The 113035-nt window shown below is 67.6% G+C and carries 103 protein-coding genes; 49 read left to right on the forward strand and 54 right to left on the reverse strand.

The genetic code is table 11. The features are described from left to right. Positions 1-2 precede the first annotated feature (2 nt). Positions 3-1058, reverse strand: coding sequence for a glutamate--cysteine ligase (locus tag AB0F51_RS34985; RefSeq protein ID WP_360287162.1), 1056 nt, complete (start codon positions 1056-1058; stop codon positions 3-5). Positions 1059-1142: 84 nt separating this feature from the next. Here AB0F51_RS34985 and AB0F51_RS34990 point away from each other — a divergent pair, with 84 nt between their 5' ends. Next, a complete protein-coding gene (locus AB0F51_RS34990) occupies positions 1143-1880 on the forward strand; it encodes a HipA family kinase (RefSeq protein ID WP_360287165.1) in 738 nt (245 codons plus the stop codon). Further along, a complete protein-coding gene (locus AB0F51_RS34995) occupies positions 1877-2257 on the forward strand; it encodes a DUF3037 domain-containing protein (RefSeq protein WP_360287168.1) in 381 nt (126 codons plus the stop codon). Before AB0F51_RS34990 ends, AB0F51_RS34995 begins: the two co-directional genes overlap by 4 nt. Here AB0F51_RS34995 and pgm read toward each other — a convergent pair. Further along, positions 2254-3879 carry a phosphoglucomutase (alpha-D-glucose-1,6-bisphosphate-dependent) gene (pgm, locus tag AB0F51_RS35000; RefSeq protein WP_360287170.1) on the reverse strand — a complete coding sequence of 542 codons (1626 nt, stop codon included), beginning with the start codon at positions 3877-3879 and terminating at the stop codon, positions 2254-2256. The genes AB0F51_RS34995 and pgm overlap by 4 nt on opposite strands. A 157-nt stretch (positions 3880-4036) precedes the next feature. Here pgm and AB0F51_RS35005 point away from each other — a divergent pair, with 157 nt between their 5' ends. Next, positions 4037-4978 carry a hypothetical protein gene (locus AB0F51_RS35005; protein ID WP_360287173.1) on the forward strand — a complete coding sequence of 314 codons (942 nt, stop codon included), beginning with the start codon at positions 4037-4039 and terminating at the stop codon, positions 4976-4978. Here AB0F51_RS35005 and AB0F51_RS35010 read toward each other — a convergent pair. Genes AB0F51_RS35010 through AB0F51_RS35030 form a run of 5 tightly spaced genes read right to left on the reverse strand, consistent with a single transcriptional unit; the run spans position 4919 to position 8508 of the window. After that, positions 4919-5308 (reverse strand): MmcQ/YjbR family DNA-binding protein, encoded by a 390-nt coding sequence (locus AB0F51_RS35010; RefSeq protein ID WP_360287176.1) that lies wholly within the window; start codon positions 5306-5308, stop codon positions 4919-4921. The two genes, AB0F51_RS35005 and AB0F51_RS35010, sit on opposite strands and share 60 nt — an antisense overlap. A 14-nt stretch (positions 5309-5322) precedes the next feature. Continuing rightward, positions 5323-5565 (reverse strand): hypothetical protein, encoded by a 243-nt coding sequence (locus tag AB0F51_RS35015; protein ID WP_360287179.1) that lies wholly within the window; start codon positions 5563-5565, stop codon positions 5323-5325. A gap of 24 nt (positions 5566-5589) precedes the next feature. Further along, a complete protein-coding gene (locus tag AB0F51_RS35020; RefSeq protein WP_360287182.1) occupies positions 5590-6255 on the reverse strand; it encodes a response regulator transcription factor in 666 nt (221 codons plus the stop codon). Continuing rightward, entirely contained in the window at positions 6252-7973 is a 1722-nt protein-coding gene (locus AB0F51_RS35025) for a histidine kinase (protein WP_360287185.1), read from the reverse strand. Before AB0F51_RS35025 ends, AB0F51_RS35020 begins: the two co-directional genes overlap by 4 nt. A gap of 52 nt (positions 7974-8025) precedes the next feature. Beyond that, positions 8026-8508: a hypothetical protein gene (locus AB0F51_RS35030; RefSeq protein WP_360287188.1), complete on the reverse strand. Its 483-nt coding sequence runs from the start codon at positions 8506-8508 to the stop codon at positions 8026-8028. 326 nt (positions 8509-8834) lie between these two features. On the opposite strand from AB0F51_RS35030, the gene AB0F51_RS35035 reads away from it, so the two are divergent. After that, the gene (locus AB0F51_RS35035) at positions 8835-9404 is read left to right on the forward strand and encodes a hypothetical protein (protein ID WP_360287191.1); all 570 of its coding nucleotides are present in this window, start codon (positions 8835-8837) and stop codon (positions 9402-9404) included. Positions 9405-9811: 407 nt separating this feature from the next. Here AB0F51_RS35035 and AB0F51_RS35040 read toward each other — a convergent pair whose 3' ends face one another. Further along, positions 9812-10315, reverse strand: coding sequence for a hypothetical protein (locus AB0F51_RS35040; protein ID WP_360287193.1), 504 nt, complete (start codon positions 10313-10315; stop codon positions 9812-9814). Positions 10316-10544: 229 nt separating this feature from the next. Here AB0F51_RS35040 and AB0F51_RS35045 point away from each other — a divergent pair, with 229 nt between their 5' ends. The 3 genes from AB0F51_RS35045 (at position 10545) to AB0F51_RS35055 (ending at position 11867) form a co-directional block, all read left to right on the forward strand. Beyond that, entirely contained in the window at positions 10545-10946 is a 402-nt protein-coding gene (locus AB0F51_RS35045; RefSeq protein ID WP_360287195.1) for a hypothetical protein, read from the forward strand. A gap of 52 nt (positions 10947-10998) precedes the next feature. Continuing rightward, positions 10999-11517: an FBP domain-containing protein gene (locus tag AB0F51_RS35050; protein ID WP_360287197.1), complete on the forward strand. Its 519-nt coding sequence runs from the start codon at positions 10999-11001 to the stop codon at positions 11515-11517. A gap of 83 nt (positions 11518-11600) precedes the next feature. Next, entirely contained in the window at positions 11601-11867 is a 267-nt protein-coding gene (locus AB0F51_RS35055; protein ID WP_360287199.1) for a hypothetical protein, read from the forward strand. 524 nt (positions 11868-12391) lie between these two features. Here the strand turns inward: AB0F51_RS35055 and pyrE are convergent. Both pyrE and AB0F51_RS35065 read right to left on the reverse strand, forming a co-directional pair. Beyond that, positions 12392-12910: an orotate phosphoribosyltransferase gene (gene pyrE / locus AB0F51_RS35060; RefSeq protein ID WP_360287202.1), complete on the reverse strand. Its 519-nt coding sequence runs from the start codon at positions 12908-12910 to the stop codon at positions 12392-12394. Positions 12911-13095: 185 nt separating this feature from the next. Continuing rightward, entirely contained in the window at positions 13096-14328 is a 1233-nt protein-coding gene (locus AB0F51_RS35065; protein ID WP_360287205.1) for an exonuclease domain-containing protein, read from the reverse strand. A gap of 193 nt (positions 14329-14521) precedes the next feature. Between AB0F51_RS35065 and AB0F51_RS35070 the strand changes: the two genes are divergently transcribed. Further along, the gene (locus AB0F51_RS35070; RefSeq protein WP_360287207.1) at positions 14522-15190 is read left to right on the forward strand and encodes a DUF6308 family protein; all 669 of its coding nucleotides are present in this window, start codon (positions 14522-14524) and stop codon (positions 15188-15190) included. An 18-nt stretch (positions 15191-15208) separates the two neighbouring features. On the opposite strand, the gene AB0F51_RS35075 is transcribed toward AB0F51_RS35070, so the two are convergent. Continuing rightward, positions 15209-15844 (reverse strand): hypothetical protein, encoded by a 636-nt coding sequence (locus tag AB0F51_RS35075; protein ID WP_360287208.1) that lies wholly within the window; start codon positions 15842-15844, stop codon positions 15209-15211. Positions 15845-15861: 17 nt separating this feature from the next. On the opposite strand from AB0F51_RS35075, the gene AB0F51_RS35080 reads away from it, so the two are divergent. After that, positions 15862-16017, forward strand: a complete 156-nt coding sequence (locus AB0F51_RS35080) for a hypothetical protein (RefSeq protein ID WP_360287210.1) — start codon at positions 15862-15864, stop codon at positions 16015-16017. On the opposite strand, the gene AB0F51_RS35085 is transcribed toward AB0F51_RS35080, so the two are convergent. Then, positions 16014-16505 (reverse strand): metallophosphoesterase, encoded by a 492-nt coding sequence (locus AB0F51_RS35085; protein WP_360287212.1) that lies wholly within the window; start codon positions 16503-16505, stop codon positions 16014-16016. The two genes, AB0F51_RS35080 and AB0F51_RS35085, sit on opposite strands and share 4 nt — an antisense overlap. 36 nt (positions 16506-16541) lie before the next feature. Beyond that, positions 16542-17531, reverse strand: a complete 990-nt coding sequence (locus AB0F51_RS35090) for an NAD-dependent epimerase/dehydratase family protein (protein WP_360287214.1) — start codon at positions 17529-17531, stop codon at positions 16542-16544. A gap of 172 nt (positions 17532-17703) precedes the next feature. Between AB0F51_RS35090 and AB0F51_RS35095 the strand changes: the two genes are divergently transcribed. Next, entirely contained in the window at positions 17704-18012 is a 309-nt protein-coding gene (locus tag AB0F51_RS35095) for a hypothetical protein (protein WP_360287217.1), read from the forward strand. A gap of 52 nt (positions 18013-18064) precedes the next feature. On the opposite strand, the gene AB0F51_RS35100 is transcribed toward AB0F51_RS35095, so the two are convergent. Together AB0F51_RS35100 and AB0F51_RS35105 are read right to left on the reverse strand one after the other, a co-directional pair. After that, positions 18065-18427, reverse strand: a complete 363-nt coding sequence (locus tag AB0F51_RS35100; RefSeq protein ID WP_360287219.1) for a hypothetical protein — start codon at positions 18425-18427, stop codon at positions 18065-18067. Beyond that, positions 18424-18648 carry a hypothetical protein gene (locus AB0F51_RS35105; protein ID WP_360287221.1) on the reverse strand — a complete coding sequence of 75 codons (225 nt, stop codon included), beginning with the start codon at positions 18646-18648 and terminating at the stop codon, positions 18424-18426. The genes AB0F51_RS35100 and AB0F51_RS35105 overlap by 4 nt, the downstream gene beginning before the upstream one ends. 187 nt (positions 18649-18835) lie before the next feature. Here AB0F51_RS35105 and AB0F51_RS35110 point away from each other — a divergent pair, with 187 nt between their 5' ends. After that, complete coding sequence (locus AB0F51_RS35110) at positions 18836-19594, forward strand: RNA polymerase sigma factor (RefSeq protein WP_360287223.1); 759 nt, start codon at positions 18836-18838, stop codon at positions 19592-19594. Beyond that, positions 19591-20673 (forward strand): CU044_5270 family protein, encoded by a 1083-nt coding sequence (locus AB0F51_RS35115; protein WP_360287225.1) that lies wholly within the window; start codon positions 19591-19593, stop codon positions 20671-20673. Before AB0F51_RS35110 ends, AB0F51_RS35115 begins: the two co-directional genes overlap by 4 nt. A gap of 115 nt (positions 20674-20788) precedes the next feature. On the opposite strand, the gene AB0F51_RS35120 is transcribed toward AB0F51_RS35115, so the two are convergent. The 7 genes from AB0F51_RS35120 to AB0F51_RS35150 form a co-directional block, all read right to left on the reverse strand. After that, entirely contained in the window at positions 20789-21262 is a 474-nt protein-coding gene (locus AB0F51_RS35120; RefSeq protein ID WP_360287228.1) for a hypothetical protein, read from the reverse strand. Further along, a complete protein-coding gene (locus tag AB0F51_RS35125) occupies positions 21262-22569 on the reverse strand; it encodes a hypothetical protein (RefSeq protein WP_360287230.1) in 1308 nt (435 codons plus the stop codon). Before AB0F51_RS35125 ends, AB0F51_RS35120 begins: the two co-directional genes overlap by 1 nt. Before the next feature lie 5 nt (positions 22570-22574). Continuing rightward, positions 22575-22835, reverse strand: a complete 261-nt coding sequence (locus tag AB0F51_RS35130) for a hypothetical protein (RefSeq protein ID WP_012922179.1) — start codon at positions 22833-22835, stop codon at positions 22575-22577. Positions 22836-22851: 16 nt separating this feature from the next. Beyond that, the gene (locus AB0F51_RS35135) at positions 22852-23532 is read right to left on the reverse strand and encodes a hypothetical protein (RefSeq protein WP_360287233.1); all 681 of its coding nucleotides are present in this window, start codon (positions 23530-23532) and stop codon (positions 22852-22854) included. After that, a complete protein-coding gene (locus AB0F51_RS35140) occupies positions 23529-26291 on the reverse strand; it encodes an FtsK/SpoIIIE domain-containing protein (protein ID WP_360287235.1) in 2763 nt (920 codons plus the stop codon). The genes AB0F51_RS35135 and AB0F51_RS35140 overlap by 4 nt, the downstream gene beginning before the upstream one ends. A gap of 116 nt (positions 26292-26407) precedes the next feature. Beyond that, positions 26408-26806: a VOC family protein gene (locus AB0F51_RS35145; RefSeq protein ID WP_360287238.1), complete on the reverse strand. Its 399-nt coding sequence runs from the start codon at positions 26804-26806 to the stop codon at positions 26408-26410. A 7-nt stretch (positions 26807-26813) separates the two neighbouring features. Beyond that, positions 26814-27068 carry a hypothetical protein gene (locus AB0F51_RS35150; protein WP_360287241.1) on the reverse strand — a complete coding sequence of 85 codons (255 nt, stop codon included), beginning with the start codon at positions 27066-27068 and terminating at the stop codon, positions 26814-26816. A gap of 215 nt (positions 27069-27283) precedes the next feature. On the opposite strand from AB0F51_RS35150, the gene AB0F51_RS35155 reads away from it, so the two are divergent. From AB0F51_RS35155 to AB0F51_RS35175, 5 genes are all read left to right on the forward strand, one after another. Then, complete coding sequence (locus tag AB0F51_RS35155) at positions 27284-30370, forward strand: PD-(D/E)XK nuclease family protein (protein ID WP_360287244.1); 3087 nt, start codon at positions 27284-27286, stop codon at positions 30368-30370. Further along, entirely contained in the window at positions 30363-34121 is a 3759-nt protein-coding gene (locus AB0F51_RS35160; RefSeq protein ID WP_360287246.1) for a UvrD-helicase domain-containing protein, read from the forward strand. The genes AB0F51_RS35155 and AB0F51_RS35160 overlap by 8 nt, the downstream gene beginning before the upstream one ends. A 144-nt stretch (positions 34122-34265) precedes the next feature. After that, on the forward strand, positions 34266-34898 hold the full coding sequence (locus AB0F51_RS35165) for a LysE family transporter (RefSeq protein ID WP_360287249.1): 633 nt from the start codon (positions 34266-34268) through the stop codon (positions 34896-34898). 15 nt (positions 34899-34913) lie between these two features. Further along, a complete protein-coding gene (locus tag AB0F51_RS35170; RefSeq protein WP_360287251.1) occupies positions 34914-35525 on the forward strand; it encodes a DUF4291 domain-containing protein in 612 nt (203 codons plus the stop codon). Between the two features lie 351 nt (positions 35526-35876). After that, the gene (locus tag AB0F51_RS35175) at positions 35877-36503 is read left to right on the forward strand and encodes a DUF6308 family protein (protein ID WP_360287254.1); all 627 of its coding nucleotides are present in this window, start codon (positions 35877-35879) and stop codon (positions 36501-36503) included. Between the two features lie 4 nt (positions 36504-36507). On the opposite strand, the gene AB0F51_RS35180 is transcribed toward AB0F51_RS35175, so the two are convergent. Continuing rightward, positions 36508-38280 (reverse strand): LLM class flavin-dependent oxidoreductase, encoded by a 1773-nt coding sequence (locus AB0F51_RS35180; protein ID WP_360287256.1) that lies wholly within the window; start codon positions 38278-38280, stop codon positions 36508-36510. 115 nt (positions 38281-38395) lie between these two features. Between AB0F51_RS35180 and AB0F51_RS35185 the strand changes: the two genes are divergently transcribed. After that, complete coding sequence (locus AB0F51_RS35185) at positions 38396-38836, forward strand: MarR family transcriptional regulator (protein ID WP_360287258.1); 441 nt, start codon at positions 38396-38398, stop codon at positions 38834-38836. A gap of 3 nt (positions 38837-38839) precedes the next feature. Here the strand turns inward: AB0F51_RS35185 and AB0F51_RS35190 are convergent, their stop codons facing one another. Next, the gene (locus tag AB0F51_RS35190; protein ID WP_360287260.1) at positions 38840-41914 is read right to left on the reverse strand and encodes a BTAD domain-containing putative transcriptional regulator; all 3075 of its coding nucleotides are present in this window, start codon (positions 41912-41914) and stop codon (positions 38840-38842) included. 106 nt (positions 41915-42020) lie between these two features. Between AB0F51_RS35190 and AB0F51_RS35195 the strand changes: the two genes are divergently transcribed. The 5 genes from AB0F51_RS35195 (at position 42021) to AB0F51_RS35215 (ending at position 45308) form a co-directional block, all read left to right on the forward strand. Beyond that, the gene (locus AB0F51_RS35195; protein ID WP_360287263.1) at positions 42021-42596 is read left to right on the forward strand and encodes an NAD(P)H-dependent oxidoreductase; all 576 of its coding nucleotides are present in this window, start codon (positions 42021-42023) and stop codon (positions 42594-42596) included. Positions 42597-42621: 25 nt separating this feature from the next. Further along, on the forward strand, positions 42622-43158 hold the full coding sequence (locus tag AB0F51_RS35200; protein WP_360287266.1) for a dihydrofolate reductase family protein: 537 nt from the start codon (positions 42622-42624) through the stop codon (positions 43156-43158). Positions 43159-43270: 112 nt separating this feature from the next. After that, entirely contained in the window at positions 43271-43840 is a 570-nt protein-coding gene (locus AB0F51_RS35205; protein ID WP_360287269.1) for a hypothetical protein, read from the forward strand. After that, positions 43837-44559, forward strand: a complete 723-nt coding sequence (locus tag AB0F51_RS35210) for a hypothetical protein (protein ID WP_360287272.1) — start codon at positions 43837-43839, stop codon at positions 44557-44559. Before AB0F51_RS35205 ends, AB0F51_RS35210 begins: the two co-directional genes overlap by 4 nt. Before the next feature lie 35 nt (positions 44560-44594). Continuing rightward, positions 44595-45308 carry a methyltransferase domain-containing protein gene (locus AB0F51_RS35215; protein ID WP_360287274.1) on the forward strand — a complete coding sequence of 238 codons (714 nt, stop codon included), beginning with the start codon at positions 44595-44597 and terminating at the stop codon, positions 45306-45308. Here the strand turns inward: AB0F51_RS35215 and AB0F51_RS35220 are convergent. Beyond that, positions 45286-46656 (reverse strand): FAD-binding oxidoreductase, encoded by a 1371-nt coding sequence (locus AB0F51_RS35220; RefSeq protein ID WP_360287276.1) that lies wholly within the window; start codon positions 46654-46656, stop codon positions 45286-45288. The two genes, AB0F51_RS35215 and AB0F51_RS35220, sit on opposite strands and share 23 nt — an antisense overlap. A gap of 234 nt (positions 46657-46890) precedes the next feature. Between AB0F51_RS35220 and AB0F51_RS35225 the strand changes: the two genes are divergently transcribed. Both AB0F51_RS35225 and AB0F51_RS35230 read left to right on the forward strand, forming a co-directional pair. Further along, positions 46891-47955, forward strand: a complete 1065-nt coding sequence (locus AB0F51_RS35225) for an alpha/beta fold hydrolase (protein ID WP_360287279.1) — start codon at positions 46891-46893, stop codon at positions 47953-47955. A 2-nt stretch (positions 47956-47957) separates the two neighbouring features. Continuing rightward, the gene (locus AB0F51_RS35230; RefSeq protein WP_360287283.1) at positions 47958-48644 is read left to right on the forward strand and encodes a DUF429 domain-containing protein; all 687 of its coding nucleotides are present in this window, start codon (positions 47958-47960) and stop codon (positions 48642-48644) included. A 72-nt stretch (positions 48645-48716) separates the two neighbouring features. Here the strand turns inward: AB0F51_RS35230 and AB0F51_RS35235 are convergent, their stop codons facing one another. Both AB0F51_RS35235 and AB0F51_RS35240 read right to left on the reverse strand, forming a co-directional pair. Beyond that, a complete protein-coding gene (locus tag AB0F51_RS35235) occupies positions 48717-49412 on the reverse strand; it encodes a DUF4386 family protein (protein ID WP_360287286.1) in 696 nt (231 codons plus the stop codon). Continuing rightward, positions 49409-49762, reverse strand: coding sequence for a hypothetical protein (locus AB0F51_RS35240; protein WP_360287289.1), 354 nt, complete (start codon positions 49760-49762; stop codon positions 49409-49411). Before AB0F51_RS35240 ends, AB0F51_RS35235 begins: the two co-directional genes overlap by 4 nt. Positions 49763-49930: 168 nt before the next feature. Between AB0F51_RS35240 and AB0F51_RS35245 the strand changes: the two genes are divergently transcribed. Then, entirely contained in the window at positions 49931-51934 is a 2004-nt protein-coding gene (locus tag AB0F51_RS35245; RefSeq protein WP_360287292.1) for a histidine kinase, read from the forward strand. Beyond that, positions 51931-52593: a response regulator transcription factor gene (locus AB0F51_RS35250; RefSeq protein WP_360287295.1), complete on the forward strand. Its 663-nt coding sequence runs from the start codon at positions 51931-51933 to the stop codon at positions 52591-52593. Before AB0F51_RS35245 ends, AB0F51_RS35250 begins: the two co-directional genes overlap by 4 nt. Positions 52594-52595: 2 nt before the next feature. Here the strand turns inward: AB0F51_RS35250 and AB0F51_RS35255 are convergent, their stop codons facing one another. Beyond that, on the reverse strand, positions 52596-53573 hold the full coding sequence (locus tag AB0F51_RS35255) for a WYL domain-containing protein (RefSeq protein WP_360287298.1): 978 nt from the start codon (positions 53571-53573) through the stop codon (positions 52596-52598). Between the two features lie 60 nt (positions 53574-53633). Here AB0F51_RS35255 and AB0F51_RS35260 point away from each other — a divergent pair, with 60 nt between their 5' ends. The 3 genes from AB0F51_RS35260 to AB0F51_RS35270 all read left to right on the forward strand — a co-directional run bounded on the left by AB0F51_RS35260 (position 53634) and on the right by AB0F51_RS35270 (position 56465). Continuing rightward, positions 53634-54770: an epoxide hydrolase family protein gene (locus tag AB0F51_RS35260; protein WP_360287301.1), complete on the forward strand. Its 1137-nt coding sequence runs from the start codon at positions 53634-53636 to the stop codon at positions 54768-54770. 228 nt (positions 54771-54998) lie between these two features. Then, positions 54999-55991, forward strand: a complete 993-nt coding sequence (locus AB0F51_RS35265; protein WP_360287304.1) for an SDR family oxidoreductase — start codon at positions 54999-55001, stop codon at positions 55989-55991. Positions 55992-56099: 108 nt separating this feature from the next. Beyond that, positions 56100-56465, forward strand: a complete 366-nt coding sequence (locus tag AB0F51_RS35270) for a hypothetical protein (RefSeq protein ID WP_360287306.1) — start codon at positions 56100-56102, stop codon at positions 56463-56465. A 20-nt stretch (positions 56466-56485) separates the two neighbouring features. Here AB0F51_RS35270 and AB0F51_RS35275 read toward each other — a convergent pair whose 3' ends face one another. The 8 genes from AB0F51_RS35275 to AB0F51_RS35310 all read right to left on the reverse strand — a co-directional run bounded on the left by AB0F51_RS35275 (position 56486) and on the right by AB0F51_RS35310 (position 67058). Then, a complete protein-coding gene (locus tag AB0F51_RS35275) occupies positions 56486-56740 on the reverse strand; it encodes a hypothetical protein (RefSeq protein WP_360287309.1) in 255 nt (84 codons plus the stop codon). A gap of 757 nt (positions 56741-57497) precedes the next feature. After that, entirely contained in the window at positions 57498-59150 is a 1653-nt protein-coding gene (locus AB0F51_RS35280) for a TIGR02391 family protein (protein WP_360287312.1), read from the reverse strand. 114 nt (positions 59151-59264) lie between these two features. Then, positions 59265-60029, reverse strand: coding sequence for a DUF6339 family protein (locus AB0F51_RS35285; RefSeq protein ID WP_360287315.1), 765 nt, complete (start codon positions 60027-60029; stop codon positions 59265-59267). Further along, positions 60029-60925, reverse strand: a complete 897-nt coding sequence (locus AB0F51_RS35290) for a hypothetical protein (RefSeq protein WP_360287318.1) — start codon at positions 60923-60925, stop codon at positions 60029-60031. The genes AB0F51_RS35285 and AB0F51_RS35290 overlap by 1 nt, the downstream gene beginning before the upstream one ends. Then, complete coding sequence (locus tag AB0F51_RS35295; RefSeq protein WP_360287321.1) at positions 60922-62604, reverse strand: hypothetical protein; 1683 nt, start codon at positions 62602-62604, stop codon at positions 60922-60924. Before AB0F51_RS35295 ends, AB0F51_RS35290 begins: the two co-directional genes overlap by 4 nt. Before the next feature lie 188 nt (positions 62605-62792). Then, a complete protein-coding gene (locus AB0F51_RS35300; RefSeq protein WP_360287324.1) occupies positions 62793-63803 on the reverse strand; it encodes a PD-(D/E)XK motif protein in 1011 nt (336 codons plus the stop codon). 5 nt (positions 63804-63808) lie between these two features. Further along, positions 63809-66382, reverse strand: coding sequence for a Z1 domain-containing protein (locus tag AB0F51_RS35305; protein ID WP_360287419.1), 2574 nt, complete (start codon positions 66380-66382; stop codon positions 63809-63811). A 94-nt stretch (positions 66383-66476) separates the two neighbouring features. Then, positions 66477-67058 carry a very short patch repair endonuclease gene (locus AB0F51_RS35310; protein ID WP_360287327.1) on the reverse strand — a complete coding sequence of 194 codons (582 nt, stop codon included), beginning with the start codon at positions 67056-67058 and terminating at the stop codon, positions 66477-66479. A gap of 26 nt (positions 67059-67084) precedes the next feature. Between AB0F51_RS35310 and AB0F51_RS35315 the strand changes: the two genes are divergently transcribed. Both AB0F51_RS35315 and AB0F51_RS35320 read left to right on the forward strand, forming a co-directional pair. Then, the gene (locus tag AB0F51_RS35315; RefSeq protein WP_360287330.1) at positions 67085-68200 is read left to right on the forward strand and encodes a DNA cytosine methyltransferase; all 1116 of its coding nucleotides are present in this window, start codon (positions 67085-67087) and stop codon (positions 68198-68200) included. A gap of 103 nt (positions 68201-68303) precedes the next feature. Beyond that, positions 68304-69278, forward strand: coding sequence for an aldo/keto reductase (locus AB0F51_RS35320; protein ID WP_360287333.1), 975 nt, complete (start codon positions 68304-68306; stop codon positions 69276-69278). A 91-nt stretch (positions 69279-69369) separates the two neighbouring features. Here the strand turns inward: AB0F51_RS35320 and AB0F51_RS35325 are convergent, their stop codons facing one another. Further along, positions 69370-70251, reverse strand: a complete 882-nt coding sequence (locus tag AB0F51_RS35325) for a LysR family transcriptional regulator (protein WP_360287335.1) — start codon at positions 70249-70251, stop codon at positions 69370-69372. Positions 70252-70450: 199 nt separating this feature from the next. Between AB0F51_RS35325 and AB0F51_RS35330 the strand changes: the two genes are divergently transcribed. Continuing rightward, positions 70451-71290, forward strand: coding sequence for an SEC-C metal-binding domain-containing protein (locus AB0F51_RS35330; protein WP_360287338.1), 840 nt, complete (start codon positions 70451-70453; stop codon positions 71288-71290). Positions 71291-71306: 16 nt separating this feature from the next. Beyond that, positions 71307-71714, forward strand: coding sequence for a hypothetical protein (locus tag AB0F51_RS35335; protein ID WP_360287340.1), 408 nt, complete (start codon positions 71307-71309; stop codon positions 71712-71714). Between the two features lie 176 nt (positions 71715-71890). On the opposite strand, the gene AB0F51_RS35340 is transcribed toward AB0F51_RS35335, so the two are convergent. Next, entirely contained in the window at positions 71891-73678 is a 1788-nt protein-coding gene (locus tag AB0F51_RS35340) for a plasmid pRiA4b ORF-3 family protein (protein WP_360287343.1), read from the reverse strand. Positions 73679-74122: 444 nt separating this feature from the next. Between AB0F51_RS35340 and AB0F51_RS35345 the strand changes: the two genes are divergently transcribed. The 3 genes from AB0F51_RS35345 (at position 74123) to AB0F51_RS35355 (ending at position 76949) form a co-directional block, all read left to right on the forward strand. Then, positions 74123-75058 (forward strand): L,D-transpeptidase, encoded by a 936-nt coding sequence (locus AB0F51_RS35345; protein ID WP_360287345.1) that lies wholly within the window; start codon positions 74123-74125, stop codon positions 75056-75058. 90 nt (positions 75059-75148) lie between these two features. Beyond that, the gene (locus AB0F51_RS35350) at positions 75149-75847 is read left to right on the forward strand and encodes a hypothetical protein (RefSeq protein ID WP_360287347.1); all 699 of its coding nucleotides are present in this window, start codon (positions 75149-75151) and stop codon (positions 75845-75847) included. Next, positions 75837-76949 (forward strand): XRE family transcriptional regulator, encoded by a 1113-nt coding sequence (locus tag AB0F51_RS35355; RefSeq protein WP_360287350.1) that lies wholly within the window; start codon positions 75837-75839, stop codon positions 76947-76949. The genes AB0F51_RS35350 and AB0F51_RS35355 overlap by 11 nt, the downstream gene beginning before the upstream one ends. Here the strand turns inward: AB0F51_RS35355 and AB0F51_RS35360 are convergent. Genes AB0F51_RS35360 through AB0F51_RS35395 form a run of 8 tightly spaced genes read right to left on the reverse strand, consistent with a single transcriptional unit; the run spans position 76946 to position 85832 of the window. Beyond that, entirely contained in the window at positions 76946-78340 is a 1395-nt protein-coding gene (locus AB0F51_RS35360; RefSeq protein WP_360287352.1) for an amidase, read from the reverse strand. The two genes, AB0F51_RS35355 and AB0F51_RS35360, sit on opposite strands and share 4 nt — an antisense overlap. A 52-nt stretch (positions 78341-78392) precedes the next feature. Continuing rightward, a complete protein-coding gene (locus AB0F51_RS35365) occupies positions 78393-79205 on the reverse strand; it encodes an SDR family NAD(P)-dependent oxidoreductase (RefSeq protein ID WP_360287355.1) in 813 nt (270 codons plus the stop codon). A gap of 40 nt (positions 79206-79245) precedes the next feature. Then, positions 79246-80754: an aldehyde dehydrogenase family protein gene (locus tag AB0F51_RS35370; protein WP_360287358.1), complete on the reverse strand. Its 1509-nt coding sequence runs from the start codon at positions 80752-80754 to the stop codon at positions 79246-79248. After that, positions 80751-81584 carry an ATP-binding cassette domain-containing protein gene (locus tag AB0F51_RS35375; protein ID WP_360287360.1) on the reverse strand — a complete coding sequence of 278 codons (834 nt, stop codon included), beginning with the start codon at positions 81582-81584 and terminating at the stop codon, positions 80751-80753. Before AB0F51_RS35375 ends, AB0F51_RS35370 begins: the two co-directional genes overlap by 4 nt. Next, positions 81577-82554 carry an ABC transporter ATP-binding protein gene (locus AB0F51_RS35380; RefSeq protein ID WP_360287363.1) on the reverse strand — a complete coding sequence of 326 codons (978 nt, stop codon included), beginning with the start codon at positions 82552-82554 and terminating at the stop codon, positions 81577-81579. Before AB0F51_RS35380 ends, AB0F51_RS35375 begins: the two co-directional genes overlap by 8 nt. After that, positions 82551-83369, reverse strand: coding sequence for an ABC transporter permease (locus AB0F51_RS35385; protein ID WP_360287365.1), 819 nt, complete (start codon positions 83367-83369; stop codon positions 82551-82553). The genes AB0F51_RS35380 and AB0F51_RS35385 overlap by 4 nt, the downstream gene beginning before the upstream one ends. After that, positions 83366-84313, reverse strand: coding sequence for an ABC transporter permease (locus AB0F51_RS35390; protein ID WP_360287368.1), 948 nt, complete (start codon positions 84311-84313; stop codon positions 83366-83368). Before AB0F51_RS35390 ends, AB0F51_RS35385 begins: the two co-directional genes overlap by 4 nt. A gap of 4 nt (positions 84314-84317) precedes the next feature. Then, a complete protein-coding gene (locus tag AB0F51_RS35395) occupies positions 84318-85832 on the reverse strand; it encodes an ABC transporter substrate-binding protein (protein WP_360287370.1) in 1515 nt (504 codons plus the stop codon). Positions 85833-86029: 197 nt separating this feature from the next. On the opposite strand from AB0F51_RS35395, the gene AB0F51_RS35400 reads away from it, so the two are divergent. Then, positions 86030-86797, forward strand: coding sequence for a FadR/GntR family transcriptional regulator (locus AB0F51_RS35400; RefSeq protein WP_360287371.1), 768 nt, complete (start codon positions 86030-86032; stop codon positions 86795-86797). A gap of 18 nt (positions 86798-86815) precedes the next feature. Here AB0F51_RS35400 and AB0F51_RS35405 read toward each other — a convergent pair whose 3' ends face one another. Both AB0F51_RS35405 and AB0F51_RS35410 read right to left on the reverse strand, forming a co-directional pair. Continuing rightward, the gene (locus AB0F51_RS35405) at positions 86816-87316 is read right to left on the reverse strand and encodes a hypothetical protein (protein WP_360287374.1); all 501 of its coding nucleotides are present in this window, start codon (positions 87314-87316) and stop codon (positions 86816-86818) included. 112 nt (positions 87317-87428) lie between these two features. Then, complete coding sequence (locus tag AB0F51_RS35410) at positions 87429-90173, reverse strand: MXAN_6230/SCO0854 family RING domain-containing protein (protein WP_360287376.1); 2745 nt, start codon at positions 90171-90173, stop codon at positions 87429-87431. Between the two features lie 471 nt (positions 90174-90644). On the opposite strand from AB0F51_RS35410, the gene AB0F51_RS35415 reads away from it, so the two are divergent. Continuing rightward, positions 90645-91886, forward strand: a complete 1242-nt coding sequence (locus AB0F51_RS35415; protein ID WP_360287378.1) for an MFS transporter — start codon at positions 90645-90647, stop codon at positions 91884-91886. A 70-nt stretch (positions 91887-91956) separates the two neighbouring features. Here the strand turns inward: AB0F51_RS35415 and AB0F51_RS35420 are convergent, their stop codons facing one another. After that, entirely contained in the window at positions 91957-92142 is a 186-nt protein-coding gene (locus AB0F51_RS35420) for a DEAD/DEAH box helicase (protein ID WP_360287380.1), read from the reverse strand. 117 nt (positions 92143-92259) lie between these two features. Here AB0F51_RS35420 and AB0F51_RS35425 point away from each other — a divergent pair, with 117 nt between their 5' ends. Next, positions 92260-93597 (forward strand): GGDEF domain-containing protein, encoded by a 1338-nt coding sequence (locus tag AB0F51_RS35425; protein WP_360287382.1) that lies wholly within the window; start codon positions 92260-92262, stop codon positions 93595-93597. Positions 93598-93706: 109 nt separating this feature from the next. On the opposite strand, the gene AB0F51_RS35430 is transcribed toward AB0F51_RS35425, so the two are convergent. After that, complete coding sequence (locus tag AB0F51_RS35430) at positions 93707-94681, reverse strand: zinc-binding dehydrogenase (RefSeq protein WP_360287384.1); 975 nt, start codon at positions 94679-94681, stop codon at positions 93707-93709. Between the two features lie 107 nt (positions 94682-94788). On the opposite strand from AB0F51_RS35430, the gene AB0F51_RS35435 reads away from it, so the two are divergent. Together AB0F51_RS35435 and AB0F51_RS35440 are read left to right on the forward strand one after the other, a co-directional pair. After that, on the forward strand, positions 94789-97617 hold the full coding sequence (locus AB0F51_RS35435) for a DEAD/DEAH box helicase (protein WP_360287387.1): 2829 nt from the start codon (positions 94789-94791) through the stop codon (positions 97615-97617). Next, on the forward strand, positions 97610-98839 hold the full coding sequence (locus AB0F51_RS35440) for an SWIM zinc finger family protein (RefSeq protein WP_360287390.1): 1230 nt from the start codon (positions 97610-97612) through the stop codon (positions 98837-98839). The genes AB0F51_RS35435 and AB0F51_RS35440 overlap by 8 nt, the downstream gene beginning before the upstream one ends. Here the strand turns inward: AB0F51_RS35440 and AB0F51_RS35445 are convergent. From AB0F51_RS35445 to AB0F51_RS35455, 3 genes are read right to left on the reverse strand one after another with little or no spacing between them, the layout of a single operon-like run. Next, positions 98822-99181: a DUF1801 domain-containing protein gene (locus tag AB0F51_RS35445; RefSeq protein WP_360287393.1), complete on the reverse strand. Its 360-nt coding sequence runs from the start codon at positions 99179-99181 to the stop codon at positions 98822-98824. The two genes, AB0F51_RS35440 and AB0F51_RS35445, sit on opposite strands and share 18 nt — an antisense overlap. A 36-nt stretch (positions 99182-99217) precedes the next feature. Next, on the reverse strand, positions 99218-100189 hold the full coding sequence (locus AB0F51_RS35450) for an SGNH/GDSL hydrolase family protein (protein WP_360287395.1): 972 nt from the start codon (positions 100187-100189) through the stop codon (positions 99218-99220). Positions 100190-100248: 59 nt separating this feature from the next. Then, a complete protein-coding gene (locus AB0F51_RS35455) occupies positions 100249-101055 on the reverse strand; it encodes a TrmH family RNA methyltransferase (protein ID WP_360287398.1) in 807 nt (268 codons plus the stop codon). Positions 101056-101276: 221 nt separating this feature from the next. On the opposite strand from AB0F51_RS35455, the gene AB0F51_RS35460 reads away from it, so the two are divergent. The 5 genes from AB0F51_RS35460 (at position 101277) to AB0F51_RS35480 (ending at position 105690) form a co-directional block, all read left to right on the forward strand. After that, on the forward strand, positions 101277-102275 hold the full coding sequence (locus AB0F51_RS35460; protein WP_360287400.1) for an ATP-binding cassette domain-containing protein: 999 nt from the start codon (positions 101277-101279) through the stop codon (positions 102273-102275). Continuing rightward, positions 102272-103096: an ABC transporter permease gene (locus tag AB0F51_RS35465; protein WP_360287402.1), complete on the forward strand. Its 825-nt coding sequence runs from the start codon at positions 102272-102274 to the stop codon at positions 103094-103096. The genes AB0F51_RS35460 and AB0F51_RS35465 overlap by 4 nt, the downstream gene beginning before the upstream one ends. A gap of 127 nt (positions 103097-103223) precedes the next feature. Next, the gene (locus tag AB0F51_RS35470) at positions 103224-104414 is read left to right on the forward strand and encodes a hypothetical protein (protein ID WP_360287404.1); all 1191 of its coding nucleotides are present in this window, start codon (positions 103224-103226) and stop codon (positions 104412-104414) included. After that, positions 104411-105046 carry a hypothetical protein gene (locus AB0F51_RS35475; RefSeq protein WP_360287406.1) on the forward strand — a complete coding sequence of 212 codons (636 nt, stop codon included), beginning with the start codon at positions 104411-104413 and terminating at the stop codon, positions 105044-105046. The genes AB0F51_RS35470 and AB0F51_RS35475 overlap by 4 nt, the downstream gene beginning before the upstream one ends. After that, the gene (locus AB0F51_RS35480; protein ID WP_360287409.1) at positions 105043-105690 is read left to right on the forward strand and encodes a hypothetical protein; all 648 of its coding nucleotides are present in this window, start codon (positions 105043-105045) and stop codon (positions 105688-105690) included. Before AB0F51_RS35475 ends, AB0F51_RS35480 begins: the two co-directional genes overlap by 4 nt. Positions 105691-105984: 294 nt before the next feature. Here AB0F51_RS35480 and AB0F51_RS35485 read toward each other — a convergent pair whose 3' ends face one another. Next, on the reverse strand, positions 105985-106974 hold the full coding sequence (locus tag AB0F51_RS35485) for a pectate lyase (protein ID WP_360287411.1): 990 nt from the start codon (positions 106972-106974) through the stop codon (positions 105985-105987). Positions 106975-107356: 382 nt separating this feature from the next. On the opposite strand from AB0F51_RS35485, the gene AB0F51_RS35490 reads away from it, so the two are divergent. Continuing rightward, positions 107357-111253: a chromosome segregation ATPase gene (locus tag AB0F51_RS35490; protein WP_360287413.1), complete on the forward strand. Its 3897-nt coding sequence runs from the start codon at positions 107357-107359 to the stop codon at positions 111251-111253. A gap of 251 nt (positions 111254-111504) precedes the next feature. Beyond that, entirely contained in the window at positions 111505-112158 is a 654-nt protein-coding gene (locus AB0F51_RS35495) for a hypothetical protein (RefSeq protein WP_360287416.1), read from the forward strand. The last annotated feature ends 877 nt before the right edge of the window (positions 112159-113035 follow it).

Consider the following 113035-nt stretch of genomic DNA (forward strand, 5'->3'; position numbering starts at 1 on the left):
GACTAGTTGGAGACCGCTGTCAGCGCGACGATGTCTTCACCGGCGGCGAAGGCCTTGCGTTGCTTGACGGCGCCGTTGCCTTCGCGGAGTACCTGCTGGATGGTTTCGGCGACCATGTCCGCCTCGTCCAGCTCTTCGAGCGCTGCGTGGACATGCCGTTGCAGCAAACCGAGTAGCTCGCCCAACGGGAGCGGCTTGGCTTTCAGGACATCCAGGCCGTTGCCGGTGATGCCATCCCGGGCCGCCAGCCAGTACGCCGCGCGTAGTACCGCGGGCTCGAGTTTCGGTCCGAGACCGCCGTCGGCCATGGCTGTCATCGCCAGTGCGCGGATGAGCGTCGCCAGGAGCACCGTTTCGTCGACGGTCAGCGGGATGTCACTGATCCGTACCTCGACCGTCGGCAGGTGACTGGACGGCCGGACATCCCAGTAGACCATCCGCTCGTCCATGATGGCGCCGGTCGCGATGTGCATGGCGACCAGGGCGTCATAGTGCTCGGCAGACTCGAAGTACGGGGGTGGGCCCGAGCACGGCCACCGTGACCACATGATCGATCGCCAACTGGAGAAGCCGGTGTCCGAGCCCAGATAGACGGCACTGTTGGCCGTCAACGCCAGCAGGACCGGCAGCCACGGCCGCAGGTGATTACTGATCCGCACAGCCGCTTCCTTGTCCGGTACGCCGATGTGCACGTGGCAACCGCAAACGGCCTGCTCCCGAGCCAGCAAGCCGTAGCGAGCGGCCATCTCCTCATAGCGCGGCTTGTGGGTCACCAACTGGGCTGCCACCCCACCAGGAGGCGCCGCGATCGCCAGTAGCCGCGCACCCTCGGCCGCAGCCGACTCAGCAAGCTTCGACCGCGCCCAGGTCAGCTGGAGCCGCAACTCTTCGGAGGTCTGACACACAGGCGTGTTGATCTCCACCTGGGCGCGGGTCAGCTCCAGCTCGACGTCTACTCCGTGTGTCCCCTCGGCGACGGCCTTACTGCGCGGCAAAGGGTCGCCACCGGCCGAGACCAGCAGCAGCTCCTCCTCGACGCCCATGGACGGGTGCTTCAAGGTTTCTCCTCTTTCTCGGCTGCCATCGAGGTACCCGGCCCCCGGACGCCGGAAACCGGGGCCCCGGGTACTAGGCTTCGCCGGGTGAGTCTGCCGACGGTCACCGCCACCAGGTACGTGCTGCCGTTGCGCGAAGGCGGCTCACTCCCCGGTGTTGTCGAGGGCAACGACCTCGGCACCTACGTGCTCAAGTTCCACGGCGCGGGCCAGGGCCCGAAGGCGCTGGTGGCCGAGGTCATCGTCGGCGAACTGTTCCGCCGGCTGGGACTGCGGGTTCCGGAGTTGAAGCTGATGGCGCTCGACCCGGCGATCGGCAAGTCCGAGCCCGACGAGGAGATCCAGGATCTCCTGCTGCGCAGCGCGGGGCTGAACCTCGCCGTCGACTTCCTGCCGGGCTCCTTCGGGTACGACGGTTCCAGCGGCAGACCCGATGAGGCGACCCAGGCCAAGATCCTCTGGCTCGACGCGTACGTCGCCAACGTGGACCGTTCCTGGCGCAACACCAACCTGCTGGTCTGGCACAAGGAACTCTGGCTGATCGACCACGGAGCCGCGTTGTACTTCCACCACTCCTGGATGTCGGCCGAGAAGTTCACCGGGCTCGGGTACGACGCGCAGGATCACGTGTTCCGCGACGTCGCGTCCGCAGTACCGGCTGTGGATGCCGAGCTGGCAGCGGCGATCACGCCGGAGCTCCTGACCGAAGTGGTCGCGTTGGTGCCGGACGAGTGGATCGGCGATGGCGATCGGGAGCGGTACGTCGGTCATCTGACCGCCAGGCTCGCCGACCGGTCCGCATGGCTGCCGGGTGGTGCACGGTGAACCTCGTGCCATTCGACTACGTCATCCTGCGCGCCGCACCGCGCATCCACCGTGGCGAGTTCGTCAACGTCGGTGCGGTGCTCTACTGCCGCTCACTGGACTTCCTGGGCGCATCCTGGGACGTCGACCCGCTCCGCCTGCGCGCACTCGACCCAGCGGTCGACGTGGACGTCGTCTGCGCGTCGCTGGAGCACATCCGCGCGATCTGCGCCGGCGATCCGGAGGGCGGGCCCGCAGCCGCGACCAGGATCGGCGAACGGTTCCGGTGGCTGGCGGCGCCGCGCAGTACGGTCGTCCACCCGGGCCCGATCCACAGTGGGCTCACCAACGACCCCACTGCGGACCTGGACCGGCTGGTCGACGCCTTCGTGCGTTAGCTTTCCAGCGCGGTGGAAACCACGTCGCGGGCCTCGGCGAAGACCTCGGCGAGGTGGTCTTCACCCTTGAACGACTCGCCGTAGATCTTGTAGAGGTCCTCGGTGCCCGACGGGCGGGCGGCGAACCACGCCGACTCCGTGGTGACCTTCAGCCCACCGATCGCCGCGCCGTTGCCGGGCGCGCTGGTCAGCCGGTCGAGGATCGGCTCACCCGCCAGCTTCGTCGCGGTCACGGCGTCGGCCGAGAGCCCGGCCAGCTTGGCCTTCTGCTCGCGACTGGCCGGCGCGTCGACACGGCTGTAGGCAGAGGCGCCGAACTTCGACACCAGCTTGGCGTGCGCCTGCGACGGCGTCTCGCCCGTCACCGCGGTGATCTCACTGGCAAGCAGGGCGAGCAGGATGCCGTCCTTGTCCGTCGTCCAGACCGTGCCGTCGAACCGCAGGAAACTCGCACCGGCGGACTCCTCGCCACCGAAGCCGACCGAGCCGTCGATCAGGCCGGGCACGAACCACTTGAAGCCGACCGGCACCTCCCACAGCCGCCGGCCGAGATCGCCGACCACCCGGTCGATCAGCGACGACGAGACCAGCGTCTTGCCGACCGCGACCTCGGGACCCCACTGCCGGTTCGCGAACAGGTAGGAGATCGCCGCGGCGAGGTAGTGGTTGGGGTTCATCAGCCCGGCGTCGGGCGTGACGATGCCGTGCCGGTCAGAGTCCGCGTCGTTGCCGGTGGCCACGTCGTAGCGGTCTTTCTGGGCGACCAGCGACGCCATCGCGTACGGCGACGAGCAGTCCATCCGGATCTTGCCGTCGTGGTCCAGCGTCATGAACGACCAGGCCGGGTCGACCCGTGGGTTCACCACGGTCAGGTCGAGCCGGTGCCGCTCCGCGATCGCGGCCCAGTAGTCCACGCTCGCGCCACCCAGCGGGTCCGCGCCGATCCGGACGCCGGCCGCCCGGATCGCGTCGAGGTTGAGGACGGAGGGCAGGTCGTCGACGTAGTGACCGAGGAAGTCGTACTCCTCGGCTTGCGCCCGCGCCGCCTCGAACTTGGTCCGGCGGACCTCACGGTTGCCGCCGGCGATCAGCTCGTTCGCGCGGGCCGCGATCCAGCCGGTCGCGTCCGAGTCGGCCGGCCCGCCGTGGGGCGGGTTGTACTTGATCCCGCCGTCACGCGGCGGGTTGTGGCTCGGCGTGATGACGATGCCGTCGGCACCCGCACCCGCACCGCGGTTGAGCCGCAGGATCGCGTGCGACACGGCCGGCGTCGGGGTCAGCCGGTCCGCACTGTCCACTAGCGTCTCGACACCGTTGCCCGCCAGTACTTCGAGCACGGTCCGCCATGCGGGCTCTGAAAGGGCGTGACTGTCCCGGCCGACCAGCAGGGGGCCCGTGGTGCCCTCCCCCGCGCGGTACTCGCAGACGGCCTGCGTGATGGCAAGGATGTGCGCCTCGTTGAAGGCGCCATCGAGGGACGATCCGCGATGCCCGGACGTCCCGAAGACGACCTTCTGAGCGGGGTTGTCGACATCCGGCGTGATCCCCTCGTACGCCGCGAGCAACGCGTCGATGTCGACGAGATCCTCGGGCTGAGCGGGCTGGCCTGCGCGTGGGTGCATATGCACATGCAACAAGCCTTCGGGCCTGATCACAACTCCATCCCGCGTCGCGGTTTCCTACTGGCGCGTAGCCAATCGGCGACGGCATAACCCCGGCGACGAAATTGTCCTGTGGACAAAGGGAATTCGGGGCATCGAGGCTCGTAACTTCCCTGGCATGAGCAAACGAATCGTCACCTACTGCGCCGACCAGATCAACTCCTCCGGCCCGCTGACCCCCGAAGACCTCGGAGCCAGGGTCGTGGCCGCAGGCCTGACCAAATCCGGCAACCCAGCAGCCTCAGTCCGTACTACGCTGCGCCAGTCACCCGTGATGGTGCAGCTACCCGACGGGCGGTTCGACTGCGCACGGCGGATGCTGGACGGTGCCGCCCTGACCCACCGGGTCCGCTACGCCACCAAAGGCCGGCAGGTGCTCTACGCCGGGCCGGAGCTCGCGCTGCTGGACCAGCTCCTCGTGCACGAAGGCTCGCTGGCGCTGTCAGCAGGCGGTGCCGTGACGTCGTCCTTCGGGGAGTTCGGCGGGTGGTGCGGTCCACCCGACTGGCTGCCGGATGTCCGAGCCGACGCTCTCCTCGCCTTCCGCCTCCGGAACGGGCGCCTGGCGGTCGAGCCGGTGCTCGACGAACCGTCGCCGTCGAGTCCCGCCACCGAGCGGCTTCGGATCGTGCTGCGGCGCTACCTGAGAGCCGACGACGCGCTGAGTCAACGGCAAAGTCAGCACACCCTCGGAGCGGTCATGCTCCGCGCCCTGGCCGAGATCCCTGACCTCTTGATCGAGCCTCTTCCACCGCTCGACGAGGTGCTGCAGCTCGGCAGCGAACGGTGGGGCCGCGGCTGGGCGGTCGAGGCGGCGGACACTGCTCCCAGCGGCCAGCAGATCGTGCTCGAGGACCTGCCGGCCGGTTTGGTGTCCGCCTTGCATCGCGACGCACAGAACCTGGGGGTGAGTCTGGGCGAACTCACGGTCCTGCTGCTGTCGGCCGCGACATACCGGACTGCGATGCCCTGTCGTCACGACACCGAATCGGCTTGGCTGTCAGCTCCCGCCACCGGCCGCGCGTCCGTCGGCGGCCTCGTCGAGCCGAGCCACCAATGACTTGGGGGCGACGTGCCGATAGGCGTCCTCGACGAGCTCGGCGAGCTGGGGCCAGTCCACGTCCGGCACGTCGAGGTAGACACCGAGCCAGCCGCGGTGCCCGACGTACGGCGGGCGGAAGAAGTGCTCCGGGTCGGTGGCGATCAGTGATTCTTGGGTCCCTGCAGGGGCTGCGCACCAGAATCCTGTCCGGTCGTCGTGATGCTGATCCGCGAACATCACGAACGTCTTCTTGTCCCGGACGAACCAGGTCGGCTCTCCGTGACTCAGCCGTTCGGTGGTCTCCGGCAGCGCAAGGCACAAACCTCGCAACCGTTCGAGTGCATCCACTCCTGCCTCCTGTTCTATCGCCAGATCCGCTGACCGTCCTGGCGGATGGTCCGCTGACCGTCCTGGCGGATGCTCCGCTGACCGTCCTGGCGGATGCTCCGCTGACTGTCCTGGCGGATGCTCCGTTGGCCGTTCTGACGGGTGGTCCGGTGACCTCTCTGGCGGATGATCCGCTGGCCGTTCTCGCGGGTGGTCCGTTCGCCGTTCTGACGGGTGGTCCGCTGAGGTTTGTGGCGGGCGGCTCGCCGGGCCGGCACAGCCGGCTCCGGCCCGACCATGGCTCAGCGGCGCGGGCCGGGAGCAACCACGCCGGCTTCGTAGGCGTAGACGACCGCTTGGGCACGATCACGCAGATTCAGTTTGGTGAGGATCCGGCTGACATGAGTCTTCACGGTCTGCTCAGCGAGCACCAGACCGGCTGCGATCTCGCGATTGGACTGACCCCGCGCAACCAGCCGCAGGACGTCGGTCTCGCGCGGAGTGAGGCCGGCTGCGGTGGCCGGCAGCACAGGTCGCACCTTGGCGAAGTCCTCGACCAGCCGGCGCGTGATCGAGGGAGCCAGCAGCGCATCACCGGCCGCGACGATCCGAACAGCGGCCGCGAGCTCATCCGGGGAGGAGTGCTTCAGCAGAAACCCACTGGCCCCCGCCCGCAGGGCGTCGTACACGTACTCGTCGAGATCAAAGGTGGTGAGCATGACGACCCGAGGCGGCTCACCCGGGACAGCGTCAGCCAGAATCCGCCGAGTCGCTTCGAGTCCGTCCAGCACAGGCATCCGGACGTCCATCAGGATCACTTCAGGCCGAAGCTCCGCCGCCACCTCGACCGCCTCCGCACCATCAGCCGCCTCCCCCATCACCGTCAGATCCGCCTGCGCATTGAGCAACGCCGCAAACCCAGCACGAACAACCGCCTGGTCATCCACAACCAGTACCGAGATCGTCATGCCCCCTCCTCGCCCTCCAACGGGATTACAGCCTTAACCACATACCCCCCATCCGCCCTAGGCCCAGCATGGAACCCCCCACCCAACAACCCAACCCGCTCCCCCATCCCAACCACCCCATGCCCACTCCCCACCGACCCACCCACCCCCGCGCTCCCCGCCACCCGCCCAACCCCGGCCGACTCACCTCTCCCTGCCACCGCTCTGGCCGCGCCCCCCTGCCCTGCCACCCCGTCCCCGGCGCCCCCTCTCCCCGCCACCCCGTGCCCCGCCACCGCCTTCCCGGCCTCCGCCTCACCCGCTACCGCCTCTCCTGCCACCGCTCTGGCCGCGACCCCGTCCCCTGCCACCGCGTCCGCGGCCACCGCCCTCCCCGCCACCCCCTGCCCTGCCGCTGCATCCCCGGCGACCCCTCTCCCCGCCACCCCCTGCCCTGCCACCGCATCCCCGGCCTCCGCCTCACCCGCTACCGCCTCCGCTGCGACCGCGCTCGCCGCCACCCCATGCCCCGCCACCGCCTCCCCGGCCTCCGCCTCACGCGCTACCGCCTCCCCTGCCACCGCCCTCGCCGCCACCCCATGCCCCGCCACCGCGCCCCCGGCGACCCCTCCCGCCACCACCTCCTGCCCCGCCACCGCCTTCGAACGGGCAGCTTGCGAAGGCATCGCACCGTTCACGACCTCCACGATCAACTCGTCGCGGCCATCACCGCCTTCGCGGATGTCTTCCCCCCGCGCTCGCCGCACGCTCACCTCGACCGTCGCTCCGGCCGCATGCCGCACCGCATTGCTCACCGCCTCCTGCACCACCCGGTACGCCGTCAACTCGATCGCGGGATCCAGCTTTGCCAACGGCTCGACCTCCAACCGCACATCCGCCCCAGCCCGCCTAGTACCAGCGACCAGCTCCGCCAGATCACGCAACCCAGGCTGCGGCCCGAGCTCACCACTCGGTTCGCCGCTACCCGGATCCTCCCGCAGCAAGCGCAGTACCCGCCGCATCTCCATCAGCGACGACCGAGCGTCCTCAGCGATCCCCGCAAACTCCTCACGAGCACCCTCGGACAGATCAGCCAAGCGATGCGGCGCACTGTCAGCCCGAACCACAACGACCGAAAGGTGGTGCGCAACGACGTCATGCAACTCCCGCGCGATCCGAGCGCGCTCCTGCCACCGAGCACGCTGCGCCCGCTCGGCCGCACTGATGTTCTCCTGTTCGACCAGTTGCCGCCGAGCCTCAGCCCGCGACCGCAACAAGTCCGCCACCACCACGGCCACCGCCGAGAACACAGCCATGGTGAGAAGTCCCGGCCACGATCCGCGGTCCGGCGCCACCACCATCCCGACCACGCCGACCGCTTGGGTCGCAACCCACCAACCGGCCAGCTCCCGCCGCGACGCACCCCGAGCGCCGACAATCGCCAGTACTACGGAGTGCCCGAAGACTCCCGTCACCGGCCACGGCCACGGTTCACCCGCGTTGATCGGGACACAAACCGCGGCGGTCAGCGCAGAGGTCGCCAAGGAAACCGGAAGAGCTCCGCCGGGCCTCAGCCAGACCATCGCCAATCCCAACGCCCGCGCCACTCCCAAGGCGAGCGCGGCCCCGATCGGCAACCGATAGTGCTGGGCGAGGTCAGCTGTGGTCAGCGCCAGCAGCGCCACCACCCCGACAATCGCACCCGCTCCAGCCCGCCCGGCCGGCCATCTCGAGCTCATCTCTCGACCTTAATGACAGACCAGCTCTTCCCCGGTCGACCGCGCTGCGGACTCACAGCTGCTGAATCCATGAGGAGAACAGGAGGGCACCCAACACAGCCAGGAGAATAGTTGCCGGAAGCACCAATCGTGAGCTGCCCGAGCCGTACAGCCGGCGAATCGTCGCAGCCTGCAGGAGCGCCAGCCCTCGCAGCACAAACGGCAACGCCACGATGATCGGCACGGCGACCGCCGCATGAACGGCCCAGGCCCCCGCCTTGGTCGGCCCACCCCACGTGCCCGGCCCAACCGGCCCGGTCTCGACGAAGCCATAGAACGGACCTCGCACCACCGCGATCACCAGGATCATCAGCAGGAACCACGTCAACAGTCCTAATGCCGCGCTGACCAGACCGTTGATGATCACGCTCGCGGCACCCGGCCTGCGCAACCTGATCGGATCAGGCGAGCCCTGGAAACGCGCCAACCGGCGCCAGGTCCGGTGGACCGTGTCCGCGCGTCCAAGCAGCGAGTTTCCGATCCCCAGTAGGCTCACCGGAACCAACGCAACGTCGTACCCGATGGAGCGGATCAGCCGGGTTGTCAAGGACCCGCCCCCGGATGGCGGTCCGTCCGCCGCGCGAACTGTGCTTCGAACCGTGTCCGTCATGGTCGCCTCCTCAGTCTCAGTAACTGAGATCGAGCCTAGAAACGAGCGTGCCGAGAGGCATCCGGCCACAGAGCCAGATCACCTCCCCTACCCCGGTAGGGGGATGACTGTGACCCAAGTCACAGTGACCACGGTGCGTGTCTCAGCGTTACACGGTCAGTGCCGGAGGAGGCGCGAGCGGCAGGGCCGCGCCGACAGGAGGTTCGGACAACATGCGCATTCAGAACCTGGTGGTGACCGCCACTCTGATCCCGGTCCTGATGCTCGCGGGCTGCGGTGAGGACAAGTCCGCCGACGTGGCAGCTTCGTCGCCCGGTGCCCACAAGGCGATCAAGCCGAGCCTGACCGAGGCAGTCGCCAACGGCACCCTCCCGGCAGCCGACGCACCGCCCTCAGACGACCCAGTCATCAACGCGTACTACGACTATCGGGTCGCGTTCGACACGATGATGCGCAGCGGCGGCCGCGCCACCGAGCAACTCGCTCCGGTGATGACGCCGGCGATGTTCACGGCGATCAGCCAGCAAGCGAAGTACTACCGGACCAAGCGCCTCCACAACACCGGTGCCACCAAGGTCCTCTGGGCCAAGCGCGTCCTGCACGCGAAGGGCATCCTCGTCCGAGCCTGCTACGACACCAAAAAGGCCCGAACAGTAGACAGCAAAGGCCGAAGCGTCCTCCCAGCCAACACCCCCACCCGCTGGCTAGACCAAATGCGCATAGAACAAATCCAAGGCCACTGGGTAGTAGACGGCGGCAGCACCACCCCCCAACCCTGCTAACCCTGCACCAACCGCACAACGGTCCACCCCCAGCGCCACCCACACCACCGACCACCGCTACCCGTCCCGTCTGTACCCGCACCCCGCGATCGGCTCCAGCACCCAGCCGCAGCCCCAGCACCGCCCGCACCACCGACCATCCCCATCACCGTCGGCAGGACAACCTCGGCACCGGCACCGCCGGCAGGACAACCTCGACACCGGCACCACCCCGCAGGACTACATCGGCACCAGCACCACCCGGCAGGACAAACGCCGGAACCGCACCACCCCCGAACGTCTCCGTGCCGCCGTCCACCCAGGACACACCTCGCGGCCCGGAGCCAACTCACAGCGCGGAGAGCGACCCCTTGCCCTCCGCGCTGTCTGTTGCCCACCCCAATCCCCCGAGCGCCTACTGCGGGGATTCAGGCGTGGCGGGTTGATTGTTTGAGGAGGGATTCGACGGCTTCGTAGAGGGCGGCGTCGTCTGCGGGGCCGGACCAGACGATGACTCGTGCTTTGTCGCCGAGTTTTGCGGCGACCAACTCCTGGGCGGGCGTCGGATCGCCTTGGTTGAGCAGGACGACCAGCCGGCGACCGTCGCGTTGCAGTCGGTCTAGCAGCGGCGGCAGGGTCGAGCCGCGGAACAACCCGGGGTCGCTCTTCACCTTCGTCTCGATCATCACGCCTCGACCGCGAACCACCAGCAGGAAGTCCGCGCGATCCCGGGTGAACTCGCGATCGTGATAGACCCGCGCCTTCGGCCAGAGTCGCTCCAGCGCGGCATCCACCTCAGCGTCGTACCGGGTGGACAGCCGGCTGATCTTGGAGCTCGTACCGCGCGGGCGGAACTCCTCCGGCGCGCGCAACCCTCGACGCCTGCGCCGGAGCAAGGGCCGGAGCCAGCGATACAGCCTCGTGTCGATCATCGGCGGACCCCCTGGACCCCGACGCAGGGCACAGCACCCGGCACTGAAGTGGAAGTTTCCCAGCACAGGATGTGACGAACCACCTCCGGACCGGATTCGCCGGGATTGTGACACCATTGCGACGATTCAGCCGCACTGTGCAACATTCGAGCATCGAACCTCGTCATCTGAACCGGTCTATACCGCAGAATTGTGGTCGGTCGGGTCCCGCCGGCTGCGAGGAGGTTCCGTGCGTTCGACCCAGTGGAAGGTCCACTTCAAGTCGGCCCCCAGCGAGGTCTACCGAGCCATCAGTACTCCGCATGGCCGGTCGCGGTTCTGGGCGGACTCGGCCAGGGAGACCGACGGGGTGATCCATTTCGTCCTGCCCGGCGGCCGGACCGACGACGCGCCGATCGAACAAGCTGTCAAGGACCAGCTGTACGTCGTCCGCCTCTCCGGCGAGCGACTCACCTTCAGCGTCGCGTCGGACGGGACCCGCGGTACCGACCTCACCCTCAGCCACGAAGGCAACCCCGACCCGGTCAGCTGGGTCTCCCTCCTGTTGCGCCTCAAGGCACATGTCGACTTCGGCGCCGACCTGCGCAACCACGATCCCCACCGCGTCACCGACTACATCGACGGTTGCTAGCGGCAACGAATTATTCGGTTGCGGCAGGCGATGGGCCTGAGGTTGGCTGGATGTGACCAGACAGGAAGACCGGAGGACCATCGTGCAACCGCTCAGCGCGGACGAGATCAAGGCCAGTTTCGTCAACTCGTCCAAGAGTCTGGTGAAGGCGATGACGCTGCCGCGTGACTTCGGCGAGTTGCCCTGGGAGAGCCTGGACTACCTCGGGTGGCGCGACCCGAAAGCGCCGGCGCGCGGCTACCTCGTCGTACCGCGAGAGGACGGCCTCACCGGGATCGCCGTCAACACGGCAGCAACGGGCAAGCCGCGCCGCGGTACCGGTCTGTGCGACCTCTGCCACACCGCACACCAACTCACCGACGTCTCGCTCTTCGTCGCCCGCCGAGCCGGAGCAGCAGGCAAGGCCGGCAACACCGTCGGCACCTACATCTGCGCCGACCTCGCGTGTTCGCTGTACCTGCGGGGTCTCCGCGACCCCGAAGTCCCGCAAGGAGAGACCGTCGGGCCGGAGATCCGGTCCGAACGACTGGCCGAGCGTCTCGAGACGTTCGTCGGGCGGGTACTTATTTGACGAAGTCCGAACCTGCGCACAGTCGACCCGGGGCACTAGGCTGTGCGACAGGTCACGGGTAGGCCGTCAGAGAAAGGGTCGCGATGTCGGAGTTCAGAATCACCCATGAGGTTCACGAGGTCCACCCGGACATCCGCGAGAAACTCACGACCACCACGATCAACGCGATCAACGAGTCGAGCTCCCGCTCCGCCGCAGACGCCGCCCTCGTCCTGCGCCACAAGCTCGGCGAGATCGGCGTCCACATGAGCGAAGAAGCCTGCCTCTCCGCCGTCGAACGCATCCGCTCCGGCAAAACCCTCCGCTTCGAAATAGAACGCGAAGACGGCCAAACAGACATCCACGAATAGCCGCACCCGCCCGCACCAACCCTTCGGGGTGAGACGTGCGCGCCGCAACGCCCACACCCGGTACGACGCTGCGCTGGTGCCGATGCACAGCGCCGGGGATGTGAGCCGTGGAGTGTGCACGAGGCACCGCAAGCGACGAGCGACGCCGGCATGCGTGGGCGGGCGGGACCTGAGGCCGAGCGGCGGACCGGTGGCTAACGCCGAGCAGGGGCTCGACGGCGGTTGGGGGCTAAGGCCTCTGGTCGCACGGCTAGACGGCGGGTCGGAGCTGAGGCGCTCCCGTCGCACGGCTCGACGGCGGGTCGGGGCTAAGGCGCTCCCGTCGCAGGGCTCGACGGCGGGTCGGGGCTAAGGCGCTCCCGTCGCAGGGCTCGACGGCGGGTCGGGGCTAAGGCGCTCCCGTCGCAGGGTTCGACGGCGGTCGGCGGTGGGGTGGGCGCTGACAGCTGGATCTGGGTTAAGGCTCTCGTCGCGGGAAGCTCAGGTCCGTCCGGCTGTGGATGCGGGTGAGGGCTCGTGCGCGGTTAGGGGTGGAGGGTTGTGGTTGTTAGGAGGGGGATGAGGGTTAGGTCGGCTTCGGCTAGGGCTTCGGGGCCGCCTTGTTGGCGGTCTATTACGCAGAGGGCGTGGGTGATGTTGGCGCCTAGGGCTCGGAGTTCTGCGGTGGAGAGGACTATTTGGCCGCCCTTGGTGACTACGTCCTCGACGATCAGGACGCGGCGGCCGGCGACGTCCGCGCCTTCGGCCAGGCGGCAGGTGCCGTAGGTCTTCGCTTCTTTGCGGACGAAGGCACACGGCAGGCCGGTGTGCCGGCTCAGCGCGGTCACCACCGGGATGCCGCCCATCTCCAAGCCGGCCAGTACCTCGGTCTCGGCGGGTACGAGCGGTGCCATCGCCTCGGCGATCGTGTCCAGCAGCACGGGGTCGGACTCGAAGCGGTATTTGTCGAAGTACTCCGTCGCCCGGATGCCCGACCGCAGTACGAACTCACCATTCAGATGCGAGGTCTCTCGAATCCTTCGCGCCAGCTCAGCAATCTCCACGCCCCGCACCCTATCCGCCACCCCAGCAGCCCTCACGGAAGTCCCACCACGCCAACCGCCGCAACGGGTACGCCGAACGGCCGTGCCGCTCGCGCCTTCGCCGGAGGGCTGTCGACGAGCAACCACCAGGCAGCCCACCCAGACGGCCTAGCCCAGCTAGATCTAGATGGTTGGGGGTGGTGGGGTTAGCTGGTTTTTTGGTGGTTGGGGTTGGGGAGGAGGCGGGTGAAGTCTTCTACGGCGATGATTGGGATGCCTAGTGAGCGGGCTGTTCGGGCCTTGAGCGAGAGGCTGTCTACGTCGGCTGCTACTACGAAGGTTGTGTCTGGGCGCACGGCCTCGTGGGGGACGAAGCCGGCGGCTACCGCGCGGTCCCACCAGACCTCCCTCGGCTCAACCATGTCTCCTGTGAACACGAGGCTGCTGCCCACCGGGAACCCTCGAGCGCCAGGTCTAGCCGGTACGACGTATCGCCCGTTGCTCGCCCTCAGCAGAGCGTCGTCGACATCGGTAGGCCGCTGGCCGAGCATTGCCGCAACTCGGTCGAGGTCGTGGCGCTCCTCTGGGGTGATTGAACCGCCGCTCCACAAGGCGTCCGCCAGGTCGGCGACGTAGACCTGATGTAGTTCATCGACCTGCGATCGCGTGAGACCCAGATCCGTCGCGACGTGCACGAGCTGATCCGCCTCGGCCTGGTTGATCTCGCGGTCGGCCAGGATCATGTCGAGGACGGCCAAGTACGAGTCGGCCTGCGGTGGATCCGGTACGCGCGGCAACTGGTCGACCAGCCGGCTCATCCAGCCATGCCGTCCACTCGCGTGCACAGGCCGAACGGTCGGCACCCCATGAGCACCCGGCAACGCCGGCCAAGGCAGGCCTCTGATCTCCTCATAGGCCCACTGCCAAGGCGGTGGCGACGGAAATGCGCGCAGGTAGTGGCTGAAGAGTTGAGCCGTGGCCCGAGTGTCCGCGAGCGCCGAATGCCAACCCTCGATGGGAATCCCGGCCGCCGAGCAGCAAGCGCCCAACGTTCGCTTGGCACCCGGATACAAGTAGCCGGCGAGTGCCATCGTGCACATCGACCGCTCCGTGATCAGCGGCACGATGACGCCGAGTCGCGCGAACTCCGCCCGCAGGAACCCGAGGTCGAACTCCACGTTGTGCCCGACCACCATCCGCCCCGCCAGCAACTCCCCCAGCTGGGCCGCGACGTCCTCGAACTGCGGCGCCGCCAGTACGTCGGCGGTCAGGATCCCGTGAATGTGTTGCGGCCCGAGATCCCGCTGCGGATTGAGCAGCGTCACCCATTCCTGCTCGAACCGCCCCTGCGCGTCGAGCAGTACGACGGCGATCTCGATGACCCGATGCCGATGACCAGGCGACAGACCAGTGGTTTCGGTGTCGATGACGGCGTACATCCGGCGCCTCCTCCAGCTCCGACCACTGCTCCGACCAATGACCTGCGACCTAGGACAACTCAATCACCCGGCACCGACAGTTTCCGGCGCACCCGCTAACTCGATGTAACGACGGACCGGATCCCCTCGATAGGCCGGGTGGAAGCGCGGGGGGAAGCCGGAAGGCGCCGCGGCCGTTCATTGCGGGGGGATCATGCAACTCAGTATCGACACCGGCCTGACCACCACACTGCTGCGGATCGTGGCGGACCCGCGGGCCGTCGACGACCTGCGGACGTACTACCAGGACGGTCCGCCGAACACAGGCCACCCGGGCCGCTGGTTCGAGCAGATCGGTACGCCGGAAGAGCAGGACCGCAACCGCGACCGACTCACCGCGGACGACATCGTCGCGTTGTCAGCGCTCAACATCCGGCTGCCGATCACGGTCTCCGCCCGCCTACTCGGCCCCGACTCGGCTGAAATTGCCGAATTGCTGGCAACGATTCCAGCCGATGCCGACCTGTGGGCGGTGCCCCGATCCGAGCTGAGCCCGCGCTCGGCGGCGTACCGGTTGTTCACCAAGTTCCGGGCGATGGCCTGGAACGGCGGTGAGCACGGGACCGCCGGCGTCACGGCCAGCAAGCTGCTGGCCCGCAAGCGGCCGCGACTCATCCCGATCTACGACCACCAGGTCAGCCAGCTGATCGACCTGGGCAAGGGCGCGAGCTGGTGGATCTCGTTGCAGCAGGCACTGACCGGCGAGGTCCGCGATCATCTCCAGCGAGCTCACGAGGTCGCCGAGCTCAGCCCGATGATCACGCCCCTGCGCACCCTCGACGTGATCCTCTGGATGCGCGCCCGCCACATCACAGCCAGCTGACCGCCACCCCACAAGAGCTCAGACCGTCGGTACGTCGACCGCGATCTCCTCGCCCAACTTCGCACCACCGATGAGGTCGAGATCGTCGCCACTCCAGAACCGACCCGGGTCGTACCAGTTCGGCCGTCGCCCGGGCGGCAGCAACCCCATCTCCTCATACGTCACGGCCACCACCTCAGCGCAGTACGCGCTCTCCAGCTTCAGCTCGCGCTCACCCTTGCGGAACTGCGGAACCCGTCCGCGCACCCACCGCGAAGCGAGCCGTGCCGTCGACGGGAACGGCGTACCGTCGAGGCGCGCCACAGTTCGCAGTACTGCGTCCTCGGTGGCCCTGGTGATCGGGTACTCGAGCTGCCGCAACCAGGCCTGCTGACCGTACTTCTGCGACCAGGTCAGAACCGCATCCCGCAGATCATGCAGCTGTACGCCGCGCTGATGGTTGCCGGTCCACACGTCGGGCAGCGAGCGGCCGAGTTCGGCGTGCCACATCAGCGGCGGCAGGTCCTCGAGCACGATCGCCATCCCGACGTGATTCACCGGGCTGTTGGTGGTCAGCCGGATCGCGCGATCGGCCGCACTCTCCCCGCGAAACAGCCAAATGTCACCCGTTCGTGTCAGTTCCGTAGCGTCATCCAGTGCTATCCGTGTCTCCACGTCGCTAGGTTAGTGACATGAAGGTATGGAAGGTCGTAGGACTGGCAGGGCTTGTCGGAGTCGCTGCGACAGGCGTCGTCATCGCGCGGGACGAGCGCAAGCGCCGCGCCTACTCACCGGAAGAGGTGCGCGACCGGATCAAGACCCGGGTCAAGGAAGCAGCCAACGCTTAGAGGTTGTGCAACACGACATCTGTCAGGCGGCCTGACTCGATCACGGCCGTCTGATAGGTGCAGTACGGCTGGCGCCTGCGGTCCGTCGGCGAGCCCGGGTTGAGCAAGCGCAGCCCGCGCGGCGACGTGGTGTCCCACGGGATATGGCTGTGCCCGAAGACGAGCAGGTCCACGTCGGGGTAGGCACGCTCACATCGCTCCTCGCGGCCTTTTGCCTGTCCGGTCTCGTGCACGACCGCGACCGACAGGCCGTCCAGCGTCACCCGGGCGACTTCGGGCAACCTTGCCCTGAGCAACGGTCCGTCGTTGTTGCCCCAGCACCCGATCAACCGGCTCGCGCGCTCGGTCAGTTCGTCGAGCAGCTCAACGCTCACCCAGTCGCCGGCGTGAATCACCACGTCCGCCTCGTCGACCGCTGCCCAGACCGCGGCGGGCAGCTTCTTCGCGCGAACCGGCAGGTGAGTGTCCGAGATCAGCAGCAACCGCATGCGAACTACTCTCCCACGACCTGCCAATCAGCCGTGTTACCTCGGCAGCGACTCGATGAGCTCCTGCTCGCGGCCGAGGCTAAGGCCCGCCTTGCGTTCACGGTCCAGGCCGAGCTCGCGTTCCCAGGCCAAGGTGTCGACCACGAGCTCGCGTCGCGGCCGGTGCTTCAGCCCGGCTGCCAGCGCCGCCGCGCCGCTGCGGGTCGACCAGCCCTCGTAGCCGGGCTCGGTCAGCCACATCGCGAGCGACTCCGGTCCCATGAACTGCTCGACCTTCTGCTCCTCCAGCCACTCCCGTGGCGCGAGCACCACCGGCCCGGTGTGCCCACCGACCTCGCGCGCGAGCTCCACCCACTCCCCGAACGGCATCACCGGGCCAACCGCATCAAAGGTCCCAGTCGTGCCCTTCTCGGCACAATCCAGCAACCAGGACGCGAAATCCCGTACGTCGATGATCGAGGTCGCCAGGTCAGGCGTATCCGGCACCAGCAACGGCTCCTCGGGGGCACGCGCAGCACGAGCCACCCAGGCTCCACCCCGGTCGCTCTTGTCCCCCGGCCCTCCGATCAGACCGGCCCGGGCGATCACCAGCCGATCTCCGACCGCCTCCACCGACGCCAGCTCACAAGCCACCTTGGCCTCGCCGTACAGCTCCCGGTCCGCGACGTCCTGGTCAGTTGCCTCCCGCAACGGCGCCGACTCGTCAGCACCCGGTACGTCGAACTTCTCGTAGACGTTGCCGGTCGACACATAGGTCCAGTGCTTCGCCTTCGCCCCCAGAGCACCGAGCGCCCCACGGACAAAGCCGGGCTGCCAGGAAACCTCGAAAACCGCGTCCCAGGCCTTGTCCCGTACTGCGTCGTACGCGTCCGGCCGGCCGCGATCGGCGGCAACCAGGGTCGCGCCCTCGGCCACGCCACCGCTCTCGCCGCGCGCAAGGCAGGTGACCGCATGACCACGCGCCAGCGCCTGGGTTGCGAGCTCACGCCCGAGGAACGCCGTACCGCCAAGAATCAGAATGTCCACGAGGTCAGCCAATCAGCCCGCACGGACAAAGCCCAGCAGCTCTGCCAGCGGCAGACAAGCACGCTTCGTGGCACGCCGTCCGCAGCGCGTGATTCTGGCTTCACCTCTTGCGGGGCCGGGTCGGCGAGCGCACTGTCAGTTTTAGGACGTCACAGCAACCAAGGGGGAAGACATGGCTGGTTTCGTTCAGATCATCGAGTACCGGACGTCGAAGCCGGAGGAAGTCCGCGCGCTCACCGAGCAGTACCGCAAGGACCGCGAAGCCGACGACGATCCCACGCCGACCAGGGCGATGGCCTGCGCCGACAGGGACGAGCCGGGCCGCTACTTCACCGTCGTCGAGTTCAACTCCTACGAGGAGGCGAAGAAGAACTCCGAACGCCCGGACACGTCCGAGTTCGCCGCCAAGATGGCGGAGCTGTGCGACGGTCCCACGAAGTTCTACAACCTGGACCTCGAGGAGACCATGGACATGAGCTGAGAGTTTCGAGCGGGCCGGCGCCGGAAGGAGTTCGGCGCCGGCCCGTTCGCGGTCAGACCGGGTCCGCGGCGCCGGATCCGGTCGTGGTCTGCCGGCCGGACTGGAACTCGTCCGGTGGCGGCTCGGGGGCCGGGTGCAGTTGCGGCCATGGTTGAGGCGGCAGATCGGCACGGCGGGGCAGTTCGGGGTCCGGACCCGGGTCCGGGTCGAGCCACTCGACCTCGGTGGCGCCGTGATGACCGTGGATCGCGATCACCGAATCGATGCTGTCCCAGACGGTGGTGGTCGGATAGTCGCCGTACCAGCGCAGCGCGACGGCCTCGTCGCTGAACTGCACGCCCTCGGCGACGGGCCCGGTACCACTCACACCGGAGACGTCATGATGGCGAATCAGCCGGAAGCGGCGAGCGGTCATTTCGGTGCGACCTCCCACAAACGCTGCTCCGGCAGGGACTGCCCGCCGGGCTCCAGGGCAGGGATCGGTTCGCTCGTCACGCGCAAGCCGGCGAACCGGCGCGACATGGCGGCTGCATAGCGGTCGGCCACATCGGCCTCCGCCCGGTAGTCCGCGACGATGTGGTCACCGAACCACACACGTACGCGGCGACGTTGCGGTCCTGCGGGGTCATCGGACATCAGTGCACCCGCTTGGTACCGCTCGGTGTTCCCATCAGCGACTGCGAAACTCTGCGGTTCACTTCGATCACTTCCACTTCCCTGTGGGGATGGGTTCACTGGTAGTGACGGGCCTGCCGCGGCTTCATGACGCGGATTCGGCAGCACTTTTTCCGGCGACGGCCCGCCGGCGTGACACGCTCCGGCGATGGGGCGGGAACCGGATCCGGGGCAGCGGGCAGTAACAGGCATGTACCGACTCCGAGCCGCCACCGCCGACGCCACCGCCGACCCGCCTGAGCCCAAGCCCGTGCCGCAGCCCAAGCGCGTCCCGCTCGCCGCCGTGCCGCCCGAGCCCGTCTCGCTCGTGTCCGTCTCGTTCGCTGCCGGCCGCGATTCCGATCCGCCGGCTGATCGCGAGCTGATCCAGACAGCCGACAGCCCAGCCGAGTTCGCTCACTTGTTCGACCGGCACGCCGTCAAGATCCACCGGTACGTCGCCCGGCGGCTGGGCAGCACCGAGGCCGACGACCTGCTCAGCCAGACCTTCCTGATCGCCTTCGAACGAAGACACCGGTACTCCGGTACGGCCGACGGCGCGTTGCCCTGGCTCTACGGCATCGCCACCAACCTCATCCACCGGCGGCGCCGCGACGAGGTCCGCCAGTACCGGGCCTACGCCCGCTCCGAACCGGCCGGCTTCGACCAGCACGGTGACCCGCTGGCCACAGACGTCGCAGCACGAGTCGACGCGGCATCGGCGTCGCGCCTACTGAACGGCGTACTGGCTGGTCTTCGGCAGGTAGAGCGTGACGTGCTGCTGCTCTACGCCTGGGAAGACCTCAGCTACGCCGAGATCGCCGAAGCGCTCAGCCTGCCCATCGGAACCGTCCGCTCCCGCCTGCACCGAGCCCGTCGAGCCCTCCGCTCCGCACTCGGCCCCGACTTCCAGGAGAACCAGTCATGAACGAACTAGACCTGCTCAAGCAGGTACGCAGCGACGTACCGGACCCTGACCCGCTGACCCTGGCCCGAGCCCGCCAGCGCCTGTTGAACGCTTCCCCGGTACGCCGCCGCGCACCGCGGCCGCGCGTACTCGTAGCCGCCTCCCTGGCCCTGGCTCTGGCCGGCGCCTTCCTGGCCGCCGACGTGATCAACCACGACAACGCCCCCACCCCCGGCACAGTCGCCGACGCCAGCACCTTCCTGGCCGACGCCGCGGGCCTGAGCACCGCCAACCCGGACGCCCCGCTCCGCCCCGGCCAGTACCGCCAGACCACGATTCAAATGGAGAGGATCCACACCTTCGGAACCATTCCGGCACATCGCGCCACGCTGCACACGCGAATCGACAATTGGATCCCGGCCGGCAAGAGCACGACGTACGTGACCAGAGTCGACAAGAACTTCAAGGTGGACTTCCCGACGCCGGCGGCGCGGCAGGCAGCCCGCAAGCTCGTTCCCCATCTGTTCGTGGACGAGAAGCCCAAGGTCCGCTACCTCGACCGGGACTGCAAAAACGTCACATTCATGGGACGAACTGTCCCAGGGCCGTTCTGCAAGCCCAGCTGGCAGAATCCGACCCCCGACTTCCTCGCCCGCCAGCCACGGGATCCTGATCTCCTGCTGACCGCTCTGCGCAAGCACACCAACCGGGGAGCGGACAAGCTCGAGCCCGACGAGAGAGCCTTCCGCCACCTCACCGAGGCCCTGAGCAGCGGACTCGTACCGGCCGACCTCCGCGCGGCGCTCTACCAGGCCGCCCGCAAGATCCCGGGCATCAAGCTCCTGGACAACGTCACCACGCTGGACGGCCGACGCGGCCGCGCGGTCGGCTACGAGACGAACGGCTACCGAAGCGACCTCATCATCTCGCCCTCCGACGGCCGGATGATCGGCTACCGCTTGGTCGTCACCCGAGACCACCCAGGCAAACCCAACAACGACTCCGCCGGCAACGACTACGAGGTCCTCCTAGCCGGCGACATCGCCTCCGAAACCTCAATCCTCACCCGCATCACCACCACCCCTCCACCCACCAAGTAGCCGCTGCCACACCCTCAGGCCCGCCCACCCGACATGAACGGCAACCCAGACCCCGGCCAGGCACCCCGCAGCACGGGCTCTGCCTGGCCTCTACACGCCGCGCTCAACTCCAGCGTCAACCGCTCACCCAGGGGCGCCAGATGTGCTCGTCCGGCGCGTCCATCGTCGTGCCGCTCTCGAAGGCGTAGGCCCCTGACCCCGGCAGATAGGCGGCGTCCAGGCTGGTGAGGTTATGGGTCAGCAGCGCTGGTATGTCCGGAAGGGCAGCGACCAGCCGATCGAAGACCTTTCTCGCCTCGCGCCGTTGGATCTCCTCATCCTTCGCGCCGTACCAGACGTCGACCTGGATGGAGTAGGCATCGATCGCCTGTACCTCGTCAGGCGCCGGATCTACCTCGGCGTGCCAGTTCCTGTGCACCCGAAAGCCGAGCCAGCCGTCAGCTGTCGCCGCTCGTCCCCGCAGCCCAACCTCGTCTGCCGCCTCCGAAGGTTCGGGAATCGGCTCCAGCTCCAGCAGCTCCGTCAGCCGCGCCCCGATCTGATCCACCCTCAGATCCGTTGCGAGAAAGATGGTGTCGTCGTCGGACATCAGTTCTCCTTCTTGTAGGTGACCAGGCGTCCATCAGCGAGAATGACGTGAACCTGAGACGCGACGGCCGACCCCTGCTGCCCGCGGGCCCGGCGAAACGCCCGGAACGCCTGCTCCTCGGTGACGCCGACCAGCCGACCATCGATGACGACCTCACCGTTCACCGAACGAACCTGCCCACTCCCCTGGGTCATGAGCCGCTTGATCGCGTTCGGCAGTGGACTGTCCAGCCGCTTCAGTTCCACGATCACTCCAGCGTCGTCCCGGTTCTTTCGCACCATGACATCGGGGTTCGACTGATTCTGAACCGTGTGATCTTCCGGCCTTGCGTCGACTCGCCAGCCTTCGCCCGCCAATCGTCGCGCGGCATCCACTTCTTTGGGTCTGAACCGATGCAGCGGATCATGCACGCCTGGGGCGAAGTCATCGCCGAGTGCGCGGCGCTCAAGAGCCGGGTCGAAGTCTGGTGGCTCGTCGAGCGCGATGTCGATGTCCGGTACGTCGAGTTGTTCCGGCTTCGGGTCATCCGCGGGGGCACCAGAAGGCAGTGGCAACTCGACATCGACGATCGCTGGAGCCGGCGCCCGGAGCGGCTCGTCGGGGTAGGTGAAAGTCCCTGTTACTCGGTCCGGTTCGATTAGGATTTTGGCGGTGGTCCAGGTTTGTTTGCCGTGTTCTTCCATGGACTTGAGGAGTTCGGTGGCGGCGGCGTCGAGTTCTACCTTGATCTCGTAGTCGCGTTCCTCCGGGGGCTCCTCGTCGACCACCTCGATCTCGCCCGTTTCCGCGACGACGATCTCGAGTTCGAGTTCCTCTGGTTGCTCCCACTCCTCTTCGGCCTTCTCCTGCTTCTTGCGGAGCTTTTCGAAGGCCTTGCGGGCAACCGTGATGAGGGGCGGCTCCTTGCCCTCGGCATCTTCCAGGGGCTTGAACGGCACCTTCAGACGGGTGACCCGTCCCAGCAGATCGCGCTCGGCGACGTCGCCCGCTCCCCCGGTCGTCCGGTTGCGATCGGCCGACTGCGAGTCGGGCCGATCGCTCGACCGCGGCGTACCCACCAACCGCTCCGCCCACGCCTTCGCCTTGGGCGGAGCCATCGACAAATAATGCGCAGCCTGTTCGCAGGCTCGCGCCGCCGCGTCCAACTGCTGGGCCGCAACCGTCGCCTGGCCGTGCGATGCCGCGATCGCCAAGGCGGCGTTCTCACGGCAGCGCTCGGCCGTGCGGTGCAGGTGGGCGACGACCTGCGGTACTTCGTCCAGACACTCGACCAGACCGCGCGCCACCCGCTGCAGGTCGGAGGGCATCGGAACTAGATCTGGTCGGCGTAGCTCTTGCAGCCGGCCGAGGCGATCTCCAGTGCCTCCGCGGCCTGTTCGACCGCCTTGCCCGCGGCATCCAAGATCTCGGAGATGTCGCGGTCCACCCCGGTCGCCGTACCGGCGATCAGACTCTCCACCTGGGCGCTGTGCTGGGTGAAGCGGAGCTTGAACCCGGCCAAGCCGCCAGCTGCCTGCTTAGCCTCGGCGGAGACCTGGTGCAGCTGTTCCTTGAGCCGCTGTACGTCGGACACTTACTGCCTCTTCTTCCTAGGGGTTGCGCTTCTTCGGCAGCACGATCGCCGTACCGGACACTGCTGCCGGTACGAGGATCGCCAGCCACCACGGCAGTCCTGCTGCCATCAGGACGACGACCAGGCCGGCACCGCCCCAGCCCCACCAGCGGGCGCCGGGCAGCCTTGGCAGGCCCAGTACCCGCGACGCGGCCAGCAGGGTGACCGCCGCGATCGCGGCGGCTTCCAGACCGGCCAGGAGGGATCCCCTCGCTACCCAGACCACGACGAAGCCGACCAATACCTCGACGGCGCTGATCGTACGGCGCTTGCGCCGCTCCTGTTCCGCCCGGGCCGCCTTGCGGACGTCTTCCAGCTTGTCGACGGTCTCCGCGAGCTGTTTGGTCAGCTTCGCCGCGGCCGCCTCCATGTCGGTCATCCCGCGCATTTCCGGCAGCGTGATGATCGCGCGCTTCCCCTCCGGCGGCAGCCCGGCGCGCTGCAGGCTCTCGGCCGCCTTCTCTGCGAGTGCGTTGAGCCGTGTCTCCAGCTTGCGCCCGCGCTCGGCCATCGCGTCCGCCTCTGCCATCGCAGTGGCCTCTGCCTTCGACCTGTTGGCGGTCAGCCGGTCCTGGGCCTGCTGCGCGTCAGCACGGGCCCCCGCGACCTGACGTAGCGCCCGCGCGTACTCCGCCCACTGCTGCTGCTCCGTCTTCATCGCCGAACCAGCTCCAGACAGCGGTCGACCTCGTCAGCACGCAGCGGCGCGAACGGTACGACGACCTGCGCCTCCGGGTGCAGCCCGTCCCACAGCAACGCCCGATGCGGCTCCGACGCCCAGCGCACCAGCGGCCCAGCCACGGCCCGTACGCCGTCCTGCGGGTGCCGTAGGAAGACATGTGTCGCCACGTTGGCCCGGCCGTAGCCGAGTTGCTCAGTGCAGACGTGCAGCCGGTTCCACCACCCGAACGTCACCAGCCCCTGGGCGGGCCCGTCCCGGACGATGTCCTGCAGCGCATTGGCCGGGCTCTCGAAGAACCCCTCCGCATGCGTCTGCATCTTCGGCACCCCGTGGAAGCCGAATCCCAGCAAGTACGTCGTGCCGCCGACATGTCCCTCGCGGATCGTGTCCCGCAGCGAGAACAGCCGCGGTACGACGTCAGCATGCTTGTCCACCGTCTCGACCTCGCAGCCGAGCTGCCGCAAGGTCTGGACCAGCGCATCCTTGCCCTCAGCAACCAACGGCGCCGAGTCGGTGCCGTCCAGAAAGATGAACCGAGGCGGTACTGCGGCCGCGGCGGCAGCCGACACGGCCAGCCCGGTCAACACTCCGAGCGCATCGACCGGCCCGTCCCCGAGCACCAGTACTCCGGCACCCGGCTCCGGCCGCACCTCGACCGACACCGGCGCCTCGGTCACCGCGATCGGCAAACCGGTCCACGGCCGTCCGAGTTCCGGTCGGACCGCAGCCGCGGTGTCGGTCAGCCGCGCCGGCTCGGCCAGGTGGAAGATGCGTGGCGGATGCGTAGTACCGGATCTCAGCCAGAGTTCGCGGCGGAGGTCGTTCAGGACTGCCTTGTCGGCGAAGCTGACCAGGACGTGCTGGTTGTCGTCGGGCGATCCGAAGTTGGCGTTCAGCACTGCCTCGCCTCGGAACTGCAGCTCGGCCGCGGCGGTGTTGCCCGTCCGCAGGATCGCCTGCGAATCGGCAGGCGTCGTCTTCAGCGCGATCCGGTAGGGCACCTGCCCGAAGATCGAGTCACGCCGGGTGGACAGCCGCTTGACGCCTTCGATCGTCTGCGTCGCCAGCACCACGTGCACGCCGTACGCGCGCCCCAGCCGGACCAACCGCTCGAGCAACCGAGCAGCCTCGTCAGCCAGCTCGTCATCGTCTTCCAGCAGCACCTGGAACTCGTCCAGTACGGCGAGAATCCGCGGCGGCCGATCCGCGGCCGGTGGCAGCTCAGCGATGTCGGCAACGTTGCCGTGCGACTTGAAGATCTCGCTCCGCCGGGCCAACTCATCGGACAGATGCCGCAGTACGGCGAGCCCGAACGGTCGGTCGCTGTGCACACCGAGCACGCGTACGTGTGGCAGCCAGTGCTCGCGCTCGCCCGCCGGGCCGAGCGCGGAGAACTCGACACCGTGCTTGAAGTCGAGCAGGTACATCTCCAGGTCTGCTGGGTCGTAGCGAGCGGCCAGGCCGTGGATGAGGACGAGCAAGAGATTCGACTTGCCCTGACCGACGGCGCCTCCCACCAGCACATGGGGAAGCGCGGGGTTGCCGCTGCGCAACCGCAGCAGCGCCGGCGTGCGATCGTCGTACCCAATGACCGTGCTCAGCTCGTCCGTGACCGGCTGCCACCAGGTGGATCTGTCCGGCAGGGTCCGGTTGAACTCGATGGTCGGGAGGACCGCGATCTCGGCGAGTTCGGCGACGACGTCGCAGATGCCGGCGGCAACGTTCGCGTCGAAGGGCGGGTCCAGTCGCGCCGGGATGTTCGGCAGGTGGGAGAGCTCGACCTTCTCGTTGGCGATGGCAACGGGATTGAGCAGGTCGAGCAGCTGCCGGGCATCGACCTCGTGCTCGCCGCTGCTCGCGGGGTCGTGGTGGACCAGGAAGCAGATGCCCCGATCGGCGCCGGTGGCCGCCAGCCGGACCAGATCGCGCTGAGCCAGCTGGTCGATCCCGGACGGGTAGTCGAACAGGACGATCAGCCGGTACGGATCGGTGACCCGCCCGGTTTCGCGAACCAGGTCCTCGAAGTGCTTGTGCCCCAACTGCGCCTGCCGGCTGGCACGCAACGAGGAGACGTCGACCAGGCCGGACAGCACCGTGTGCAGCTGCTCCGCCGTGTGCGTTGCCCTCGGCACCAATTGCGGGTACTTCGTGGTCAGGTGCCCGAGCAGACCCATCATGCCGGTCAGCCGGGGGTCGAACGCGTCGATCCGCAACCGGAACGGTTCGGCGGCCGCGATCAGCCGCAGCGCGACGCTCTGCAACAGCCGGCGGGCCGACTCGTTGCGATCGGCCGACACCTTCCAGCCGTTGGTGCGCAACAGCGGCGCGATCACCGGCGTACCGGTGTCCAGTTCGCCGACGCGCACGTACGACGGCGTACCGGCGCCGACGAGTTGGCGGGAACGCCAGCGGGCGTCGTTGGGGGGAATGGATGCCAGACCGGGCGCCAACCGGTCGGCCAGCAGGCGCGCAGCGGGCTCCGCGGCGGCCAGCGCCTCGGTGGTGGCCGCCTCGACCAAACCTCGCGATTCGCGCCGGGCGGCCGCGGTCTCGGCCTGCAGTTGACGATGCAGCTGTACTGCGCGCTGGTGCTCACCCCGAGTGTGCTGACGCGCGTTCTCGAGCAACTGCCCGAGGGCGAACTGGAGACCGCGGATGCGGGCTTCCAGGATCTCCGGAGCTGCTGCAACTTCTGCGGGCGGCGAGGGCGCACTCCCGTCAGGTTGCTCCGTCACGAGCACCGTCCTTCCACCTCTGCCCCGCGACCAACCGAATGCCTTCGCCAACAATGTCACACCATCAGTCCCGTGCGTCACACCAGACATCAGAAGTCTCACCAACCGATCGTGGGTCAGCCGGGGGCGACGATCTCGAGCTCGTAGCCGTCCTGGTTATGCAGGAAAGCGGCGTAATGTTGCGGCCCCCCGGCGTACGGGTGGCGGTCGGCGAACATCAGCGTCCAGCCGTGCGCGGCCGCCTCGGCGACGATCGCGTCGACCTCGGCCCGGCTGGCCGCGTTCAGGGCCAGATGGTTCATCCCGGGGCGGAGCCGGTCGTGGGTGTCGGCGGACAGCGCGGGGCTCTGCTCGACGACGATGTAGCAACTGTCGACGCCCGACTTCCAGCTGAACCCGCCGGGCCAGCCGTCGCCGTCCTTCCAGCCCAGCCGGCGGAGCACCCAGCCCCAGTCGTTCAGCGCACGGGAGAGGTCGGGAACCCAGATCTCGAGGTGGTGCACGGCTGCGGCCATCGGAGCATTATCTGTGCTGATCGTTGGATCGATGGGCTGGGGATCGATCCGCACCGGTTCGTTGGTCGTGCTGATCCTCGAGGTGGCTCGACACCGCCACCGAGACCAGCCCGGACAGCACCAGCCAGACCAGGGCGGCGACCAGCCACGGCCACCACTCGCGCCCCGCCGCGGCGTCGGCGACCGCTTTGCCGAACAGTCCGCCGGACGGCGCGAAGACCAGCACCAGCAGAACGCGGGCGATGCTGCTCTCCTTGGTCATTCCTTCATTGTCCGAGCCGGTCGCGCTCGGCGCAGAGAACCGGGCGTTTCTTCCGCGATGCGGACCGTTTCAGGCGCCGGGACTTCCCTCCAACGCTTGCTTTCAGCCCGTCAGCGCTTGGTTGTCCACAGCTTTGGCGGGGCTTCGGTTTTTGTCCGCGGGGTGGTCTAGCGTCTGGGGGGACAGGCAGGCTCTGCTGATCAGAAGGGGGCAAGGTGAGCGCGACCCGGATCGAGACCACGGCGTACGGCGCTGCCGCGCTGGCCAAGCTCGGCGAGATCGTCGCCGGACTCAAGGGCGACGACCCGATGAAGCCGGTCACGCTGCTGCTCACCAACAACCTGGCCGGCGTCACCGCGCGCCGCTTCCTGGCCAGCTCGACCATCGGCGCCCTGTACCTGGCGACGTTGCCACGGCTGGCTGAGCAACTCGCCGCCGGCACCCTCGCGCCTCGGCGCCCCGCGACCCGCCCCATCGTTGCCGCGACGTGGCGTACTGCGCTGTCCAAAGCGCCTGGAGTCTTCGCAGGTGTCGCCGACCACCCCTCGACGATCCAAGCGCTTGCCGCAGCGCATCGGGAGCTGCGCGACCTGACGCCAGACGCTCTGGACAAGGTGTCGACCGCTTCCACCCTTGGGCCCGATCTCGTCCGCCTGCATCGATACGTCACGGACGAACTGCTACCGGACTGGTACGACGAGACTGCCTTGCTGCATGCCGCCTCGGCCCGCTGCGAGCCCGGTGTCGTGGCCGAACTGGGCGCCCTCGTGCTGTATCTGCCACAGGAGCTCACCCAGGCGGAGGCGGGTTTCGTCTCGGCGCTGGGCGACGCGGCCGCCGACCTCACCGTGATCGTCGGGCTGACGGATGTCCGCCGGGCCGACCGGGCCGTTCGCCGCTCACTGGATCGCATCGGGATCGACCTGCCGACCTCGATTTCCAAGAACTACCCGGTGGCCACGGAGGTTCTCAACGCATCCGACGCCGATGACGAAGTTCGCTGCGTCGTCAGGGATGTGGTGGCGTCCTTGCGCCGAACCCCGGCTCATCGCATCGCGATCCTGTACTCCGCCGCAGCGCCGTACGCGCGGTTGCTGCACGAGCACCTGGCCGCGGCGAAGATCGAGGTCAACGGGCCCGGCACGCGCCCGGTTCACGAACGCGCGATCGCCCGCACGCTGCTCGAAGTGCTTGCCCTGGTCGACCATGACCTGCCGCGAGCCGACCTCTTCCGTGCGCTCGCCAATGCGCCGACCCGTGACTTCACGGGTGAGCGGATCCCGGTTCCACAGTGGGAGCGGCTGTCGCGGGTGGCCGGCGTGGTTCGCGGTGACGACTGGGACGAGCGGCTCCGGCGTTATGTGGAGTCGGAGCATCGGACCGCCGCGCAGGAGCAGGCGTCGGAGGACCCGATCGCCGGCGTGATCCGGCGCGCGCAGTACAACGCGGGTAATGCCCAGAAGCTGCACGAGTTCGCCGTCGAGCTCCGGCGACGGCTCTTCAGGACCGCGGAGCTGGGGACGTGGTCAGAGCTGGCCGAGGCGGTGCTCGGGCTCTTCCAAGCACTGCTCGGCGATTCGTCGTCGTTGCCGGTCGAGGAGCAATACGCGGCGGTCGCGGTCGAGGGGTCGCTGCGCGGGCTGTCCACGCTCGACCAGCTCGGCACCCCAGCCAGCTTGTCAGTACTGCGGGACGTGCTCGATCTGGAGTTGCAACAGTCGCTGCCTCGGGTCGGGACGTTCGGCACCGGCGTACTGGTGGCGCCTTTGTCGGCGAGCATCGGGCTGTCGGTGGATGTCGTCTTCGTGGTCGGTCTTTCGGAGGATCTGTATCCCGGCAGGGTGCATGAGGATGCGCTGCTCCCCCACCGGGTGCGTGAGGCGGCGGCTCCCGAACTGGCATCGTTCCGGGATCGGCTCGACGAGAAGCAGCGGCATCTCCTGGTCGCGTTCTCCGCGGGCTCGCGGGTCGTGGCGTCGTTCCCGAGGGGCGATCTGCGCCGAGCGAGTCGACGGTTGCCGACGCGCTGGCTGCTCGGAACGTTGCGCTCGTTGACCGACGACCATGCGTTGGCCGCGACGGAGTGGGACCAGGCGTCGTACGGCGATCGGTTGCTGACCTCGGCGTCGTACGCGGGGTCGTTGACCACGGCAACTTTGCCCGCGACCGAGCAGGACTGGCGGGTGCGAGCGTTGACGGCTGGGCTGAGGCTCACCGACGAGGTGGTCGATCGGGCTCGCGTATTGCTGCGTGCTCGGGCCGGGGACGAGTTCACCCGCTTCGACGGGAACCTGTCCGGCGTGCCGGGGTTGCCGGACTATGCGATGGAGGATCGGATCGCTTCGCCGACCTCACTGGAGTCGTTCGCGACTTGCCCGCACGCGTACTTTGTCGAGCGGTTGCTGCAGGTCGAGCCGCTGGAGGCGCCCGAGGATCTGTTGGTCATCTCGCCCTTGCAGGTTGGCAACCTGATTCACAACAGTCTGGACGCCTTTGTGAGCCGGTTGAGCGGTTCGCTGCCGGGGTTCGGTGAGCCGTGGACCGACGAGCAACGATCGCTGCTGGTCGCGATCGGGGCGGACCTGGCCGACCGGTTCGAGGCGGAAGGGCTGACCGGGCATCCGCGGCTGTGGCAACGGGAGCGGGCCCGGATTCTGGGTGACCTGCTGGTGCTGCTCAGCGATGACGAGCGCTGGCGGGCCGAGCACGACGCGTCGGTGGTGGCGAGCGAACTGCGGTTCGGGTTCGACGGTGAGCCGCCGGTGGAGATCCCGATACCGTCCGGGCGGGTGCTGTTGCGCGGGTCAGCGGACAAGGTTGACCTGGGCAAGGACGGGACGATCTACGTCACCGACGTGAAGACCGGTGGGTTCTCGCGCTACGAGGCGATCGAGGTCGACCCGGTCGCGGCCGGGACGAAGCTGCAGCTTCCGGTTTATGCCTATGCCGCGCGGGCGCGGCTGGGCGACTCGTCGACGCCGGTCGAGGCGGCGTACTGGTTCGTCCGGAAGGGCGGGCGGCGGATTCCCGTGCCCCTGACGGACGAGGTTGCCGCGCGGTACGTCGACACCCTCGACGTGATCGTGTCGTCGATCGCCGCTGGCTACTTCCCGGCGAAGGCGCCCGAAATTCCAGACTTTCTGTGGGTGCAGTGTTCGTACTGCAATCCGGACGGCATCGGGCACAGCGAAGTACGGGCTCGATGGGAACGCAAACGTCACGACCCGACACTTGAGCGGCTCGTCCGCCTGATCGACCCTGCCGCGTTGCCGGCGTTCGAGGAGGTGCCGCTCGATGACTGAGCTCTTGGATGGCGAGGCGCGCGAGCGAATCCGGACCGACACCTCGTCGACCCTGTTCGTCGAGGCCGGCGCCGGGTCGGGTAAGACGCATGCACTCATCGAACGCGTGACCACCCTGGTACTGCGGGACGGCGTACCGCTGAGCGCGATCGCGGCCGTGACGTTCACCGAGAAGGCGGGCGCGGAGCTGCGCGACCGGCTGCGGGTGGAATTCGAGAGGGCGCGGAAGGGGCCCGACAGAGCCGCTGCCGACGCCGCGCTGGACGATCTGGACTCGGCGTCGATCGGGACTCTGCACTCGTTTGCCCAGCAGATTCTGCTTGCGCATCCGATCGAGGCCGGGCTGCCGCCGTTGATCGACGTACTGGACGAGGTTGGCTCCTCGGTTGCCTTTGAGGAGCGCTGGTCTGAGCTTCAGCAGCAGTTGCTGGATGACGACTCGGTCGCCGAGGCACTGCTGCTCGCGATGGCTGTGGGCGTGGAACTGAAGCATCTGCGGTCGCTGGCCCGGCTGTTCGGCAACGACTGGGACCTGATCGGTGATCGCGTTCTGGTCGAGCCACCTGAACTGGTCGAGATGCCAGACCTCACCGGGCTGATCGCCGCGGCGGCACAGATCAGCTCGTCCGCCGCGGACTGCCTCGACGCCGAGGACCGGCTGCTGGCGAAGGTGCGTCAGATTCACGACCTCGGGCTGATGCTCGACGCCGCGACGGACCCAGAGACCCAGCTCGCCGTTCTGCAGAACCTACGCATCCTGAAGGTCGGCCGGATCGGCCGCAAGGAGAACTGGCCCGACATCGCGAAACTGCGCTCCGACTGCACCGAAGTCGTCGACGTGGCCGGCTCACTGGTGGAGCTCCTCCTCGATGCTTGCCTGAGGCACCTTTCGCATTGGATCGCCATCCGCGTGCTGGAATCCGCCGAGCTGCGCCGGGCCGAGGGGCGACTGGAGTTCCATGACCTTCTCGTCCTCGCTCGCGACCTGCTGCGCCGGGAGCCGTCGGTGCGGGCGGCGCTCCAGGAGCGCTACCAATGCTTGCTACTGGACGAGTTCCAAGACACCGACCCGATCCAGATCGAACTGGCCGTCCGCATCGCGGGTGGCGCCGGGGAAGACGCCCCAGACTGGCGCGACATCGAAATCCCCGACGGCAGCCTCTTCGTGGTCGGCGACCCCAAGCAGTCCATCTACCGCTTCCGCCGAGCCAACATAGGTACCTACTTGACGGCCCAAGACCTCCTAGGCGACACCGTCACCCTCACCACCAACTTCCGCACAGTCCCCCACGTCCTCACCTGGATCAACACAGTCTTCACCACCCTCATAACCCCCGCCCCCACCGCCCAACCCACCTACCACCCCCTAACCCCCCACCGCCCCACCCCCACCCTCACCCCCACGCCTTCTCCCCCGAACACGGCCACCACCACCCCGACAGCCGTGTCCAGCCCGCCTGCGCATCCCCTGACCCCACACGGCGCCACACCTCCCCAAACCACAGCCCCCAACACGCACACGGACGCGGGTACGCCTCCCACCCCCGCCACCCCGTCCCCGACAGCCCCGTCTGACCCCGCAGCGCCTCCCCTCACCCAATCCGGCGCCACACCTCCCCCGACCACAGCCCCCAGCGCACCCACCGCCACCCCGCAGCCAGTGACCGGCGACCAACTCTCCTTCCTCGACTTCTCCGACGACGAGCCGGCCACCACGGACTCCGTGGACTCAGCAGCAGTCGACGAGCCCACACCCGCCCCCGAGCCTCCAACCGAAGAAGCTCACCTCGCCACCGTCATCCCCCTCCACCGCCACCTGACCTCCGTCCCCACCCTCCCCGCCCCAAGCACCCCCTCACCCACAGACCACCCACCCACCAACGACGACCCCACCGACAACGACCCCACATCCGCCGACACCAACAGCACTCCCGGCGGCCCAGCCGTAACCATCCTCGGCGCCGAACCCCACACCGACCTCCCCCGCGCCCAAGCCTCAGTCCTCCGCGAACGCGAAGCAGCAGACGTCGCCGCCGTCATCCACGAAGCCCTCACCAACAACTGGCAGGTCTACGACCCAAAGATCGAGTCCTGGCGCCCAGCCGGCGCCGGCGACATCGCAGTACTGGTCCCAGCCCGTACGTCGTTGCCGTTCCTCGAAGAAGCCCTCGACCGCGCCGACATCCCGTACCGCGCCGAAGCCAGCTCCCTCGTCTACCAAACGGCCGAGGTTCGCGACCTCCTCGCCTGCGCCCGAGCCCTCGGCGACCCCAGCGACCAACTCGCCCTAGTGACCGCCCTGCGCTCACCCCTCTTCGGCTGCGGCGACGACGATCTCTTCACCTGGAAGCGATCCGGCGGCTCCTTCAACCTCACCGCGCCGGTCCCCGACGCCCTCCTCACCCACCCCGTCGGCGAGGCAATGGAGTGGCTCCGCCGCACGTACTACGCATCCCGCTGGCTGACCCCGAGCGAAGTACTGGCCAAGATCGTCGCCGACCGCCGCATGCTCGAGGTCGCCGCAACGGGCCCACGCGCCCGCGACGCCTGGCGCCGCGTCCGCTTCGTCGTCGACCAGGCGCGCGCCTGGTCCGAGGTCGAGCACGGCGGCCTGCGTTCGTACCTCGCCTGGGCAGCACACCAAGGCGAAGAAGCGTCCCGGGTAGCCGAGGCGATCCTCCCCGAGACCGATGCGGACGCAGTACGGGTGATGACGATCCACGCCGCCAAGGGCCTGGAGTTCCCGATCGTGATCCTCTCCGGCATGACAGCCGCCCCGAACCGCCAGCGCGGAGTACAGGTTCTCTGGCCGCCTGACGGTGGTTACGCCGTGAAGCTCAAGGCATCGGTTCAGACCGAGGACTTCGACCAGGTCCAGCCAGTCGACGAGCAGATGGATGACTACGAGCGCCGCCGTCTGCTGTACGTCGCCGCCACCCGCGCCCGCGACCACCTGGTCATCTCCTTGCACCGATCGGGCACCCGACGCCACTCCAGCAACGCCGAACTCTTCGCATCCGCCGACGCCGCAACCGCGGCCAACCCGACTATCTTCACCGGCCCTCCGGTCACGGTGCCGCCCGAAGCAGCGGTCCACGCAGTACAGGTTCGTCCGCCGGTCAACCGCGCGGAGTGGGAGGCGCGCGTCACCGAGGCCCGCCAGGCCAGTCGCAAGCGCTCCGCCCAGAGCGCCTCCGGCCTCGAAGGCACCGGCCCCGACGTCGCTCTCCAAGGAGCCGACCCCGGCGCCGCCAAAGCAGCCCGCGACGTCGAGCTCCCTCCCTGGTCCAAGGGCCGCTACGGCACCGCGATCGGCCGGGCAGTCCACGGCGTACTCCAAGTCATAGACCTCTCCACCGGCGCCGGCCTGGACGCCGCGGTCTCGGCACAGTGCCTGGCGGAAGGAGTCGTCGAGTACGCCGATGTCGTCACGGCCCTCGTCCGGTCCGCCCTGTCATCCGAGGTGGTTCAGCGAGCCGCCACCCGCGAGCACTGGCGCGAGTCCTACGTGGGCACCCTGCAACCAGACGGCACCATCCTGGAGGGTTTCGTCGATCTCATCTACCGCGAGGACGACGGCACCCTGATCATCGTCGACTACAAGACCGACGCCATCCCCGCCGAAGCACTGGACGCCCGCATCGCCCACTACGCTCCCCAGCTCCGCACCTACACCGACCTGCTGCCCAACTCGGGCCGCCCGGTCCTGCTCTTCCTGGCACCCACCAAGGCACACGCACACCAGCTCTGAAATCCAGTTGCCCGCGACACCCACACGACTGCACGATCGGGGTATGACCACGACGACAGCCCTTCTGCTCTTGACCTCCACCGTTCGTCCGGTGCGGGTCCAGCAGCAGACCGGCCGAGCGCGGAGGCCTATCACCTCGCAGTCGTGACCGCGGCCCTGGTCGCAGGGCTCCTCGCCGGCTATGGCATCGCCATGCCCGTCGGAGCCATCGCGACGTACCTCGTAGCCCTCACGGCCCGCACCTCCCTGAAGCTCGGCGCGTTCGCCGCCTTGGGCGTAGCAACAGCCGACGGCCTCTACGCCCTCATCGCCACCCTCGGCGGCTCAGCCCTGGCCCCGTTGATCGAACCCATCACCGTTCCACTGAAATGGATCTCGGTGCTGGTCCTCCTAGCCCTCGCGACGCGCGGCGCAACCACAGCCATCACCCAACACCGCCGCCTGCAATCCTCCACCGCGTCCGCCACCACCCCACCCAGCCCAACCCGCGCCTACTTCGCCCTACTCGGCATGACGATGCTCAACCCCACCACCGTCATCTACTTCACCGCCTTGGTCCTAGGCAGCCAAGACGCCACCACCCCAACCCACCTTGAACAATCAGTCTTCGTCCTAGCCGCCTTCGCCGCCTCCGCCTCCTGGCAACTAGCCCTAGCCACCAGCGGCGCCCTCCTAGGCCGCCTACTGACCACCCCCACCGCCCGCCTACTAACTGCCCTACTCTCCAGCCTCCTCATCACTGGCCTAGCCCTCAACCTCCTCCTGTCCACCCTCTGATCGAGAATGAGTTCCATGCCCGAAGGAACGCCGTACCGGCAGATCCGCGCGTTGTACGACGACGACACGATCGTGGTCTACCAGGCGTACCCGCCCGAAATCGCCGAGCCCGCTCTGCGGGCCGGCACCTTCGTCGCGCCCTTCGGCATGTCCCGGATGACCTGGATCAAGCCGTCCTTCCTCTGGATGGCGTACCGCTCAGGCTGGGCCACCAAGCCCGGTCAGACCCGCGTACTGCGGATCCGCATCACCCGCGAAGGCTTCGAGTGGGCCCTGTCCCACAGCTGCCTGAGCCACTACGACCGCAAACACCACGCCTCGGAAGCCGCCTGGCGCGCCCAGCTCCACCAGTCGCCCGTGCGCATCCAGTGGGATCCCGAGCAGACCATCCACCTACAACCCCAACCCACCATCCGCTCAATCCAGATCGGCCTCTCCGGGGAAGCCGTCCCCCTCTACGTCAACACCTGGATCACCTCCCTCGAAGACATCACCGAGGAAATGCACGCCATCCACACCCTCACCCGCACGTCCCCGACCGACGCGACCGCACAACTCCCCACAGAGCGCCCCTACCCGCTCCCCACCCTCCTAGCCAGACAAATAGCCGCAACCCCCTACGACTAGCCGGCACCCGCGCGCCCCTAGACAACCTCGACCTCAGCCGCGCCGGCAGCCTTCAACAACCACTCGAGCGCACCACTCGGCGCCGGCGACCCATCGACGTCAATTCACACCTTGAGCCGACGTGGCCCGTCTGCCTCCTGTGGGTGAGGGGTGGTGACGGAGAGTTTATGGGGGTGGGGAGTTGGTGTGGGGTGGCTGGTTACGGGGTGTGGATAAGTGGGGATGTCACCCTGTGCGAGGGCGGGGCTGGGCGTCCCCTACGATTCACCGCATCCGGATGTACTTCGGATTCGCCGACGGATCGCCCAATCCGGCTGGCGGGTCTGCCACGAAGAGTGTGAGGGTGTGGCCATGAACATCGGTAGTCGCAAGATCGTCGTGGACGAGGCCATCGCGCAGCTGCGGCTGTACGCCGAGACGAACGGCGCGGTGCTCAAGTACTACGACGGTCTTCCCGGCATGACGAATGTCGGCGGATCCGAACCCGACCGAGTCACGCTCGAGGACCTGGCCCGGACGATGGTGGCCGGCTCCGACCTGCGCGCGCTCGACTTCCCCTGGTTGCTCGAGGTGGACGCGGAGAAGGAGTTCGCAGCGGTACCCGTCGACGCGAAGCTGGAGGACGCCGCACCCGGTACGCCGTTGTTCGAGGCCGCCACCGCGCTGGACGAGAAGTTCAGCGGTCACCGCGGGTTCGGGCACGCCAAGAAGTCCAAGTTGCTGCACCTGAAGCGGCCGTATCTCTTCCCCGTCAGCGACAGCTTCATCCGGATGACCTACAGCGAGGCGTCGGCGGGGCCCGACTTCCTGGCCGCCGTCCACCGCGACCTGGTCAACCCGGCCAACGTCCGCGACTTCAAGTTGCTCCAGGTCCGCCTGATCGCCGAGCCGGCCACCTCCGCGGCGCGCGTACTGGCTGAGGCGCCCACGCTGCGCCTGCTCGACATCCTCGCCTCTCTCCTGGGCGAGGCGAAGTAACTAGTTACATCACGCCGAGGCGGGCCAACGGCTCGACCAGTTCTCGCTCCTCGTAGGAGAGGTGGGAGAGCAGGGCGTCGTCCAGAAGGTCTACGGCGGCGCGGAGCTTGTCGATGGTGGCGGAGCCGTCCACGAGGGCTACTAGGGCCTTGTCGACGCCTTCCAGTACGTCGTGGATGACCAGGTGCTCTTCCTGGAGGCGGTCAACCACTGGGGCGAGGTCTGGGTCGGCTCGGCGGAGGCGTGGGAAGAGCGCGGCGTCTTCGAGCGAGTGGTGTGTGGTGACCAGGCGGCAGTAGGACTCGCAGTACACGCCTAGAGTCCAGTTGTTCTGGCGCATGGTCATCGTGTTGATGTGGGAACGCGCCTGGCTGACGCCCATCGAGCCGGCGGCTACCTGTTCCACCAGGTCGTGGATCTGCTCGAGCTCGGCTCGCAGGTGGTCGTGCACCTGCACCAGATGCTGCCCCGAAGCCAGCTGCTGCGGCGAGTACACGCGTGTGGGGTCGGCTGCTGGTCCGGTCGGCCGCTGCGACTCATCCCACGGCTGTACTCCGCTCCGCCGGGTAGCGGGCGCCGGCGTCGCCACCACGCTGAAGTTCCCGCGCCGTCCACCGGCTGCGCCGGTAGACGGCGCGGTGGAGAAGGGCGCAGCGCCCGAGATCGGGGTGCCCGGAGCCGGCGGGCCCGAGGCCCGGCTGTCCGACGCCGGGGCACCCGAGACCCGAGGGCCCGGAGCCGGGGTGGCCGGAGCGCGGGTGCCAGCGGTCGCCGGGCTTGAGCTCGGCGTATCGGCGCTAACAGCGCCGAGCGCGGCGGTGGTGTCACCAGCGGTGGCGGAGGGGGCGGTGGGCGGGGCGCCGCCGATGGTTGTAGCGGCGGTGGTTGGGGTGGGGGTGGTTGTGCGGGCGGTGGTTACGGCTTCTTGGACTGCTGTGGCTACCTCGGCGAAGCGGTGGATGTCTTCGGGGGTGTCTGAGGCGAGGATGTAGGTGCTGATGCCTTGGGTGAGGGTGAGTTCGGTCAACTGGTCGATCCACTGGGCTTCTGGGCCTTGGAGGAAGCCGCCGTGGCCGTTGAAGTTGCCTGAGATGTTGTAGAGGCGGCGTACTGCCGACGGGTCGCGACCAGCCTCGACAGCGGCCTCGTCGATGAGTTTGTTGAGGGCGGGGAGGTCCTCCGGCGGCAGGTAGGCGCTGGACGGCAGCCACCCGTCCGCGAGCCGCCCGGTGAGGGCCAGCATGCGCGGCTTGTAGGCGCCCAGCCAGATCTGTACGTCGTGCGCCGGCGCAGGGCCGCGCTTGGCGCCCGCCACCGTGTAGTGCTTACCCGCCAGCCGGATACCGCCGCCAGTAGGAGTCCAGACCTCGCGGATGATCGCGATCGCCTCCTCCAGCGCCGCAATGCTCTCCCCCGCCGTCAACCGCGGCCCTGCATTGGCAGCGACGGCCTCCAAGAACCCGCCAGCCCCCAACCCGAGCTCAACCCGTCCCCCAGTGATCCGGTCGAGGGTGGCGACGCTGCGGGCCAGTACGACCGGGTGGCGCAGCGGCAGGTTGGCGACGTTGGTGGACACCGACACCCGCTCCGTGTGGGCCGCGATGACGGACAGCAGCGTCCACGCGTCGAGCAGCCGCGGCTGGTACGGGTGGTCCTGCACGGTCACCAGGTCGAGTCCGACCTGCTCGGTCAGCTGGGCCAGCGCGATCACCCGGTCCGGGTCGTCCACCGCCGGCGTCAGGAATGTGCCGAAGGCCAGCTCGTGCCCGTAGTCCATGCTCCACCCTCTAGCTCAAGTAGTTCGTGTCACGTAATATTGGCTCGACGAACAAATTACTTCGTGCCACGAACAATCACAAGCGCCGGAACCAAATCACAGGTGGGGAGCAGCCGTGAAGGAGACCCTGGGAGCCGCCAGCGGGCTGGTGCGGCTGACGTTCCTGGTCCAGAACCTGTACGCCGAGGTCGGCCGCGGCTGCGATCTCACCACCGCTCAGGCTCAGATGCTGTGCTCGCTGGCGGACCGATCGATCGGCATGGCCGAGCTGTCGAGCATGCTCGGCCTCGAACGGTCCAGCCTGACCGGCCTGGTGGATCGCGCCCAGCAACGCGGCCTCGTAGTACGGGAGGACGATCCGCAGGATCGGCGCGCCGTGAAGGTCGCTCTGACGCCTGCGGGGTCTGCGGCGCTGCACCGCTTCCACGATGAGCTCACCGAGCGCTTGGACCAATTGCTGCAGGAGTTGCCCGCCACCGAGCGCGACCGGTTCACCAAGACCTTGGGTCGCGTCGTCGCCGACGCTCCGGCGGTCTTCGCGGACGCCGGTTCCTAGACCTCAGGAACGAACCTCCGCGAAGGCCTCGTCCAACTCCAGCCGACCGCCGGCCTCGTACTGCGCCTCGAACGCATCCCCACCCAGCACAGCCCGAGCAGCGTCAGCCGCCCGATCGATGTCGGCCTGCTCACCAGCACTCACCACATGTCCCTCAGCACCCCGTACTGCGGCCGCAACCCCCAGCAGACGCGCAGCCACCGCCTTGTCATCCACAGCCCCGGCAAGGCCCTCCAGAGCCCAGCACATCCCCCGCCGCGACTCGAACTCGCGTGAGATCCGGTACGCCTCCGCATGCAACTCCCGAGCGCGCACCAGATCGCCCTGCAGCTCCACCGTGTAGCCCAGCTCCTGCAGCACGATCGACAGGTACAGCACCGGCTCGTCCTGCTTGCGGGCCGCATCGACCATCCCCTGCAACCGCTTCTCGGCAGCTTCCAGCTCACCCGTACGCCGGTCCGCAAAGCCCAGCACGAGCTCTGCCAACGCCTGCGTCGCGCGGTGGCCCTGCTCCGTCGCCAGCCGCAGCGCCCGCTCGCCAAAGGCCTTCGCCCGGCCGTATTCTCCCTGCCGCAGCGCAGTCCAGCCCAGCCACCCCAACTCCCCGGCAACCTCCAGCCAGAGGTCAAGTGCTTCGGCCATCTCGAGGCCCTCGGTGTGGAGTCGCGCCGCCTCGTCGAAGTCGCCCTTCAGCTCAGCAAGAGCGCCAAGCCAGCCAGTGGCCTGCAGCAAACCCCACCGATCGCCCAGCAGCCGGAACAGGCGAGCACTCTCTACCGCATCCCTCTCCAGCGCCTCCAGGTCGACACGAACGTGAGCATGCACGGCCCGAGCCGTCAGCACCGCCGCTATCCCCCACTGGTCGCCAGACGCCTCAAAGGCCGACAGGGCGTGGTCCAGCATCACCGCACAAGCAGCAAGGTCGCCCGAATCGCTTGCAGTAAAGGCGATGAACCACTCGACCCGCGGGTCAGTCACAGTCGCCCGCTCGCGCACAGCGGCCGCACTGGGGTCGCCCTGCGCGTAGAGGAACCCAGCAAGCCAAGCAATCGCCTTCGCAGAAGACGGCAAAGCCTCCAGCGACCGCCTGGCCTCAGCAAACCGCCCGCGAAGGAACCAGTACCAGGCAAGCGCATCCACCAGCCGCTCAGCCAGCTCAAGGTCACCACCGGCCACAGCGCCGTCCAGCGCAGTACGCAGGTTGCCTGCCTCGTCATCCAGCCGCTGCAGCCACTTACTCTGCTCGGGACCCGTCAGATACGCCCGAGCCGTCTCTGCGAACTCCGTGTAGTACAGCTGGTGCCGCTGCCGCACCAGCTCCAGTTCGTCGGCCTCCCGCAGCTTGTCGACGCAGTACGCCGCCACCGACTCCAGCAGCCGGTAGCGCGGCCCGTCCGCCCCGTGCACCGACACCACCAGCGACCGGTCCACCAGCCGCATCAGCACGTCCAGGACGTCGACCCCGTCCTCGCAAGACACCTGCTCGGCCGCATCCGCAGTACAGCCGTCTGTGTGTACTGCGAGGCGGCGTAGTACCGCTTGCTCGGATGACGACAGCAGGTCCCAGCTCCAGTCGATCATCGCCATCAACGTCTGCTGCCGAGGCGCCGCACCGCGATGCCCGGTCGCCAGCAAGCGGAACCGGTCATCGAGCCGAGCAACCAGGCCCTGCACTCCCAGCGCCCGCACTCGCGTGGCAGCCAGCTCCAGCGCCAGCGGGATCCCGTCGAGACGCCTGCAGAGCACAGAGACCGCAGTGGCCGACTCCTCGTCCAGCGCGAACCCGCGGTCCGCCGCAGCCGCCCTGGCGACGAACAACTGCACGGCAGAGGAGTCCTCCAGGTCGGGCAACGCAGCAGTGATCGCAGGCACCTCCAAAGGAGGCACACTCCACACAGCCTCCCCAGTAAGCCCCAGCGGCTCCCGACTGGTCGCCAGCACTCGCAACCCGGGCGCAGCAGCCAGCAGGTCGTCAGCAAGCGCTGCAGCCGCTTCTATGACGTGCTCACAGTTGTCCAGCACCAACAGCAGCTCCAACGACGACAGCGCGCTGACCAGCCCACCAGACCCCGCTCCAGCCGAGTCCCGCAGATCAAGTGCCGCCTGTACTGCGTCCGCGAGCGACCCTGCGACGTCCAGCGCCTCAGGTGCGACCGCCGCCAGCTCAACCAGGATGACGCCGTCGGGGAAGCGACTGGCAAGACCATCGGCCGCGGCAAGCGCCAGCCGCGTCTTGCCGACTCCCCCTGGACCGGTCAGCGTGACCAGTCGGTCGACGTACAGGCGGCTCTGGACGTCGGTGATCGCCTGGCTGCGGCCGACGAGCTCTGTGAGTTGCGACGGCAGGTTGCTGCGCCGGCGCGCTCCCGGGAGCTCCTGCGTCAGGATGGACTGCTGCAGCTCTACAAGCTCGGGTGTTGGGTCCAGGCCGAGTTCGTCCGCCAGTAGCGTCCGCAGCTGCTCGTAGCTCTCCAGAGCCTCGCCCTGCCGCCCAGCGCGGTACAGAGCCTTCATGTGCGAGGAACGAAGCCGCTCTCGCAGCGGGTGCTCCGCCAGCACGTCAGCGACCTCACTGATCACGGCGTTGTGATCGCCTCGCGCTAGCCGGGCATCGAAGTACTCCTCGGTGGCAGTGAGCCGCTGCTCGCTCAGCCGCGCCACAGCCGTCTCCACGAACGCCTCGTCGGCGAAATCCGCGTACGCCGGGCCGCGCCACAGTGCGAGCGCCTCCTCCAGCCGCCCGTGCTCCAAGTGAGCAGCGAAGCCCAGGGCGTCGTACGAGCCGCTGTCGACCTTCAGCGAGTAGCCGGCCGGGGCGGAGACGACCAGTGCGCGGCTACCGGGCTCGGCGTCCTCGAAGGCACGGCGGAGCTGGGACACCTTCGCGGAGAGCGTTCCAGCCGGGTTGCCGGGGAGGTCCTCGCCCCACAGGTCGTCGATCAGCCGGTCCGCCGGTACCGGGCGACCCTCATGGACGAGGAGGTCCGCCAGCAGCGCACGCACCTTGAGGCCGGGGACGGTGACCGGTTCGCCACTGTCCGTCCAGGCCGTCACCGGTCCGAGCACCCCGAAGCGCATGGCCGCACTCTAGAGGGTTTCCGGCCGACCCACAGAAGACCGGAAAGAAACCGTAAACCCCCTCAGGCAGAGTCTTCCTCAACAGCAGCGAGGGAGGTGAGCAGGGATGAACTTACGGCTCGCAGTGATCATCGGTAGCACCCGCAACGGGCGCTTCGGGCCGACAGTGGCCAGCTGGTTCGCGCAGCAGGCCGCCAAGCGGGCCGACCTCGACATAGACGTCGTAGACCTGGCCACTGCGAACCTGCCTCAGACTCTGTCCGACACGGACGAGCCCACGCCGACAGAGGTCGCAGTACTGGCTCCGCGGCTGGCTGCGGCGGATGCGTTCGCTGTCGTCACACCGGAGTACAACAGCAGCTTTCCGGCATCGCTGAAGACCGCACTCGACTGGTACTACGAGGAGTGGCACGCGAAGCCGGTCGCGATAGTCGCCTACGGCCGCGAGACAGGCGGCCTGTACGCCGTCGCTCAGCTCCGGCAGGTCTTCACCGAGCTGCAGGCGGTCGCTATCCGCAACACCGTCACATTGCCCTGCTACTGGGAACAGTTCGCCGCCGACGGCAGCTGGCCCCGCCCTGGCTCCGGCTACGAGGCCTTGGCCAAGACCACGCTCGACCAGCTCGTCTGGTGGGCGCATGCACTTCGCGACGCACGCATCAAACAGCCCTACCAAGCCTGACACCACACATCAGAGAGGCAAGACCATGCGCAAGATCATCGAGTCCACCTTCGTCACCCTCAACGGCAGCATCTCCGACCCGCAGGACTGGAGCGGGCCGTACTGGGACGAGGACCACTTCGGCTACTCCGGCAAACTGATGGAGAACACCGACGCCCTGCTGCTCGGCCGGGTCACCTACGAAGGCTTCGCCGAGGCCTGGTCCAGCCGCGACGGCGAGATGGCCGACACCTTCAACAACCTGCCGAAGTACGTCGCCTCCCGCACGCTGACCGACACCACCTGGAACGCCCAGCTGCTCGAGGGCGACGTGGTCGAGGCCGTCCGGAAGCTGAAGGAGGAGGACGGTGGCGACCTGCTCAAGTTCGGCACCGGGTCGTTCTCGAAGACGCTGCTCGAGCACAAGCTGGTCGACGAGTACCACTTCTGGGTCTTCCCGGTGCTGGCCGACGGCGACAAGCTGTTCGCGGAGTCCGAGATCGGGATCAACCACCTCGAACTGCTCGGTACGACCACCTTCAAGTCCGGCATCGTCGTCCACAAGCTGGCGCCGAAAGCCTGATCCCGCACCGCTTCGCAGTACCGGCTGACGCCCGGAGCCCACCAGGGTTCCGGGCGTTCGTCGTTTCGGCCCTGGGTACCGAACTGACTTACTCAGAAGGGACTTGAGACCGATGGGAACCGTCATCACCATCATCGTCGTCGTCCTGGTCGTACTCGTCGCCGCGGCGGCGCTCTACGCGTACCAGCGACGGAAGACCGCACAGTTGCAGGAGCGGTTCGGCCCGGAGTACGAGCGCACTCTGGAAGAGCGGGGTGATCGCAAGGAGGCGCTCCGCGATCTGCGCGCCCGGGAGCAGCGGCGGGAGAAGCTCGACGTACACCCGATCAGCGCGGAATCGGCCGAGCGCTACCGCGCCGAGTGGACCGGACTGCAGCAGAGCTTCGTGGACACGCCCGGAGAGGCTGTCAACCAGGCAGACCGCCTGGTACTGCGGATGATGCGCGAGGCCGGCTATCCGGTCGACGACTTCGACCAGCGGGCCGACGACATCTCGGTGGACCATCCCGAGGTGGCGCAGAACTACCGGCAGGCGCACCAGATCGCGGTAGCCCAGACGCAGGGCCAGGTCACCACAGAAGACCTCCGCCAGGCAGTCACCGCCTACCGCCGCCTGGTCACCGTCCTGCTCGAGACCCCGGCCTCCCGCAACGGCCACACCGACCCGAAGGACTACTCATGACTCTCCCCCACGACGACCCCCTGGACCCGGCCACCCCGCGCCCGGCGGACCCCCGTACTACGGACGCCGGCGCCGACCGTACTGCGGAAGGCGAGCGACTGGACCGTACCGCGGACTACGACCCAGCCGACCGCACTGACGGCGACTCACTGGACCGTCGAGCAGACGGCGACGCGCTGGACGGAGGAGCGCGCAGCGATGCGCTGGACCGTACTGCGGATGGCGGGCGGCCGGAGTACTCCGTTGACCAGGTCGGTGACGATCAGGCGCCGGTCATCCCCTCGGGTGAGCGCAGCGACGAGCCGTGGACGGGTGCCGACGAAACACCCACCACACCCAACACCGCGACCGGGACCCCGGCCGGCACCGGCGCTCTGGCCGGGACCCCGCCCGACGCCGGTACTCCGGCTGCGACTCCGGCGGGAACTCCGGCTGCGACTGAGGCAACGACTAGTGAGCCGCTGGTGGCGCCGGCTGAGGCGGTTGACTTCAAGGCTCGCTGGGACGTCATCCAGCAAGGCTTCGTCGACGACCCGCGCTCCGCGGTGACGGATGCCGACAAGCTGGTGAGCGACGTGCTCGAACGGCTCTCGGCGACGTTCGACGAGCAGCACCGCACGCTGGAAGGCCAGTGGTCCGACGGCGAACCCGACACCGAGGCCCTGCGCTCCGCCTTGCAGCGCTACCGCGCCTTCTTCCAGCGTCTGCTGACGATCTAGGCGAACCTTTCCGCCTGCCGCCGCGTCCCAGTGGCATGACGTTGCTGGGGCGCAGGCGGCAGGCGATCTCGCGGGAAGAGGCACAGTCGTTCGATCGGCTGGCCGCGGACTACGACCGCCTTGGCGAGCTCACCGGCAACGCGGTCGGCGACTGGCTGCCGTCGGTGCTGCCAGCCGGGCAGAGCTCGGGCAGGGCGCTCGACCTGGGCTGCGGCGCCGGCAGGCACGCAGTACTGCTGGCTGAGCACTTCGAGCATGTGGACGCCGTCGACCTGTCCGCTGCGATGATCCGGCTGGCCCGGCGCAAGCGGGCTCGTTCCAACGTCTGCTACCTCGAATCCGGGATCCTGGACGTCACCGGCAGCTACGACTTCATCGTCAGCTCCGCGACGCTCCACCACGTCCCAGACCTGCCGGAAGCGCTGACCCACATCAAGAGCCTGCTCGCACCCGGCGGGCAGGCCGTCCTGATCGACACGGTCTCCCCACGCCCGGCCAACCCGCGCTGGTGGCTCTACGGCGGCGAACTCCGCAAGCTGGGCCGCAACCTGGTACGGCGTGGGCGTGCTGACGCCTGGGAGATCTTCAAGCTCTCTACTGGCGACTGGCTCGATCACCGGGTCAGTGACCGATACCTGAGCCGCCAGCAGTTCGAGGAGACCTACGCTGCCGCCTTCCCCGGTGCCACCTTCACCAGGGTCGGCAACGCCCACGCCATGCTGTGGACTAGGGAACGATGTTCTGGTTGAGGTGGAACAGGTTGTCCGGGTCGTACTTGCGCTTCACGTCCACCAGCCGGTCGTAGTTGCCCTTGTAGTTGTCGGCGATCCGGTGCTGGTCGTCGCCGGCCATGAAGTTGACGTAGCCGCCCGCCTCCGAGTGGGGCGACAGCGCGTCGTAGTACCCGCGCACCCACTCGACCCCCGCGTCGTTCTGCGCCGGGTCAGGCCAGATCCCGGCGATCACTGTCGCGAAGTTGGCTTCCCGGTAGGCGAAGGCCGTCGCGTCCGCCGCTACCCGGTGGCAGGCTCCGTCGATCGGGTAGATGTGCACTGTCGAGTTCATTGCCGGCAGACCGGGTGCGTGCTGCAGATGCGCCTGAATAGCGTCGTCTGTGAGCTCCGTGACGAAGTTGGCCTTCCAGTAGTGCTGCAGGCCGGGCGGTACGAGTCCGTCGAACGCACTGTTCAGTGCGGGGTACGGCATCTGCCCTACGCTCTCTGCGACCACCGGGGCGAACTGCCGGAACTTGTTGACCTCTTCTTCGCCCCGCTCGGGATCCCCTGCCCAGCAGGCGACTATCAGCGTGAACGCATCGCCGTGGCGGTCCTCGGGGATGAACGGCAGCGGCGGCGCCAGCTGGAAGGCCGGGAAGCCGCCAAGCTGCTCCGGCGCGTCCTTGATGAGGTCCCTGAACCCGGCGAGCACAGCAGCGCCGTCAGCCATCTCGAACAGCATCGGCCCGCCGTACACGGTGTCCACCGGAGCCAGCCGGAACTCCAGCGACGTGACCACGCCGAAGTTGCCGCCGCCACCCCGGAGCGCCCAGAACAGGTCCTCGTGGTCCTTCTCGCTGGCGGTCAGGAACCGGCCGTCCGCGGTGACCACGTCCGCGGAGATCAGGTTGTCGCAGGACAGGCCGAGTCCGCGGGCGAGGTACCCGATCCCGCCGCCGAGCGTCAGCCCGCCGACGCCGGTGGTCGAGATGACGCCGCCCGTGGTCGCCAGCCCGAACGCGTGGGTGGCCGCGTTGAAGTCACCCCAGGTGGCGCCGCCGCCGGCGCGCGCAGTACGGGTGTTCGGATCGACCAGGACGTTGCGCAGTGGGCGCAGGTCCACCACGACGCCGTCGTCGCACGTGCCGAAGCCCGGGACGCTGTGCGAGCCTCCCCGGACGGCCAGGTCCAGGTTGTTGGCGGCTGCGAAGCCGACAGCGGCCATCACGTCGCCGGTGTTCTCACACTGCACGATCACCCGTGGGTGCCTGTTGTGCATCGCGTTGTGGACCCTGCGCGCCGTGTTGTAGCCCTCGTCCGCGTCGGTGATGACGGGACCTCTGGTGCGTTCCCTCAAGTTCTCGATCGTGTACTCGCCCATGACTCCTCCACGGTCCAGTGGGCTTTCCCTGTGTCGACCGGCGCGCTTCACGCGGCGCCGCCCAGACCGGTAGCCACCCCGCGAACGCAGCGCAAGTTCCCCCAGCGCAACTGGTCCCCCGGCGGCTGCCAGACCTCCCCTGACAACCCTCTCCCCTTGACAGTCCCCCTCGCTCCAGCCTGCGTCAACCCCCGTCCGTCCGCCCGCCTTGGGGCCGGGCGGCACTATGGGGCTATGAAGCTGCCGTGGCTGGGCCGCCCTGCGCTGGGGTGTGCCGCGCTGGTCCTGTCCCTCGCCGTTGGTTGCTCGACGCCCCCTTCGGCCGACCCCACGCCTACTGGACCCGCTGCCACCACGCCGACCCCAAGCTCTCAGCCTTCCCAGACACCCAGCGCCCCGACCCCTACCCCGAGCACCGCCAGCACGCCGGCCACGCCGCCGAATCCCGTGTCGCTCCAGGCCCTGATGGCGAAGAAGTACGACGGCCGTGACCTTCGTCTCGGCCGCGTCCTGGGCCGCACAGACGCCTACACCCGGTACTACGTGACCTACGCCAGCGGCAAGCTCACCATCTCCGGCATCCTCAACGTGCCCCGCACCCCCGGCCGCCATCCAGCCCTCGTCCTCAACCACGGCTTCATCGACCCGGCCGTCTACACCAACGGCCGCGGCCTGCAACGCGAGCAGGACTACCTCGCCCGCCGCGGGTACGTCGTACTGCACACCGACTATCGCAACCACGCGCAGTCGTCCAAGGATCCGCAGTCCGAGGTCAACCTGCGCCTCGGCTACACCGAGGACGTCATCAACGCGGTGCTCGCCCTGAAGGCGGCCCCGTACGTCGACCCGCAGCGGGTCGGGCTGTTCGGCCGGTCGATGGGTGGCGGCATCACCTACAACGTGCTGGTGGCGCAGCCAGGGCTGGTCAAGGCTGCCGTGGTGTACACGCCGGTCAGCTCGAACGCGGTCGACAACTTCAACCGCTGGGTCCGCCCGCAGGCCGAGATCGCCGGTGCGATCGTTCGTACTCACGGCGACCCGGCCAAGAACCCGGCCTTCTGGCGCAACCTGTCAGCCGTCAACTTCTTCGACCGCATCACCGAGCCGCTGCTGATCCAGCAAGGGCTTGCCGACTCCACCTGCCCACCTGTTTGGGCGCAGCAGACCTACGCGGCCCTGCAGAAGGCTGGTAAACAAGCCACTCTCTACACCTACCCCGGTGAGGAGCATGCCTTCGCTGCTGCCTGGCCGAGGTCGATGGCCAGATCTGTTGCCTTCCTCAAGCAACAAGGCGTCTAGCAATGACCCGAGTGCTCGGAGTCGATGCCTGCAAGGCGGGGTGGGTCGGCGTACTGCTCGATGGCGGGTCGGTGCGCGCGTTCGTGGCGAGCACGATAGATCTCCTCATCGCGCAGGCCGAGGAGGGCGGGCCACTCGCTGTGGTCGCCGTCGACATGCCGATCGGGTTGCCCGACAAGGCGCCGCGGCAGGCCGATCTGCTCGCTCGGTCCGCGATCGGGCGGTTGTCGTCCTCGGTGTTCACGACGCCGGTACGAGCTGCCTTGCTGGCTCCGACCCATCGGGATGCGGTCGTGATCAATCGGGAACTGACCGGACAAGGGCTCTCGATCCAGGCCTATGGGTTGCGGGGGAAGCTGTTCGAGGTCGATCAGTGGGTCAAGCGGGCGGGCACGCTCGTGGTGGAAGTTCATCCGGAGGTCAGCTTCGCGCAGTTGGCTGGGGCGCCGCTGACGGTCCGCAAGTCGACGTGGGCCGGCGCTGAACGGCGACGCGCTCTGCTGGCTGGCGCAGGAATCGCTCTGACCGGTGAGCTTGGTCTGGCGGGTGCGGCGGTCGGTGTGGACGACGTACTGGACGCAGGTGCGGCGGCGTGGTCCGCGCGGCGCGTCGCGCGAGGAGAGGCCGTGTCGTTGCCCAACCCACCGGAAACCTTCGCCGACGGCTGGCCGGCAGCAATCTGGGTCTGACCCGGCAGGTGGTTGCCGTGTCAGACCCAGACTTCATTGGTTGCCGTTGGCCCGGATTGGTTCGGTTGCGCTTCAGGGCCGGGCCGGTAGGTCCCAGTCGTCGTTGCGAAGTTTGAGGATCGCCCACCCCGCCGCGGCGAACCCGGCCGCCTGCAGTCCCCAGCCGAACAGATCGAGCGTGTGGTTGGGAACGATGACCGCGGCAACGATATGGACCGGCTGCGACACCATCACCGCGACCGCGGCCCAGCGTGCCACCACCCGCGAGCGCCACACCGCGGCGCCGAGCAGAATCGTTCCGATGACGTGTCCCATCACGAAGAACACCCCGGCGATCTCACCCGTCGGGTGGACTGCCTCGGCGATCCGCGTGACGCCGCCTGCGTCGAGCCCGGCATCTGCTCCCGCCCACAGGAGCTGGTCGCCACCGGCCAGCCAGCCGAGCGACAGGTATCCCGGGATCAGCAGCGCCAACGCGACCAGGGTCAGCTTGGGCGCGCGCCGCCGAGTCAGCCTGCCAACCGCATACGCGGCCGGTACCAGCGTCAGAATCGCGACGAGACCGAGCCACAAGACAGCTGAGGCGCGACCCGGCTCCGCGATCACTTTCGCCGCCATGGTCGAGGTGTCGTCGACGGTGTCGTAGGGCAGGACGTACCGCAGTACTGCGACAGCCGCCGGGCCCACTGGCAACAGGATCGCGGCTGCCCACCGGCTGATGCCCCGGGTGTCCGCGACGGACGTAGTACGGGCTGCTGTCGTTGTCATCGTGCACCTGCCAACTGCCGCGCAGGCCTGAGCAGGAGCGCCACACCGAGCGCAGTCAACGCCACGACCAGCCCTGCGGCCGCCAGCGCCGCTGCCGGGACGTCACCCACGAAGAAGGCCGGTACTGCGCTCAGGGCCGACAGCACCCGCAGCACGATCAGCGGCACGACCGCCCGCCGAGCACCACGCCAGGCGAACACCACGAGCACCAGGCTGAGCAGCCCCAGCGCGGAGCCGATCAGCGCGACCGACATCGGCGGGTGCTCACCATCCGTCAGCAGCGGGCCTGCCAGGTCTGCCAGCGACAGCAGCCCGAGTACGACCAGCCCGGCACGAAATGTTCGAGACATCTCCAAACCTCCCCTGTACTGCGGCCCGTCGGACCGTCTGCCTCCACAGTCGGGCCCGCCCACTCCCGGCGCCTGAGCCGGCGTTCACCCGTCGCCAGGAACTCGCCCGCCACCCCCGGGAACCCATTCCCGAGACACCGGGACACCTCTGAGCGCACACTGATCCCCATGAAGGCCGACCACACTCCCAACCGCCGCGCGCTGGCGGCTGGGCTCGGCGGGTTCGCGGTGGCCGAAGTGCTCACCGGGCTGGTCCTGGCCGTGGTGGTCGGCTGGTCCTTCAGTACTGCGCTCGAGAGCTTCCTGGTCACCAACGGGCTGATGGGACTCACGTTCGCGACCTGCGGCGCGGTGATCGCCTGGCATCGGCCGGCCAACCCGATCGGCTGGCTCTTCATCGCCGACGGCATCGGTCACGCGACCACGGCCGTCGGCGCGCCGCTGAGCCAGCTGCTGTACGACAGTGCGGCACCGATGCCGGTTCAACGCTTCGCAGCGACGGTGTTCCTCTGGTCCTGGCCTTGGTCGATCGGGTTGTTCCTGCCCCTGGCGCTGCTGCTGTTCCCCGACGGCCGGCTGCTCTCGAAGCGGTGGCGACCTGTCGCCATCGGCATCATCGTCACCTCGCCGTTGTTCGCGCTCGAGATGGGCGCGGGCCCGGAGGCGCTCTTCGACGACGGCCCCACGAGCTATCTCCAGCTCCCGGGGTACGACTCCCTTCAACCGTTGTGGACGGCAACCGAACTCCGTGGCTTGCTCGCCTATCTGCTGGCGATCGCCTGTCTCGTCATCCGCTATCGCCACGCAGCTGAAACGGGCCGTCGACAACTACTGTGGTTGTTGCTGGCAAGCGTCATCATGATCGTCTTCATCACGCCTTGGGCGCTGGTCAGCGGCACGCCGATCGTCGTCCTGCTGGCCATCCCGCTCATCCCGGTCTCGGTGGCGGTCGCGATCGTTCGTCATCAGCTGCTGGACATCCGGCTGGTGGTATCCCGCGCACTGAGCTGGGCGTTGCTGTCGATCCTTGCCATCGGCGCCTATGTCGCACTGGTCGCGCTCACGGACTCATTCATCTCTTCCCGCTTCGGGCGCTCCGCCACGGTCACGGTGCTGGTCGCGCTACTGATCGCTCCGGTGCTGCCCCGGTTACAGCGGTTGGTCGATCGGGCGATGTACGGCGACCGGCGCGATCCTGCTCGGGTCGCTTCGCGCGTCGGGGAGGAACTGTCGTCCGGCGTGGCCGGCGGCATGCCCGGAGTCGTCGAAGCCATCCGCTCCGCCCTGCGATTCCCGTACGTCGCCCTCGCAGTGGACGACACAGTCCTCGCCTCTGCCGGAGTCGCACCTTTTGACGTAGTACCGGTTGAACTGTCTTACGGCGGTACTACGGTTGGCTCGTTGCTGGTTGGCCTGCGTTCGGGTGAGTCCGGGTTGTCGCAGACTGATCGCAACGTGCTCGCGCTGGTCGCAGTACCGCTGGCCGTTGCCGTCCATGCGACTCGGCTGTCCTCTGAACTGCAGGCTTCGCGGGAGCACCTCGTCGCTGCGCGCGAGGAGGAGCGCCGGCGGCTGCGGCGAGACCTGCACGACGGGCTCGGTCCGACGTTGACCGGCGTCGCCTTCACGGCGGATGCGGCCGCCAACCTCATCTCCGTCGATCCCGCGCGAGCCTCCGACTTGCTGGGGACCTTGCGGATGGACACTCGAGCGGCGATCGCCGACGTCCGACGGCTGGTGGACGACCTTCGCCCGCCCGCGTTGGACGAACTCGGTCTGGTGGGTGCGTTGCGCCAGCGAGCTGACCAGTTGTCGTGGCGAGCAGACGGCGCATCGGTTTCTGTGCAAGTGTCAGCCGATGGGTTGCCCGCATTGCCTGCCGCGCTGGAGGTCGCGGCGTACCGGATCGCGACCGAGGCACTCACGAATGTGGTGCGCCACTCGCGCGCGACGTCCGCAGTACTGTCTCTTCGTTGCGGTCCCGAACTGGAGGTAGAGGTGACAGACGACGGGCCACCGAACGAGGTATGGAAACCAGGTGTCGGCCTGCAAGCCATGCGCGAACGCGCCGCCGAGCTGGGCGGCACCTTCGAAGCCGGACCCACCCCCGCCGGCGGCCGGGTCCACGCCACATTCCCGATGGCAACGCCTGTTGCCGAGGCATCCCGATGACCGCCGAGGGGACCAGCGCGGTCCGCGTCGTACTGGCCGATGATCACCCGGTCGTCCGCGCCGGACTCGCCGCGCTGCTCTCGTCGCTGCCCGGCATCGAGGTGGTCGGCGTCGCCGCGACCGGCCGCGAAGCCGTCCGCGAAGTGGTGACCACGCGACCCGACGTCGCAGTACTGGATCTCCAGATGCCCGACCTCGACGGCTTCGCCGCAACCCGCGAACTGGCCCGTACTGCGCCCGACGTCGCCGTACTCGTCCTGACGATGTTCGAGGACGACGACTCGGTCTTCGCCGCGATGCGAGCCGGCGCCCGCGGCTACCTGGTCAAGGGCGCGGAGCAGGACGAGATCGCCCGCGCCATCCACGCCGTCGCCGCCGGCGAAGCCATCTTCGGCCCCGGCGTCGCCCGCCGCGTCCTCTCCTTCTTCGCCACACCCCCACAACCCGCCGCCGAACCGTTCCCCGACCTCACCACCCGAGAACGCGAAATCCTCGACCTCCTCGCCGCCGGCCTGTCCAACACCGCCATCGGCACCCGCCTCGGCCTGGCCTCCAAAACAGTCGCCAACAACGTCTCCACCATCTTCACCAAACTCTCCGTAGCCGACCGAGCCACCGCCATAATCCAAGCCCGCAACGCCGGCCTCGGAAACCCTTAGTTTTAAGGCTGGATCGCCAGGAGGTAGCGCTCGCCGATCACCTTGAGGTGGTCGACCAGGGCCTGCGGGGCGGTGACGTGGAAGTCCAGGCCGAGCATGCCGATGTAGACGGCAACTACCTCGAGACTTTCCGCGCCGGTGACGAGTACGCAGGTTGTGTCGTCGACCGACTCGACGATTCCGACTGCCGCGTGGATTCGGGCGAGCACCTCCTCCGCCGAGGCGTACACGGTGATCCGGGCGTGCACCTTCCAGCCCGCGGTGGCGACGTCGCGCATCACGAAGTTCGTGTAGTCGCCGTCCGGCATCGGGCGCGGCTTGTATTTCCGCCCCGTCGCCATCCGCAGGTCCATCCAGTCGACGCGATAAGTCCGCCACTCGCCGGCTTCGTCACGCGCAGCCAGGTACCAGTACCGCTGCCAACTCATCAACCGATACGGCTCCACCAGCAGCGGCAGCGAAGCAGCCGACGACTCCTGCCCCGGTACTGCGTAGTCGAACCGCAAGTAATGCTCATCGCGAATAGCCGCCGCGATCGTCGTCACCACCGCCGGATCGATCTCCGGATCCGGAACGTTCGACCCCGTGTTGTCCGGGCCCTTCGACAGCGTCGTGTGGATCGCGTTGACCTGCCGCCGCAGCCGATGCGGCAGCACCTGTTCGAGCTTCGCCAGCGCCCGGCCGCTGCTCTCCTCCATCCCGCTGACCCCAGCACCCGTCCGGAGCCCGACAGCCACAGCCACCGCTTCCTCGTCGTCCAGCAGCAGCGGCGGAAGCTTCGCGCCGACACCAAGCTGGTAGTACCCGGCCGCACCCCGCGTCGCATCCACCGGATAGCCCAGCTCGCGCAGCCGGTCGATGTCGTTGCGGATGGTGCGCGTACTGACCCCCAGCCGCTCCGCCAGCTCGGACCCGGGCCAGGCCGGCCGCGACTGCATCAGCGCCAGCAAGGACAGCAATCGGGACGAAGTTTCACGCATGCGGAAAACAGTATCTCAATTGGGAATCTAACGTTCCTATATGGCTTCTACGGTAAAGCCATGAACAACAACGACACCGCAGCCATCCGCCCCTTCCGCGTCGAGATCGCCCAGGCCGACCTGGACGACCTGCAGGCCCGCCTCGCCAACACCCGCCTCCCCGCCGAGGCGCCCGGCGACAACTGGGACCTCGGTACGCCGAACCACTACCTGCGCGAGACGGTCGAGCACTGGCGCAACGGGTTCGACTGGCGTGAGCAGGAGGCGCGGATGAACGAGTTCCCGCACTACCTGACCGACATCGACGGCCAGACCGTGCACTTCATCCACGTACCGTCCGCCGAGGCCGACGCGACTCCGCTGCTGCTGATCCACACCTACCCGGGCTCGTTCGTCGACTTCCTCGACATGATCGGCCCGCTCACCGACCCGGTCGCGCACGGCGGCAAGGCCTCGGACGCGTTCTCGGTCGTCGTACCGTCGATCCCCGGCTTCGGCTTCAGTACTCCGCTGGTCGACCGCGGCTGGACGATGGCGCGAGTGGCGCGCACCTTCGACAAGCTGATGCGCCGGCTCGGCTACTCGTCGTACGGGTCGCACGGCAGTGACGGCGGCGCGATGGTCTCCCGCGAACTCGGCCTGCTGAACCCCGAAGGCTTCCTCGGTCTGCACGTCCTGCAGCTGTTCTCGTTCCCGTCGGGCGACCCGTCCGAGTTCGAGAAGTTCACGCCGGAGGACTACGCGGCGCTGGAGCACCTGAAGTGGTTCCAGTCGGTCGGCGGCTACAACGCGATCAACTCGACCCGCCCGCAGACCGTTGCCGTCGGCATCTCCGACTCCCCGGTCGGCCAGCTGGCCTGGAACGAGCTGTTCAACAGCTTCGGCAACGGCACCAGCTTGGTGACCCGCGACCAGATCCTCACCGAGGTCAGCCTGTACTGGTTCACCAACACCTCAGCCACCGCCGGCCGCTACCACTACGAGGAGGCCAACGCGGGAACCGAGCCGGCCATCAACCACGCCCCGACCGGCGTAGCGGTCTTCGCCGACGACTTCAAAACCATCCGCCCCTTGGCGGAACGCGACAACTCCAACATCGTCCACTGGTCCACCTTCAAAGACGGCGGCCACTTCGCCTCCCTCGAACGCCCCACCGAACTAACCGAAGACCTCCGCACCTTCTTCCGCAACCTGTAGCCCCAGCTGAACCACCTTCGGCCGGCCACCGCATCCCGCGGTGAGCCGGCCGGTTGGCGTGTGCGAACCACTACGTACGAGCAGCTCGGCCGCCTCCTGATCCCGCCAGAACGTGACCACCGTCCGCCCGCTCGCGGTCCGCCCGAAAAACACCCCAAACATCCACGGCCTCGTCCTTCATGACTTGGTCAACGAGTAGGAGCGTCTACTGCTGGGCACAGGCGGACCATGAGTGTTGTCGCCATCACCGGAGCCAGTGCAGGGATCGGCCGGGCCACCGCCCAACTGTTCGCCGATCGTGGGTACGACGTGGGTCTTATCGCGCGCGGCGCCGACGGGCTGAGTGCCGCCCAGATCGAGGTGGAAAAGCTGGGGGCGCGCGCGGTCGCAGTACAGGCTGATGTCAGTGACAATGACGCCCTCGATCGCGCCGCCGGGCAGATCGAGGAGGAGCTCGGCCCGATCGACGTCTGGATCAACGACGCGATGGCCACCGTCTTCGGCCCGTTCCTCGAACTCGAACCCGACGAGTTCCGCCGCGTCACCGAGGTCACCTACCTCGGCTTCGTCAACGGCACCCGCGCCGCCCTGCGCCGCATGGTCCCGCGCAACCGCGGCGTCATCATCCAGGTCGGTTCGTCCCTCGCCTACCGCGGGATCCCCCTGCAATCGGCGTACTGCGGCGCCAAGCACGCGGCCCAGGGATTCACCGAGTCGATCCGCTGCGAACTCCAGCACGACGAGGTCGACATCCACATCTGCGAAGTACACATGCCGGCGGTCAACACACCGCAATTCCGCATCCAGCGATCCAAACTGGACCACAAAGCCCAGCCTGTCCCACCGATCTACCAACCCGAACTGGCCGCCGAAGCCATCTGGCACGCAGCCCACCACCGCCGCCGCCAACTCTGGATCGGTTTCCCCACCGTCTACACGATTCTCGGCAACCGCATAGCCTCCCCACTCCTGGACGCCTTCCTAGCCAAAACCGGCTACAAAAGCCAACAAACCGACGAACCAGACACCCCCGACCGCCCCGACAACCTCGACAACCCCCTCCCCGGCGACCACGGCTCCCACGGCGCCTTCGACAAAACCGCCAAACCCACCAGCCGCTACATAGCCCTCATCCTCTCCCCACCAATAGCCCGAGCCGCCGAAACCGCCAACGCCGCAGCCACCCAAGCCGGCCGGCTCCTAGCCCGCCTAACCGGTTGACGGCATGAAGCCGCAGCGCAGACCGGATCTACTGCGCCTGTGGAAAGCTTCCGTGAGCGATCTCCTCGTTGCCTTAGGGTGATGAGGTCCTCTTGGAAGGAGCCCCGGATGTCATCCGAGACACCCCACGACCGCCCCAACGGCGAACGTCTGCTCGTCATCGACACCGCGACCGCCGCCCACAACCTGCCCAAGATGCTCGGGCGCTTCCGTGCAGGCCAGTCGGAGCCGCTGTTCTTCGGAGACGAGGGCAAACCCGAAGGGGTCGTGATCTCCTTCGCCGAATGGGAGCGTCTCGATGCCCTCACGGAGGAAGCCAACCAGACCGAGCGCGCCCGCGACGTAACCCGGCAGCGACTCGCGAGCGCCCAGCCAGACGAGTACGTACCAGTAGATGACCTGGCAAAGGAGTTCGGCTGGGACCTCGATGACGATGACGAGGCGCCCGACAGCGGCACAGCCCCGCGGCCATGACCGCGAAGTACCACCTAGTTTCACACCCGGACCTCCAGGCCCAACTCCGGGAGCTCCATACCGCAACTAAGCAGGACCCGTCGGGCCCGGAGGCACAGCAGTTTGCCGCAGTACGCATCGGTCTGGCCGCACTGCGAGCCGGCCGAGAGGCAGACTTCGCCGGCGAACGACTCGGCTATTCGGACAGGCACTCGGACCTCCGCGACTGCGCCGAGATCAAACTCCCGGTAGTCCAGGAACTCAACCGCCGCGGCAGACCAATGGGCCCGTCCCATCGCCTGACCTACCGCGAGTTCGACGGACCCACCGCAGACCACCTACCCGTACGCCAGGTCCTCGCCTTCGAACCCCGCAAGGACGGCCGGCCCTTCGAGGTCACCGCCAACCGCCTCGGCCGCACCCGAGGCGCTCCCCTCGCGGAACTGGACAGTCTCCCGAACGTCGAACCCGCAGTCGGATCAGACAAAGACCCCACCAGACCAGTGACCCCAATGCGCAGACCCCCTCCCACCCGACCTCGCCCAAGCAATGAAGGCCCTAGAAGGCAATGCCCCAGCTCGAGGCGCTGCAACACCCCTAGCCAGCCACCACCAGCGTCTCCCCCACCGCCCCCAGCCAGGCAACTCCCCAACCCGAGAACTCTGAGCAGGTCCGCCCGCCGATCGACGCTTGAAGACTGGCCGGGCGGATGCTGAACCCATGAAATGGTCAAGCGGGGTTGCGCAGCGCCCTAGTTGTCACACCTCCTTTCTATCCGGTTGAAGTTTCCATCCCGACAGGAACCATGATCCCGAAACTCCGTACTTGCTCTCCGATGGAGAGCGCATCTGGGTGATCGCCCCCATCCACATCAGAAGTCCCCACTCTGACCACACCGAAGTCGTTCAGTCAGCTAACTCGGTAAGCAGCCATTGACGCGTTCGAAATGGGAGACATCCGGCGCCTGGACGCCGTGCCGAAGGGCGCGTCTGCCGTCACAGCACAGCGCGGCCACACCACTCTGAGACGCCATTCCGCCCACATCGAGGACGACTAGGACTCCATCGCTCGCTCGAAGTGTCGGTAGAGGTGGGAGACGATGCTCAGTGCATCCAGGCAATCCTGGTAGGTCATTGCCTCGGTCTCGATCAGGAGCAACTCCTCCTCGTGCGCGACTGGGTTGCGGAACGCAGCCACGACACCGTCCGAGAGCTTCCACTGTCCGTTCCGAATGGCCCTCAATGTCTTCACATCGAATCCCGCGTCGGCGTAGGCCTGTGTGACGTCGATCTGGGCGGGATCGTTGCCATCGACCTTGAAAGCTTGGTTCACGATGGCCGAGGCCTCTTGCCCTTGGATCCCAACAGCCTTTCTGATGTCGTTGACGAAACGCTTCAACGCCTCCGACATCGCTGCATGGAAGTGGCCGGACTCGTAGTACGACTCGGAGACCTCTTTGATCGCCGGGTGCAGATGCCGCCAGTGCAGGTCGGCGTAGTCAGGTGCGATGGTTCGGAGACTCTTGAGGAGCGAATCTCGGTCCTTGTCGCCCAAGGCTGAGTCGGCGGATGTCAAGATCGATGCCGCTCGACCGACAGCCTCTCGCTCCTCGCTTCGGATCGATCCGACCCACTCGTCCAGATCTACTCCGTGATCCGATTCGATCCGCGCCTTGGTCGCCTTTTTGCGCGCCGTGCGACGTTCCGACGAGGCCCACCGCAGCAGGTCCTGCAGGTATCGGTTGAGTTCCGCCGTCAGATCGCCATCCCAGCTGATCGACCGTCGGTCGGTGGAGATGACGTCGGCTATGCCGTCGTCGATGTAGTCCACGTCGAGATACCCCGTGAGGTACGAGAACGCATAACTGGACTCCGAGACTCCATAGAATTCTGGTTCGTTCGCCAGCCTGCCGTGCGCGTACAGGGCGATACCGCGCTGGTCGGCAGGAACCGGTTTGGCCGCCGACACGATCCGACCGCTGATCTTGTCGTTGGGGATTTTCGCCTTCAGGTCGTCGGACAGGTCGTCGGGAATACGCCATTCGATATCTCGGGCGAGCGAGTCCAACCGAGCGTTCCGGTCCACCGGCCGACGGCCGCCGGCCGCATCGACGACCTCGATCGTGAAATGGTCGTCGAGATAGCCGAAGAGTCTGCCCAGGCTCTGAGCCAACTCCCGCGCGTTGACGGGCGTGCGCCGGTGCAATCTCGTCAACTCGACGGATGTCCCGTGCGACTCCGGTGGCGCCTCGTGAGCGGACAGCGCAGGATGGTATTCCGTACCGGTCGCGTTCTTGATTTCGGACCAACTGAGCGCAACCCGCAGTTCCTCGGACGTTCCTTGTCGTTTGGTGGTGAGAAGGATGGTTTCCCCGATTCCGAAGAGCGCCAGCTTTCCCAGACCCTTCTTTCCAGCGACTGAACGGCGGCCGGACTCCGACCGATCGTTGCCCTCGGCCCGTCGGTTACGACCGATCCGGAGATACTTCTCCTGAAGGTCGCGGACACCCATACCGTGGCCGTTGTCCTCCACGACGACCGCGCGCTCCCCCTGATCGTCACGAAGGAGTACCTTGACCTTCGTCGCATCGGCGTCGTACGCATTGGCGATAAGTTCCGCCAGAGCGTTCGGCAGATGGGAGTACATCTTGTATCCCAGGTGCTCGATCGTCAGCGGATCGAACTGCAGAGTCAGAGGGGCTCTCACTGATGTCATCCTCGAATTCGGCCAGGGCGTACCGGCACCGATCACGCGACCACTGCGCCGTCGAACGGACCAAAGCTATCGAAAACGCATCCAGCAGGTGCACCCTCGGGCGTGTCAATTCGGCCGATTGGCTCGGATCGCGTCGATCGTCTCGAGAGCGACGATGCGAAGCTCGCCGTCGAGCGCAACGGCGTCCAATGCATCGAAAACCATGAACGGGCTCAATCGGAGCAGTCGCTGCAGGAAACCACGCAGAACGTCTCGCTCGTCGAGGTCCTCCAGGTCGAGGCCCGCCCACGTGCGGAGGATCGCCTTGACCAGATGTGGACTCGCTCCAAGTGCCCTTCGACGGGCGTAAATTTGGTCGAAGGCGGCTTCTCCAAGGATTCCCAGCGCACTGTAGGGGGCGGCGTCGTCGCTCGAGTACACAAGATGTGCCCGCCACCACAACCGCCCGAAGACATGCCTGGTGATATCGGTGCCCAGTACACGGTCTCCAGGCGGGTGGGGATAACGCCAGTAGGCGACGTCGGGCAGAAGGACCAGAGCGAGGAATGCCCACACGTCTCCCGCGGCGGCCTCCGCCGGCACCATTTGCATGCCGGAGTGCAGAAACTCGGCAACCTGCAGATCGAAGTCACGGCGCGCATCACGCGTGGATTCGCCCGGGAATCCCTGCTTGGTGGCGAGTTGGAGAACCGCAACGCGAAGAGCAGCCAGGTCCTCGGTTCCGGCCCGGTCCCCACCGACCGCGGCGAAGATGCTCGAGTCGTGCACGGTACTGTGCCGCCGCCCCAGTTCGGCGATCTCCAGAGTGCGATAGAGGTCGTGCAATGTCTTGGCCTGCTCGGCCAGAAGTCGAGGATAAAGAACGCCCATCAGCTGTCTCCGAACACTTTGACCGCGGCCTGGATCTCCGAGGCGAAGTGCGCCGGCGCGCTCTCCATACGTAGCCTGAGATCGCTGATCGAACTACCTGGAAAGAGCTGCTCGACGAGCGCCAGAAGCGTGGCGCCCAAGGTCTCGTCGTCGTACTCGGACGTTTCCGAAAACTCTTCCGAACGCAGCGCGTGCTCGACCATCGTACGAGCGACGTCCATGTAGATCGTTGACAGAACGACCTTGTCCACCGGCCGGGGCTTCGCGGCATTCTGGAAGGCCGACAAGGCGACCGGGTTACGTTCGTTGATCAGCAGCAACATGGCGCCCATCGTTGCTGCAGAGAGATTCTGGGAGATCTGCAGGTGCCAGGCGGCATCGTTCGGGAACGAGGTCCTCTCGAAATCGACGACGGCCAGCGGAAACTGTGGCGCATCGCCTTGAAGACGAAGTTCCCGGCGCTCACGCCAGAGAACGGAACCGGCGCGCCGCGCCGCGACAGGCGCCGCGTCGACCATCCGCTCGTCCAGCACGATCACGGTCTCGAGTGCCAGCAAACCGCCTAGGTCCGCCCCCGCAATCAGCACCTCCAGATCAATCGATTCGCTCTCCGTCGCCTTGAGTGGGATGCGGCAAGCCGCGGCTCGCAGACCGGACCCCGAAGCATTCCAGACAACCGCGAGCGAGATCGGTGCGCTGAGCGGCAGTGCCGCTCCCGTCCGGAGCGCATCTGCGTCGATCTGAACAGTACGGCGAAGGTGGAGGTTCGTCCGATAGTCCCAGTCCGGCAGATGGCTCGGTAGTGGTACCTGCTCGTCGTCCATGACGATCACCCATTCATCGGCCCGGACAACATCGGCTGCCGGCTGCCGATACGGCAGCGAGAGTCTCTTCATCGAGAACTCGCCACGGATCGCGCAGTCACGTTGAGTTCGGTCACCGTATCCGCGGCCGGAGTCACCATGACGCGCCAGGTCGAGCCGTCGCCACCTGTGACACGCAGAACTGGCTCCTCAATTGCCCGACCATCGGGGTGTTCCCATCCGAGGAGCTCTGGTACAGCGGCACCGAGTGGTGCTTCTGTCTCCCGTGTACCGGGACCGGCCAGAACAGCCGCGTCGACGTGTACTTCGTACTCGCCGTCGTCCGGCAACCGGAAATCCTGGACCACGACCGTACGTCCACCACGATCGTCAAGGTACGGGTCGCCGATGTACTCGATCCGACTCCGTCGAGCCGACCGACCTTTGCCCCCCTCCGAGCCGCCTGCTCCACCGCCGCCTTGCCCACCCGTAGGCTGTCCGCCTCCGGCCGCCCCGGAGCGTGATGTGAAGTCGGACGCGCCTCCGAGGCCTTCGGAGCCGGTGACGAGCGAGGCGAATCTTCCGCTCGCCGCCCCGAGGGAGATCGCGGTGGATCCGCCACGAGCCGATCCTCCCAACTCGAGCAGGCCGTCCAGGGCCTCTCCGATACGGCGGAACGTAGTACGCACGAACGTGCTCTCAGGAAGCTGCAGCGAGTGAGGATTCCAACTGTCATGGGTAGGTGGTTCGGCGCGTGCGTACACCTCGTCCATGCCGGTGTCGGCCCGGAAGACACCGGCATAGGAAAGTAGCTCGCTCGGCGGTTTGGGCCCCTTGTAGTAAGTCACGACCAACTCTGCTGGGCGCATCAGACAGACGTGGTGCACGAGGCCTTCGACACCCGCTGTCAACGAGGCCATGGAGGCTTCGACAGACAGACCGACTCGCTTGGCCAGTCCGAGTTGTCCCAGTACCTTCTTCGGGCTGCGGCACTGCAGAGTCCTGGACTCGCCTCCCGTGAGTTCGCGATAGGCGGCGACGAAGAGATCCAGCGGCCTCGTGGTCTCCGGATCAGGAATCGGTACCTCGGCGCCGTCGCAGCGAACCGAGAAGCGCATAGGCTCTGGGCGTCCCTGGGTCTCCAGCATCTTCGGCCAGAGCTGCCACGCGATCGTGTCTGCGACGTACTCCGCAGCTTGGCCGGGATCCAGGTCGTCGAGCATCGGGTCGATGACCACGACGGTCGTCCCGGTCTCATCGGCTAGGAAGGGCCGCAGACCGAGACGTTGAGCAGCCTGGTCGGCAACCTCACCGATCAGCGGTTCGACGATTCCGCTGGAGGGGTCACCCCACCAATGACGTCCCGTGTAACGCTTCTCCTCAGTTGCTCCCTGGCCGATGTAGCTCTTCCACAGAGCGCATCCGATGAGTCGGGTCTCGAGGCCGTCTTGGGTGGCGCATCTCGTGTGGAGGAGGACGGCCCCGGCCTTCGAGACGAGGTAGAAGATTCCCTTGCCGAACCCATAGGTTCCGCCCCCCAGTTCGGTGTCACGCGGCTCACCGATGTTGCGGACGAAGGACACGAAGTCGTGGTTCTCACCCTGGGCGACATCTGCTCGGGTCGGTCCCCCGAGCCCGGTGGTGCCCCTGTCCGACACGGTGAGGGTTCGGATGTCCGAGCGGCGCAGCGCACCTCTCAGCGGCAGTTGATGCTCGAGCGGTGCATTCTGAAGCAGCAGTTCGCGCCAGCCGGACAAGTGAGCTGCACTCACCGATCCGAAATCCACTTGGAATTCGACGGGCGCCTGATTCTCCCGCTTTCGAGCGTCCCACGAGTTCTGGGCCGCCTCGCGAACCAGGATCGTCAAGAGGTCCAGTTCCGGGCGGCCCAACTGGTTCCTGATCCCCTCCGCCGCACTTGCGCCGTCCGGTGGGAACGTCTGGGACAGCCATCCTGGCGTCATTTCGGACCGTCCTGCAACATCGCCACGAGATGATCCTCGGCCTGGTCGTCGGAGACTGGAATCGGCGGCTCACTCGACAGATCCACCGTGTAGTGAACATCTGTCACGTTGATCGAGAGGCCTGCCTCGTCCAGGTCACCGGCTACCAACCGCGGGAAGTCCGGACCGACGGAATACCGGCGCCTGGCGGCTACCGCGAACCTCGGCTGGTCGTAGTGGCGACGGTCGACCACGTGATATCCCGCCGCCGCGAGCCGAGTCCACAGGTCGCCCTCGTCGTCGCAGAGCTCGAGCGCCCGGTCGACCAGACTGTTCAGACTTCGGCCCGTCTCGCTCCTCGGGTCGAGACGAATCCAGTACAGGTGCAGGCCTCCCGGCGGCGCCTCGAGTTGGTCGAGTCCATGGACCCTGATTCGCCGACCGTCGGAGACAATGGTCGATTTGACTTCGACGGCATGGCCGGCGCCCACGAAGTCATGGCGGTACCGTTCGGGGCCGGTCCAGGTCCGGTGCGCACTCGGATCAAGTTCCAGCAGATCCGTCAGCACTGTCAGCTCGGCGAACAGGCCGGCCTGTTGCTCGGGCCCCAGCAGATGGCCCGACGTCCGGAAGAGCGCCCGCCAGCGATCCAACCGCCCGTAGAGAACTTTGAGTGGATCGTGCGGTTCCCGATCGACACTCTGCAGAACATCCGCGCACAGGCCGGTGAACACGTCGTCGAGATCCTTCCGGAGGCAGCCGAGATCGGCAAACGTCCGGCGATCGTCGCCGTCAACCAGCGTCCGCTTCCGAAGGACGAGCGTCGGGCCGTCGAGACCGCCGCGGACGACGCGCTCTGCGGAAATAGGGACCAACAAGTGCCGACAGCCCGCATCATCCAAGGCCACAGCCACCGGACCGGCGGTCGACGTCACCGGGGTGTCCGCAACGCGTAGCCGGTCGGAGGCAGACGACGTCCTATTGCCCAATGCGTCCCAGAGATCCTGCACGACAACCCGCAACGGCATCGCTTTCACTCCGCCGGCGCGCCGAGGGCGGTGAAGTCCTCGACTTCAATGTCGATCTTGGAGAGATCTGCCGAGATGTAGTCCCACTCGACCGCACTGTCGACGCCCGGTTGCGGAAAGACCAGCCCGACCCCGATGACATCGACCTTGGCGTTCAGAGGCGCACGCGACTTACGGCCTGGCGCGGGCTGCGAAACTCGATCAATGGGATACAGCACCAGCAGACCCGTCTCGGGAAGCTGATCCAGACGCGCTCTCTTGATCTGCTCCTCATCGAACCGGCGGGTGTCGCCGGTCAGATCGATAGCAGCATCCCGCCGGCTCATCAGCGTCTTGATATCGGCCGTCGACCGATCAACCGACCGAGACGTGCCCGGTTCAGCCGGTCCGAGCTGAGCACGAACGACCCGGCCTGTGGTCAGCTGCCCAGCGAAGGTGTACGGCCCTGGCGCTGCGTCGACAGGATTGCCGACGACAGCGACGTTCCATTCGCGAAGGGCCCCGGACTTCCGACGCTTCTCGATGTACTTCGTCAGAAGGCCGGAGTCGCATTCCTGGGACTTCTCGTGGAACTGGTACGAACTCAGAAATTTCAGGACGTCGTCGCTGTGGACCCCCCTGACGACATGGCGTCCCTCATCGGACGGCGGGTCGAGCCGTCCGGTGGCGAGAGCCCGCTTCACCAACTCATCGGCCGCCCGCTGGTTGGACAGCAGCCAGTCGTTGTCCAGATGGAAATAGCGCGTTTGGACGCGCTGGCCACCGTACGCCGATGCCGCGGGGACCGCGTCCTTCATCTTCGCGGCCGCTGTCACCCGAAGCGCCGGGTGCGTCCGGAGTCTGACTGCGAATGTCTGCGGATTCTTGTCCTCGGTCATGTAGACGTCGATGTCGCGGCGCATCTCGGCCTCGACCGTCGACAGGTGGCGGAACCAGTCCTGTAGCTCTTCGGTCATCCAGATTCGCGGCAGGTCGGCATAGCCGTCGCGGTAGCCGAACCACCGCCCCATCTGCAACAGGGTGTCGTAGGCCGAGACGGCGCGGACGAAGTAGCTGACCGCAAGTCCTTCGAGCGTGAGACCACGAGACAGCGTGTTACCGCCGACCGCTATGGCAACGACCGGCCCACTCTCGTAGTCGAGACGATCCTCGCTGCTCGAGTTGTCCATGATGATCCTGCAGTCGTCGACGACACCAGCGAGCTCCGGGAGCAGCGCCTTGAATTCGAGGGTCTGCTCGCCGAACGATTCGGCGGGCACTCGGGTGATTTCCTTTTCCCACAATTCTCGCAACTCGTCAGAAACGACGCCTGCCCTGAGTTCTGCCAGTAGCTCCGACCGCAGATTCTGGAGTGGCGCGCGGAAACGCTGGTGTACGACCGTATTGACACTGGTGTGCACCAGCATGGTGCTGTGGGGCACACCAGTACCACGCACCCGCCGGGCGGCAGTGCTGAGCCAGAAGTAATGGATGGCATCGCGAAGTGCATCCGTTATTTCGGGCACGAAACCCTCGACATCGACGCGCTTCAGGGGTCTCACACGTTCGACATCGGAGTCCGGGACGGTCCTGATCATGTCGTAGCCGTCATCGACGTCTTCTGGATCCTCGCCGTCAAGGGCATAACGTCCGAAGAGGACCTCCGTGCCGAAATGACCGACAGGCTTCGGCAAGTTGACGACGAAGTCCTTCGGATAAAGATCCTCTGCGCTCGGATCGATCAGCAGGTTCGCGAACGGCGAGGCCGTATAGCCGACGTATGCAGACTTCGGCAAGGTGCCGAGGATCTCGAGGATCAGGGGGTTGATCGACTTGGTCGCGACCGTTGCCTGATCGGCTTCGTCATCGATGATCAGGGCCGGACAGTCGGCAAGATAGTCGGATGCGGACGCCAGCCAGTCCGCGAACTTCCGCAGCACTGTCGCGTTCTTCTTCACCACGCAGAGAACATGAGTCTTGTTCGTCCTGCCGAAGAAGGACGCCGCGTTTGCCGGAGGAACAAAGTCTCTGTCCAGATCGGTCAACTGTGTCCAGCGCGTCGGATTCTGTTCCACCAACTGCTGCACCAGACGCTTCTGGGTCTGACGTCGAAGGCCGTTGTGGATGCCGGCCAGGACGATGAACAACTTGTATCCACGGTCAGCTGCCTTCGCCATCACTGCGGTGAAGTTCGTGGTCTTGCCCGACTGGACGTATCCCACCACCAGCCCGCGGGTAGCAAAGAGCTTCTCCCGCGGGTGGCTCAACAATGACACCACGCGCGTCGACGCAGCATCCAGCGATTCGATCGCCGGATCCCATTTCCACCCCGAACCTTCGAGTTGCTTGACGAGCGCAGGCCAGCACTTGTCCTGGGATCGCGGGCCGGTGTACCAGGTGTACCTGTTGTCGAGCACCACCGCCCGAGGCTCTTCCATCTCACGAATCTCGATGACCCGTTGCTCGTGCCGCTCGATGATCTGCTGGATCACCCGATCCTCCACCCGGAAGGTCTCCAACGCCTTCACGGCGTCCTCGGGTGTTCTCGAGTCCAGGAGATCCACGAAGACCTCGTACTTTTCGTCCAGGTCATCGATCATCTCGCCCACACCGACATCTCTCCCATCCGCCCCACCGCTCTATTCGTCGACACCGCGACGCCCTGGCACCTATATCGCATCCACGGCTCAGACGTTACGTACCGTCACCTGAACCTCGCTCGGTAGTCAAGGCTTCGACTATTCGATGCACTGCCGTCTCAGGATCCTCGTGCTCCCAGATCCGGAGAACGGTCCACCCTGAACCCTCCAGATGCCTGTCGGTCTCCCGATCGCGTTCGACGTTCTTTCTCAACTTCTCGCCCCACCAAGCCCCGTTGTTCCGCGGGCTGGTCCCGTGCTCAGGACAGCCGTGCCAGAAACACCCGTCGACGAACACGACCAGCCGCTTTCGGCCGAAGGTGAGGTCTGCGCGCCTGCGGGGCATTCCAGGAAGCGGACTGTTGACGCGGTAGCGAAACCCGAGACGGTGCAAGCGGCGGCGTAGTTCGATCTCGGGCTTCGTGTCGCGGCGTGCCTGCCGTGCCATCCTGGCCGAGGTCTGGGCCGAGGTCACAAGCGGGGAACGCGGCGGCACACCGGCTCGTTCGCCGACAGCAGCGGCATTTTCTTTGTCCATGTCCATGACATCGTCCAACCTCTCACGATGCGCTGATCGTGTCTCCCGAATCGCCCGAGGTGCCGCTACCTGCTGCCGGCGTTGCGTGGTCCTCGGCATCGAAAGGACCCATATACTTGCCCGCTATGACCCGGGATCAGCACGGTCTACCTCTGAATGTGCACATGGTGGATCTGTTCGCAGGACCCGGTGGACTGGATGTGGCCGCACAGTGGCTCGGCGTCGCCGTCGACGGCATCGAATGGGATGCCGACGCTTGCGCGACGCGCGACAGGGCCGGCCTGAAGACACGCCGAGGCGATGTCCGAGATATCCACGCCAAAGAGTTTCCTGATGCGAGGGTCCTGGCGGGCGGACCGCCGTGCCAGACGTACACGGTCGCGGGCACGGGTGACGGGCGTCGTGCCCTGAGCGAGGTTGTCACGGCCGCGGAGAGCATGGCCGCCGGCGAAGATCCCGCGGAAGTGTTCACCAATCTCGACGAAAGAACCAGGCTGGTCCTCGAGCCGCTCCGATGGGCTCTCGAGGCCCACGAGGCCGGCAACACCTACGAGGCGGTCGTACTGGAACAGGTTCCGGCTGTTCTGCCCGTATGGCGCACAGTTCGGGACGTCCTGAGACGTATCGGTTACAGCTGCGAGTGCGGCATCCTCCGGACAGAGCAGTTCGGCGTTCCACAGACTCGACGGCGCGCGATCTTGATCGCGCGCCGGGATGCCGAAGCCAGTCTGCCCAGACCGACGCATCGTCATTTCCGCCGAGGCGTCCCTTACGACGCGGGTGATCAGTCTCCTCTGCCGCCTTGGAAGACCATGGGAGAAACCCTCGACAGGGCAACACCCTTCACCGTCATCTCGAACTACGGAACCGGAGGGAATCCGAAGCTTCGCGGACGTCGTACTTCCGACGAGCCCGCATTCACGGTGACCGGCAAGGTCCGGCGCAACAAGGTTCAGATGCCTGGCGGAATCATCGAGCGATTCGACTTCGCCGAAGCAGGCATGCTGCAGACCTTCCCCCGCGACTATCCGTGGTCCGGCCGCGACGTCGCCCAGCAAATCGGGAACGCGATCCCGCCACGCCTGGCGGTGCACGTCCTTGCATCGGCACTCGGGCGGAGAGTTGACCCAGAGTCGCTCGACGATGCCGTCACCCGGAGCTGGGCCGACGCGCAGGGCAAGCTGCCGCTAGTGCATTCGACAGCCCTGACCGCCGAGTCCCCGGACCCCGACCCCAAGTAGAGACCCTCAAATCCAGCTCCTCCGCTGACTCAGAAGCCTCAGTCATAGGACTGAGTGGATTCTTCTGTTGGAGATCTCGGGTGGGATGGGCGAGGTTGGGGGTATGGACTTCACTCATCTGGGCCGGACTGGCCTGACTGTTAGTCGGATCGTTCTTGGGACGATGAACTTTGGGCCGCATACGAGTGTGGAGGACTCGCACGCGATCATGAGTGCGGCTCATGAGGCGGGGATCAACTTTTTTGATACTGCCAACGTGTATGGGCGGGCGGTCTCCTCGGGGCGGACGGAGGAGATTGTTGGCGAGTGGTTCGCCAAGGATCCCGCCAACCGGCACAAGACGGTGTTGGCTACCAAGGTCTATGGGGACATGGGCGATGGGTGGCCTAACGAGGGGAAGTTGTCGGCGCTGAACATTCGGCGGGCGCTGGATGCTTCGTTGAAGCGGCTGCAGACGGACTACATCGATCTGTACCAGTTCCACCACGTGGATCGCGCTACACCGTGGGAGGAGATCTGGCAGGCGATGGAGGTCGCCGTACGGCAGGGGAAGGTGTTGTACGCCGGGAGCTCCAACTTTGCCGGCTGGCATATTGCTCAGGCGCAGGCTGAGGCTGCTAAGCGGAACTACACCGGGCTTGTAAGTGAGCAGTCGATCTACAACCTGATTGTTCGGGATGTGGAGCGGGAGGTGTTGCCGGCGGCGCAGGAGTTTGGGCTTGGGGTGATTCCTTGGTCGCCGTTGCAGGGCGGGTTGTTGGGCGGCGTACTGCGGAAGGACGTCGAGGGCGTGCGCCGGCTCGAAGGGCGCGCGAAGGAGGCCGTGGAGAAGATGCGGCCGCAGATCGAGCAGTACGAGGCATTTGCCGATGAGCTCGGGCATGCGCCGGGCGACATCGCCCTGGCGTGGTTGCTGCACCAGCCCGCCGTGACTGGACCGATTGTCGGGCCGCGGACGATGGAGCAGTTGGAATCCGCAGTACGGGCGGTCGATCTCAAGCTCGACGACAAGTCGCTGGCGAAGCTCGATGAGATCTTCCCGGGGCACAAGACCGCTCCTGAGGACTACGCCTGGTAGGTCGCCTGCCCGAGAGCTGGCTAATACTCCTCCGTCACCCGTACGACGCGTCGCCGTCGTGCGGGTGATGTGGTTTGTGCCGGTGACGGGATTAGGTGTTGCTGGTGGGGAGCATGCCTATTAGGGCGTCGGCGGCTAGGGAGGCTGCGGAGCCGGTGGGGACTGCTACTGAGACTTGCCAGGAGTCGGCTGAGTTGGGGGTTAGGGGGATGGTGATGTGGTCGCCTCGTTTGGCGGCTATGCGTTCTGGGACCAGGGCTACGCCTAGGTTGTGGCTGACCAGGGCCAGGAGGGTGTGTACGTCGTTGACCTCGATGGTGACGGGGTGAGCGACGCCGGCTGTGGCGAAGGCGTGGTCGGAGATGGCTCGGGCGCCCCAGGTGGGGTCGAAGTCTACGAAGGCCTCGCCTGCTAGGTCTTGGAGAGAGACGACGGGGGCTGAGGCTAGGCGGTGTTCTGCTGAGCAGACCATGACCATGTCTTCGGACGAGAGCGGGCGCAGGTCCAGGCCGTCGATGGGGTGGCCGGCGGTGGCTACGAAGGCTACGTCCAGGCGGCCTGAGGCTAGTTCGTCGAGCATGGGGGTGGAGCCGCCTTGGCGGACCTCGATTTCGACTCCTGGGTAGGCGGAGCGGAACTTTGCCAGGAGGGCCGGTACGTCTACCACGCCTAGGCATTGCTCGAGGCCAACTGTGAGGGTGCCGCGGAGGAGGCCCTGTACTGCGGCTACCGCGTCCTTCGCTGCCTCGGCGGCGGCTAGGGTGCGGCGGCCTTCGCAGAGGAGGGCTCGGCCGGCTTCGGTGAGTTCGACGCTGCGGGTGTTCCGGACGAAGAGGGAGGCGTGGAGTTCGCGTTCCAGAGCACGGATCGACGCGGAGAGGCCGGACTGCGAGATCGACATCGCCTCCGCGGCGCGGGTGAAGTGCTTCTGCTCGGCGACGGCGACGAAGTGTTCGAGATGCCTCAGCTCCATGACTCAGAAGTATAGGTTATCGATCTCTTGCGATTCTGCGGTCCCAGATGTCGCTATGCGCGATGAGGTCCAGCTGTCCACAGGCTGCGAGGACGCTCGGGGTTGAGGGCCGGAAGTCAATATCTTCCCTGGCATGAAGAGGAAATTGACAGCGGCCGAGGTCCGCAACGGTTGGCCCAATCTCCGGGTGGCAACCCCGTTGGAAACTGCCCAGCTCCTCCTGGACCAGGGGCGGCCCGAGGGTGCGATCGCCATCTGGCGGCAGATGGCCCGCGCAGGCGGAGAGGAAGGCGACTGGGGCCATTTCAAGTACGCGGAGCATCTCCTGAGGTCGGGTCAGGAGGAAGAGGCCCGCGCCGAACTGGTCTGCCTGATGGTGGCGCGGCGGGTGTCCGGCCTTCCTTGGCGCTTGACCGCGGAACTGCTCGAGGACCACGACGATCTGGAAGCAGCGCTGTTCTGGTACTCCGCGGCGGTTGCGTCTCTGTCCGCAACCGAACGCGCCGATCCGGACGCACCGGCTTGGGCCCGAGACGTCATGAACGGCCGGCGCAGACTCAGATGGGCGACTGGCATACCGCTCGATGAGGACGACCTGCTTGCCCAGATCGGTAACACCGAGGCCGAAGAGAAAGTCAGGGCCCTGAACGAGTTCGTGAGCTTGCCGCAACTGGTTGACGGCAGGATGCAGTTCTGGACGCGGAGCGACCTGGACGAACTCAGACAGGTGGAGCCGGCTGTATCCAGCAGCGCAGTAGATGCCTATTACGAGCTTGCTGAGCAGGTACTCCGAAAGCAGGTTGGCCGCCGGCCGGTGCTCCTGCCGCGTCGATTGAGAGCGATGTCCCTCGTCCTGCAGAGTGCATTTGATGCCAGGACAACGGCCGAGTTGCCATCTCTCACCAGTCAATGTGACGTAGCTGAGGCTGTCGAATGGCCGCCGGGGCGGAATCAGCGGTGCTGGTGCGGGTCGGGGATGAAGTACAAGAAGTGCTGTGGGGGCCGTCGGGTTGAGGCTGCGCGGATGCGGGCCTGCTAATCGGTAGGGTGTGGGTATGGCTGATGAGTACCGCGTTGAGGTTGAGCTCGATGATGCTGAGCACGGGTTGTCGTTCTGGGAGCGGTTGCGGGCGCTTGATCTGGACGACGATGCGCGGAAGCGGCTCGGAGGTCAGGTAACTGTTACGCGGGATGGGTCGCGGATGCTGATCTATGCGGACACCGAGGCGGATGCTCGTGAGGCCGAGAAGACGGTGCGGGAAGTTATCTCGGCAGATGAGTTGAGCGCGGACTACACGCTGACTCGGTGGAGTCACGCGAAGCAGGAGTGGGTCGACCCGAGTACGCCGGAGGACGAGGCCGGGGCGCCTGAGCCGAGCTACGAGGGTGTCGAGACGCCGGATCCGCGGTACGTGGTGATGCAGGCGTACAAGCCAGAGTTCCTTCGCGACCTCGGGCTCTAGGGCAGCTTCGGCAGGACGCGTAGATGGTGACGCCGCAGGCCACCAGTTCGCGGATGATCTTTGGCGACCGGGTCGGTCTGCGTGACTAGGCGGGAACTCCAGCCGCGTCTCTACCTCAGGAACTTCGGGCGGCGACTGGTACATGTCAAGCCGGGCAGTAGTCCGGCTCAGAGCAGTTACCGGAGTCGGGATAGTGCCGTGTTAATTTCGGTCAGGTTGAAGGCCGCCGGGTCGTAGCTGTCGCCGAGCCAGTTCCGGTACTGCGCGTGGTCGGGGTGCCCGGGATCCGCGTATGCCTTGAGGAACTCCTCGAGTGCGTATGGCCCGCCGATGTCCTCAGGCGGGCAGTTGCGTCTGCCGGCTGTGCACCGAACGGTAGGAGCAGAGTCCGCGGGCAGCACCTTCTCGACCGTCACCTGGTGATTCCAGCTGTCACCGAAGTCGTAGAGGTAGTCGAACCGGTCGCCCGCCTGAGCCACCTCAGCCAAGGTGAAGCCGCTGGCGTCGAGAACTCCCGGCGCCTCGTCATCGACGACGCCGTACCTGCGGCGATTGATCTCGAACTCGTGCAGATGCGAGTTCGACCACCCCATGGCAACCTGGATCACTTCGTGCAGTTCGGCCAGGCTGATGGATCCAGGAACCTGGATCCGCCGCCACACGGGCGGCTTCACATACCGCAACACCGCCTTCAGCTGGTACGTCGAGTCCGCCGGCGCAGGCGTCGCGGAGCGGAGACGCATCACGCCCTTCCGTGCGGCCTTCGCAGCAGACGGCTCGGGGTAGTAGTCAGCGAGGGCTTGCAGCACCGGCAGTGTCTCCGGGTGCTCGCACCGCCAGAGATCCTCGAACAATGCGGCGGCGTCGTATTCGACGTCATTCGCCAGCTTGCCGATCACATCGCGCGGCGATTCCAGGGTGCCATCCAGGTCGTTGGCGACCATGTCGATAAAGACTCGGTGGAGGTCGTCCAGTGTGGATTCGCCCGCCGGCAGTCCGCGGGCTGACAGCCAGGCGTTGGCGTGGGGGCGCAGATCGCGGTCGTCGAGACAAGCCCGCACCCGCTCCTCCGCGACGGCACCGACCTGGTTGAGCATCCCGAAGGCGACCACCCGGTGGGTCGGCGTACCGCCGCGCGCGTACTCGAGGATGCGGTCCGCCGCGATCTCCGGACCGACCGTCGCGAACCACTCGTCGAAGGCCGAGTCCTGCGTCAGACCGAGATCGAGGACCTCGGCCACCGTGGCGTCCGCCAGGTCGATCACGAAAGGCGCGCCGATACCGCCGGACTCGAACCAGTGCACCAAGCCGAACCGGCCAAGGTCGGTGAGCCGAACCAGCTCGCCCTCGATGACCAGGGCGTCGATCGCTGTCAGCGACTCCACCAGGCTGCGGATGAACGGCTCCGCAGCCGCCTGCACCCGCGGCGGGAGCCCTGTCGACGCCGGCCCATCCAGCCCGATCTCGAGTGAAGCAGCGAGGGCGTGCTCCACCAGTCCATCGACGGTGGTCCCGCGCGTGTCGACGTGCAGCCGCATCAAAACCGGAAGCACGAGCTGGTCGTCGGGCCGGGGCAGGTACAGCAAGGTGGTGGCGAGTAGGTCGATCCAGAGCTGGACGACACCGCGGTCCGAACCGTCATCCGCTTCCGCTCGGTATTCGGCCCGCCCGGCTCCTCCTTCGACCAGATGCATCCCGACGACCGAGGACCACAATTCGTTCAGCTCGGGGAGTCCGGTGGCCGAGCGTGCCTCGGGATGCTCGGGCAGACCGAGCTCCCGCCCGGCGGTCCTGGCATCGGCGAGCAGCAGAGTGCCCGTTTTGGTAACCCGCCGCTTGCCAGTCCACTTGGCCAGGCGTCGTACCTGCTGGAGCCGTTCGCAGCCGCGCGCGGCTGCGGCCAGCTCCCCAAAGGGAGCCACTCGGACGGCAGGCAACGCGAACAACGGCTGCGAATCATCCATGGTCGTCCAGCCTACGGCCTGGCGTCGTACCGTCGAATCGGTCCTGTCGCAGACGCCGGAGGAACACAGTGATGAAAGCGAAGCCTGTACTGCGGATGGTTGTCGACTGGGCTGGATTATGCGCCGACCTGGCTGGTTGATGATGTGGGCGAGGCTGTCGCGGCGATCGTTGCGGGTGGGGTGAGGTGCGGAGTGAGCCGTTCGACGTACCGGTTGGGCGGTGTGGGGTGGTTGCCGGTGCGTTTGGCAACGAACTTGTGTTGATCGGTCTGTTGGAGGGGTGATGCGCGGTCGATGACAACGGTTCGGTGACGGGTGGGGGAAGGGCGGCTTGGGGAACCTGTGGGGGTATTAGCCTCGGCGGGCGGCAGGGTGTGCGGCGGGTCTTCGGGTGATGGGGCTGCCTCTCTGCGACTCTGAGAAGTGCCGACGGAAAGGGGAACCGTGTCTCGCCGACGTGGTCTCGTTGCTGGTACCGCCCTGCTGGCCCTCGTGCTGACGGGATGCGCCGATGTTGCGGCCGAGCCGAACTCCTCCGGTACGCCGAGCGCTCCCGCGTCGTCCGGCAGCCCGTCGACCACCCCGAGCACGACGGGCAGCGACACCCCGAGCACCCCGGCCCCGAGCACGACGCCGAGCGACACGCCCAGCACGACGGCGCCCACCTCAACGCCGACCCCGACGCCAAACGACTCGACCACACCGGGCACCACGGGCACCCCCACACCGGCCCCAACCTCCACGCCCACAGGCCAGCCGACAACGCAGCCCACCGGTAAGCCGACCGCGAAGCCCAAGCCGCGCCCGGCGGCGGCGTACGCGAAGCAGGTGGAGGCCAAGCTCAAGGCGTTCGGTTACCCCGTCGGCGATGTCGACGGTGACATCACCAAGCGGGCCAAGCAGGCGTTGTGTGCCTGGCGCGAGACGAACGGTCTGCCGGTGAGCCGAGGTGGGCTCACCTACGCCGATGTCCAGTCGGTGCTCACGGCAACCAAGCGGCCGGCCGCCAACCGCGAGCCGGGGATCTACGTCAACAAGACCTGCCTGGTGCTCTACCAGATCGTCGGCAAGGAGATCCGCCGGATCGTCTGGGTGTCCACCGGCGCGCCGGGGTACGAGACGCCGAACCGCACCGGCAAGGTGTGGCGCAAGTGGGCGGGTGCGCACGAGAGCAGCCTGTACGACGACGCGTACATGTACGACTCGATCTACTTCCTCAAGGATCGGCCGGGGATCGCGCTGCACGGCAGCCGCGTCAACAGCCTGATCAAGACCTATCCGGCCAGCCACCGCTGCGTGCGGGTCATGCGGCCGGAGATCCACCACATCTTCGAGGAGACCCCGATCGGCACCAAGGTGCAGGTCTACGGCAAGTACTGAACAACCGGCACCAATTAAACGGCATTCGATCCGCGACACGCCCACTTGATTTTCCGGCAACTGTCCGGGGGTTCGGCTATAACTGGTCGCATGCATGAAGACCTGCTCGCCGAGGTGACGTCGGACTGGACGGCGAGCGGCGTCCTGCCGGAGTTGGTCGGGTTGCTGCGCGATGTCTGGCGCACCAACCTCGATCGGCACGAACCGGCCCTCGGCGACGACGCGGTGACGCTCGGAATGGGGTCGGCGCGCAACTTCGCGAACCGGACTGTGCAGGAGTTCGCCCGCCGTACCGACGTGGTCGCCGACCTCCAGGGCAACTCGCTGCGGGTCGTCCACCTCGGCCGCATCCTGCGCGCCTCGAAGCTGCCGGGCAAGTCCGTCCACGCGGATCCGTACTCCGTCGACTGGGAGTCGTCCGCGACCAGACACCAGGGCCCCGCGGCGAACAGCCAGCAACTCGAACTCTTCGACGGCTTCGAGCTGCCCGATGAGGAGCTCCAGGCCAACTCGAGAGCCAACTCCCCGCGATACCTGCATCTGGCGTGGGCCGGTGATGCCGAGACCGGTGACATTGCCGCGCATCTTGGGTTCCCGCGGGACACCAAGGACGGTGCCGGGCCGTGGTTCGCAGTACGGCTGGTGCACCGGGATCTTCCGGGCGACCAGTTGCCGATCGTGCCTGCGACCGGGTACGACGCGGACCGGTTCGACCAGCGTCCGGTGCCGCCGATCGCCGTTCGTCTCCGCGATGCCGAGCAGCATGCGGCCGGCAACGATGGTGCGTAAGCCACACCCGGACCCGAACGAACGCCGGTCCGCGGGCGTTGCCGTGCGCTTCGACCCGCTACGGCTTGCCCTCGCGCGTCGACTTCGGGGACTTCGCCGTACCGAGCTGGCCGATCTGATCCGGGTGACTCCCGCCGCGGTCAGTCAGTTCGAGCGCGGTCAGACGAGGCCGACGCTGCCCCTGGTCGCGGCGATGTCGTTGGCGCTCGCAGTACCGGCGGAGTTCTTCACCTTGGGGCGGTCGCTGCAGCCTGGTTCGGCCTCGAGTCCGCACTTTCGCAGTTTGCGGACCACGAGCCAGCTGCAACGGGATCGCGCGCTCGCCTTCGCCGAGTTGGCGGCCGACGTACTGACGGCACTTGAACAGCACGTCGAGTTGCCGCATCTGCTGCTGCCCGACTTGAGAGCGCCCGAGGATCACGCCGACATCGCCAAGCTGGCGGCCGAGGCGCGGGCGCATTTCGAGTTGAGGCCGGGTCCCGTGCCGCACATGGTCAGGATGCTGGAAGCGGCCGGGGTGCTCGTACTGCGCCTGCCGGAGATCTCGCAGTCGGTCGATGCGTTCTCGGCCCATCTCCCGACTCGCCCTGTCGTGCTGCTCAATCCGGCCAAGGGTGATGCTGCCCGCGCACGCTTCGACTCGGCGCATGAGCTCGCGCATCTGGTGATGCATTTCGACGCGGCACCCGGTTCGCGGATCGTGGAGAAGGAGGCCGACTCGTTCGCCGCCGAGTTCCTGATGCCGGCCGACGAGATCTTGGACGAACTCCCCCGCCGGCTCGACTGGGAGAAGCTGCATCACCTCAAGCAGCGTTGGGGCGTCTCGCTCAAGGCGCTCGTCTATCGCGCGCATCACCTCGGCGTACTGACTCCCAACGCCTACCGGCGTGGGATGCAGCAGCTCAAGGAATGGGGATATCCCGAGCCGGGTCCGTTGACCGCGATCGAGGCGCCGACGTTGCTGCAGCTCACATTCGACTTGCTGGCGAAGTCGGGCTACGGCGCTGATCAGCTGGCCGAGGAGCTTCACCTGCCGTTGCCGGTGCTGAGCGAGATTCTGAAGGCTGGCAGCGATCCGCGTCCCCAGTTGCGGCTGGCTTAACCAAGCGTTGGCCACGGCCGATGGGTTGGCACCACGGAGTCGATGTAGGCGGCTAGGCGGAGTGCGGCCAAATCGTTGAACCGGGGCGCGGCGATCTGCAGGCCGATGGGCAGGCCGTCTGTGGAGAAGCCGCAGTTGACGGTGGTCGCGGGGTGGGCCGACATGTTGTACGGGACGGTGAAGGCGATGTGTTCGAAGGGCTTCAGCGGGTCGGCCGTCGGGTAGGCGAGCTCGGCGGCAAATGCCGTGATTGGGGCGACCGGCGACAGGATGAAGTCGTAGTCGGCGAAGGCGGTGTCGACGGCGACGGCGAGCGCATGCATCTGCGAGTGGCCGTGCATGACGTCGAAAGGGGTCAGGTCGGAGGCGGTCGAGACCCATTTGCGGATCTCGGGGAGGACCTTCGCCTGCCGGTCTTCGGGCAGCCGGCTGATGTCGTACGCCGAACGGACGCGCCAGAAGCGTTCCAAGCCGTCGAGCATTTCGCGGGTCACGATGGGGGCGATCGGTTCGACGGAGGCGCCCGCTTTCTCCAACAACGCGGCGGCAGCTGAGACAGCTGCGGTGACCTCAGGGTCGACGGGGAGGCCGACGCCGGCGTCAAGCAGGAGACCGATGCGGATGCCTTCCGGCAGATCAGCAAAGTGGTCCGGGTCGAAGCGTTCGCTGGTGGGCGGTAGGGACGTGTAGTCGCGGCGGTCGGGGCCGGAGATGATGGTCAGGGCTAGGGCGGCGTCGGTCGGAGTACGGGTTAGGGGGCCGATTGCTCTTCCTGGGTAGGGGATTCCGACTGCTACTCGGCCGTGGGTGGGCTTGATGCCGACTAGGCCGCACCAGCCGGCGGGGAGGCGGATTGAGCCGCCGATGTCGGTGCCGAGGTGGATCGGGCCGTAGCCTGCCGCGGCCGCAGCGCCAGCTCCTGCGCTGGAGCCACCGGGGGTGCGAGTGAGATCCCACGGGTTCCGCGACAGGTGGTGGAATGTCGAGACGCCGGACGAGAGCATGCCGTAGTCCGGCATCGTGGTCTTGCTGAAGATGACCGCCCCGGCTGCGCGCAACCGAGCCGCGGCGGGAGCATCCTCGGCGGCCGGGATGAGCTCGGTCGCGGCCGTGCCCTGCGGGACCGGAGTACCGCGGGTTGCGATGTTCTCCTTGACAGTCACCGGTACGCCGTCCAGCGGGCCGGCCTCGCCGCGGCGCCACCTGTACTCCGAATCGCGGGCCGCGGCACCTGCGGCGCCAGGGTCGAGCGCATAGAGGGCGCACAACTGAGGCTCGAGCTCCTCGACCCGGGCAAGCACGTCTTCGAGCACCTCGACAGGCGACAGCGAGCCTTCCTGGTAACGGGAAACGAGCTCGACAGCGGTCAGATCGGCGAGGCGCTCGGTCATCGTGGTCAGGCTCCAGACAAGTCAGTGGTGGTCCGGCTCGGATTCCGCCAGGTCAGTTCGGTGGGTCGAAGCGGCCGTCGACGGCCGTCCAGCCACCGTCGACGTGCAGGACGCTGCCGGTGACGAAGGACGACGCGTCGGAGGCGAGGTAGACGACGGCGCCGGCCAGTTCGTCGGGGGTTGCCCACCGACCGAGTGCGCCCTTCTGTGCGTACGCGTCGTACCAGGCCTTGTTCTCTTTGATCTGCGCGGTGAGTGGCGTCTCGACGACGCCGGGGGCGATCGCGTTGACCCGTACGCCGTTAGGGCCGAGCTCGGCGGCGGCAGTGCGGAGGAGCTGGACAAGACCGGCTTTGGTTGCCGCGTACACCGATTGCCCGGGCTCGACGGTGCTCGCGCGGATCGAGCTGAAACCCACGATGCTGCCCCGGCCGCGCGCCGCCATCGGGCCGCCGAACGCGCGGATCAGGTCGAAGGACGCCCGCAGGTTGAGCGCGACGACCCGGTCGAACTCCTCGCCGGTGTAGTCGAGGATGCGCTTGCGGACGTTGGTCGCCGCGGTGAACACCAGCACGTCGACGTCACCGAGCTCGCGGACCGCGGTGCCGATCGCCTGCTCGTCGAGAACATCCAACTGGTACGCCGTGAGCTGGTTGCCGAGGGCCCCGGTCTCCGAGGCGGCGCCGAGATCATGGTTGCCCAGGGCCACCGTTTCTGAGGCGGCGGCCAGATCGCGGTCGGCCGCGGTCACGCGCGCGCCCTGGGCGGCGAGGGCGAGAGCGGCCTCGCGACCGATACCGCTGCCCGCGCCCACGACGACCGCATGCCTGCCATCCAGCCGGAACAACTTCGCATAGTCGGTCATCGTGAACCTCCTCCTCAGGACTTCGGGGCGTCGGGCAAGCTCAGGGCGTCGGGGGTGTCGGGGGTGCCGAAGGCCTCGGGCGGATGATGGCCATTCGGGTTGTGGTCAGTTCCTCGATTGCGAAGCGGGGGCCCTCGCGGCCGGTACCCGAGTCCTTCACGCCGCCGTACGGCATCACGTCCGAGCGGAAGCCGGGGACCTCGTTGACCACCACTCCCCCGACGTCGAGTTGGTCGATCGCGGCGAACGCGGTCTCCAGTGAGGAGGTGAAGACGCTGGCATGCAAGCCGTAGCGCGAGGCGTTGACGGTCTCGAAGGCGGCCGCGATGTCGGGGACCGAGCGGATCGCGATCACTGGGCCGAAGATCTCCTCGTCCCAGACGAGCTGGCCGTGCGGGAGGTCGAGGAGCACGGTGGGCCGGATGACTGCGTCGGCGGCACCGGCCGGCTCGGGCGATGCGGTGGCGGCAGATCCGGCCGCCGAAGTGGGATGGACGAGGGTGGCGCCGGCGGTGATGGCGTCGTCGATCCAGCCGCGGACGCGCGTGGTGGAGCGGTCGTCGATGAGAGCCGAGACGCGGGTGGCCGGGTCTCGTGGGTCGCCGACGACGATCTGCTCGAGACGAGGTGTTAGCTCGGCGAGGAAGGCGGCTCGCACGGACTCGACGACGATGACGCGCTGGACGCTGATACACGCCTGACCGGATGCGTAATAACCACCCCGTACTACGGCGTCGGCGGCTGCGGCGAGGTCTGCATCCTCCGCTACTACGAGAGCCGAGTTGGAGCCGAGTTCGAGCAGCACCTTCGTGGGCGCGGCGTCGCGGGCGATCTGGTGACCGACGGCGGCCGAACCAGTGAAGGAGACTGCGCCGATTCGGCGATCGGTGGTGAGAGTGGCGCCGACCTCAACTCCGCCTGTCACCAACTGCGCGGCAGCAAGCGGAGCACCAGCCGCCGCCAAAGCCTCGCGGACGAGGTGAACAAGCCAGAGCGTTGCGAGTGGCGTCTGTGGCGCAGGCTTGATGATGACCGGGCAACCGGCCGCGAGGGCCGGGGCGAGCTTGTGGGCGGCGAGCAGGAACGGGTAGTTGAAGCCGGTGATGCCGATGACGACGCCGATCGGTTTGCGAACCCAGAAACCTTGCAGACCGTCGCCGCTCGGCAGGAGGTCGAGAGGCACTGTCTCCCCGTGGAGCCGGGCTACTTCCTCGGCCGCTGTCTCCAAGGTGAGCAGGGTGCGTTCGACCTCGACTCTGCAGTCGACGAGAGGCTTGCCGGTTTCCAGGACGAGGAGGTCGACGAAAGCGTCACGCTGGTCGGCTACCGCAGCCAACGCGCCCTGCAAGGCTGCGCGGCGAACGTGCGAGGGCAAGCGGCCGACTTGAGTGCGCACCGCGAGCGCTTCGTCGAGCGCCTGGCGAGCAAGCTCCACGGTGCCGACGGGCGCCTCGGCCACCACAGAACCGTCATACGGGAAATGCACTGGGGCTGTGGTGGGCGTGGGTACCCAGGAGTCGCCGATGGGGAGACCTGGCGGGGTGGTCATTCCGGGGCTCCTCTCAGAAGGTCAGAGGTGGTGGCTCCGGCGAGGGCTCGGGGCAGGGTCGGGATGGCGGAGACGAGGCGGCGGGTGTACGGGTGGGTGGGGGTTGCGTAGACCTGGCCGGTAGGGCCGGTTTCGACGATCTCGCCGGCGTTCATCACGGCGACGCGGTCGCAGACGTGCTTGACGACAGACAGGTCGTGGGAGACGAAGACCAGGGTGAGGTTGAGTTCGTCGACCAGGTCGGAGATGAGGTTGAGGACCTGGGCCCGGACGGACACGTCGAGCGCGCTCACCGGTTCGTCGGCGATCAGGATGCGTGGGCGGGGCGCCAGGGCTCGGGCGATCGAGATGCGCTGGCGCTGGCCGCCGGAGAACTGGTGTGGATAGCGGTCGCCGGCATCCGCGGACAGGCCGACTGCTTCGAGCAGCTCGCGTACCCGCGCTCCGGAGGCCGGATGGCCTTGTACTACGAGGGGTTCGGCGATGATGTCGCGGACTCGCATCCTCGGGTCGAGAGAACTCATCGGGTCCTGGAAGACGAGCTGAAGGTTCTCCCGGAGGAACTTGAGCCGGCGCTCGGGCAGGCGGGTGATGTCGGTGCCTTCGACAACCACCTGGCCGGAGGTGGCGCGGTCGAGGGCGGCGATGATCCGGAGCAGGGTCGACTTGCCGCAGCCGGACTCCCCGACGATTCCGAACCGCTCCCCTGCCTGTACTTCGAGGCTGACGCCGCGGAGTGCCTGGATGGGCGGAGTTGCCTTGAGCAAGGAGGTCCGGGGACGCGGGTAGTCGCGCCGGACGTCTACGACCTGGATGACTGGCTCAGGCATGGGTGGGCTCCAAGGCGGGAGCTGGGTGGTGGCACGCGAAGCCGCGGGTGGCGGTGCCGGTCCAGGGTGGGGTCTCGGCGCAGATCTCGGTCGCGTGAGTGCAGCGCGTCCGGAAGACGCACCCAGACGGGAACTGGCCGGCCGGTGGCACGTTGCCGGGAATAGTCGCAAGGCGACGACCAGGCAACTCTTGGTCGACGGTCTCTAGGTCGGAGGCGGCCAATAGGCCTTGGGTGTAGCGGTGGCGGGGGTTGGTGAAGATCTCGTTGACCGGGCCGGACTCGACCACGCGGCCGCCATACATGACCAGCACCCGCTGACACACGGTCGCGACCACTGCAAGGTCGTGCGTGATGAAGAGCAGCGCCGACTCGCGAGCCGCGACGCCTTTCATGATCAGGTCCAGGATCATCGCCTGCACCGTCACATCGAGCGCCGTGGTCGGCTCGTCGCAGATCAGCAACGCAGGATCGTTGGCCAGGGCAAGCGCCACGACGACTCGTTGCCGTTGGCCACCAGAGAGCTGGTGCGGGTAGGTCCTGAGAGCGCCCTGCAAACCCACCCGATCCAGCAGTTCGCCCGCAGCGACCCGCGCCGCACGCCGGCCGACCGCCGTCCGATGGATCAGCATCGCCTCGGCAACCTGATCGCCCACCCGCATCGTCGGGTTGAGCGCGGTCATCGGTTCCTGGAACACCATCGCCAACTCGCGTCCCCGCACGCGAGACATCCGCCGCTCGTCGGCGCCGATCAACTCATGTGAGACGCCGGCCAACCGCACGGACCCGGCCGCGTGCACGTCCTCCGGCAGCAGACCAATCACGCTCAACGCGGTCAGCGACTTGCCGGACCCGGACTCGCCGATCAGCCCGACCCGCTCCCCCGGCCCCACGGTCAGGTTCACGTCCTCCACCAGCGTCTTGTCCCGCACAGTGACGGTCAGCCCCTGCACGGTCAGTACGTCGCTCATCGCCGGTCCTCCAGCTTCGGATCGAACCGGTCCCGCAACCCGTCGCCCAGCAGGTTGAACCCCAGCACGGCGACCGCGATCGCCAGCCCGGGGAACACCGCCAGCCGCGGCGCGCTGAACAAGAACTCCTGGCTCTCCTGCAACATCCGCCCCCACGAAGGCGTCGGCGGCGGCGTCCCGTAGCCGAGGAACGACAGCGCGGCCTCAGCCAGTACTGCGATCGCGAACGACACCGACGCCTGCACGGTGATCAGACTCGTCACGTTCGGCAACACGTGCCGCAATGCGATCGGAAACGGTGTCCGTCCGGCAGCCCGCGCCGCCAGCACGTACTCCGTCCGCATCACCTGCAACGCCCCACTCCGGATCACCCGGGCGAACGACGGCACGGTAGCGATGCCAATGGCAACCATCGCGGTCAGCGTGCTCGCCCCGAAGACGGCACCGAACATGATTGCCAGCAGCAACGCCGGGAACGCCAGCAGAAGATCGTTGGCCCGCATGATCACCTCGCTGGACCACCGCCGGCTCATCGCCGCGAGAATCCCGACCGGTACGCCTATCACGGCCGCGACGCCGACCGCCACCAACCCGACGAACAGCGTCGTCCGGGAGCCGACCATGAGTTGACTCAACACGTCGCGGCCGAACTTGTCGGTGCCGAACCAGTGTGACCACGACGGCTCGGCCAGCCGGCCGGCCGGGTCGACCAGCGTGGCGTCGTACGGGGTCCAGACGAAGGAGAGCAGAGCGGTCAGCACGATCAGGCCGACGATCGCGGCGCCGACGATGAGGCTTGGATTCAGTCTTCTCATCGCGCTACTCGCAACCGGGGATCGAGGGCGACGTAGAGCAGGTCGACGAGGAAGTTGACCACCAGGACGGCGACCACGAGGACCATCACCACGTCCTGCACGAGCAGCAGATCGCGGTTGGAGACCCCGTCGAGCAGCAGGCTGCCGAGGCCCGGGATGACGAAGACGCGCTCGACCACAACGGCCCCGATCAGCAAGGTTGCCAACTGCAACCCCAGCACGGTCACCACCGGCACGGCCGCATTGCGCAGACCATGCCGCCACAACGCGGGGAACGGCCGCAACCCCTTCGCCCGCGCGGTCCGCAGATAGTCCTCACGCAGTACTTCGAGCACGGCGCTGCGTACGTAGCGAGTCAGCACCGCACCTTGCACGAGACCGAGTGACAACGCGGGAAGGATCAACTGTTTCAAGAACATCCCCGGATCGGAGGCGGGCGGCGTCCAGCCGTTCGCCGGCAACCAGCCGAGCTTCACCGCGAACACCATGATCAGCAGGATCCCCGCGAGGAACGCCGGTACGGCAACCCCGACCTGCGACAGCGCCGACAACGCGAGCCCGGAGATCCGCCGGTGCCGCGCCGCCATGACTGTCCCCGCCGGCGCGGCCAGCACCAGCGCGACGACCATCCCGACCACGACCAGCCACAGAGTCACCTGGAACCGGTCGGCGATCTGCGGGCCGATGGCAACCTTCGACACGTACGACGTCCCGAAGTCACCCTGCAGCAGACCACCGAGCCAGTCGAAGTACTGCGTGGGCAGCGGCCGGTCGAGTCCGAACTGCTGACGCAACTGCGTGACGGCCTCGTCCGACGCGTTCACGCCCAGCGCGACCCGGGCCGGGTCGCCCGGCAGGACCACCATGAACGCGAACACGAGCACCGAGGCGACTGCAAGGCTGACCAGCAGCACGGCGGTGCGCTCGACCAGGCGGAGAATCATCGGACTAGGAACGCGCTAGGCGGGTCAGGTCGAAGGACTCGGTGATCGCGTTGGTCGGCAGACCGGTCAGGTTCTTCTCGGCTACCACCAGGTTCGGGATCAGGTAGAGCCAGTCGGCCGCCGCCTGCTCGGAGATCCGGCGCGCGGCCTTCTTCATGTTCTCGGTCTGCGCCGCCTCGTCGCCCGCGTCCGCCGCGGCGAGCAGCCCGACGAGCGTGGGGTCGTCGTACCGGGTGTAGTACTTCGCGTTGAAGACGGCGCCCAGGTCGCGCGGCTCGACGTGAGCGATGATCGACATGTCGTAGTCGGCGTTCTTGAACACCGTGGTCAGCCAGGCCGCCGGGAACTCCAGCTGGTCGATGGTCACCTTCAGCCCGACCTGCTCCAGCTGGCTCTTCACCACCTGGCCGCAAGAAGTTGCGTACGGCAACGTCGGCAGCCGCAACCGGAGAGTCGCACCGGCCGCCCCCGCCGCCTTCAGCTCGGCGGTCGCCTTCGCCTTGTCGTACGGCGCCACGCTGGTCAGGTCCTCGTACCACGGGTCGGTCGGCGGGACCATGCTGCCGATCAGTTTGCCGCGACCCGCGAAGCACGTGTCGAGCAGTGCCTTGTGGTCGATCGCCTGGCGAATCGCCTGCCGGACCCGGAGGTCCTTGAACACCGGACGCGAGTTGTTGAACGACAGGACGACCTCACCGTTGGTGGTTCCCTCGATCACCTTGTACTTGTCGTTGCTGGTGAACTGGGTGAGGGCCTCCGGTGCCTGCACCGTGCCGACGACGTTGATCGTGCCGGTGAGCAACGCGTTGTTCAGCGCGGTCGGGTCCTTGAAGTACTTCAGCGTGACCTGGTTGAAGAACGGCTTGGTGCCCCAGTAGGCGTCGTTGCGCTGCAGCACGATCGAGTCGCCGCGCTTCCAGTTGGCGAACTTGTACGGCCCGGTGCCGACCGGCTCGCTGGCCAGCTTGTCCACGCCGGTCTGCGAGAACATCGCGCCGACCCGGGTGGTCATCCGGAACAGCCAGCCGTTGCTCGGCTTGGTCAGCGTCACCTGCAGTTGCGTCGGCGAGACGGCCTTGGCCTCCTGGACGACGTCCATCACCGACTTCAGCGAGGTCGTCCAGGCCGTCTTCACCCGGTTGATGCTGAACACCGCGTCGGCCGCGGTGAAGGCGGCGCCGTTGGTGAACTTGGCGTTGTCGACCAGCTCGAAGGTGTAGGTCTTGCGGTCGGGAGACACGGTCCACGACTTGGCCAGGTCCGGCACGATCTTGCCGGTCTCGTCCTGCTTGACCAGTCCGTTGTAGACGTTGCCGAGCAACGCCTGCGGGATCGCGGCGCCGTCCGTCGTGGTGAAGTCGAGACTGGCCGGCTCGGCGACCAGGCCGACCGCGAGCGACTGGTCGCCGCCGGGAGACGAGTTGCCCGACGTACCGGAGCCCGCGGAGCAGGCTGCGACAACAGTTGTCAGCAGGGCGGCGCCGAGCAGCGCGACCGCCCGAGTGGGATAGGACTTCACGCGAACTCCTCTGGTGCCGTCGGCCGTTGCCCTCATGCGGCTGATTTTGCCTGTCCGCTCGTGGGGTCACGCTGGCGGATCGCCGGGCAATGGCCGACGGGCCGCCGAGATGTGACTGGTCCGACCAGTGGACTAGGTATCAATAGGCCACTAGGTTTGTCGCTACTGATCGGGCTGTCAAGCGATGGAGGGTGCGGATGGCCGGAAGAGTCCAGCCAGTGCGGTTCGAGCCGGTCCAGCCCGTCCGCGCGTACCAGCGGATCGTCGAGCAGATCGAGGACGCGCTGGCCCGCGGCGAGCTCACCCCCGGGCAGCGACTGCCCAGCGAACGGGAGCTGGTGACGCAGTTCGCGGTCAGCCGGTCGACCGTGCGCGAGGCGCTGCGGGTGCTGGAGAGCAACGGCGTGGTCCGCTCCCGGCCGGGCGACCCCAACGGCCCGGAGATCCTGCCGTTCTCGCAGGGCCCACTGCGCAAGCAGATGACCCGGCTGGCCCGGGTCGACGAGTTGACCCTGGCCGAGCTGATCGCGTTCCGGATGATCATGGACGGCGCGGCCATCCAGCTCGCCTCCCGGCTGCGCACCGACGAGCAGCTCGCCGAGATGGAGCAGACGCTGGTCGCGATGCGCGAGGCGATCGACATCGACTTCGCCGCGTTCAGCGAAGCCGACGTCGCCTTCCACGAGGCCGTCGCCCGGGTCAGCCGGAACTCGCTGATCCAGACCTGCAACGAGGTCGTGCGCGGCGTCGTCCTGAGTCTGATCTCGGACAAGATCGCGCACGCGACCAACAGCCGCGCCCTGATGCTCGCCTCACTCGAGCACCACACCGAGGTCGTCGAAGCGATCCGAGCGGGCGACGGCCACGCTGCCGCCCGCCTGGCGCGCCAGAACCTCTACGACTACTACGCCACCTACGTCCCCGAACCAGCCCGCGACCCCCTCCGAGCCCTCATCGACGACTGAGCGGCCGCCGTGGCCGGGTCAGTCGGCGTGTTCCAGGACTCGGATGCGGGGGATGTTGAGTTGGCGGCGGGCGTTGGCCGGCCAGTTGGAGCAGAGGAAGCGGGCGGCGGTTTCGGGCCAGGCGACCACGACGACTTCTTGGCTGTTGGTGCTCCTCACCAGGGTTTTCAGTGCCAGCAGGATCTCGCCGTGGGTGATCGAGACGTTGACCCGGCAGTCGTTGAGGCCGCGGAGTCTTCGCGAGCTGTGTTCGATCACCGAGGCCAGGTCGAACTGCGGATCGGCCAGCGCCGTCGCGGTCGCAGTACGGGCCGGAACTGTTCCCGGGGCCAGGCCGGCGACGTCGGCGAAGCTGGAACCCAGCAGGGCCAGTGGACCGCCGATGCCCTCGGTGGGGTGACTGGAGACCAGCAGGTGATAGTTCACCGGCTCCTCCTGCCTTGCATGCAGGGCGGCGACCCTTCGCGCGTCGCCCTCACTCATCTCCCGCTCGATGAGTACCACCACGTCGTACGTCATTCGTGGCTCCCTTCGCCGACACTTCCTTTGTACTCCGCGGCACCGTCCACGGCCACGATCGCCGCGAACGGCATCGAAAAGTCACCGAACTCTCAGACTCGTGAGCCTGGGGTCAGTGGGTGGGAAGGGCCGCTCGGGAGTCGGGGGCCAGGGTGGAGAGAAGGTGCGGGGCGTCGATCAGAGTGAGGTTGCCCGGGTCGAGCAGGTGGGGGTGCAGGGCGTAGACCTCGGCGCCGGACTTGGGATCCACGTCGCCGGTGACGACGGCGACGAAGTCAGCGCGGTTGGCGGCGTCGAGGTCCCAGTAGCGGTCGGGCTCGAGGCGAGCGGTCAGCCGGCGGGCGAACTCGGTCAGGTCCTCGGACTCGCCGCGTAGGTAGCCGACGATCGAACCGTCGGCACACCGGACCACGGCCTCGTCCGTGCGCCCCGCCGCATGCCAGCAGGCCAGCTCCCAGAGGCTCACCCGGTGGCCGGCGCCGTGGACCTCCTCCATCGCGGCGGCCATCAGGGCTAGCTGGCCGCCGTACCGCGCGATGTTGTGTCCGTAGCCGGCGGCGCCGAGGTTCACGTCGTACCAGCGGAGCTCCTTCGTGTGCAGGTCGACGCCGAACGGCAGCAGGATCTTCGCCGGACCGGTCAGGTCGAACCGCTCCTCCACCGCGGCAGGGTCGAACAAATCCGCCGGGCGGCGCATCACGCCGGCGAAGCCGCGCTCCAAGGCTTCGAAGGGCACGTTGTTGTAGCTGAACACCACCGGCAGCACGTAGCGTCCGCCGACCCGCCGGAGCGCGACGAGGTCGAGGTCGACGAACTCGGTCGCGCCCAGCGGACCCGGTGCCGAGGTCAGGTCGCCGGAGTGCACCAACGCGTCCTGGTCGAACCTGTACCGGGTGTAGTCGCAGAGCCCGACGAACGCCCACTCCTCGTCGAAGACCGCGACCGAGAGATCGAGATCCACCCGCCGTCCGTCGGGCTCGACCCAGTGCAGGAAGAGCCGCAACAGGTCGTCCTCCGGGATCGGTTGCGCACTCCCCCGGGTCATCCGCAACAACGACGAAGACGCGCTGCGCTCCGATCCTGGAACCGCCAGCAGAGACAGCTCCTCATCCAGGAACGCCCGCCGCACCCGCGGCAAAGCGGTTGCCCTCCGCAACAACTCCCCCACCAGTACTGCGCCCAGCGCCGCGGCCAGCTCGGCCGGCAACGGGGCTCGCTCGTCGACGGTGGTCCAGACCTGCGCAGTACCGCCTCGTGGGAAGAACAGGCGCAGATCGCCTGGCGGGGTGCGCACTTGGCCGAGTGCCGCGGTGAGCACCACCGGCGATACGTCGGACACCGCTGTGGTGACTGCTTCGACCAATGTCGTGTGCGCATCTGGCGGTAGCGCGCGAGCCAGCTGGACGAGTCGGCGCAGCATCTCGCCTGGTCGGGCGCGCAGTAGCTCCAAGGCGAGCTCGGGCTGGGCCGCCGTGAATGCTCCTTCGACGCGGCTCGCGAAGGTGTTGACGGTGAGCCGTCCGTCGTCGATCCGGACCAGTGGATGGCGGGCCGCCTCGCTCAGCACGGCCCGCCCGGCCGGGCTCGATGCGTCGAGCTTTGTTCGGCGGAGTACGGCGAAGGCCAGCGCGGTCGTCGGATAGCGGACCGCGAATTCGAATGGGTGGAGGTTTTCGGCGATCCGCTTCCAAACGCGCTCGTGCCGCAGCATGTCCTCGATCAGTGTCTCGACCGGCAGGCGATCGAGCCTGGCCAACACTGAGCGCCGGATCGGCCGTGGGAGCGAGAGGCGTCGATCCGGCGGGGTGCGCAGGCCTGGGTCGGCGCCCATCAGCACGTACAGAAGCCGCAGCGCGTCGGTCGCCGTCTCGATCAGCCGGTCGAGCTGGGTCGGAAACCGCGGCATCAACTCGGCGAGCACGAGCGCTCGCGTTTCGCGCACGGGGATCACGTCGGGGAGCCAGCTCGGGTCGGCCTCGGCCAGCAACACGACAAGATCGGCGCGGTCGGCGGCGGACAAAGGCGCTCGTCGCGCGAGTAGGTCAGCTGCCGTACTGCGGGCGGCGGTCGCGGGCGCCAGCGTCAACAGCCGCAGCCGGTGAGCACCACCGGGCGTCGCCGAGCCGCCGTCCCTGGCCGAGGGGTGCAGGGACGAGGCACCGTCCCTGGCTGAGGGGTGCAGGAACGAGGTGCCGTCCTCGGCTGACGTCTGGTGGACCCCAGCTCTGCCAAGGCGCTGCAGGAACGAGGCGCGGCCCTCAGTCGAGGGCTGCCGGGACGAGTCCTCCTCGGCCGACTGTTCCTGGGATGAGGCCAGGAAGAAGGGGTCGTGGGGGTCTATGCGGCGGAGGCAGAGGGGGCAGGCGGAGAAGTCGGAGCCGTCCCAGCAGGAGCGGCAGACGAGGTGGGCGCAGGGCGAGACCGGGTGGACCGTCTTTGCTTCGCCGCAGAGCACGCAGGGCTGCTCCGGCTCCTGCAGGAGCCGGGCGAAGACCCGGTCGATGTAGAAGGTCTCGGTGTTGCCCGGCACGCTCTCGGGGAACTTGCGGAAGAGCGGCACGTGCGAGGCGTCCGCGCCCGACTCCTGGTCTAGCAACTCAAGCATCTTCCGGCCCAGCCCAGCCAGTGCCAGAGGGTTCAAGCCGGAGCAGTAGCGATAGAGCTCGGCCGACAGCAACAGTCCGCGCTGGATCAGCTCGCCCTGCAACGCGGTCAGCCCGGCCTGGGTCGTCAGCGGACGGCGGAGCCACTGCCAGGCGGACCGGCGTACCGGTGGGGTGAGGGTGGCGTGGACGAGCCGGCGGCGGCGCAGCAGCACCGCGGCGAGCGCATCGGTGCTGACGACAGCTTCCGGCACAGCGGCCTCCCGCGGGCAGCGTCATGGACAGAACTGCCAGGGGCGGAGAGCGGACGCGCTAGTTGCCTGGTGAAGGAGAAGGAAGCACGTCCAGAGCCGCCCCTGGCAAGAAGAACGCTACCGGGCCGCACCGACAGTTTTCGCCGTCGAGCCGGGCCGAACACCGGCTCGAACGCCGGGCCGTCGAGCCGGGCACAAAAAAGCTCTGGTACCAGGGTCGGGGCCGCCCCGCCCAGACCCCAGTACCAGAGGACTCCAGGATAGAGGCGCCGGACAAGTGGCGCTGCACCGGGCACCGGTTTTGGCACTCTTTCGCCTTGTTCAAACCCTTGAACCAGGACACCAGTACGGCCGCTGGTACCAACCACCGGGGTGCGATCGATCACACGGAACGGCTACCGCCGCGCAGGGAAACCCTCGGTGTCACAGTGAGAAGGTGTCAGGGCACAGATTGTGGTTAGGGTCTCCGGCATGGTGGAGGGGGCGGTGACGAAGGCTCGTTGGCGGGACCTGTTCGGGCACTCGGAGTTTCGGGCGCTGTTCCTGGCCGGCGTGCTGTCCGTCGTCGGCGACCAGCTCGCCCGGGTCGCACTGTCCGTGCTCGTGTTCGAGCGGACCGCGTCGGCTGGGCTGACCGCGCTGGCCTACGCCCTCACCTACATCCCGGACCTCCTCTTCGGACCGCTGCTGGCAGGGTTCGCCGACCGCTACCCGCGGCGTCGCATAATGATCGTCACGGACCTCGCGCGGGCTGTCCTGGTGGCTCTCATGGCGATCGACGCGCTGCCGCTGTTGGCAGTGATCCTGCTGCTGGTCGCGCTGCAGGCTTTTGGCTCGCCTTTCAACGCCGCGCGAGCCGCCACGCTGCCGGTGGTACTGCCAGACGACCACTACGTCCTGGGCAAGGCTGCGAACGACATGGTCGTCCAGTTCAGCCAAGTGCTCGGCTTCGGGACAGGTGGACTCGCTGTAGTCGCCGTAGGGACCTCTGGCGGCCTGCTGCTGGACTCTGCGACCTTCCTGCTGTCTGCCGCCTTCATCACTTTTGGTGTGCGCTCCCGCCCAGTCCCGGCGCGACCAGCAGAGGACAACCCACAGCGCAGCTACTTCAAGGACCTGGCCGCCGGCGCCTCCCTGGTCGCCCGTACGCCGAAACTGCGGTCGCTGGTGGCCCTGGCAACCGTCGCCGGCTTCTACGTCACGGTGGAGGGCCTGGCCGTGCCCTATGCCGACGAGATCGGCGGCGGCCCCAAGGCGGCCGGGCTCCTGCTGGCCGCTAGTCCCGCCGGAGCCGTACTCGGGATGTGGCTGATCACCCTGTGGTCGCCTGAACGCCGCATGCGTTTCCTGGGTCCGCTGGCCGTCGCAGCCTGCGTTCCGTTGGTCTTCTGCGCCCTCAAGCCCGGTTTGGCCGTCACAGTGCTGCTCTGGGGCCTGTCCGGCCTCGCATCGGCGTACCACCTGCCGGCCAGCGCGAGCTTCGTCCAGGCAGTGCCGGACCACCAGCGGGGCCAGGCGTTCGGCGTCGCGAGTACGGCGCTGAAAAGCAGCCAAGGCCTCGGAATCCTGCTCGCGGGCCTGCTCGCCGAACGATTCACGCCGTCCACGGCATTGGCCGTGATGGGCACGGCCGGTGCATTGACGGCGATCCTGGCGGGCGCTGCCTGGCGGCGCGCCCGCCCATTACCGGCGGATTCCGTAAAATTCCGGTAAAGCACTGGCCGAAAACAGCTGCGAAATCATTTCGGCGGACCGTAAGAAAAGGGTAAAGATTGACCGTCGGTCACCAGTCGTTACCGCCCGGCGCGGCCGGGACGAACCAGTCGTTGCCACCGGCAAACCAGTCGTTGCCGCCGCCGGTGAACCAGTCGTTACCGCCTGTGAACCAGTCATTTCCCCCGTGGAACCAGTCGTTGCCGCCGGTGAACCAGTCGTTGCCGGTACCGGTGCTGCGCGCTGCCTTGCTCATGATTTTCGACCCTTCGCTGAGTTTTCGTCCGTCAAGGAATCCGGACACAGGGGTGACCTGACGTGAACAGGCCGTTACGATGACCACATAACCGTTCAGGTCGACTGTGTGAGGCTCATGATGATTCTGATCGGTCGGAGCAGCTGGGTGCCACCCCGGCAATGGAAGCTCTGGTCGTTGCCACCCGCCGCGCTCGGATATGTACTGGTGATCGATTTCGTCGCGATCACCATTACCGCCTTCGCGGTGCGGTCGACGGTGTCCGGTCCCGGCGCGGGGGTGAGCTCCAGCGAGTGGGCCGCGTTCGCCGTCCTGGCCGTCGCCTCCACCCTGCACCTGGAGTCCGCCCGCGGGATCGAGCGGCGCCGCGAGATGGCCGCCAACACCTCGCCGCACACGAACCTGAAGTGCCTGTGGGTCTTCGCCAGCCTGCTGCTGCTGCCGCTGTCGCTGGTGATCCCACTGATCTGCCTGTCGTACCTGTACTCGTGGTTCCGCGTGTACGGCCGCACCGTGGCCCACCGCAAGATCTTCTCCACGTCCACCTACATCCTGGCCAGCGCCGCCGCTGCCGCCGTCCTGCGGGGCGGCGGCCTGCTCACCGAGCCGCGCGTCCCGACCAGCTTCTGGACCCTGCTCGTCGTGATCGCCGCCGCGGCAACCTGGTGGCTGGTGAACTACGCGCTGGTGATCGGCGCGATCCTGCTGGCCTCCCCGGAGGCGACCGCCCGCGAAGCGCTGGGCGAGCTGTCCGACCAGCTGGTGGTCTGCGCCGGGCTGGGTCTGGGCGTGGCGATCGCGGCGATGCAGACGTCATACCCATGGGTCGTCCCCGTCCTGATGGTGACCGTGCTGGCGCTGCACCGCGACCTGCTGCTCCCGCAGTACCAGCGGGCCGCCGGGACGGACCTGAAGACAGGGCTCGCCACCCCGTCGTACTGGGCCAACGCGGTGCCGGCGGAGCTCGCCCGCGCCGAGACACTGCGCAGTACGGTCGGCCTGCTGATGCTCGACCTGGACAAGTTCAAGGAGATCAACGACACCTACGGGCACCCCGCGGGTGACCAGGCACTGAAGGCGGTCGGCGAGTGCGTCCGGGCTGAGGTGCGTCAGGGCGACCTGGTCGCTCGGGTCGGTGGCGACGAGCTGGCCGTGCTGCTGCCGGGCGCCTCGGAGACCGAGGTGCTGGAGGTGGCGGAGCGGATCAGGGACCGGCTGGCCGCCCTGACCGTCGCGGTCACTACGACGGGAACGTCGAAGACCATCATCACCGGCGTACCGGCTTCGTTCGGGGCTGCCGTGTATCCGGAGGTGGCGGTGACGATGGACCAGCTCGTCCTGGCCGCCGACAACGCGCTGCTCACCGCCAAGCGGGCCGGCCGGAACACGATCGTGTCCGCTCAGCCGCTGCCCCCGGCCGTCGGCGAGCGCCCCGACCAACCGGTCGGCGACTGACCGTACGCCGTACCCGCCTGCTGCTCCGAGCGACATGGGTCAGCCCTCCTCGAGGCGCTGGTGCCATTAGTGCACCAATGCCCCGTGGAGGGAACAAGCTAACCGATAGTCACTGAATCCTGATCAAAGCCTTACCCACCAGTGCGCGGGCCTCGACGGCGGTGTGTGCCTCGGCGAGCTGGTCGAGCGGAAAGGTCCGGTCGACCACCGGGACCAGGTCGCCCTGGGCCGCTCGCCGCATCACGTCCTCACCGGTGATGTCGATCGCGCGGGTGTCGGCGCGCAGATCCATGATCCCCTTCACGGTGATCCCCCGCCGCTCGGCCTCCGCCGGGTCGAACGCCGCGAAGCCGCCGCTGGGCGCACCGTGCGCCGAGATCCACCCGCCGTCCTTGACGGTGCCGAACGCGGTCGCGCCGAGCTGGCCACCGGCCCCTTCGAACGCGACGTCGACCCCCGCGCCATTCGTTGCCTCTAGCACCAATTTCTCCCAGCCCTCGACCGAGTAGTCGATCACCACGTCGGCACCCTGCGCCTTGACCAGGTCGAGCTTGGCCTGACCGCGCGCCGCGCCGATCACATGCGCACCGGCCTGGTGAGCGAGCTGGACGAGCAGGACTCCCATGCCTCCCGCCGCGGCCGTGATCAACACCTCTTTCCCTTGCAGGCTTGGCGCGAGCTGCTCGAGCAGCAACGTGGTGAAGCCGTCACCGAACACGGCCACGGCGGTCTGGAGATCCAGCTCTGCCGGTACTTCGACCAGCTCCGTTGCTTCGGCGACCCCGAGCTCGGCGTGACCACCGAAGTCGACGGTCCGGCCGACCACGGTGCGGCCGACCCACTTCTCGTCGACGTCCGGACCGACCGAACGCACCTTGCCGCCGAACGAGTTGCCCGGCACATAGGGCGGCTTCACGTCGAAGAAGTTGCCATGGGCACCCTTCCGGATCGCTGTCTCGACGAAGATGAGGTCCGTCAGCTCGATGTCCACCAGCACCTGGCCAGGTCCGGCCACCGGCTCCGGCCAGTCCTGCACCTCGATGACGTCCGGGTCGCCGAATGCTGTCACTACTGCTGCCCTCATATGTCTGGCTCCATTCCGTTATCGCGGATCGTGGTGGCCAGCCTGCTACCTCAACCAATGTTGAGGTCAAATGCATCTTGTCGGTGGTGGTCGGTAGGGTTCGAGGGGTGTTGGAGGTTGTCTTCAGGCCCGCCGACCCGCCGCGCGCGGGCCGGCTACTCCTGTACGGCGACCTGGCAGCAGCCGGCCTGGTTGCGAACGAGAGGGCCGAGCTGGTGCTCCCCCGCGGCGACCAGGTGCGGCGGGTGCGGGTGCCCGTGGCGACCCTCGGGATGAAGGAAGGGCTGACCTTCTTGCTCGGGTCAACAGACGCGGTGTCGGGGAGTCTGCGGGCGTGGGCGGCTGCTGCGTTGGCTGGGTTGGGGTTGGTCGGGCGAGGGCGGTTGGTGCCGGAGAAGAGCCCCTCCGGGTACGGCGCCTGGCGGGTTGCACCGCTCGATCCGGGCGACCACGGGTGGTTGCGGAATCTGGCGGCAGCCATGCCGGCGCACGGACATGCGTTGGCGATCGACGGGTCGCGGCCACTGAGACTGGTGGACCCTGAGCAACTCGTGCGGGCGTTCTGGGATGCTCTCGCCGACACTTTGGTGCGGACGCCCGCCGCCGCGGTCGCAGTACGGGCTGGTGCCGCGGCTTTCGCGGAGGTTGAGCCAGTGGCGTTGACGGGGTCGACGGCTTGGCTCGAGGAGACCGCTCGCAGCGAGGAGGCCGGCGCGCGACTGGTACTGCGTATCGAGCCGCCTGAGGATGACTCCGAGTTCCGGGCCGTGCTGCAGCTGCGCAGTGGGGTCGATCCAAGTCTGCTCGTCGATGTGGCCGACGTGTGGAACGCGCCTCCCGCAGTACTGGCTGCTTTGGGTGAGAGGGCCGAGACTGATCTGCTGCTGGCTCTGCGTCGGGGTGCTCGGGTGTGGCCGCCGCTCGGGGCTGCGCTGCGGGATGCGGCGCCGGCCGCAGTACCGGTGGGCGATGCGGCGCTGGACGAGTTGGCAGGTGACAGTGACGCGCTCGACGGTGCCGGGATCGAGGTGTTGTGGCCTGCCGAACTGTTTGCTGGTGAGCTCGCGTTGCGAGGTGCTGTGCAGGCGACGCCGACGCCTGGGGCGGTGACTGGTCCGGACTTCAGTTTGACGGAGTTGCTGGCTTTCCGCTGGCGGCCGACGCTGGACGGGCAGGAGTTGACGGAAGCTGAGATCGCGGCGCTTGCCGAGGCGAAGCGGCCGATGATACGGATGCGCGGGCGCTGGGTTCGGATCGATCAGGAGCTGGTCCGCAAGCTGCGTCGCGGTGGATCGCGGAAGCTCAGCGGCGCCGAGGCGCTGGGGGCGGCGCTGACGGGGACGCTGGAAATCGACGGCGAGCTGGTCGCTTTCGACGCGGACGGTTCGCTGCTGACGATGGTCGAGCGGCTGCGCGCCGCCGAGCAGCCGGAGCCCGTGGCCGAGCCGGTCGGACTAAGAGCGACTCTGCGCGACTACCAGCGGCGAGGGGTCGCGTGGATGGCACAACTGGCCGAGCTCGGGTTCGGCGGGTGTCTGGCCGACGACATGGGTCTGGGCAAGACGATCCAGGTGATCGCTCTGCATCTGCATCTGTCCAAGCGTGGTCGCGGGCCGACGCTGGTGGTCTGCCCCTCGACGTTGCTGGGGACTTGGGAGCGCGAGCTGATGAAGTTCGCGCCGGACGTGCCGGTACGCCGGTACCACGGGGCTGGGCGATCCTTGTCGGATGTTGGGCCCGACGAGGTGGTGCTGACGACGTACTGGGTGGTGCGGCAGGACCATCGGGTGCTGGGTGAGATCTTCTGGGGACTGGCGGTCGCGGACGAGGCGCAGCACGCGAAGAATCCGTTGTCCCGGACGGCTCGCTCGTTGCGGACGTTGCCAGCGGCAACCAGATTGGCGTTGACCGGGACGCCGGTGGAGAACCGGTTGTCCGAGCTCTGGTCGATCCTCGACTGGGCCGCGCCGGGACTGCTCGGCACGCTCGACCGGTTCCGGCACGACGTCGCCGTACCGGTTGAGCGGTATCACGATGAAGAGGCGACGGCCCGGCTGGCGCGGGTGACGAGGCCGTTCCTGTTGCGGCGACGCAAGAGTGATCCGGGGATCGCGCCGGAGTTGCCGCGCAAGACTGAGCACGACGTCGTCGTACCGCTGACCGCGGAGCAGGCGACGCTGTACCAAGCCGTGGCCAAGGAGACGCTGGCCAAGATCGAGGAAGCCGAAGGGATCGCGCGGCGGGGGCTCGTGCTGAGTCTGCTGACGCAGCTGAAGCAGGTCTGCAACCATCCGGCGCAGTTCCTGCACGAGCCCGGGCCGCTCCCTCGGCGCTCGGGCAAGCTCGCGGCCCTGGACGAGTTGCTCGACGTGATCCTCGCGGAGGGCGAGTCGGTCCTGATCTTCAGCCAGTACGTCGAGATGTGCCGGCTGATCGAGTCGCATCTGGCGGCGCGGCAGGTGCGTTCGCTCTTCCTGCACGGCGGGATCGGGGTGCGGAAGCGGGAGCAGTTGGTCGAGCAGTTCCAGGCGGGTGAGGCGCAGGTGTTCCTGCTCTCGCTCAAGGCGGGCGGTGTCGGGCTGACCCTCACGAAGGCGACCCACGTCGTGCACTACGACCGCTGGTGGAACCCGGCCGTCGAGGACCAGGCCACCGACCGCGCCTACCGAATCGGCCAGGACCGCCCGGTGCAGGTCCACCGCCTCGTCACCGAGAACACCCTCGAAGACCGCATCTCCACGGTGATCGCCACCAAGCGCGAACTGGCCGACGCGGTCATCGGCTCCGGCGAGTCCTGGCTGAGCGAACTCTCCGACACCGAACTGACAGAACTCGTCGAGCTGTCCACAACCCCCGCAAAGTCCGGCGCCGCAAGCGCCTACAACCCCTCAGCAGTCGGCCGCACGCCGCAGTTGCAGGAGGTAACAGATGAATGAGCGGACGCCGTGGCAGGGGTGGCGGGAGCGGGGTGGGGAGAGTGCGGCGTTGCCGGCGGCCAAGGGGCCGGGGAGTCGACGGCCGTTCGGGGCGACCTGGTGGGGGAAGACTTGGCTGGAGGCGTTGGAGCATCGGGCCCGGCTGGATCCGAACCGGCTGGGTCGGGGACGTTCCTACGCGCGCCGTGGCAGTGTGCTCCAGCTCGACGTCGACCCCGGTGTCGTGCGCGCGTCGGTGCAGGGCAGCCGCGTCACGCCGTACGAGGTGACGGTGAAGATTCGCGCGTTCGACGACGCCGAGTGGGATGCGGTGCTCGATGTGGTGTCGGCGCAGATTGGGCGGGTCGCGGCGCTGCTCGACGGCGAGTTGCCGCCGGAGCTGGTGGATGACGCCCAAGCGGCCGGCCTCGAGCTGCTGCCCGACGCGGGTGAGGTGCGAACCGACTGCAGCTGCCCGGATTTCGCCGTTCCCTGCAAGCATTCCGCCGCGGTTTGCTACCTGATCGCCGACGCGCTGGACGAGGATCCGTTCGAGCTGCTGTTGCTGCGCGGCCGGCAGAAGGACGAGCTCCTGTCAGCTCTGCGCGCACGCCGATCCGTCGGCAGCGAGCCGCTGGCGATCAAGCCTCAACCGGTGGGCGTCGTGGCCAAGACGGCTTTCGCGAGGACACCCGGTCCCCTGCCGAATCCTCCGCGGCCGATGAATCAGCCCGGCGCGCCAACCGCAGTACTGGTGCTGGAACCGCCACGGCAGTCGGGTGTCGACGGCAAGGACTTGGTCGCGCTGGCGACAGACGCAGCGCGGCGGGCGTGGGAGTTGGCGGCCGGTGACGGCGACGGCGGACTCCGCCTGACGCGTGAACAGGACCTGGCCCGTCGAGCCGCCGACTTGCTCGGTACGCCGGGAGGACTCGCCGACCTAGCGCATCGCGCCGGGCTGACAGCTCGGCAGTTGACGAATTGGGCCGTCGCCTGGCGCGAAGGCGGCGCCGGCGGGCTGGCCGCGGCCGCTGATCGGCCCGCGGACCTCGATCCGAGCGCCTTGGCGGAAGGGCTCGAGGTACTCGACGGCGTGGTCGAGGGGAACCGGATCACGGCCGCGCGGGCTCAGCTGCGACTCGGGGCCGACGGGCTCTGGTACTTGTTCATCAAGCAGTTCAGCGACTGGGTGCTGAGCGCGCCGCCTTCGCCCGATCCTGCGGAGCTACTTGGTCGTCCGTGACGCGACGAAAGCCTCTGCCAGGCGGCGGATGAGGTCATAGGGAATCGGCTGGCTGAGCGGGAACTTGAGTGTTCCTTTGCCCGACCGATAGGGCTCGATCGCCTGCGCCAGGTGGTCGTCCACGGGCGGGATCGGGTAGACCGCGATGTGCTTCTTCCAGCCGCTGAAGTACATCAGCGGCTTGCCGTCCATCGTGATGGTTGGCAGCTGGTAGCTGATCTTCTCGCCGCTGCTCGGCACCACCGCATGGATCGTCTCCCGCACCTGCCGCAGGATGTCCTGCACGTCGGCCGGGAACGACGCGAGGTATTCGTCGACACTCCGGAAATCCGTCGTCGCCATGTCTCAGAGTGCCCCCGCCCGCCGACGGGGGCAACCTCAGCCACCCAGGTCGGCCTTCAGTTCCTCGGTGAGCCGCGCGGCGATCTTGGCGTGGCCGTCGACGGTCGGGTGGACGTCGTCGGTGCAGTCGTCCGTGGTGATCCAGCCGTCGGTGCTGACGTACCGGATCCGCGGATCGCGCGCCGCCTTCACCGCCGCCTCGATCTCGCTCGCGTGCTTGCCACTGAACGGGCTCAAGGCAACGATCTTGCTGTCCTGGTACGCCGCCCGCACCCGGGCGAGGTAGTCGCCGTACTGCGCGGCCGTCAGCGTCTGGTCGTTGACCCCGAGGTTGAGCACGACCACGTCGGGCTGCTCGACCCGCTCGGCGGGCGAACCGGCGAAGTTCCAGCCGAACGACTCGGGCCCTGGCGGCACCTCACCGTTCCCTGGCTTGAGAACGCCCTGACTGCCGAACCCCACCTGGTACGCCGAAGCCCCGAGCGCTCGCGCGGTCAGGTAGGCGTACGACTTGCTGCCGTCCGCCCCCTCCGACTCGGGGTGAGCACTGAGCGCCCGAACGCCCTGGGTGATCGAGTCGCCGTAGAACTCCAGCCGCGGACCACCCGGCCGGCCGCTCAACCGCAACCGCGTCTCGGCGTCGAGCACCAGCCCGGCGAACACCACCGCGCACCCGAACGGCGGGTTCCACCGATTCGCGTGTTCGTTGACGTCCTTCACCACGATCTCGACCTTGTGCTGCCCGGCCCGCTCGGCGGTCAACTCGATCACCGGACTCTCGACGACGTGCAACTCGGGCTCACCCTCGTCGACGCCGACCCACAGGTGCGGTGGTGTCGTCAGCCCACTGACGTCGAACAACACCTGGACCGCGGTGCCGTTGAACGTGAAGGAGATCCGCGACCCGGAGTTCACCGTGATCGCCACGCCCGGCTGGTGTCCCCACTGCCCTTCCAGCACTACCCGCGGATCTCCCGGCGCCACCACTTCGCCCGCCACAAACCCCACAGCTCCACTCCCGACTCCCGGCAACCGCCCCATTCTCGCCGAGCCATCCCGACTCGCGGTCACCACCCTTCCTTCCGGGCGCGGGCCTCGAAGAGCAGGATGCCGGCCGACAACGCGACATTGAGCGAGTCCGCCCGCCCCAGCATCGGAATCGAGACAGCGTCGAACCCCTGCTCGTGCCACTGCCGGTCAAGCCCGTTCCCCTCCGACCCGACCACGAACGCCGTCGGCCCTCCCCTGTACTCCGGTACGCGGTAGCTCCCCGTCGCACCAGGGTCGGCCAGGTGGACGGCGAACCGATGCTGCCGGAGCCACCCGGCCGCCGTGGCGATGTCGTCGAACTCGAGCACCGGCGTACTGAGGACCATGCCGCGACTGGCCGTGTAGACCGATGGATGCGACAGCTTCGCTCGGCGGCTGGTCAGGACGAGGCAGTCCGCGCGGGCTGCGTCGACTGTGCGGATCAGGGTGCCGAGGTTTCCGGCGTACTCGACCCCGTCGGCGACCAGGACCAGGGACAACTCGGTGAACGTGAACTGCTGGGGCTGCCAGACCGGAAGCCGGGCGATGGAGACGAGGCCGTCCGATCTGCTCCGCCGGGCGACCCGGGCGAGGAGCTTCGGGGAGATCCGGTAGACCTCACGGGCTCGGGCGGCGGCGCGTTCCGCAGTACTGGTGTCTTCTGCTGCTTCTGGGCAGTAGTACAAGGTGTCGATGGTTGTCGGCGTGGTGAGGAGCTGGTCGTGCTCCCAGTTGCCTTCGACCAGGATCCGGCCGGGGACGGAATCCTTGCGGACAGCGAGCAGTTCGCGAACTCGCGGGTGCTGCGCGCCGATGGACAGAGCATCGAGACGTGACGGTGCCATGGGTGACTCCGGTGAATGAGAACAGCAAGCAGCCCGGGGACAACCGCCTGGGTCGTCCGCACCGGTACTGCTGCTGGGGTCGGCTAGAGCGTTTGAGGACGCACTAGCCGAGCAGTCTCATCATGCTTCGGATGGTAGGAACTGCGGCCGCCCGCCGCATCAGGTTTTCTGCTCGCCGAAAAGCCCGGGAACTTGTCGGTGCGGCGCCTTAGGGTGACCGCATGTCCAACGGACCCGCAGTCGAAGCGATCGATCTGGTGAAAGTGTTCGGCACGAACCGTGCCGTCGACGGAGTGAGTTTTGTCGTTCCGGAAGGGACGGTGCTGGGCCTGCTCGGGCCCAACGGCGCCGGTAAGACGACCACGGTGCGGATGCTGACAACGCTCAGCGTGCCCACCAGCGGCACCGGCCGGGTGGCCGGCCACGACGTGATCAAGGAACCGGCGGCGGTCCGGCGGAGTATGGGCCTGACCGGCCAGGCCGCCACCATCGACGAACTGCTGACCGGCCGGGAGAACATCCGGCTGATCGGCAGGCTCTACGGTCTGCCGACCAAGTACCTGCACAAGCTGGCCGACGAACTGCTCGAGCGGTTTCTGCTGACCGACGCCGCCGACCGGGTGGCGAAGACGTACTCCGGCGGCATGCGGCGACGGCTCGACCTCGCGGTCAGTCTGGTCGCCTCGCCGCCGGTGCTGTTCCTGGACGAGCCGACCACCGGCCTCGACCCGCGTAGCCGGGCCGACCTGTGGGAGGTGCTGCGTGGTCTGGTCAAGGACGGCACCACCTTGCTGCTGACAACGCAGTACCTGGAAGAGGCCGACCAGCTGGCCGACGAGATCATCGTGATCGACAAGGGCAAGGTGATCGCGGCCGGAACGCCGACCCAGCTCAAGGACCAGGCGGGCCGCGCCAGCGTGATGGTCACGGTGACCGCGGCCGTCGATCTGCCCCGCGCCGCCGAGCTGCTGCGGCAGCACGCGCCGGAGGTCCACGTCGAGGAGGCGAGCCGGCGGCTCACCGCACCGGCGAGCGGCCTGGGCGACATCTCCCGGATCGCGAACGTCTTCGCCGACAGCGGGATCGGCATCGACGACCTCGGCCTGCAACGACCGAGCCTCGACGACGTCTTCCTGCACCTGACCGGCCACCGCGCCGAGTCGACCGATACCGACACCGACACCGTTGAGGCGCTGACCGAGCAGGAGACCGTTCGATGACCGCCGTGATGACCAGGCCGCCGATCCACCAGCGGTCCCTGCTGCAACAGTCGATGACCGTCGTCTGGCGCAACCTGCTGCACATCCGGCGGATGCCGGAGATGCTGCTCGACGTGACGGTGCAGCCGGTGATGTTCGTGCTGCTGTTCGCCTACGTCTTCGGCGGCTCGATCAGCGTGCCGGGGACGTCGTACCGGGAGTTCCTGCTGCCGGGAATCATGGCGCAGACGATCATCTTCTCCTCCGCCATCGTGGCCATCGGGCTCACCAGCGACCTGGAGAAGGGCATCGTCGACCGGCTGAAGTCGCTGCCGATCTCGCGGTCGTCGGTGCTCGTCGGGCGGAGTCTGTCCAGCCTGATCCACTCCGGCATCGGCATCGTGGTGATGAGCCTGACCGGGCTGCTGATCGGCTGGCGGATCCGCGACGGGCTGGTCAACGGCGTCCTGGGCTACCTGCTCCTGCTGCTGTTCGGCTTCTCGATGATCTGGCTGGGGATCTGGGTCGGGTCGCTGATGCGCTCGGTGGAGGCGGTGAACGGCTTCATGTTCACCGTGATGTTCCCGCTCACCTTCGTCGCGAACACGTTCGCGCCGACCCAGAACATGCCCGGCTGGCTGCAGTTCATCGCCGAGTGGAACCCGGTCTCCGCGCTGACTGCCGCCTGCCGCGAGCTGTGGGGCAACGGCCTGGCACCGTCCGCGGACGCCCAATGGCCGCTCCGGCACCCGGTGATCGCCTCCATCGGCTGGTCGATCGTCTTCACCGCCGTGTTCGCCCCGCTCGCCCTGGCAGCCTTCCGCCGCCGCTCCAGGGACTAGCCCTGTGCCTTGACCGGCCTGTTTGTCCACAGGCCGGTCGGGGCGGGTTTCGGTCTGTCGGGCCGCGTCGATAAAGTCCGTTGTCTGGTCGTCCTCGGGGCGGCCGGGCCACGGGAGGAGAGGCGCGATGGACGCGACGTTGCTGGACGCGGAGGCCGAAGCGGCCGTTCTGCGCGTCTACCGGCAGGTCTTCGCCGTGCTCGCCCGCGAGGCCGGCGCGATGATCGTCGATCCCGAACTGCTCGATGTCGACCAAGCGATCCTGGACGCGTTCGCCGAGGCCGGCAGCGACGGGATGACGGTCGAGCAGGCCACGCTCGCCTGCCGTGGCTATCCGCATGACGTGATCGTGCGGCGCTTCGAAGTGCTCCGGCAGTACGGCGCGATCACCAAGCTGGTCGACCGGCCGAACGAGTTGCGCCACCGCGCCGCCTTCGCGCCGTACGTGATGTTGATGTTCCTCAAGCGGATGTCGGTGCAGGGCGGTCAGGCCGAGCTGCACCAACTGCTGACGCTCGAGGCGCACAGCGTGAGCGACCCGCGGGCCGTCGAGGAGCAGGGCAAGGCGTCGATCGAGCGGCTGACCAAGGTGTTCCGGCTGCTGGGGAACGAGTTGTCGATCCTGGTCTCGACCAGCACCACCGCACAACTGCGGGAGAACGCCCAGCTCGCGTGGGGCAACGAGCGGCTGATCGAACAAGCCGAGAAGGTGCACCGGATCGTCCTCGACCGCTGGCCGACCCTGCACCAGGTCTGCACGCAACTGCGGATGTCGCTGGCCGCGTATGCCGATGCCGTTCAGCTTGCGGCCGGCCGACTGGTCGAGCGAGCCGGTACGACGCGGGCACTGGGGTTGCTGCCGATCGAGACCTGGCTGACGTTCACGCGGAGCAGCGAGATCGACGTACTGGCTGGAGTTTTGGACGGGCTGCTCTTCGACGCGGCCGCTCCGGAGTTCTCGCCCGAGGGGATGCTGGAAGCGGTCGAGTCCGGACGACGCACCGGTACTGCGCGGATGGCGCCGCCGCGGCCTTCTTCGGAGACGGACGCGCCCGAGTCTGCTGCCGCGACGGATCGCGAGGATCTTCGGGCGGAGGCCGAGCGCATCCTGGCCGGGCGAGACAGCGTCAGCATCGTGGAGGTGGTCGACGACGCGGGCGACTGGGTGACGGCGCGGCGGGTGCTGGCCGAGCTGACGGCCGCTCATCTGCATGACGAGCTCGACTACGAACTGGTCTGGGGTGACGGGATGCGGGTCGATCCGTCGGCCGGGACGCCGTGGGCGACCGAGGGTTCGTTCCGGCGGGTGACGCGATGAGCGCGCCGGAGGTTGTGGAGAGCGGACGCAGCTACAACGCGTTGTGGTGGGCGAAGGTGCAGTCCGCGGGGCCGTTGCAGGTCTCGCCGGATACACCTGCGGTCTCGGGGATGACTCGGGCGGCTGAGCCCGATGGCGCGTCGATCTGGATGGTGCCGACGCTGCCGGACGGTGCGGGGCACGGGGTTCTCGACGAGCTCGGGATGTCGGCGGTGGCGGTTGAGCAGCCGAACGAGACGGCCCGAGTGCTCGCGATCTGCGTAGCCTGCTGCTGGCCGGATCGCAGCGGCTCAGCCTGGCCGGGCGTCGTTGGCACGCTCACCCAAATCAAAGCCGTGTACGCCGGTCTGCGCGGCCGCCCGGAACAGTCGAGCGACCTCACCCTGATCATCGGCAGCCTCCGTCGCCTGCACGCAACCAGCTGGCTCCTCTGGAACGAAAAGGCCGGCGAGGTCCGTCTCGGCCCCCGGGTCATCACGTGGGGCCCATCGCAACTAATCGGCCTACGCGAGGTCTGCCGAGTCCTACCCGACCCGCCTCCCGCAGTACTGGCTGCTCCGCCGGCGCCTGAGGTTGCGCCGGAGCCGCTGCCTTCTGAGTCTGAGTCTCCAGCGACTGAGGAGGACGTGTGAGCGAGCAGCACGCGTTGTTTGATCCTCTGTTGCAGGATCTGAGTGACCGGAGCCGGGACGAAGTGCTGGCTGCTTTCAGCGCGGTGCAGTACGCCGCGCATCCGGTGGCCGAAGTACAGCTGGCTGGGCTGCGTGACGTTACCTTGCGGCGCCAGGTGCAGAAGATGTTGAAGCTGATCGGGCGCACGTTGGTGCATGTCGACGGGACCCATTGGACCGCGGGTTACGCCGACGACATTGCCGAGACGCTTACCGCGCAGGGCTGGCAGCCGTTGTCTGTTGTTGATCGCGCGGTTCTGGTGCTCGTGTTGGTGCATTCGGTGGCTATCCCCCGCAGTGAAGGCATTCTCACCGGCGACAGCTGGAAGTCCGCGCGGCCGACGACGGTCGACGAACTGCGCACCACGAAGATCAGCGGTGAAGAGCGCCGGCTTGCTCTGCAGCGACTTCGCGCGGCCGGGCTGATTCAATTGTCGGGCGATCATTCCGGCGGTCCGAGCTACATCCCCGGTCCGCAACTCCAGCGGCTCACCCCGGCGGCACGACGCCGGCTCCAGGACCAACTGATCCTCGCGGCCGCACCGTCGAGCCCGATCGCCGAAGCAATCCGAGCCCGCCTCGAGCCATCCCCAAGCTCCACCTGAACTGCGGTTCGTTTCACCGCACGGCCCAGGAATCGCGCTGCCTCGGCTGCAGCTCGTTTCACCGCACGGCCCGGGACGGCGCAGCCTCGGCTGCAGCTCGTTTAACCGCACGGCCCGGAAATCGGCGCAGCCTCGGGTGCAGCTCCGGGGAGACAGCCGTGCCCGGCGGGGTGACAGGGTTCGCCTGGGACCTCGCCGGGCACGACCTCAACGCAGTACCTCAAGGGCTACTGAGTTTGACGGGCACACGACCGGTGACTTGCGTGCCCGTCCACCGAGCTCAGAGTCCGTGATTCAGATCTTGCCGGTGCCTGCGTTGGCCGTGACGATCGACTTCACGTCGGCCGCCGCGTCCAGGGTGAAGCTGTAGGGGATGGCCGCGACGCTCCCCGGGTTGCGCGACACCGGCGTACCGGAGCCGACCAGGTAGTTGCCGTCCAGCTTGAGATTGCCCTCGGACGAGTCGCCGGTCTGAGCGACCGCCGGCTTGCTGACGCTCTCGAAGTAGTTGCGCTGGACGAACACGCCCGCGCCGACCGTGGAAGCAACGCCGTACCCGCTGGTCGCGCGGTAGTAGTTGTTGTAGACGTGCACCGGGTTGGCGAAGCGCACCCGCGGGTGGCGCTGGGTGGAGCCGTCGAAATAGTTGTGGTGGTAGGTCACCCGCAGCTTGCCCCGGTCCTCACCGCCGTTGTCGTCGGAGTGACCGAGCAGGAACGACTTGTCGTGGCTGAACACCCGGTTCCACGACACGGTGATGTAGTCCGAGGCGCGCTTGATGTCGACGGCGCCGTCGTACCCGTTGCTGAAGTTGTTGTGATCGATCCAGACCCGGGTCGAGTACTGGACGTTGATCGCGTCGTCGTTCCAGTTCCGGAAGTTGATGTTGCGGATGATCACGTTGCTGACCTGGCTGACGTTGATGCCGCCGGTGGTGATCGTCGCGCCGCTGCCGACGCCGATGATCGTCTTGTTGGACGCGACCTTGGTCATGCCGCTGGGCAGCGCGATCGTGCCGGAGACGCGGATCACCCGGGCACCGCTGGCCTGCATGTTGCTGATCAGGGCCGCCTGGGTGGTGACGGTGACCGGCGACGCGCTCCCGCCACCGGTCGTACCACCACCCTGGGTGGCCCAGCCTTGGAGCGCGAACGTGTAAGCGGAAGCCTCCGGCGCGACGGCGACGCTACCGGCCGCGACGAGTGCCGCGGAGGCGGCCATAGCCAGGGCGGCACGGCCGAGCCGGCGGCGCGGAGGGGTTGAGGTTGGGGCGGAAGATGACACGAGGAACCTCCAGGACGAGTACCAGGTTCCGCGCGGCCCGCGTCCGGGTTGCGCAGTACTGGCGGATGGAAGGGTTGGATAGAGCGCTCTATCCGCGGGGGAAAACGCTTTCCTCGCAATGCAAGGTAGTCATGGGTGACAGCGGCGTCAACAGTGCGTGAGCAGCTGATTACGTATTCGACAATCTTCGATTTTGCAGAGCGCTGCCGAAACTTTTCTGGGCTCGGGCGAGGCTCGGCGGCTGCCTTCCGGACGCCGCGGGAACGCTCCGGGCCTGCCGATGCGGCCCAGCGCGCGCCGACTGGATATGGTCGGTTCTTCCGGCCGGGGGACCTGGAGTCACCCGGACGAGCTCCCCGAACGCAGACCAGATAGGAACGGCATGAGCACCACGACCCCGACCGAGGACGGCCCGTTCGACATCCTCGGTTCGAAGGTGCTGCTCGGTGTCCAGGTGGTCGATCTGTCCCGGCTGTCGACCCATCCGATCCCGATGGTCAGCCAGGGCCTCGTCACCGTCGCCGGCCAGGGCCCGGTCGACTCCAACGGCGCCGGCAAGTCGTCATGGATCGCCGCACTGTCGCTCCTGCACGCCGACGAGCAGTGGCGGCTGACCAGCGGTGCTCCGGGCGCGGCCGAACTGCTCTTCACCGCGGAGGCGGCCGGCCAGGAAGGCACCTGGTCGAACGTCGATCGCGGCTACATCATCGGCGTCTTCTCCGACCCCGACCTGACCGAGCTGGCCGAGATCGAGGCGGCCGCGATCACCGTCTGGATCCGGATCAACCGCAAGGCGTCGTACCTGGATCTGCGCTGGAAGAAGGGCCTGCACGTCCCGTACGGCGCGACCGAGGCCGAGCGCGCGGCCGGCGCCGACGCGTTGTGGGCGGCCCTCCCCCACTCCAACGGCCGCACCGACTTCCACGCCAACAAGCTCTCGACCGTCCTGTACGGCGGTCAGGTCCGTTGCGTGTCGTTCCTGTCGACCTCCGTCAGGTCGTCGCCGACAGCCAACCTTCTGGCCGAGCCGCTCAACGAGCTCGGCCCGGCCCGCATCTTCAACGCGATCGCCACGCTGACCGGACTCGATCACGAACTCGAGCAGGAGCAGGCTCACCGTTCCGCCGAGCACACGCAGCGCGAGGCGACCAAGCAGGCGGCTGCCGACCTGCAGCGCTGGGAGCAGGAGATGGCCACCGTCGAGGCGGGCATCCTGCAGCGCGCTGCGGCCCGCGAAGCTCTTGCCGCGGCCCGCGAATCGTGGCGAGCTCGTTGCGCACGGCACCTGATCGACGGCGACGCGCGGAACAGCGAGATCGTCCAGGAGCTGGGGGTTCTCGACGAGCGGGTGGCCGAGCAGGAGGCCCGCCGCGAGACGATCGACACCGAGATCGAGGCGTTCGGCAGCGAGGAGAACCTGCTCCGCGACGTCCAGCTGACCCGCCAGGAGCGCGACAAGCTCGACGCCCGGGACCGCGAACTGGATCTTGCCCAGCGTTCGGTCCGCGAGCAGCTCGAGCGGCTCGGCCAGGAGCACCGGCGATTGCTCGAAGCGGGTCGCTCGGCCGACGGGCGCGATTTGGCCGCTGCTGCGGATGAGCAGGAGGAGGCCCGCGCAGTACTGGAAGAGCACATCGGGCGGGATCACGCGGCGCGTGCTTTCGTGGATCAGGCCTCCGCCGAGTTGCGGGAGGCCGAGAGTGGCCAGACCGTTTCGGCCCCGCAGCAACAGGTCCTCGCGAACGCGGGCATCGAGTGCGGTGCGCTGACGGACATCACCGAACTCGCTTCGCCCGACCGTGCGGAGTGGGAGCCGCGGCTGGCGCCGTACCGGGAGGCTGTTGTCGTTGACGCGGCCGATGTCGCGCTCGCGACCTCCGCGCTGAGCGATGCCGGCTATCCGGGTTTCCTGCTGGTGCTGGCGAATCGGCCCGGTGCCGCTGCTTTCAAGGGCGGTCCGTCGTCGGCGGACAAGCGCTTCAAGCTGGATGGATTCTTTGCCGCGCTGGCCGCCCGCTCGGCCAAGGAGGTCATCGACGATCAGGCGGGTGTGGTCGCCGTCGGGCAGTTCGAGGAGGCGATCACCGGTCGCACCGCCCGGATCGAGGCCGCTCGCCGCCGACTTGACGCAGCCGTCGAAGCGCGGTCGGCCGCATCAGCTGCGCTTGAGCAAGCTCGCGCACGGGTCGAACAGGCCGAGCGCCGTACTGCGGCCGCTCGCGCGCTCGGCACGGCCGCCGACGTCCAGGAGCAGATCCTCGCTCTCCGCGAGGCCAACGATCAGCACGAGACCGATCGCGAAAAGCTCGCGCCCGCGTTGCAGGCGGCGAAGGAGTCGGCCGAGGCAGCTGCCGGGCAGCAACTCGTCCGGGACGAGCGGTTGAAGAACCTCGAGGCGACCCGCCGCGATCACGACCGCATCCTCGACGAGCTCGCCAAGCGCCGGCTGGTCCTGCTGGAGGAGCAGGCCGCGCTCGACCTCGTCTCCAGGACAACTGCGTGGGGCGGCAGCGGCGCGGAAGCCGCTGAGTTCTTGGTGGCCTTGCCGGATGAGGCCGCCCAGCGACGGACCACGGCCGACTGGAACCACCAGGCCTGCACCCAACTCGACGACGTCGTACGCCGATGCTTCCCGAACGCACGCTCGCGGGAAGAGATCCCGTCAGAGCTGTGGGAGATCCTCAACGGGCCCGAGGGCTGGTCGAACGGGACGCTTGGGGCGCGCGTGGCGCTGGTACCGGCTTTGCAGCGGACGCTGGCGAGCCACCTGGCGCAGCACGAGACCTTCGACAGCCTGCAGCAACAACAGATCGCCAGCCAGCGTGCTGAACGCAATGCGGCTCTGGAACGCGCCCGCGAAGGACTCGGCGAGGCTGAAAGCACGGCACGCGCCCACCGCGCATCGCTTGCCGACGGCATCAAGGCGCGGCTGCGCCTGGTGTCGACGGAGTTCGACCGGCTCGACCAGCAATACGGCGGGTACGGGGCCAAGCTCGAGTACCCGGAGCCCGACCCGCCGGCCGAGCCGGACAAGCCGTGGCGCTGGACGGTCACGCCGAAGTGGCGACGGTCCGAGGGCGGTCCGTTCTCGGCGTTCAACGTCAAGGGCAACACCGCGCAGATGGACGAGAAAGCGGTCAAGCTCGTGTGCGCCGCCGCTCTCGCTGGGGGTAGCGACCGGCCGCTGCTGCTGATCCTTGATGAGCTGGGGCGCAACCTGGGGTCCCAGCACCGGCGTGAAGCGGTGGCATTGTTCGAGCAGATCGGCCGCGACCGGAACATCACAGTGATCGGCGCCCTGCAGGACGACATGGAACGCTACGCACTGTCCTCCTCACGCCTCTACGTGAAGCTCCGCCGCTCCTCCGACACGATGGCCTACAACCAGGCACCCGTGGTGAAGGGCAACGAGGAGTACGCCGACCGCGTAGAACTCCTCCGAACCTGGCTCGACTCCTACCGCGGCCCCCGCCCCACCCTCGACCTACCCCCAGCCACCCTGGACTCCATCCACCCCGACCCACCCACGCCAGCCACCACCAACGCACCGCCGCCACCCACCAACGCAACCACTGCGCCTGAGTCCAGCACCTCGACGACTGAACCCGCTCCCACCACCCCAGCCGCACCAGGGTCCCCAGACGTCGCCGTACCGGCACCCACCGACGCCGCCGCACCAGCGCCCACCAAGCCCACGTCCCGCCGCCGCTCCCCCAAGGCAACCAAGCCAGACCCCAGCGACACAGCGCCAACTCCCGCCCCCACAAAAAGCAAGCCCACCGCAACCACCCGCAAAACCGCCGCCTCTGGCAGCACCTCCCAGAACCCCACCGCCAGCACCGACGCGGACAGCACCAGCCAGGACGCCACCGGCGGGAGCAGAGTCAGCGACGCCGACGGCACGACCGCGGCTGCGGACAGCGAAGTGAGCAGCACCGCCCAGACCGCGACCGACGGCACCGGCGCCGCAGACAGCACCGGGGGCGCGGACAGCGCAGTCAGCGAAGCCGACCGCACGACCGCCGTCGCCTCGGGCAACAACGCCCCGAACGCAATCGGTAGCACCGGCACCGACAGCACCGGCGGGAGCGGAGCCGGCGACGCCGAGGGCACAACCCACGGCACCCGCGGCGCAGACAGCGAGGTCGGCGGCACCGACCGCACGACCGCCGTTGCCTCGGGCAGCAACGCCCGGCACGCAACCGGTAGCACCGGAGCAGACAGCGGAGCCGGCGACGATGATGGGGCTGGTGGCGAGGTGGACGGAGCGGAGTACTGAGTGCTGTTGGTGGGGTGGACGGTGCAGGGGAGGGTTGCAGCGGTTTCCGGTGGGAGGTTGCGGAAAAGGGACCCCGGTGGTCGGGGGTGACCTGTGGCTGCTTCACACTGGAGCGGTGACGTGTCAGCAGCTGGGCGTTCCGGCCCGCACCATCTGTTCACACGGAGTAGGCGTAGCTCTGGTCAACCACTCACCGGTCGGCGTACCGTCCGTTGGACAGGTCCAGCCGGCAGCTGATCGGAGGGCGTGAGATGTCATCTTGGCTACTGCGCGCCCAATGGGCTCACCGCGACGAATCGGTCGACCACCGGGCTCTCCGCGTCGGGCGCACGCTGACCGCGGTCGCCGTCGCGTTCCCGGAGGTGCACCTCTGGACGCAGGACGAACGCTGGGGCTTCCACGTGCTCGAGGCCGACGCGTCGACGCCGCTGCAGGAGATGGTCGAGGCGACCACCAAGGTCCTCTCCAACGGTTCCAGCACTACCCGCCTGCACCTGCAAAGCGCCGGTGAACTCCCCTGGCTGTTCGACCTCTCCATGGGCGGCACCCTCACCACGGTCTCGGACCAGCTCACCCTGCACTGGAGCGACGAGGACGCCCTGAGCCAGTCAGAGCGCTTCGCCCAGGTACTCCGCGCCGTCGTCACGATCTGGGAACCCGAATGGGCCAGCATCGCCGACACCGAACTAGCCGCAGCCGCAGGCGTCTTCCGCCGCGGCATCCCGATGATGGGCTGGCTCACCTACGTCCGAGGCATGATCGCCGGCGCTCCCGGCATAGACATCGCCCTCACCCCCTTCGAACGAGGCACCCTCCTCCAGGCCCCCGTAGCCCCCGCAGACCTAACCCCCATCCACATCTGCGCAGCAGCAGCCCTAGTAGGAATCTCCCCCGAAGACCTCTAAGCGCGAAACAGCCGCCGGACTTCGGCACACACCAGGACTGTCCGCTGCAGGGGAAGCTAACACCACATGGCTTCCGCTCCGCCGAGACGCCCACACACCAGTACGCCGGTAGGTCGACACGGCGCACGGAGGCGCTGACGCGGGGAGGCCAGGTGCCGGCGCGGCGGCACGGCACGGAGGCGCGGGCGCGCGGAGGCGAGGCGCAGGCGCGGCGGCACGGAGGCGGAGGCGCGGCGGCACGCCGGCCTGGAGGCGCGGACGCAAGGCGGGGCGAAGGCACGGAGGCGCGGACGCGAGGCGGAGGCACGCCGGCACGGTCGCGCGGACGCAACGCGAGGCGGCGGGGCGGAGGCGCGAAGGCGGGCAGGCGAAGGGGCGGCGGCACGCCGATAGGTCGACCCCTGGCCCGCCAGCACGTCGATCGGCCAAGGACGTCGGTTGGCCAAGCACGTCGGTTGGCCAGCGCGTCGGCAGGTGGGCACTCGGCCCGTGGGCTTGCCTTTGCGGCGACCGCTCGCCCCGTGGGCGCCGACGTTCCTGAAGGAACCGCCGTCAGCGTGCCCGTGGAATCCGCCTTTGGCCAGCCGCGCGGTCTCGGACCGTCAGGTCCCATTCATTGAGCTCCGTCGCCACCGTCCGGCCGGACTTCATCGCCGTCACCAGCCGACCCGTGGCGGCAATCAACTGCCGGCGCCGCCCACCGAACGTCCTGGGACGGGATGTGGTCGCCCGTCTCGCCGCCTGGCAACCGGTGGGAGAAATGTTAAGGGCCACCCCGAACGGGGTGGCCCTTAACAGTGTGAATGTCCGGCGACGTCCTACTCTCCCACGACCTCCCGGTCGCAGTACCATCGGCGCTGAAGGGCTTAACTTCCAG

It is taken from the genome of Kribbella sp. NPDC023855, assembly GCF_040639475.1.
GTDB lineage: Bacteria > Actinomycetota > Actinomycetes > Propionibacteriales > Kribbellaceae > Kribbella.

What these genes read in the sequence shown, in the direction of transcription:
- pgm (WP_360287170.1), bottom strand. Translation starts at nt 3,879, where the DNA reads ATGCACCCACGCGCAGGCCAGCCCGCTCAGCCCGAGGATCTCGTCGAC.
- AB0F51_RS35005 (WP_360287173.1), top strand. Translation starts at nt 4,037, where the DNA reads ATGAGCAAACGAATCGTCACCTACTGCGCCGACCAGATCAACTCCTCC.
- AB0F51_RS35020 (WP_360287182.1), bottom strand. Translation starts at nt 6,255, where the DNA reads ATGACGATCTCGGTACTGGTTGTGGATGACCAGGCGGTTGTTCGTGCT.
- AB0F51_RS35025 (WP_360287185.1), bottom strand. Translation starts at nt 7,973, where the DNA reads ATGAGCTCGAGATGGCCGGCCGGGCGGGCTGGAGCGGGTGCGATTGTC.
- AB0F51_RS35035 (WP_360287191.1), top strand. Translation starts at nt 8,835, where the DNA reads ATGCGCATTCAGAACCTGGTGGTGACCGCCACTCTGATCCCGGTCCTG.
- AB0F51_RS35040 (WP_360287193.1), bottom strand. Translation starts at nt 10,315, where the DNA reads ATGATCGACACGAGGCTGTATCGCTGGCTCCGGCCCTTGCTCCGGCGC.
- AB0F51_RS35055 (WP_360287199.1), top strand. Translation starts at nt 11,601, where the DNA reads ATGTCGGAGTTCAGAATCACCCATGAGGTTCACGAGGTCCACCCGGAC.
- AB0F51_RS35065 (WP_360287205.1), bottom strand. Translation starts at nt 14,328, where the DNA reads ATGTACGCCGTCATCGACACCGAAACCACTGGTCTGTCGCCTGGTCAT.
- AB0F51_RS35070 (WP_360287207.1), top strand. Translation starts at nt 14,522, where the DNA reads ATGCAACTCAGTATCGACACCGGCCTGACCACCACACTGCTGCGGATC.
- AB0F51_RS35080 (WP_360287210.1), top strand. Translation starts at nt 15,862, where the DNA reads ATGAAGGTATGGAAGGTCGTAGGACTGGCAGGGCTTGTCGGAGTCGCT.
- AB0F51_RS35085 (WP_360287212.1), bottom strand. Translation starts at nt 16,505, where the DNA reads ATGCGGTTGCTGCTGATCTCGGACACTCACCTGCCGGTTCGCGCGAAG.
- AB0F51_RS35095 (WP_360287217.1), top strand. Translation starts at nt 17,704, where the DNA reads ATGGCTGGTTTCGTTCAGATCATCGAGTACCGGACGTCGAAGCCGGAG.
- AB0F51_RS35100 (WP_360287219.1), bottom strand. Translation starts at nt 18,427, where the DNA reads ATGACCGCTCGCCGCTTCCGGCTGATTCGCCATCATGACGTCTCCGGT.
- AB0F51_RS35105 (WP_360287221.1), bottom strand. Translation starts at nt 18,648, where the DNA reads ATGTCCGATGACCCCGCAGGACCGCAACGTCGCCGCGTACGTGTGTGG.
- AB0F51_RS35110 (WP_360287223.1), top strand. Translation starts at nt 18,836, where the DNA reads ATGGGGCGGGAACCGGATCCGGGGCAGCGGGCAGTAACAGGCATGTAC.
- AB0F51_RS35115 (WP_360287225.1), top strand. Translation starts at nt 19,591, where the DNA reads ATGAACGAACTAGACCTGCTCAAGCAGGTACGCAGCGACGTACCGGAC.
- AB0F51_RS35120 (WP_360287228.1), bottom strand. Translation starts at nt 21,262, where the DNA reads ATGTCCGACGACGACACCATCTTTCTCGCAACGGATCTGAGGGTGGAT.
- AB0F51_RS35125 (WP_360287230.1), bottom strand. Translation starts at nt 22,569, where the DNA reads ATGCCCTCCGACCTGCAGCGGGTGGCGCGCGGTCTGGTCGAGTGTCTG.
- AB0F51_RS35135 (WP_360287233.1), bottom strand. Translation starts at nt 23,532, where the DNA reads ATGAAGACGGAGCAGCAGCAGTGGGCGGAGTACGCGCGGGCGCTACGT.
- AB0F51_RS35145 (WP_360287238.1), bottom strand. Translation starts at nt 26,806, where the DNA reads ATGGCCGCAGCCGTGCACCACCTCGAGATCTGGGTTCCCGACCTCTCC.
- AB0F51_RS35150 (WP_360287241.1), bottom strand. Translation starts at nt 27,068, where the DNA reads ATGACCAAGGAGAGCAGCATCGCCCGCGTTCTGCTGGTGCTGGTCTTC.
- AB0F51_RS35160 (WP_360287246.1), top strand. Translation starts at nt 30,363, where the DNA reads ATGACTGAGCTCTTGGATGGCGAGGCGCGCGAGCGAATCCGGACCGAC.
- AB0F51_RS35170 (WP_360287251.1), top strand. Translation starts at nt 34,914, where the DNA reads ATGCCCGAAGGAACGCCGTACCGGCAGATCCGCGCGTTGTACGACGAC.
- AB0F51_RS35175 (WP_360287254.1), top strand. Translation starts at nt 35,877, where the DNA reads ATGAACATCGGTAGTCGCAAGATCGTCGTGGACGAGGCCATCGCGCAG.
- AB0F51_RS35180 (WP_360287256.1), bottom strand. Translation starts at nt 38,280, where the DNA reads ATGGACTACGGGCACGAGCTGGCCTTCGGCACATTCCTGACGCCGGCG.
- AB0F51_RS35190 (WP_360287260.1), bottom strand. Translation starts at nt 41,914, where the DNA reads ATGCGCTTCGGGGTGCTCGGACCGGTGACGGCCTGGACGGACAGTGGC.
- AB0F51_RS35195 (WP_360287263.1), top strand. Translation starts at nt 42,021, where the DNA reads ATGAACTTACGGCTCGCAGTGATCATCGGTAGCACCCGCAACGGGCGC.
- AB0F51_RS35200 (WP_360287266.1), top strand. Translation starts at nt 42,622, where the DNA reads ATGCGCAAGATCATCGAGTCCACCTTCGTCACCCTCAACGGCAGCATC.
- AB0F51_RS35205 (WP_360287269.1), top strand. Translation starts at nt 43,271, where the DNA reads ATGGGAACCGTCATCACCATCATCGTCGTCGTCCTGGTCGTACTCGTC.
- AB0F51_RS35210 (WP_360287272.1), top strand. Translation starts at nt 43,837, where the DNA reads ATGACTCTCCCCCACGACGACCCCCTGGACCCGGCCACCCCGCGCCCG.
- AB0F51_RS35215 (WP_360287274.1), top strand. Translation starts at nt 44,595, where the DNA reads ATGACGTTGCTGGGGCGCAGGCGGCAGGCGATCTCGCGGGAAGAGGCA.
- AB0F51_RS35220 (WP_360287276.1), bottom strand. Translation starts at nt 46,656, where the DNA reads ATGGGCGAGTACACGATCGAGAACTTGAGGGAACGCACCAGAGGTCCC.
- AB0F51_RS35225 (WP_360287279.1), top strand. Translation starts at nt 46,891, where the DNA reads ATGAAGCTGCCGTGGCTGGGCCGCCCTGCGCTGGGGTGTGCCGCGCTG.
- AB0F51_RS35230 (WP_360287283.1), top strand. Translation starts at nt 47,958, where the DNA reads ATGACCCGAGTGCTCGGAGTCGATGCCTGCAAGGCGGGGTGGGTCGGC.
- AB0F51_RS35235 (WP_360287286.1), bottom strand. Translation starts at nt 49,412, where the DNA reads ATGACAACGACAGCAGCCCGTACTACGTCCGTCGCGGACACCCGGGGC.
- AB0F51_RS35240 (WP_360287289.1), bottom strand. Translation starts at nt 49,762, where the DNA reads ATGTCTCGAACATTTCGTGCCGGGCTGGTCGTACTCGGGCTGCTGTCG.
- AB0F51_RS35245 (WP_360287292.1), top strand. Translation starts at nt 49,931, where the DNA reads ATGAAGGCCGACCACACTCCCAACCGCCGCGCGCTGGCGGCTGGGCTC.
- AB0F51_RS35250 (WP_360287295.1), top strand. Translation starts at nt 51,931, where the DNA reads ATGACCGCCGAGGGGACCAGCGCGGTCCGCGTCGTACTGGCCGATGAT.
- AB0F51_RS35255 (WP_360287298.1), bottom strand. Translation starts at nt 53,573, where the DNA reads ATGCGTGAAACTTCGTCCCGATTGCTGTCCTTGCTGGCGCTGATGCAG.
- AB0F51_RS35260 (WP_360287301.1), top strand. Translation starts at nt 53,634, where the DNA reads ATGAACAACAACGACACCGCAGCCATCCGCCCCTTCCGCGTCGAGATC.
- AB0F51_RS35265 (WP_360287304.1), top strand. Translation starts at nt 54,999, where the DNA reads ATGAGTGTTGTCGCCATCACCGGAGCCAGTGCAGGGATCGGCCGGGCC.
- AB0F51_RS35270 (WP_360287306.1), top strand. Translation starts at nt 56,100, where the DNA reads ATGTCATCCGAGACACCCCACGACCGCCCCAACGGCGAACGTCTGCTC.
- AB0F51_RS35275 (WP_360287309.1), bottom strand. Translation starts at nt 56,740, where the DNA reads ATGGGACGGGCCCATTGGTCTGCCGCGGCGGTTGAGTTCCTGGACTAC.
- AB0F51_RS35285 (WP_360287315.1), bottom strand. Translation starts at nt 60,029, where the DNA reads ATGGGCGTTCTTTATCCTCGACTTCTGGCCGAGCAGGCCAAGACATTG.
- AB0F51_RS35290 (WP_360287318.1), bottom strand. Translation starts at nt 60,925, where the DNA reads ATGAAGAGACTCTCGCTGCCGTATCGGCAGCCGGCAGCCGATGTTGTC.
- AB0F51_RS35300 (WP_360287324.1), bottom strand. Translation starts at nt 63,803, where the DNA reads ATGCCGTTGCGGGTTGTCGTGCAGGATCTCTGGGACGCATTGGGCAAT.
- AB0F51_RS35305 (WP_360287419.1), bottom strand. Translation starts at nt 66,382, where the DNA reads ATGATCGATGACCTGGACGAAAAGTACGAGGTCTTCGTGGATCTCCTG.
- AB0F51_RS35310 (WP_360287327.1), bottom strand. Translation starts at nt 67,058, where the DNA reads ATGCCGAGGACCACGCAACGCCGGCAGCAGGTAGCGGCACCTCGGGCG.
- AB0F51_RS35315 (WP_360287330.1), top strand. Translation starts at nt 67,085, where the DNA reads ATGACCCGGGATCAGCACGGTCTACCTCTGAATGTGCACATGGTGGAT.
- AB0F51_RS35320 (WP_360287333.1), top strand. Translation starts at nt 68,304, where the DNA reads ATGGACTTCACTCATCTGGGCCGGACTGGCCTGACTGTTAGTCGGATC.
- AB0F51_RS35325 (WP_360287335.1), bottom strand. Translation starts at nt 70,251, where the DNA reads ATGGAGCTGAGGCATCTCGAACACTTCGTCGCCGTCGCCGAGCAGAAG.
- AB0F51_RS35335 (WP_360287340.1), top strand. Translation starts at nt 71,307, where the DNA reads ATGGCTGATGAGTACCGCGTTGAGGTTGAGCTCGATGATGCTGAGCAC.
- AB0F51_RS35340 (WP_360287343.1), bottom strand. Translation starts at nt 73,678, where the DNA reads ATGGATGATTCGCAGCCGTTGTTCGCGTTGCCTGCCGTCCGAGTGGCT.
- AB0F51_RS35350 (WP_360287347.1), top strand. Translation starts at nt 75,149, where the DNA reads ATGCATGAAGACCTGCTCGCCGAGGTGACGTCGGACTGGACGGCGAGC.
- AB0F51_RS35355 (WP_360287350.1), top strand. Translation starts at nt 75,837, where the DNA reads ATGGTGCGTAAGCCACACCCGGACCCGAACGAACGCCGGTCCGCGGGC.
- AB0F51_RS35360 (WP_360287352.1), bottom strand. Translation starts at nt 78,340, where the DNA reads ATGACCGAGCGCCTCGCCGATCTGACCGCTGTCGAGCTCGTTTCCCGT.
- AB0F51_RS35365 (WP_360287355.1), bottom strand. Translation starts at nt 79,205, where the DNA reads ATGACCGACTATGCGAAGTTGTTCCGGCTGGATGGCAGGCATGCGGTC.
- AB0F51_RS35370 (WP_360287358.1), bottom strand. Translation starts at nt 80,754, where the DNA reads ATGACCACCCCGCCAGGTCTCCCCATCGGCGACTCCTGGGTACCCACG.
- AB0F51_RS35375 (WP_360287360.1), bottom strand. Translation starts at nt 81,584, where the DNA reads ATGCCTGAGCCAGTCATCCAGGTCGTAGACGTCCGGCGCGACTACCCG.
- AB0F51_RS35380 (WP_360287363.1), bottom strand. Translation starts at nt 82,554, where the DNA reads ATGAGCGACGTACTGACCGTGCAGGGGCTGACCGTCACTGTGCGGGAC.
- AB0F51_RS35385 (WP_360287365.1), bottom strand. Translation starts at nt 83,369, where the DNA reads ATGAGAAGACTGAATCCAAGCCTCATCGTCGGCGCCGCGATCGTCGGC.
- AB0F51_RS35390 (WP_360287368.1), bottom strand. Translation starts at nt 84,313, where the DNA reads ATGATTCTCCGCCTGGTCGAGCGCACCGCCGTGCTGCTGGTCAGCCTT.
- AB0F51_RS35400 (WP_360287371.1), top strand. Translation starts at nt 86,030, where the DNA reads ATGGCCGGAAGAGTCCAGCCAGTGCGGTTCGAGCCGGTCCAGCCCGTC.
- AB0F51_RS35405 (WP_360287374.1), bottom strand. Translation starts at nt 87,316, where the DNA reads ATGACGTACGACGTGGTGGTACTCATCGAGCGGGAGATGAGTGAGGGC.
- AB0F51_RS35415 (WP_360287378.1), top strand. Translation starts at nt 90,645, where the DNA reads ATGGTGGAGGGGGCGGTGACGAAGGCTCGTTGGCGGGACCTGTTCGGG.
- AB0F51_RS35420 (WP_360287380.1), bottom strand. Translation starts at nt 92,142, where the DNA reads ATGAGCAAGGCAGCGCGCAGCACCGGTACCGGCAACGACTGGTTCACC.
- AB0F51_RS35425 (WP_360287382.1), top strand. Translation starts at nt 92,260, where the DNA reads ATGATGATTCTGATCGGTCGGAGCAGCTGGGTGCCACCCCGGCAATGG.
- AB0F51_RS35430 (WP_360287384.1), bottom strand. Translation starts at nt 94,681, where the DNA reads ATGAGGGCAGCAGTAGTGACAGCATTCGGCGACCCGGACGTCATCGAG.
- AB0F51_RS35440 (WP_360287390.1), top strand. Translation starts at nt 97,610, where the DNA reads ATGAATGAGCGGACGCCGTGGCAGGGGTGGCGGGAGCGGGGTGGGGAG.
- AB0F51_RS35445 (WP_360287393.1), bottom strand. Translation starts at nt 99,181, where the DNA reads ATGGCGACGACGGATTTCCGGAGTGTCGACGAATACCTCGCGTCGTTC.
- AB0F51_RS35455 (WP_360287398.1), bottom strand. Translation starts at nt 101,055, where the DNA reads ATGGCACCGTCACGTCTCGATGCTCTGTCCATCGGCGCGCAGCACCCG.
- AB0F51_RS35460 (WP_360287400.1), top strand. Translation starts at nt 101,277, where the DNA reads ATGTCCAACGGACCCGCAGTCGAAGCGATCGATCTGGTGAAAGTGTTC.
- AB0F51_RS35465 (WP_360287402.1), top strand. Translation starts at nt 102,272, where the DNA reads ATGACCGCCGTGATGACCAGGCCGCCGATCCACCAGCGGTCCCTGCTG.
- AB0F51_RS35470 (WP_360287404.1), top strand. Translation starts at nt 103,224, where the DNA reads ATGGACGCGACGTTGCTGGACGCGGAGGCCGAAGCGGCCGTTCTGCGC.
- AB0F51_RS35475 (WP_360287406.1), top strand. Translation starts at nt 104,411, where the DNA reads ATGAGCGCGCCGGAGGTTGTGGAGAGCGGACGCAGCTACAACGCGTTG.
- AB0F51_RS35490 (WP_360287413.1), top strand. Translation starts at nt 107,357, where the DNA reads ATGAGCACCACGACCCCGACCGAGGACGGCCCGTTCGACATCCTCGGT.
- AB0F51_RS35495 (WP_360287416.1), top strand. Translation starts at nt 111,505, where the DNA reads ATGTCATCTTGGCTACTGCGCGCCCAATGGGCTCACCGCGACGAATCG.